The organism is Candidatus Defluviilinea proxima, assembly GCA_016721115.1.
GTDB classification, from domain to species: Bacteria; Chloroflexota; Anaerolineae; order Anaerolineales; family Villigracilaceae; genus Defluviilinea; species Defluviilinea proxima.
Window position 1 is genome coordinate 1,865,319 of the sequence record JADKIW010000001.1, and the last position, 115,343, is coordinate 1,980,661.

110 protein-coding genes, 2 tRNA genes, 4 pseudogenes and 1 riboswitch (2 of these 117 cut by a window edge) are annotated in these 115,343 nt (G+C 47.4%); of the genes and pseudogenes, 80 read left to right on the forward strand and 36 right to left on the reverse strand.

Going from position 1 to position 115,343, the window contains the following annotated elements; translation table 11 throughout:
- From IPP66_08625 to IPP66_08660, 8 genes and pseudogenes are all read left to right on the forward strand, one after another.
- Positions 1–31 carry the end of a DUF1801 domain-containing protein gene (locus IPP66_08625; protein ID MBK9925346.1) on the forward strand. The gene continues 572 nt to the left of window position 1, outside the view, so 31 of the gene's 603 nt are visible here — the last part of the coding sequence; the start codon falls outside the window, past its left edge; it ends in the stop codon at positions 29–31.
- A 13-nt stretch (positions 32–44) separates the two neighbouring features.
- Positions 45–422: a DUF1801 domain-containing protein gene (locus IPP66_08630; GenBank protein MBK9925347.1), complete on the forward strand. Its 378-nt coding sequence runs from the start codon at positions 45–47 to the stop codon at positions 420–422.
- Positions 419–601, forward strand: a pseudogene (locus tag IPP66_08635) (DNA-binding protein). The gene IPP66_08630 and the pseudogene IPP66_08635 overlap by 4 nt, the downstream one beginning before the upstream one ends.
- 30 nt (positions 602–631) lie before the next feature.
- Positions 632–1,183 carry a hypothetical protein gene (locus tag IPP66_08640; GenBank protein MBK9925348.1) on the forward strand — a complete coding sequence of 184 codons (552 nt, stop codon included), beginning with the start codon at positions 632–634 and terminating at the stop codon, positions 1,181–1,183.
- Positions 1,184–1,220: 37 nt separating this feature from the next.
- Entirely contained in the window at positions 1,221–1,898 is a 678-nt protein-coding gene (locus IPP66_08645; protein MBK9925349.1) for a helix-turn-helix transcriptional regulator, read from the forward strand.
- 78 nt (positions 1,899–1,976) lie between these two features.
- Positions 1,977–2,552 carry a dihydrofolate reductase gene (locus IPP66_08650; GenBank protein MBK9925350.1) on the forward strand — a complete coding sequence of 192 codons (576 nt, stop codon included), beginning with the start codon at positions 1,977–1,979 and terminating at the stop codon, positions 2,550–2,552.
- A 116-nt stretch (positions 2,553–2,668) separates the two neighbouring features.
- On the forward strand, positions 2,669–3,538 hold the full coding sequence (locus IPP66_08655; protein MBK9925351.1) for a flap endonuclease: 870 nt from the start codon (positions 2,669–2,671) through the stop codon (positions 3,536–3,538).
- 10 nt (positions 3,539–3,548) lie between these two features.
- Positions 3,549–4,802 carry a YcaQ family DNA glycosylase gene (locus tag IPP66_08660; protein ID MBK9925352.1) on the forward strand — a complete coding sequence of 418 codons (1,254 nt, stop codon included), beginning with the start codon at positions 3,549–3,551 and terminating at the stop codon, positions 4,800–4,802.
- An 8-nt stretch (positions 4,803–4,810) separates the two neighbouring features.
- Here the strand turns inward: IPP66_08660 and IPP66_08665 are convergent, their stop codons facing one another.
- The 12 genes from IPP66_08665 to IPP66_08720 all read right to left on the reverse strand — a co-directional run bounded on the left by IPP66_08665 (position 4,811) and on the right by IPP66_08720 (position 19,075).
- Positions 4,811–5,044: a transposase gene (locus IPP66_08665; GenBank protein MBK9925353.1), complete on the reverse strand. Its 234-nt coding sequence runs from the start codon at positions 5,042–5,044 to the stop codon at positions 4,811–4,813.
- Positions 5,002–5,622 carry an IS5 family transposase gene (locus tag IPP66_08670; protein ID MBK9925354.1) on the reverse strand — a complete coding sequence of 207 codons (621 nt, stop codon included), beginning with the start codon at positions 5,620–5,622 and terminating at the stop codon, positions 5,002–5,004. The genes IPP66_08665 and IPP66_08670 overlap by 43 nt, the downstream gene beginning before the upstream one ends.
- A 154-nt stretch (positions 5,623–5,776) precedes the next feature.
- Positions 5,777–6,223, reverse strand: a complete 447-nt coding sequence (locus IPP66_08675) for a nuclear transport factor 2 family protein (GenBank protein ID MBK9925355.1) — start codon at positions 6,221–6,223, stop codon at positions 5,777–5,779.
- A gap of 128 nt (positions 6,224–6,351) precedes the next feature.
- Complete coding sequence (locus IPP66_08680; protein MBK9925356.1) at positions 6,352–7,110, reverse strand: polysaccharide deacetylase family protein; 759 nt, start codon at positions 7,108–7,110, stop codon at positions 6,352–6,354.
- A 261-nt stretch (positions 7,111–7,371) separates the two neighbouring features.
- Positions 7,372–9,708 (reverse strand): PQQ-binding-like beta-propeller repeat protein, encoded by a 2,337-nt coding sequence (locus IPP66_08685; GenBank protein ID MBK9925357.1) that lies wholly within the window; start codon positions 9,706–9,708, stop codon positions 7,372–7,374.
- A 171-nt stretch (positions 9,709–9,879) separates the two neighbouring features.
- Complete coding sequence (locus IPP66_08690) at positions 9,880–11,163, reverse strand: O-acetylhomoserine aminocarboxypropyltransferase/cysteine synthase (GenBank protein MBK9925358.1); 1,284 nt, start codon at positions 11,161–11,163, stop codon at positions 9,880–9,882.
- 158 nt (positions 11,164–11,321) lie between these two features.
- Positions 11,322–12,263: a homoserine O-succinyltransferase gene (gene metA, locus IPP66_08695; protein MBK9925359.1), complete on the reverse strand. Its 942-nt coding sequence runs from the start codon at positions 12,261–12,263 to the stop codon at positions 11,322–11,324.
- Between the two features lie 38 nt (positions 12,264–12,301).
- Positions 12,302–12,667: a four helix bundle protein gene (locus IPP66_08700; GenBank protein MBK9925360.1), complete on the reverse strand. Its 366-nt coding sequence runs from the start codon at positions 12,665–12,667 to the stop codon at positions 12,302–12,304.
- Positions 12,668–12,800: 133 nt separating this feature from the next.
- Positions 12,801–14,090 (reverse strand): O-acetylhomoserine aminocarboxypropyltransferase/cysteine synthase, encoded by a 1,290-nt coding sequence (locus IPP66_08705; GenBank protein MBK9925361.1) that lies wholly within the window; start codon positions 14,088–14,090, stop codon positions 12,801–12,803.
- A gap of 116 nt (positions 14,091–14,206) precedes the next feature.
- Positions 14,207–14,325, reverse strand: a riboswitch (SAM riboswitch).
- Positions 14,326–14,380: 55 nt separating this feature from the next.
- On the reverse strand, positions 14,381–15,442 hold the full coding sequence (gene asd, locus IPP66_08710) for an aspartate-semialdehyde dehydrogenase (GenBank protein MBK9925362.1): 1,062 nt from the start codon (positions 15,440–15,442) through the stop codon (positions 14,381–14,383).
- Between the two features lie 57 nt (positions 15,443–15,499).
- Complete coding sequence (locus tag IPP66_08715) at positions 15,500–16,915, reverse strand: aspartate kinase (GenBank protein ID MBK9925363.1); 1,416 nt, start codon at positions 16,913–16,915, stop codon at positions 15,500–15,502.
- 234 nt (positions 16,916–17,149) lie between these two features.
- Positions 17,150–19,075, reverse strand: coding sequence for a GHMP kinase (locus IPP66_08720; GenBank protein ID MBK9925364.1), 1,926 nt, complete (start codon positions 19,073–19,075; stop codon positions 17,150–17,152).
- Between the two features lie 456 nt (positions 19,076–19,531).
- Here IPP66_08720 and ilvD point away from each other — a divergent pair, with 456 nt between their 5' ends.
- From ilvD to leuC, 7 genes and pseudogenes are all read left to right on the forward strand, one after another.
- Positions 19,532–21,202: a dihydroxy-acid dehydratase gene (gene ilvD, locus IPP66_08725; GenBank protein MBK9925365.1), complete on the forward strand. Its 1,671-nt coding sequence runs from the start codon at positions 19,532–19,534 to the stop codon at positions 21,200–21,202.
- Positions 21,203–21,244: 42 nt separating this feature from the next.
- Entirely contained in the window at positions 21,245–22,930 is a 1,686-nt protein-coding gene (ilvB, locus tag IPP66_08730) for a biosynthetic-type acetolactate synthase large subunit (GenBank protein ID MBK9925366.1), read from the forward strand.
- A 74-nt stretch (positions 22,931–23,004) separates the two neighbouring features.
- Positions 23,005–23,576 (forward strand): annotated as a pseudogene (gene ilvN, locus IPP66_08735) (acetolactate synthase small subunit).
- Positions 23,577–23,655: 79 nt separating this feature from the next.
- The gene (gene ilvC, locus IPP66_08740; GenBank protein MBK9925367.1) at positions 23,656–24,708 is read left to right on the forward strand and encodes a ketol-acid reductoisomerase; all 1,053 of its coding nucleotides are present in this window, start codon (positions 23,656–23,658) and stop codon (positions 24,706–24,708) included.
- 76 nt (positions 24,709–24,784) lie between these two features.
- Positions 24,785–26,430, forward strand: a pseudogene (locus IPP66_08745) (2-isopropylmalate synthase).
- Positions 26,431–26,442: 12 nt separating this feature from the next.
- Positions 26,443–26,613, forward strand: coding sequence for a hypothetical protein (locus IPP66_08750; GenBank protein MBK9925368.1), 171 nt, complete (start codon positions 26,443–26,445; stop codon positions 26,611–26,613).
- Positions 26,614–26,719: 106 nt separating this feature from the next.
- Complete coding sequence (gene leuC, locus IPP66_08755) at positions 26,720–28,132, forward strand: 3-isopropylmalate dehydratase large subunit (protein MBK9925369.1); 1,413 nt, start codon at positions 26,720–26,722, stop codon at positions 28,130–28,132.
- Between the two features lie 2 nt (positions 28,133–28,134).
- Here the strand turns inward: leuC and IPP66_08760 are convergent, their stop codons facing one another.
- Complete coding sequence (locus IPP66_08760) at positions 28,135–28,851, reverse strand: HNH endonuclease (GenBank protein MBK9925370.1); 717 nt, start codon at positions 28,849–28,851, stop codon at positions 28,135–28,137.
- A 68-nt stretch (positions 28,852–28,919) separates the two neighbouring features.
- Between IPP66_08760 and IPP66_08765 the strand changes: the two genes are divergently transcribed.
- The 6 genes from IPP66_08765 to IPP66_08790 all read left to right on the forward strand — a co-directional run bounded on the left by IPP66_08765 (position 28,920) and on the right by IPP66_08790 (position 35,508).
- On the forward strand, positions 28,920–29,660 hold the full coding sequence (locus IPP66_08765) for a class I SAM-dependent methyltransferase (GenBank protein MBK9925371.1): 741 nt from the start codon (positions 28,920–28,922) through the stop codon (positions 29,658–29,660).
- Positions 29,657–30,451, forward strand: a complete 795-nt coding sequence (locus IPP66_08770; protein ID MBK9925372.1) for a methyltransferase domain-containing protein — start codon at positions 29,657–29,659, stop codon at positions 30,449–30,451. Before IPP66_08765 ends, IPP66_08770 begins: the two co-directional genes overlap by 4 nt.
- 7 nt (positions 30,452–30,458) lie before the next feature.
- Positions 30,459–31,040, forward strand: coding sequence for a 3-isopropylmalate dehydratase small subunit (gene leuD, locus IPP66_08775; protein ID MBK9925373.1), 582 nt, complete (start codon positions 30,459–30,461; stop codon positions 31,038–31,040).
- A gap of 71 nt (positions 31,041–31,111) precedes the next feature.
- Complete coding sequence (locus IPP66_08780) at positions 31,112–32,668, forward strand: citramalate synthase (protein MBK9925374.1); 1,557 nt, start codon at positions 31,112–31,114, stop codon at positions 32,666–32,668.
- Between the two features lie 97 nt (positions 32,669–32,765).
- Entirely contained in the window at positions 32,766–33,824 is a 1,059-nt protein-coding gene (gene leuB, locus IPP66_08785; GenBank protein MBK9925375.1) for a 3-isopropylmalate dehydrogenase, read from the forward strand.
- A 115-nt stretch (positions 33,825–33,939) separates the two neighbouring features.
- Positions 33,940–35,508, forward strand: a complete 1,569-nt coding sequence (locus IPP66_08790; protein ID MBK9925376.1) for a hypothetical protein — start codon at positions 33,940–33,942, stop codon at positions 35,506–35,508.
- Between the two features lie 160 nt (positions 35,509–35,668).
- On the opposite strand, the gene IPP66_08795 is transcribed toward IPP66_08790, so the two are convergent.
- From IPP66_08795 to IPP66_08805, 3 genes are read right to left on the reverse strand one after another with little or no spacing between them, the layout of a single operon-like run.
- Positions 35,669–35,983 carry a winged helix-turn-helix transcriptional regulator gene (locus IPP66_08795; GenBank protein MBK9925377.1) on the reverse strand — a complete coding sequence of 105 codons (315 nt, stop codon included), beginning with the start codon at positions 35,981–35,983 and terminating at the stop codon, positions 35,669–35,671.
- The gene (locus tag IPP66_08800; GenBank protein ID MBK9925378.1) at positions 35,980–36,549 is read right to left on the reverse strand and encodes a hypothetical protein; all 570 of its coding nucleotides are present in this window, start codon (positions 36,547–36,549) and stop codon (positions 35,980–35,982) included. The genes IPP66_08795 and IPP66_08800 overlap by 4 nt, the downstream gene beginning before the upstream one ends.
- A gap of 28 nt (positions 36,550–36,577) precedes the next feature.
- On the reverse strand, positions 36,578–37,195 hold the full coding sequence (locus IPP66_08805) for a cupin domain-containing protein (GenBank protein ID MBK9925379.1): 618 nt from the start codon (positions 37,193–37,195) through the stop codon (positions 36,578–36,580).
- A gap of 193 nt (positions 37,196–37,388) precedes the next feature.
- Between IPP66_08805 and IPP66_08810 the strand changes: the two genes are divergently transcribed.
- A complete protein-coding gene (locus IPP66_08810) occupies positions 37,389–37,961 on the forward strand; it encodes a class I SAM-dependent methyltransferase (protein MBK9925380.1) in 573 nt (190 codons plus the stop codon).
- A gap of 7 nt (positions 37,962–37,968) precedes the next feature.
- Here IPP66_08810 and IPP66_08815 read toward each other — a convergent pair whose 3' ends face one another.
- Positions 37,969–39,315, reverse strand: a complete 1,347-nt coding sequence (locus IPP66_08815) for an alpha-glucosidase C-terminal domain-containing protein (GenBank protein MBK9925381.1) — start codon at positions 39,313–39,315, stop codon at positions 37,969–37,971.
- Between the two features lie 53 nt (positions 39,316–39,368).
- Positions 39,369–39,938 carry a TetR/AcrR family transcriptional regulator gene (locus IPP66_08820; GenBank protein MBK9925382.1) on the reverse strand — a complete coding sequence of 190 codons (570 nt, stop codon included), beginning with the start codon at positions 39,936–39,938 and terminating at the stop codon, positions 39,369–39,371.
- A gap of 148 nt (positions 39,939–40,086) precedes the next feature.
- On the opposite strand from IPP66_08820, the gene IPP66_08825 reads away from it, so the two are divergent.
- From IPP66_08825 to IPP66_08865, 9 genes and pseudogenes are all read left to right on the forward strand, one after another.
- Complete coding sequence (locus IPP66_08825; GenBank protein MBK9925383.1) at positions 40,087–40,707, forward strand: hypothetical protein; 621 nt, start codon at positions 40,087–40,089, stop codon at positions 40,705–40,707.
- Positions 40,708–40,847: 140 nt separating this feature from the next.
- Positions 40,848–41,153, forward strand: coding sequence for a hypothetical protein (locus IPP66_08830; GenBank protein MBK9925384.1), 306 nt, complete (start codon positions 40,848–40,850; stop codon positions 41,151–41,153).
- Positions 41,154–41,674: 521 nt separating this feature from the next.
- Positions 41,675–43,123: an anthranilate synthase component I gene (gene trpE, locus IPP66_08835; GenBank protein ID MBK9925385.1), complete on the forward strand. Its 1,449-nt coding sequence runs from the start codon at positions 41,675–41,677 to the stop codon at positions 43,121–43,123.
- Between the two features lie 133 nt (positions 43,124–43,256).
- The gene (gene trpS / locus IPP66_08840) at positions 43,257–44,315 is read left to right on the forward strand and encodes a tryptophan--tRNA ligase (GenBank protein MBK9925386.1); all 1,059 of its coding nucleotides are present in this window, start codon (positions 43,257–43,259) and stop codon (positions 44,313–44,315) included.
- A gap of 94 nt (positions 44,316–44,409) precedes the next feature.
- Entirely contained in the window at positions 44,410–46,023 is a 1,614-nt protein-coding gene (trpD, locus tag IPP66_08845; protein MBK9925387.1) for an anthranilate phosphoribosyltransferase, read from the forward strand.
- A 6-nt stretch (positions 46,024–46,029) separates the two neighbouring features.
- On the forward strand, positions 46,030–46,854 hold the full coding sequence (gene trpC / locus IPP66_08850) for an indole-3-glycerol phosphate synthase TrpC (GenBank protein MBK9925388.1): 825 nt from the start codon (positions 46,030–46,032) through the stop codon (positions 46,852–46,854).
- 139 nt (positions 46,855–46,993) lie between these two features.
- Positions 46,994–47,629: pseudogene (locus IPP66_08855) on the forward strand (phosphoribosylanthranilate isomerase).
- Between the two features lie 469 nt (positions 47,630–48,098).
- Positions 48,099–49,292, forward strand: coding sequence for a tryptophan synthase subunit beta (gene trpB / locus IPP66_08860; GenBank protein MBK9925389.1), 1,194 nt, complete (start codon positions 48,099–48,101; stop codon positions 49,290–49,292).
- A gap of 179 nt (positions 49,293–49,471) precedes the next feature.
- On the forward strand, positions 49,472–50,242 hold the full coding sequence (locus IPP66_08865; protein MBK9925390.1) for a tryptophan synthase subunit alpha: 771 nt from the start codon (positions 49,472–49,474) through the stop codon (positions 50,240–50,242).
- A 34-nt stretch (positions 50,243–50,276) separates the two neighbouring features.
- Here IPP66_08865 and IPP66_08870 read toward each other — a convergent pair whose 3' ends face one another.
- The 3 genes from IPP66_08870 to IPP66_08880 form a co-directional block, all read right to left on the reverse strand.
- On the reverse strand, positions 50,277–51,359 hold the full coding sequence (locus IPP66_08870) for a hypothetical protein (protein MBK9925391.1): 1,083 nt from the start codon (positions 51,357–51,359) through the stop codon (positions 50,277–50,279).
- A 130-nt stretch (positions 51,360–51,489) separates the two neighbouring features.
- Positions 51,490–51,990, reverse strand: a complete 501-nt coding sequence (locus tag IPP66_08875) for a phosphotransferase (GenBank protein MBK9925392.1) — start codon at positions 51,988–51,990, stop codon at positions 51,490–51,492.
- 27 nt (positions 51,991–52,017) lie between these two features.
- Entirely contained in the window at positions 52,018–52,512 is a 495-nt protein-coding gene (locus IPP66_08880) for a hypothetical protein (protein ID MBK9925393.1), read from the reverse strand.
- A gap of 51 nt (positions 52,513–52,563) precedes the next feature.
- Here IPP66_08880 and IPP66_08885 point away from each other — a divergent pair, with 51 nt between their 5' ends.
- The 22 genes from IPP66_08885 to IPP66_08990 all read left to right on the forward strand — a co-directional run bounded on the left by IPP66_08885 (position 52,564) and on the right by IPP66_08990 (position 72,093).
- Positions 52,564–53,121 carry an MOSC domain-containing protein gene (locus tag IPP66_08885; GenBank protein ID MBK9925394.1) on the forward strand — a complete coding sequence of 186 codons (558 nt, stop codon included), beginning with the start codon at positions 52,564–52,566 and terminating at the stop codon, positions 53,119–53,121.
- Between the two features lie 3 nt (positions 53,122–53,124).
- Positions 53,125–53,427 carry an antibiotic biosynthesis monooxygenase gene (locus tag IPP66_08890; protein MBK9925395.1) on the forward strand — a complete coding sequence of 101 codons (303 nt, stop codon included), beginning with the start codon at positions 53,125–53,127 and terminating at the stop codon, positions 53,425–53,427.
- 9 nt (positions 53,428–53,436) lie between these two features.
- Positions 53,437–53,826, forward strand: coding sequence for a tautomerase family protein (locus IPP66_08895; protein MBK9925396.1), 390 nt, complete (start codon positions 53,437–53,439; stop codon positions 53,824–53,826).
- 9 nt (positions 53,827–53,835) lie between these two features.
- Positions 53,836–54,513 carry an SAM-dependent methyltransferase gene (locus tag IPP66_08900; GenBank protein ID MBK9925397.1) on the forward strand — a complete coding sequence of 226 codons (678 nt, stop codon included), beginning with the start codon at positions 53,836–53,838 and terminating at the stop codon, positions 54,511–54,513.
- Between the two features lie 249 nt (positions 54,514–54,762).
- Positions 54,763–55,134 carry a chorismate mutase gene (gene aroH, locus IPP66_08905; GenBank protein MBK9925398.1) on the forward strand — a complete coding sequence of 124 codons (372 nt, stop codon included), beginning with the start codon at positions 54,763–54,765 and terminating at the stop codon, positions 55,132–55,134.
- Between the two features lie 88 nt (positions 55,135–55,222).
- On the forward strand, positions 55,223–56,272 hold the full coding sequence (gene aroF / locus IPP66_08910) for a 3-deoxy-7-phosphoheptulonate synthase (GenBank protein MBK9925399.1): 1,050 nt from the start codon (positions 55,223–55,225) through the stop codon (positions 56,270–56,272).
- A gap of 107 nt (positions 56,273–56,379) precedes the next feature.
- Entirely contained in the window at positions 56,380–57,414 is a 1,035-nt protein-coding gene (gene aroF, locus IPP66_08915; protein ID MBK9925400.1) for a 3-deoxy-7-phosphoheptulonate synthase, read from the forward strand.
- Positions 57,401–58,255: a prephenate dehydrogenase gene (locus IPP66_08920; GenBank protein MBK9925401.1), complete on the forward strand. Its 855-nt coding sequence runs from the start codon at positions 57,401–57,403 to the stop codon at positions 58,253–58,255. The genes aroF (IPP66_08915) and IPP66_08920 overlap by 14 nt, the downstream gene beginning before the upstream one ends.
- A gap of 60 nt (positions 58,256–58,315) precedes the next feature.
- On the forward strand, positions 58,316–59,617 hold the full coding sequence (gene aroA, locus IPP66_08925) for a 3-phosphoshikimate 1-carboxyvinyltransferase (GenBank protein MBK9925402.1): 1,302 nt from the start codon (positions 58,316–58,318) through the stop codon (positions 59,615–59,617).
- Between the two features lie 10 nt (positions 59,618–59,627).
- Complete coding sequence (gene aroE / locus IPP66_08930; protein MBK9925403.1) at positions 59,628–60,479, forward strand: shikimate dehydrogenase; 852 nt, start codon at positions 59,628–59,630, stop codon at positions 60,477–60,479.
- Positions 60,476–61,168, forward strand: a complete 693-nt coding sequence (locus IPP66_08935; protein ID MBK9925404.1) for a hypothetical protein — start codon at positions 60,476–60,478, stop codon at positions 61,166–61,168. Before aroE ends, IPP66_08935 begins: the two co-directional genes overlap by 4 nt.
- Positions 61,169–61,182: 14 nt before the next feature.
- Positions 61,183–62,373: a chorismate synthase gene (gene aroC, locus IPP66_08940; protein MBK9925405.1), complete on the forward strand. Its 1,191-nt coding sequence runs from the start codon at positions 61,183–61,185 to the stop codon at positions 62,371–62,373.
- 116 nt (positions 62,374–62,489) lie between these two features.
- On the forward strand, positions 62,490–64,001 hold the full coding sequence (gene aroB, locus IPP66_08945) for a 3-dehydroquinate synthase (protein MBK9925406.1): 1,512 nt from the start codon (positions 62,490–62,492) through the stop codon (positions 63,999–64,001).
- Between the two features lie 52 nt (positions 64,002–64,053).
- The gene (aroQ, locus tag IPP66_08950) at positions 64,054–64,482 is read left to right on the forward strand and encodes a type II 3-dehydroquinate dehydratase (protein ID MBK9925407.1); all 429 of its coding nucleotides are present in this window, start codon (positions 64,054–64,056) and stop codon (positions 64,480–64,482) included.
- A 187-nt stretch (positions 64,483–64,669) separates the two neighbouring features.
- On the forward strand, positions 64,670–65,488 hold the full coding sequence (locus IPP66_08955) for a trypsin-like peptidase domain-containing protein (GenBank protein MBK9925408.1): 819 nt from the start codon (positions 64,670–64,672) through the stop codon (positions 65,486–65,488).
- Between the two features lie 90 nt (positions 65,489–65,578).
- Positions 65,579–66,589, forward strand: a complete 1,011-nt coding sequence (locus IPP66_08960; GenBank protein ID MBK9925409.1) for a MoxR family ATPase — start codon at positions 65,579–65,581, stop codon at positions 66,587–66,589.
- The gene (locus tag IPP66_08965) at positions 66,564–67,457 is read left to right on the forward strand and encodes a DUF58 domain-containing protein (protein MBK9925410.1); all 894 of its coding nucleotides are present in this window, start codon (positions 66,564–66,566) and stop codon (positions 67,455–67,457) included. Before IPP66_08960 ends, IPP66_08965 begins: the two co-directional genes overlap by 26 nt.
- A 3-nt stretch (positions 67,458–67,460) precedes the next feature.
- Positions 67,461–68,459 (forward strand): VWA domain-containing protein, encoded by a 999-nt coding sequence (locus IPP66_08970; GenBank protein MBK9925411.1) that lies wholly within the window; start codon positions 67,461–67,463, stop codon positions 68,457–68,459.
- Positions 68,456–69,517, forward strand: coding sequence for a VWA domain-containing protein (locus tag IPP66_08975; protein ID MBK9925412.1), 1,062 nt, complete (start codon positions 68,456–68,458; stop codon positions 69,515–69,517). Before IPP66_08970 ends, IPP66_08975 begins: the two co-directional genes overlap by 4 nt.
- Before the next feature lie 88 nt (positions 69,518–69,605).
- A complete protein-coding gene (locus IPP66_08980; GenBank protein MBK9925413.1) occupies positions 69,606–70,838 on the forward strand; it encodes an FAD-dependent oxidoreductase in 1,233 nt (410 codons plus the stop codon).
- Positions 70,839–71,055: 217 nt separating this feature from the next.
- Positions 71,056–71,751 carry an AzlC family ABC transporter permease gene (locus IPP66_08985; protein MBK9925414.1) on the forward strand — a complete coding sequence of 232 codons (696 nt, stop codon included), beginning with the start codon at positions 71,056–71,058 and terminating at the stop codon, positions 71,749–71,751.
- A 27-nt stretch (positions 71,752–71,778) separates the two neighbouring features.
- Positions 71,779–72,093, forward strand: coding sequence for an AzlD domain-containing protein (locus tag IPP66_08990; GenBank protein MBK9925415.1), 315 nt, complete (start codon positions 71,779–71,781; stop codon positions 72,091–72,093).
- A gap of 3 nt (positions 72,094–72,096) precedes the next feature.
- Here IPP66_08990 and IPP66_08995 read toward each other — a convergent pair whose 3' ends face one another.
- A complete protein-coding gene (locus IPP66_08995) occupies positions 72,097–73,008 on the reverse strand; it encodes a diguanylate cyclase (protein ID MBK9925416.1) in 912 nt (303 codons plus the stop codon).
- Positions 73,009–73,110: 102 nt separating this feature from the next.
- Here IPP66_08995 and IPP66_09000 point away from each other — a divergent pair.
- Positions 73,111–73,182 (forward strand) — tRNA-Met (locus tag IPP66_09000).
- 302 nt (positions 73,183–73,484) lie between these two features.
- Here the strand turns inward: IPP66_09000 and IPP66_09005 are convergent.
- From IPP66_09005 to IPP66_09025, 5 genes are all read right to left on the reverse strand, one after another.
- Positions 73,485–74,114 carry a hypothetical protein gene (locus IPP66_09005; GenBank protein MBK9925417.1) on the reverse strand — a complete coding sequence of 210 codons (630 nt, stop codon included), beginning with the start codon at positions 74,112–74,114 and terminating at the stop codon, positions 73,485–73,487.
- Positions 74,104–74,739, reverse strand: a complete 636-nt coding sequence (locus IPP66_09010; protein MBK9925418.1) for a DUF5343 domain-containing protein — start codon at positions 74,737–74,739, stop codon at positions 74,104–74,106. Before IPP66_09010 ends, IPP66_09005 begins: the two co-directional genes overlap by 11 nt.
- A 658-nt stretch (positions 74,740–75,397) precedes the next feature.
- Positions 75,398–76,177, reverse strand: coding sequence for a hypothetical protein (locus IPP66_09015; protein MBK9925419.1), 780 nt, complete (start codon positions 76,175–76,177; stop codon positions 75,398–75,400).
- Complete coding sequence (locus IPP66_09020) at positions 76,167–76,310, reverse strand: hypothetical protein (GenBank protein MBK9925420.1); 144 nt, start codon at positions 76,308–76,310, stop codon at positions 76,167–76,169. Before IPP66_09020 ends, IPP66_09015 begins: the two co-directional genes overlap by 11 nt.
- A gap of 477 nt (positions 76,311–76,787) precedes the next feature.
- Positions 76,788–77,717 (reverse strand): tyrosine-type recombinase/integrase, encoded by a 930-nt coding sequence (locus IPP66_09025; protein MBK9925421.1) that lies wholly within the window; start codon positions 77,715–77,717, stop codon positions 76,788–76,790.
- Positions 77,718–77,796: 79 nt separating this feature from the next.
- On the opposite strand from IPP66_09025, the gene IPP66_09030 reads away from it, so the two are divergent.
- The 18 genes from IPP66_09030 to IPP66_09115 all read left to right on the forward strand — a co-directional run bounded on the left by IPP66_09030 (position 77,797) and on the right by IPP66_09115 (position 95,276).
- Positions 77,797–77,864: transfer RNA gene (locus IPP66_09030), tRNA-Met, on the forward strand.
- A gap of 61 nt (positions 77,865–77,925) precedes the next feature.
- Entirely contained in the window at positions 77,926–78,453 is a 528-nt protein-coding gene (locus IPP66_09035) for a phage integrase N-terminal SAM-like domain-containing protein (protein MBK9925422.1), read from the forward strand.
- Entirely contained in the window at positions 78,450–79,277 is an 828-nt protein-coding gene (locus IPP66_09040) for an ATP-binding protein (protein ID MBK9925423.1), read from the forward strand. The genes IPP66_09035 and IPP66_09040 overlap by 4 nt, the downstream gene beginning before the upstream one ends.
- Positions 79,278–79,339: 62 nt before the next feature.
- A complete protein-coding gene (locus IPP66_09045) occupies positions 79,340–79,747 on the forward strand; it encodes a hypothetical protein (GenBank protein ID MBK9925424.1) in 408 nt (135 codons plus the stop codon).
- 5 nt (positions 79,748–79,752) lie between these two features.
- Positions 79,753–79,968 (forward strand): hypothetical protein, encoded by a 216-nt coding sequence (locus tag IPP66_09050; GenBank protein ID MBK9925425.1) that lies wholly within the window; start codon positions 79,753–79,755, stop codon positions 79,966–79,968.
- 45 nt (positions 79,969–80,013) lie between these two features.
- On the forward strand, positions 80,014–80,586 hold the full coding sequence (locus IPP66_09055; protein ID MBK9925426.1) for a MarR family transcriptional regulator: 573 nt from the start codon (positions 80,014–80,016) through the stop codon (positions 80,584–80,586).
- A 22-nt stretch (positions 80,587–80,608) separates the two neighbouring features.
- Positions 80,609–81,019, forward strand: coding sequence for a hypothetical protein (locus IPP66_09060; GenBank protein ID MBK9925427.1), 411 nt, complete (start codon positions 80,609–80,611; stop codon positions 81,017–81,019).
- 206 nt (positions 81,020–81,225) lie between these two features.
- Complete coding sequence (locus IPP66_09065; GenBank protein ID MBK9925428.1) at positions 81,226–82,521, forward strand: hypothetical protein; 1,296 nt, start codon at positions 81,226–81,228, stop codon at positions 82,519–82,521.
- A complete protein-coding gene (locus tag IPP66_09070) occupies positions 82,521–84,248 on the forward strand; it encodes a hypothetical protein (protein ID MBK9925429.1) in 1,728 nt (575 codons plus the stop codon). The genes IPP66_09065 and IPP66_09070 overlap by 1 nt, the downstream gene beginning before the upstream one ends.
- Positions 84,241–85,524 (forward strand): hypothetical protein, encoded by a 1,284-nt coding sequence (locus tag IPP66_09075; protein ID MBK9925430.1) that lies wholly within the window; start codon positions 84,241–84,243, stop codon positions 85,522–85,524. Before IPP66_09070 ends, IPP66_09075 begins: the two co-directional genes overlap by 8 nt.
- Before the next feature lie 13 nt (positions 85,525–85,537).
- A complete protein-coding gene (locus IPP66_09080; protein MBK9925431.1) occupies positions 85,538–86,683 on the forward strand; it encodes a hypothetical protein in 1,146 nt (381 codons plus the stop codon).
- An 808-nt stretch (positions 86,684–87,491) separates the two neighbouring features.
- Positions 87,492–88,061: a hypothetical protein gene (locus IPP66_09085; protein MBK9925432.1), complete on the forward strand. Its 570-nt coding sequence runs from the start codon at positions 87,492–87,494 to the stop codon at positions 88,059–88,061.
- Positions 88,062–88,176: 115 nt separating this feature from the next.
- Complete coding sequence (locus IPP66_09090) at positions 88,177–88,962, forward strand: HAD hydrolase-like protein (protein ID MBK9925433.1); 786 nt, start codon at positions 88,177–88,179, stop codon at positions 88,960–88,962.
- A 2-nt stretch (positions 88,963–88,964) separates the two neighbouring features.
- On the forward strand, positions 88,965–90,695 hold the full coding sequence (locus tag IPP66_09095; protein ID MBK9925434.1) for a hypothetical protein: 1,731 nt from the start codon (positions 88,965–88,967) through the stop codon (positions 90,693–90,695).
- Positions 90,671–90,913, forward strand: coding sequence for a helix-turn-helix domain-containing protein (locus tag IPP66_09100; protein ID MBK9925435.1), 243 nt, complete (start codon positions 90,671–90,673; stop codon positions 90,911–90,913). Before IPP66_09095 ends, IPP66_09100 begins: the two co-directional genes overlap by 25 nt.
- The gene (locus IPP66_09105; protein MBK9925436.1) at positions 90,910–92,133 is read left to right on the forward strand and encodes a hypothetical protein; all 1,224 of its coding nucleotides are present in this window, start codon (positions 90,910–90,912) and stop codon (positions 92,131–92,133) included. Before IPP66_09100 ends, IPP66_09105 begins: the two co-directional genes overlap by 4 nt.
- The gene (locus IPP66_09110) at positions 92,123–92,656 is read left to right on the forward strand and encodes an AAA family ATPase (protein MBK9925437.1); all 534 of its coding nucleotides are present in this window, start codon (positions 92,123–92,125) and stop codon (positions 92,654–92,656) included. Before IPP66_09105 ends, IPP66_09110 begins: the two co-directional genes overlap by 11 nt.
- Before the next feature lie 25 nt (positions 92,657–92,681).
- Entirely contained in the window at positions 92,682–95,276 is a 2,595-nt protein-coding gene (locus tag IPP66_09115) for a tetratricopeptide repeat protein (protein MBK9925438.1), read from the forward strand.
- Positions 95,277–95,351: 75 nt separating this feature from the next.
- Here the strand turns inward: IPP66_09115 and IPP66_09120 are convergent, their stop codons facing one another.
- The gene (locus IPP66_09120) at positions 95,352–96,782 is read right to left on the reverse strand and encodes a hypothetical protein (protein ID MBK9925439.1); all 1,431 of its coding nucleotides are present in this window, start codon (positions 96,780–96,782) and stop codon (positions 95,352–95,354) included.
- 569 nt (positions 96,783–97,351) lie between these two features.
- Positions 97,352–97,606 (reverse strand): hypothetical protein, encoded by a 255-nt coding sequence (locus IPP66_09125; protein ID MBK9925440.1) that lies wholly within the window; start codon positions 97,604–97,606, stop codon positions 97,352–97,354.
- Between the two features lie 683 nt (positions 97,607–98,289).
- Here IPP66_09125 and IPP66_09130 point away from each other — a divergent pair.
- From IPP66_09130 to IPP66_09145, 4 genes are all read left to right on the forward strand, one after another.
- The gene (locus IPP66_09130) at positions 98,290–100,566 is read left to right on the forward strand and encodes a GAF domain-containing protein (GenBank protein MBK9925441.1); all 2,277 of its coding nucleotides are present in this window, start codon (positions 98,290–98,292) and stop codon (positions 100,564–100,566) included.
- A 5-nt stretch (positions 100,567–100,571) separates the two neighbouring features.
- Complete coding sequence (locus IPP66_09135) at positions 100,572–101,267, forward strand: response regulator transcription factor (protein MBK9925442.1); 696 nt, start codon at positions 100,572–100,574, stop codon at positions 101,265–101,267.
- Positions 101,268–101,713: 446 nt separating this feature from the next.
- Positions 101,714–102,529, forward strand: coding sequence for a hypothetical protein (locus IPP66_09140; protein ID MBK9925443.1), 816 nt, complete (start codon positions 101,714–101,716; stop codon positions 102,527–102,529).
- 77 nt (positions 102,530–102,606) lie between these two features.
- Positions 102,607–103,377 carry a hypothetical protein gene (locus tag IPP66_09145; protein ID MBK9925444.1) on the forward strand — a complete coding sequence of 257 codons (771 nt, stop codon included), beginning with the start codon at positions 102,607–102,609 and terminating at the stop codon, positions 103,375–103,377.
- A gap of 116 nt (positions 103,378–103,493) precedes the next feature.
- Here the strand turns inward: IPP66_09145 and IPP66_09150 are convergent, their stop codons facing one another.
- The gene (locus tag IPP66_09150; GenBank protein MBK9925445.1) at positions 103,494–104,174 is read right to left on the reverse strand and encodes a class I SAM-dependent methyltransferase; all 681 of its coding nucleotides are present in this window, start codon (positions 104,172–104,174) and stop codon (positions 103,494–103,496) included.
- A 483-nt stretch (positions 104,175–104,657) separates the two neighbouring features.
- Between IPP66_09150 and IPP66_09155 the strand changes: the two genes are divergently transcribed.
- From IPP66_09155 to IPP66_09170, 4 genes are all read left to right on the forward strand, one after another.
- On the forward strand, positions 104,658–106,094 hold the full coding sequence (locus IPP66_09155; GenBank protein ID MBK9925446.1) for a DUF4118 domain-containing protein: 1,437 nt from the start codon (positions 104,658–104,660) through the stop codon (positions 106,092–106,094).
- Positions 106,091–106,786, forward strand: coding sequence for a response regulator transcription factor (locus IPP66_09160; GenBank protein MBK9925447.1), 696 nt, complete (start codon positions 106,091–106,093; stop codon positions 106,784–106,786). The genes IPP66_09155 and IPP66_09160 overlap by 4 nt, the downstream gene beginning before the upstream one ends.
- Positions 106,787–106,912: 126 nt before the next feature.
- Positions 106,913–107,527: a hypothetical protein gene (locus IPP66_09165; GenBank protein ID MBK9925448.1), complete on the forward strand. Its 615-nt coding sequence runs from the start codon at positions 106,913–106,915 to the stop codon at positions 107,525–107,527.
- Positions 107,528–107,563: 36 nt separating this feature from the next.
- Positions 107,564–109,513: an APC family permease gene (locus tag IPP66_09170; GenBank protein MBK9925449.1), complete on the forward strand. Its 1,950-nt coding sequence runs from the start codon at positions 107,564–107,566 to the stop codon at positions 109,511–109,513.
- 74 nt (positions 109,514–109,587) lie between these two features.
- Here IPP66_09170 and IPP66_09175 read toward each other — a convergent pair whose 3' ends face one another.
- The 6 genes from IPP66_09175 to hycH form a co-directional block, all read right to left on the reverse strand.
- Entirely contained in the window at positions 109,588–111,978 is a 2,391-nt protein-coding gene (locus IPP66_09175) for a molybdopterin-dependent oxidoreductase (GenBank protein MBK9925450.1), read from the reverse strand.
- A 27-nt stretch (positions 111,979–112,005) separates the two neighbouring features.
- Complete coding sequence (gene nuoF / locus IPP66_09180) at positions 112,006–113,658, reverse strand: NADH-quinone oxidoreductase subunit NuoF (protein ID MBK9925451.1); 1,653 nt, start codon at positions 113,656–113,658, stop codon at positions 112,006–112,008.
- Positions 113,659–113,688: 30 nt separating this feature from the next.
- Positions 113,689–114,192 carry an NAD(P)H-dependent oxidoreductase subunit E gene (locus IPP66_09185; GenBank protein MBK9925452.1) on the reverse strand — a complete coding sequence of 168 codons (504 nt, stop codon included), beginning with the start codon at positions 114,190–114,192 and terminating at the stop codon, positions 113,689–113,691.
- 77 nt (positions 114,193–114,269) lie between these two features.
- A complete protein-coding gene (locus IPP66_09190) occupies positions 114,270–114,656 on the reverse strand; it encodes a (2Fe-2S) ferredoxin domain-containing protein (protein MBK9925453.1) in 387 nt (128 codons plus the stop codon).
- A 33-nt stretch (positions 114,657–114,689) separates the two neighbouring features.
- The gene (gene hycI, locus IPP66_09195) at positions 114,690–115,163 is read right to left on the reverse strand and encodes a hydrogenase maturation peptidase HycI (GenBank protein ID MBK9925454.1); all 474 of its coding nucleotides are present in this window, start codon (positions 115,161–115,163) and stop codon (positions 114,690–114,692) included.
- Positions 115,160–115,343: the end of a formate hydrogenlyase maturation protein HycH gene (gene hycH, locus IPP66_09200; protein ID MBK9925455.1), read on the reverse strand. The gene runs 191 nt beyond the window's last position; only the last 184 of its 375 coding nucleotides appear in the window; its start codon lies off the right edge, out of view — the gene reads right to left on this strand; its stop codon occupies positions 115,160–115,162. Before hycH ends, hycI begins: the two co-directional genes overlap by 4 nt.

Sequence of the window (115,343 nt, forward strand, 5' to 3'; positions counted from 1 at the left end):
CTTGAAAGATTTGATCAAGTTACAAAAATAGGAGACTGTATAAAATGGCACTGACTCCCTCACAAGAGATCGACAAATTTATCAAGGAACTCACAGATTGGCGCGGAAAGTGGATTGCTAAATTCCGTGAACTGATTTTGAAAACCGCGCCTGAAGTCACTGAAGAATGGAAATGGGGTGTCCCCGTGTGGGTATATAAAGACAATGTAGTTGCCAGCGGAGTTTTCAAAGACCACATCAAGTTGAATTTTTTCAAAGGTGCTTCTTTACCAGACCCGAAAGGTCTCTTCAATGCTGGCCTTGAAGCAAAAGCTACACGCGCAATCGATATTGGCGAGAACGATAAGATTGATGAAAAGGCACTCAAAGAATTAATCCGTGCGGCTGTGGATTTTAATATGGCGGAAAAAAAGAAGAAATGAAGCATATAGAGCTTCCCAAATTGGCGGCTCCCGCTCAACGAGCGCTTCAAAGCGCAGGCATCACTTATCTCGACCATCTGACCAAGGTCAGCGAAGAGGAACTCATGCAATTACACGGCATGGGAAAGAATGCCATAAGTACATTGCGTGAAGCGCTCAAGGCAAAGGGATTATCTTTTCGTTTATCAAAGGGGCCGCCTGAAGCAAGTATGGATAAAACCATCCGTATGCACTTGGATAATATCCGTTCCACAGACGGGGAGTTGCAAAACAATGCCTATACGGTTCTCATGGAAGAGACCGAAAAACCCGTGGACTGGACATACATGGCATGGGATGAACTGGTTGATGGGTTAACTCACAAGGACAATCACGTGCGCGCTATTTCAGCACAGTTGCTTGCCAATCTTGGCAAAAGTGACCCGAAAGGCCGAATGTTCAAAGACTTTGATAAACTCCTCGCTGTGACAAAAGATGAAAAGTTCGTCACAGCCCGGCACTGCCTTCAATCTATTTGGAAGGTAGGGTTGGGCGGTAAGAATGCGCAGATATTAGTGGTGAAAGGCCTGGAGAAACGGTATCAGGAATGCGTTAAGGAAAAGAACGGATCTCTCATCCGCTATGATATTCTAGTTGGGCTACGTAGTCTCTACGAAGCTACCACATCCAGTGAGATCAAGGAGAAGGCTTTGGATTTGATAGAATTAGAGTCAGATTTGAAATATCGCAAGAAATATGTATCTGTGTGGAAAAAGGTGTAATCTTCAAAAGATTTATTCGTAGACAGGAACACTTTTAATGATCGTTGATCTCGGCACTCAATTATCCGATTCCCCTTTTGTACAAACTGTTTATCGAGCGCGCAGTGTAGGTGGCGGCTCGTTCTTGTCGACGGCTGCTAGCAACTGGGAGATGGTGATTACGAAACAGAAGGGGAGAGTCACTTTGAGCATTCGCGGACCTGAAACAAAAGTTTCACCTGCGCCGATCCCCGAGGATGCCGAATTCCTGGGTGTCATTTTCAAACACGGTGCCTTCATGCCTTCACTCCCGGTCAGTAGATTCGTGGATAAAGAAATTCATTTGCCTGAAACCGTAAAGAACTCTTTTCAGTTGTTTGGTGATACATGGGAATTTCCCACTTTTGACAATATAGATACGTTTGTGGATAAATTAACACGGGAAGATCTTCTCACTCACGACCCGGTGGTGGAAGACGTACTGCGCGGCAAAACACAGGACCTTTCGCTGCGTTCTGTCCAAAGACGTTTTCTTCAGGTGACAGGTTTGTCTTATAAGACCATTCAGCAGATCGAACGGGCCAAACAGGCGGCCTCACTTTTACAAAGCGGTGTTCCAATTTCAGATACCACTTATCAAACCGGGTATTTCGATCAGGCACATCTGACCAATTCCCTCAGGCGATATTATGGGCAAACGCCAACGCAGATCATCCAATCTGCGAATTCCGCTTGATGTCGTTTTTTTCCAAGACACGATCTTTCTTTGGGAATATGATGTGGCTATCACTTTATAAACAAAAGGAGATTAACCATGAGAAAGATTATTGTTCACGAGTTCATTACTTTGGATGGTGTCATTCAGGCGCCTGGCAGTCCGACTGAGGATACCGACGGTGGCTTCACCCACGGCGGTTGGACGCTTCCTTACTGGCACGATGAGATTGGTGCCCACTTTGGTCAGATCTTTGCTGATGCCGATACGTTGTTGCTCGGTCGAAAGACATGGCAGACTCACGGCGAAGCGTTTGAGCCTGATCCCGCCAACGATCCGTTCAGTGGATTCAAAAAGCATGTTGTTTCCACCACGTTAAAATCAGCAGATGCCTGGCGGGATTCGACCGTTATCAGCGGAAATGTGATCGATGAGATTCGCAAACTAAAGAGCCAGCCTGGCAAGAACATCATCATGGATGGCAGTAGTGTCCTGATGCACGCTCTGATAGAGAATGACCTCGTGGATGAATATGCCCTGCATGTGTATCCGCTCGTGCTTGGAACTGGCAAGCGACTCTTCCCTGATGGGAAACGTGTGAATTTGAAACTAATCGAATCGTCCACACTTCCAACGGGAGTTGTGTATCAGCGTTTTCAGACTGAGATGAAATAAAATTGTCATCCTGAGCGGAGCGAAGGATCTCTGTCAAAACGAGCAGATTCCTTCAACAAAGCAGAGACTCTTCGTTCCCGCTGGTCGCTCAGAGTGACAAGGCATAGGAGACCTTCATGAAAATCCACCTCGTTGACGGGACATACGAATTATTTCGTGCTCACTTTGGTGCACCACCGAAGAAAGCTCCAGATGGATTGGAGATCGGCGCCACGCTTGGAATGATCCGCAGTATGATGTTGCTCCTTTCTGACCCCGAGGTTACTCATGTAGCGGTCGCTTTCGACCATGTGATTGAGTCGTTTCGCAATAAGCTTTATCCTGGCTATAAATCGAGCGAAGGCGTTGACCCGGTCATCTTGAATCAATTTGGATTAGCCGAAAAGATGGTATCCGCTTTGGGATTGGTGATCTGGCCTCAGGTCAAGTTTGAAGCGGACGATGCGATTGCAACGGCAGTGGCGAAGTTTAAGAAACTGAAATCCGTTGAGCAGATCGTCATTTGTTCCGTCGATAAAGATTTGACTCAAATGGTGGACGGTGACCGAGTCATTTGTTGGGATCGGCGCAGGGAAATCCTGTTGGATGAAAAAGGTGTGGTTGAGAAATTTGGTGTGAGTCCCGAATCTATTCCTGATTATCTCGCCCTTGTCGGTGATTCAGCAGATGGCTACCCAGGGATTCAAGGTTGGGGTGAAAAATCCACTTCGGCGGTGTTGGCGAAATTCAAACACATTGAGTCCATTCCCAAAGACCCGAAGAAGATCCCCCTGAGTTTGGGGCGTGCAACGACTTTACTTGAGAACCTACAGACGAACTATGAGAATGCCTTGCTATTCCGAGAGTTGTCAACACTGCGGACAGACGTCCCGTTGAAAGAGACGCTCAACGATCTGAAGTGGCAGGGAGCGCATCCGCGCTTGAAGAAGTTATGTGAAGAAGTGGGGGAGAGTCGAATCCCTGAGCGGGTAACGAAGTGGAAGTAGTTGAACATCTATGTTGAACATTGACATTCAAACTGCTCGTCATTTTATCCTTGGTAAACAAGGCATATGGCCTGGGCGACGCTGGCGTGGTTTGAAAGGCACCGAGCAAGCCATGCGTGCCATGGAATATTTACAGCTTGACCCGTTACAGATCATCGCGCGCAGTCAGGATATTTCATTGTACAGTCGCGTCATCGGATATAAGCCTGAAACATGGGAAGATGTGACATACAAACAACGTAAGTTCTTTGATTGGGGTGGTTGGTTAGCCGCCCGCCCAATGGAGGAGTTACCGTATTGGCGCACAGTGATGCATCGTGAGCGGGATGGTGTAGCTGGTGACTCACGTCTTCGACAGATGGCAAAGGAACATGCAAAAGCCATCATCGAAGTACGTGCTATTTTGAAAGACCGTGGAACTGTGAGCAACCGTGAATTTGAAGCGGCAGACCGCAAAAAGACGCAGAGTTATCGTGGGCGTAAGGACAGTGCATTAGCTTTGTATTATTTGTGGCGTACTGGCGAAGTGATGATGCATCACCGGGAACGCTTCGAGCGAGTGTATGCGCTGACGGAAAATGTTGCACCCATTGATCTGGTGTACGAAAAGACGCAAGAAGAGGTGGATCGTTTTCTGGTTAAAAAAGAAATTTGTTTTGGCGGTATCACACGCATTCAGCGCACAGGTGACTCCTATGGGCGCGGCGAACCGGACCGAGCGGCCAAAAGGCTACTCGAGAAGATGTTGGCAGATGGAGAGATCGTCGAAGTAAAAGTAGAGGGGTGGAAGACGATGCAGTATGCAGTAAGTGAAGACATCAAGCTCATATCCGATCTGAGTGCAGGCCGTATTCCGAAGGCTTGGAAGCCGTTGGATACAACCACCGTTGAAGAAGCTGTTTTTCTTGCTCCGTTGGATCATGTCAGTGCTCGTGGGCGCGCAAAGGAGCTATTTGGGTTTGATTATGTGTGGGAAGTGTACAAGCCAGAACATCAACGTAAGTTTGGTTATTACGTTCTACCGGTTTTATGGGGTGATCGCCTCGTTGCCCGTTTTGACAGCAAACTCGACCGCACAACAAACACCTTCATCATTCTGGGCTTGTGGTTGGAGGATAAAGCCCTCGGAAAAGATGAAGTATTTGCAGAAGCCTTGGCTCGTGGATTTGCGCGCTTCGTAAACTTCCTGGGCGCGGACTCGTTGAATGCGAAAGCGATTCCACAACCATTGTTGCGTCGGTTTGCAGGGAAATATATTCCCTAAGAGGCTGTTTAATAAATCTTAAATTTAGCAAGACGTCGTAGCCCAAGCCGGATCATCAAGATATAAATAAAAGACTCACTGGATTGCACCAAGCGCTCATAGTCTCTAGCCATACGACGATTGCGCGTGATCCAAGCATTAGTTCGTTCAATGACCCAGCGTTTGGGTAGAACTTGAAATCCTTTTTGGTTGCCTACCTTCAAGATGAAGGTGATCTCAGCTTGAAGTTCATTTTGACCCAATCAACGAGGTGCCCACGATAACCACCATCAGCAAAGATTTTTTGCAAACGCGCTCTGAGAGACTTCCTCTTTTTCAATTTCACCAGAGTTTCTTCGCCAGCATAAACATCTTGTACATCAGCGGCAGTGACTTTGGCCAGAACTACGAGCCCCATCGTATCTGTAATCACATTTCTTTTTCGTCCTTTTATCAGTTTGCCACCATCAAAACCAATTTTTTCACCACCTTCTGCACTTTTTATGCTTTGACTATCCAGAATCATTGCACTCGCTTGTGGACTACGCCCTGCTTGAATTCGAACGCGCTCTCGAATGATCGTATTAAGCTTTTCCCACATGCGGTTCTTCCCAAACTGTCTAAAATAATAATAGACTGTTTGCCAAGCAGGAAACTCATGTGGTAAATCTCGCCAAACACAACCATTTTTGACAATGTAAAAGATGCCATTCATAATCGCTCGCCAAGGTATTTCTCGTGGTCTGCCTTTGCGCTTTGCTCTGGGCAAGTATGGCGCAATTTGCTTCCATTCGGTATCATTCAGGTTAGTCGGGTATTCTTGGTTTGATTTGGTCATCATCCAAGTTTGCCCGATTTTTCCTCTTTTTCCTATTTATTAAACAGCCTCTAAGGGTGGAACTTCAATCCGCCTGGCGCTTTGTTGGCTGGTTTGTTCTCGCTGTAAATAACGATCTTTATCGACTCATGTTCTTCATATGACTGAGTGGTCTATATTATTGAAGTACCCCGCGTAAATACTTCACAACAATTGTGTTATCTGGTGGGTAGTTTTGGGGTGCTACCGATGTGAGTTGGGCAAGGACGCATAGCCAGGTTTCTCCCGTACGGATATACGTATCTGTGTAACATGTCATCCCTTGAGTTTCCACGCCATCGCGAACTCGGGTCCATTTCGTTGCGGCACTTACCAGCGCAACATCTCCAATTAAGGTAATACGTTCATCGCGCATATCCCAGTATGTTATGACATCAGGGTCAAACCCGGTGGCCCATTCTTCTAAATATGCGGCGCGATCCATGTGACCGCCCATTGTGTCAATGGTTCTAAATGAAGGATGCAGGATGGCACTGTGTGACGGAACATCATTTGTGACAAAGTTATGGATAAAACGTTTATTGAGGGCGCTTAGCGTTGCAATATCTGCCTGGGTAGTTGACATTTGATACTCCTTGGGGCAAGGATGTTGTTGGCCGTGTAAATATTACCTGTTCTCGTTTAAAGAATCGTTCAAGCCCTAGAGAATATCCTCAAGCTAGTGAAATTGGGATCGATACATATCTTGTTACGTCAAGGAATAGGCAGGAATTGAATACCTTTCTCCATGTAGCGCTCGATAATACGATAGAAAAGTGCTGTGGTTTTTTCGTGGTCGTGCACCAGAATAATGTCAACAGTATCTTTGCAATTTAAACTGCGCCCGTCGTATGGAAGGTCTTCCTCGATCCGTGCCAAGATAACGGCTTCCTCTGATAGTCCCCAAGGTGCAGTCGCTTCATTCAACCAATATTCCGCTTGATCGTATGTACAGCGAACGTCTACATCCGCTAGCAGGTTTGTGTCAAAATATTTTGGATTGATCCCTTCAAATCGAGGTTGACGATATCCCAACTCCCGCAGATATTGTTGAAGTTCGTCGCGCCTCTCTTTACGGGAATACTGGAACCATTCTGATGCAGGCCTGTTCCACTTTGATTCGTATGCTGTTCCGCTCTCGTCACCGCCACTATCAAAATAAGGGAAACGAAAATATTTGGCGGACCATTCAACGCCAGCAAGCCGATAAACCGATTCGATCAATTCATCTGTCTTTTGGATTTCCTGTTTGCACTCTTCCACAGACCGATCTGAAAAATGTGGGTGACTAAAAGCATGGTTCCCAATAACAAATCCGCGTTCGATGGCTGTACACACTGCCTCTTTACGTTGCTGGATAAAGCGCCCTTCACAAAAAAAGATGGCAGGGATCTTATGCCCGTAAAGGAACTCCATTTTTGCCGTGAAATCACGACTTGGTGCATCGTCGATTGTGAGATAAGCTTGTTTCAATTGAAAAACTCCTTACAGGCAAAGAACACTCGTTTTGGCTGTTCTGGCAACAGCAACAAAAGTCTACAACTTTCGATGGGAACACGAGTCCGCTTTAGCAGGCTTCATATGGATAGCCCGATGGTTCACCATCGGGCGTGTATGGGTGATGAGATGATTCCAGAGCGGGTTATGAAGTGGGGATAGTGCGCTAGTGATATTCAGTTTGAAAATGTCACAACATAAACTATATCCATTGCATGCCTTGCTGGCTAACTATACTTAAGGCTCTGTTTTCAAGGCAAAATACCAATCATCACGAACAAAATAAGCAGGCAAAAAAACGCTAAAAACATTCCGCTTTGGGTGTTGGCTGATATATAGTACATTATCATCGATAAAGCCAAGTTCATATTCTGAACCTGTTGGGCGAAAGTGTCTCCATGTCCAAAGCTGGTTTCCAGTATCAATATCAATCGCATATATTCTTTGGTTATTATTTCCCGCGATAAACACAGTATTGTTGTTATTTCCTATAATTTCATCCCAAAAAATCGACCAACTTTCATCAATGCCAAGGTCTAACTTCCATTTTTGCGATCCAGTCTTAGTATCCAGTGCAGACACATAACTCTCTTCATAAACTGTAACTAGGGCGTTTCCCTCAATAACAAAATGAAATGGAAAATGTTTTGTCTCAGTCTTCCAGATGATATTTCCAGTCGCACTATCGAATGAGTAAACAAAGCCATTCTCTGTACCTATATATACCGAGTCGCCATTGATGAGATACCCAAGATTGCCATGAGAAAAATCCTCGTTAAAGCGCCAGATAGGCGTGCCAGTGAACTCATCAACAACAATAAGTTTGGCTAATTCGTGGAAATTTTCCGGTCCGCCTTTATAGGTTTTGATAAAAAAAATGGTTTCGTTTTTAGCGCCAGCAGCCACGCTAAACTCATGAGCATTTTGAAAAACCAACTCCCATCGTTCTTTTCCTGTTTCTAAATCTATTGCTGTTACAAGATTATCATCTCTTTTATCAATATCAGATGAATTTTCCCATGGACGGGATGCCATGTATAGCGTTTTGTTGAATGTATAAATTCTTCCACTATCAAGTCGGGTAGATTCCCATAGTGGTTGGCCTGTTTCTGCGCTATACGTCGCAATTTGTTCATACTGTTGCTCGTCTGATATAAAAGTACAACAACACTTAAGGCACTCAGAAGAGTGGGTCGAGACAACGACTATATCATTATGGAAAGTAAACCAAGTGTAATCTTCATCGTAAATTGGATAAACATTACGCCGCCAAAGCTCTTTGCCTGTATTACTGTCGATCGCTAGCATATCACCCTGATTGTCAACAATATAGATTCGATTAATCTCTCTGATAGAGTTGGAAAACGAGTTGGTATCTATTGCCCCATCAACTTTCCAGATTACCTTGCCGTCGCTGCTTCTTAATGCGAAAAGAACTTGCTCTGTTGTGTCGTATGAGCTCCGGTAGTTTAGACTAACGTAGACGAAATCACCTGTTTGTGATGCTAATTCTAGGCTAGTGTAGACTGAAAAGGATGTTGATGAGCTGGAGGCGAAGCCACTGTATGGCTGTGCAATATTTTCTGTAGACCAAATGATCTTTCCTGTTGATTTATCCACAGCATAAAGACAATAACAATCTATTGAACGATCTTCTTTGTAACCGTGGAAAATAAACAAGTCATTAATTACTGCCGGCTCAGAAACATCATAATCTGTAATTCTCCATAGTTCGCGATCAGATGACGTCGTTAGTATGAGATAAGTGATGCCAGAGAAAACACCATAACCCAATACGATAAACGCACCTATTTTTAGAATTGGATGATTGCCAATTATTTTTCGTACTCCTGTAGTTGCCCAACCGATTGCATTATTAACTCGTTGCCATATTGACCAATTCAAGAAGGTGGGTTTTGGAATTTTCTTGACAAGAAATCCAATCAATAATCTCGCCAAAAAGACGGCGGGCAAGGAAATTGATAAGGCGTATCCTAGATAGATATATATACTCAGAAGATCTAAATAACCCTCACTGGCTAACAAGTAGCCAATACTGCCTATACAAACAATCATTATTGTCCATGAAGTTGCTTGCAATAAGACTGTTCGCAAGTCCAAGCCTGCCAAGTTTGTTTCAGCTTCTAAATTGAATTGCCTGTTCGTTTTTTGCCCTATATAAGCTAGCGAAACGACAGCGACAATGCTGGGTAGAGAAATGAATTCAAAGCTCATTAATTCAAATAAAAAGGAAACGATGTTCCCAGTTGCTGCTATGGCAATCCCAATCAATGCCCCGAGGGTAAATGCTGTGATGTCTGAAAATTTTTTATTTAAAGAAATGATAAGGCTGACAATGACAATTCCTAAAAACGTGAGGAGAAGAAAGGGTGTAATGATAAGTAGGGATATGAGTATCCCGTCGATAAGCTCAATATCCCACATTGCTTGACTGAGCCCTATTGATAGGAATAAGACAAAGAATATATTGATTAATAAAGTGGGAACGGCAATGATTCTTATTCCATAAAATAAAATAGCTTTGAATTGTTGAAAGTAGTTCCCAGTTTTCATGATTTGTTAGGAAAATCTGATTGATGTGACACGCCCGACTATGTCTTAAGCAGAACCATTCTGCAAAGCACTTGGACAGAATTATAGAACCTCCCTGCTAAAAAGGCAACAACCATCAATTTCCCCGTTTATTGTTTTAGAGACTCTTCGCTGACGCTCAGAGTGACATGCTTATGAGTTCAATGCCTCGTCCAAATCCCAGAGAATATCTTCGATGTCTTCAAGTCCAATACTCAACCGAATGAAATCAGGGCTGACGCCTGCGGCGATCTGTTCTTGTTCGGAGAGTTGAGAGTGTGTCGTGCTGGCGGGATGAATGGCTAGTGATTTGGCGTCACCGAGGTTAGCAACGTGGCTGAATAGTTGCAAGTTATCAATAAATTTTGCGCCTGCTTCGCGTCCACCTTTGACGGCGAAGCCCACGACGGCGCCTGTCCCATTGGGGAGGTATTTCTTTCCACGTTGATAGTCAGCGTGACTTGGCAAACCTGCATATGCAACCCAATTGACCTTGGGATGTTTCTCTAAAAATTCGGCGACGGCTTGTGCGTTCTTGACGTGCTGGTCCATGCGTAAGGATAAAGTTTCAAGTCCCTGCAGGAAGAACCACGAGGCGATGGGTTGTTGGCATGTGCCGAAATCACGCAGGACCCCAGCACGGGCTTTCGAGATAAATGCGAGATGCCCGAAATCGTCAGCGTAGACAACGTCATGGTAGGAAGGATCAGGCTCGGTGAAGTTGGGGAAGCGTCCGCTTTTTGTCCAATTGAATTTGCCGCTATCCACGATCACACCGCCGATGGATGTGCCATGTCCGCCGATGAATTTTGTTGTGGAGTGGGTCACGATGTCTGCGCCCCAGTCAAACGGACGACAAAGATAGGGCGTGGCGAAGGTGTTGTCGATCATCAACGGGATGCCGTGTTCTTTTGCGATGGCGGCGACTTCTTCAAATGGAAAGACGTTGCCAAGCGGGTTGCTGACGGTCTCGCCATAAATGATCTTGGTGTTGGGTTGGATGGCGCGGCGGAAGTTTTCGGGATCGGTGGGGTCAACAAGTGTGACGTTGATACCGATGCGTGGGAAACTATACTTGAATTGTGTGACGGTGCCGCCATAGAGTGTGGATGTGGAGACAATGTGGTCGCCCGCTTCACAGAGGGTCAGGATCGCGGTCATTTGTGCGGCGTGGCCTGATGACACTTCCAATGCGCCGACTCCACCCTCGAGGCTTGCCATGCGAGTCTCGAAGACGTTAGTGGTTGGGTTCGAGATGCGTGTATAGATGTTGCCTGATTCTTGCAAAGCAAATAGACGTGCGGCGCGCTCCGTGCTTTGCAAGTTGTATGCGGATGTTTGGTAGATGGGGACTGCTTTGCTCCCCGTTGTGGGATCGGATGTGAAGCCTTCGTGAAGTTGGCGGGTGGTGAAACCGAATTTGCGGGGAGTGGTCATGGCAGACGCTTTCTTTATAAATAACTCGTTGGTTGAGTACGAAGGTATCGAAACCAACAGTTACTAGAAATTATCTTGTAACAAAAATCTCTTTGCTTATTGGTGGTTTCGATACGCCTTTCGCAACGAACGCTCAAGGCTACTCAACCACCGTACTTTTAAAAATCGCTGCGAGTTGAGCCCGTGGGGATCTGGTTCGGGTCATAAGGTGTGACTTGGTAGACGTAGTAGTTGAGCCAGTTGACGTACAACAAGTTGGCATGTCCACGCCAGCGGACGTGGGGCGTTTGAGTCGGATCGTCGTTGGGATAATAATTTTTCGGGACGTGAATGGGAAGTCCCTTGTTCACGTCGCGGTCGTATTCTGCTTTAAGTGTGAACGGATCGTATTCGGAGTGCCCCGTGGCGAAGATGTGACGCCCATCTTTGGAGCCAAGGAGGTACACACCTGCTTCATCGGACTCTGCGAGGATCTGCAATTCGTTGACGGGGTCAATGTCTTGGCGGCGGATCTCGGTGTGACGGGAGTGGGGGGCGTAGAAAATGTCGTCGAATCCGCGAAGCAGTTTCTCGGTCCGTGAAAGGACGCGATGCTCAAAGACGCCGAACATCTTACGGGGCAGGTCATATTTCGGGATTCCGTAGCGATGATAAAGCGCGGCTTGTGCTCCCCAACAAATATAGAAATTGGATTCGACGTTTTCCTCAGACCAATCCATGATCTGCTTGAGTTCTTCCCAATAATCCACATCTTCGAACTTCATTTGTTCGACAGGCGCACCTGTGATGATGAGACCGTCGAACTTTTGATCCTTGATCTCTTCGAAAGTGACATAGTGCGTGAGCAGGTGCTCGGCGTCAGTGTTTTTGGATTCGTACGTGGCGGTATGCACCAGGGTCACATCCACCTGCAAAGCGGAATTGCCAAGCAGGCGCAAGAGTTGAGTTTCAGTGGCGATCTTGGTGGGCATGAGGTTGAGAATCGCCACGCGCATCGGACGGATATCCTGCGTGGAGGCGCGTTCTTCGCCCATGATAAAGACGTTCTCTTTTTCAAGGATCGCACGTGCGGGAAGTGTGGAAGGGATTTTTACAGGCATGGTTTTTAAATGCTGATTTCTGAATGATGAATGATGAATTAGGCGGCTCGGTTTTTCTTTGTGGTTTTTACAGATGCCACAAAGATTGCTGTCAATTCACTTGTCTCTTTCTGAAGGTCGCCAAGCCTTTCGGCTGGCACAATGTTGCTCTCGGTAAGGAGTTCAAGCCAGTATCCAGTTTCATCCAGCTCTTGTAAACTACCTTCCATTTTGTTGATGAAGTCTGATTGAGATTTTGCACGGCAGGCTTCACGATATTGTGCCCCAACTGATGTTCCGCTGCGTAGGACTTGCTTTCCAATCACTTGCGCCTCGCCACTTTTCGGAAGGGCTTGATACAACTTAATGATACGTAGTGCATAAGCCTTGGTCCGATTTTTCAGATCAGTTGGGTCGTACGGCATAATTAATTCCTGAGAGTGTCTGGCAAATTACTGATTGACCTCTTGCAAAAGCCTGCAATCCTCGTTCATGCATTTGGATATTTTGCGACTTTTGCAAGAGGTTTATTCATCATTTCTCAATCAGCATTCATCATTAGCCGAGCGCTTGCTCCAGATCCCACTTGATGTCTTCGAAGTCTTCGAGACCGATGCTCAAGCGGATGAAATCGGGGCTCACGCCAGCCGAGATCTGATCTTCGGCGCTGAGTTGACTGTGTGTGGTCGTGGCAGGGTGAATGGCAAGACTGCGTGCATCACCGACGTTGGCAAGGTGGCTGAAGAGTTGCAGACTTTCGATGAACTTCTTGCCAGCTTCCACGCCGCCTTTGATACCGAAGCCGAGGATTGCGCCTGCGCCTTTGGGTAAATATTTCTTGGCGAGAGCGTAATCGGGGTGACTCTTGAGACCGGGGTATTTGACCCAACTGACTTTCGGATGAGCCTCAAGGAACTCAGCAACGGCTTGCGCGTTCTGTACGTGACGTTCCATGCGCAGGCTCAATGTTTCGATGCCCTGAATGGTCTGCCAGGAGTTGAACGGTGACTGGCACGCGCCGATGTCGCGCAACACGTGTACACGCGCTTTGATGGCGAATGGGGGAAGTCCCGCCGCAGCGATGGAGGAATACACCAAGCCGTGATACGAAGGATCGGGAGTGTTGAAGTTTGCGAACTTGCCGTTGCTCCAATCGTAGTTGCCGCCATCCACAATAATGCCGCCGATGGATGTGCCGTGCCCGGCAATGAACTTGGTGGTGGAATGCGTGATGATGTGTGCGCCCCATTCGAACGGGCGGAAGAGATACGGCGTGGCGAAGGTGTTATCGATCATCAACACGAGCTTGTGTTTGTTGGCGATCGCGGCAACTTCCTCGAAGGGGAACACGGAAATATCGGGGTTGCCCAAGGTCTCGCCGTAGATGATCTTGGTGTTCGGCTTGATTGCTGCTTCGAAATTCTTCGGGTTGGTTGGGTCAACGAACGTGACGTCAATTCCCAGATTGGGCAGGGTGTACTTGAACTGGTTGTACGTTCCGCCATACAAACGTGACGATGAAACGATGTGGTCACCTGCGTTGCACAAGGTAAAGATTGCCTGTGCTTGCGCGGCATGACCAGAGCTTGCGGCGAGTGCGGCAACACCGCCTTCGAGATCGGCAATGCGTTGTTCGAGCACATCGGTGGTTGGGTTCATCAAACGGGTGTAGATGTTTCCCAACTCTTTGAGTGCGAACAAATTAGCGGCATGTTCTGTGCTCTTGAACTGATAACTCGTTGTTTGATACAACGGCACCGCACGACTCCCTGTGGTGGGGTCGGGTGTGTATCCCGCGTGTAACTGGCGGGTGGCGAAACCTAACTTGCGATCTTTGATACTGGACATTTTAGAAACTCCTCTTTAAAGTTTTATCGCCCACAGAAGAGGTATGCATCCCCTTTAGGGGATTAAAAAATTTACCTCTTCTGAAAGTACAAGAAGAGGCATAAGACTATACCGTCCTCTCATCTTCCAGATATGAATGACACACGCCATTCTTATTTGCCGAATTTGGCACCATAACAATTGTCTGGTTGCCGAGGCTTCAAAGGGTCGGTCCCTCCGCCTCTCTGGATAAGAGCGAATATTTAATTGGGCGGGTTATATCATGCCGATGAAAGATGTGTCAAGGGCATTTACAATAAACTTTCGTTAACGAGCAATTCTGCATTGTAAATGGATGCACCTGCCGCACCACGAATCGTATTGTGTGAAAGCACAACAAATTTAAGATCAAGGATGGGATCTCTTCGCACGCGGCCTACTACGGTCGTCATGCCTTTTCCTGCCAAGCGGTCGAGTCTCGGCTGAGGGCGATCCGCTTCATCTCTGACCTCGATAGCTGGTCGCGGTGACGACGGCAGTTCCCTCGCTGATAGTGGAGCTGTGTACTCACGCAATGCTTGTATCGCAACTTCAGGCTCAACAGACTTATCGAGTTGCACACTCGCACAAACCGTATGTCCATCAATGACAGCCACACGATTCGTGTGTGCGCTGAATTGAATGTTCGCCAATTCGATTTTGTCGTTATTGAATTTGCCAAGCATCTTGCGTGGTTCCCATTCCACTTTTTCTTCTTCGCCGCCGTTGCCGACGTTGGGAATCACATTGTCCATAATATCAAGCGAAGGGACGCCAGGGTAACCCGCTCCTGAAAGTGCCTGCATCGAAACCATGAAAACTTTTTTCACACCGAATGCATTATCGAGAGCCTTCAGCGCGATCGTGAGACCCGTGCTCGTGCAATTCGGGTTCGTGACGATACATCCGCTCCAACCTTTGTTCTGGCGTTGTGCTTTGATGAGTTGAATGTGATCGGCGTTGATCTCAGGCAGGAGCAATGGCACATCTTCGCCGCGCCGATAGGATGACGCATTCGAACACACTGCCGAACCTGCTTTTGCAAATTGTGGTTCAAGTTCGGTTGCTATTTCTGTGTGAAGAGCAGAAAAAACGATCTTTGCCTGCACGGCATCCGTGTTGGCAGGGACGATGACCATGTCCTTGGCGTAATCGGGCATGGGCGTATCGAGCACCCAGCGAGTAGCTTCTGCATATTTCTTTCCCGCAGAACGATCAGAGGCGGCAAGTGCAACCACTTTGAACCAGGGATGATTATCCAGCAATGAAATGAATCGTTGACCAACAGAACCCGTCGCGCCAAGCACGGCTACGGGGATGGGGGATTGGGGCATGATGATTTCTCCTTTGATTTCTTTATGTAGGGGCGACCAGCTGGTCGCCCCTACGTGTTATTGAATAATTAATTCATGCAACGCTTTCACGGCACCTTCCGTATCCGCCGAATCTACAACGAGACTGATGGATACTTCCGATGAGCCCTGCGCGATGGCTAGGATGTTGATGTCGGTTTCGCCGAGTTGGCTAAAGACCTTACCCGAAACACCGGGCGTGTGCCGCATCCCTGAGCCGACGACGGTAATGATCGAAACATCTTCGGTTGACCAGACGCGGTCAATGTCTTCGTCTTTGATCTCTTCAGCAAATGCGTTTTCAAGCGCCGATAACACTGTGGGGCCAAGTTCGGATGGTACAGCAAAACAAATGGATTGTTCCGATGAAGCCTGTGTAATGAGCGGGACACTTGTGCCTGTTGAAGCCACCGCACCGAATGCGCGTGCCGCCACGCCAGGGACGCCAAGCATGCCACGGCCTTCGATTGTGATCAATCTTTGTTTGCGGATGGCAGTCACTGCTTTGACGACTTTGCCATTGACTTTGCCATTGCTTTTGCTGGCGATCAATCTTGTGCCTGGGTGACTCGGGTTGAACGTATTACAGATTCGTAGACCGATCCCTGCGTCCACTACTGGGCGGATGGTTTTAGGGTGCAGGACTTTCGCTCCGTAGTAGGCAAGCTCAGCGATCTCACTGTAACTGATCTCTGGCAAAGTGACTGCATTTGGCACAATGCGTGGGTCGGTGGTCATGACGCCATCCACGTCTGTCCAGATCCAGACATCGTCAGCAGGGAGGACGGAGCCGATGATCGCGGCGGAATAATCGCTTCCTCCTCGGCCGAGAGTTGTGATCACGCCTTCGGGTGTTGCGCCGATGAAGCCTGTTGTGATGGGGACAATGTCTTTATCCAACAATGGATTCAAGAGAGCTCTAGTTTTTTCGGTTGTAACTTTGAAGTCGGGGTGGGCGTTCTGAAAGTGGTCGTTGGTTACTACAAACTCGGAGGACTGAATGGCTTGGGCTTTTATCCCATCACTGTTTGCCACTGCCGCCAATAAATGGATGCTCATTCGTTCACCTATCGAGGCAACTGCGTCCATGGCGCGCGGGCTGGCTTCACCAAGGACAGCCATCGCGCTACACAGGTTCACAAACGAAAGGATCAATGCGTTGATCTTTTGTTTTGCCTGCTCACGAAGGCTTTCGTCTTTGACGAGCGCATCGAGGGCGTCGAAGTGTTTTTGTCTCAGCGTGGATTCGGCTTGGGGCAACGAATCAGCCAACCCTTGCGAAGCTGAAGCGGCTGAGTCCAATAGTAGATTCGTCACGCCCGCCATGGCAGATGTTACAACGACGACTCTGTCCCAATCCTTTTTTGCATCTCGAATGATCTGGGTTGCGTTCGTGAGCGCATTGGCAGACCCAACGGATGTTCCTCCAAATTTCATTACAAGTGTTTTTGACATAATGGCTCCTTAGACTTCCGAAGTCTCAAAGACTTCGGAAGTCTGTGCAAAATAAAACGCCTCACGTTTCCGTGAGGCGCTGTGTGTTTCGATAACCTTGCTTCGGTTATTTTCTTCCATGCACAATCGCCTCACGGTGCGTACCGGAGGTAGTTGTGGACATGGTCATACCGAAGAAGTGGTGTTTGTTCATGTTGGGCGGTATTCTATGCCAGTGACGGAAATGAGTCAAGGTTAATCATCTGTGCGGAAAGTTTTGAGTGTCTCAAGATAATAATCGGGCAGGCCAATATCGTAACGTTTGCCGTTGATGACCAAACCGTGGAAGCCATCTTCTTGTCGCAGGCGGTCAATGGCGGATGTGAGTTGGAACTCGCCTTTTTCACGCACGTTGTTGTGGATATGTTCTTCGAGATAGTTGAAGATTTGCGGTTTGATAATGTATTGCCCGAACAGTGTGAGATATTCACCATCAGGAAGGCCAGGCACGAGCAGGTGCGTACGTGCGTAATCGGTATTTGGTTTTTCGGCAAACTCAGTGACGTTGAGCAGTTCTTCGGCTTCGAGCCATACGCCTGCCACTGTGCCGAATGCGGCAATCTGTGATTCGGGCGTGCGCTTCAAGCCGACAATGCTTGTGCCATGTTGGTGATAAGCATCCATGAGTTGTTGGACACAATTTCGCTCGGTGTTGGAGCGATAGATGTGATCGCCGAGCATTAAGAGGAAAGGTTCATCGCCGATCAATTCGCGGGCGCAATATACGGCGTGACCGAAACCTTCTTGCCTTGTTTGTATGCTGAATTTGACGTGTCGCCCAATCTCCAATAGATAACGTGCATAGTCCTTGAAGTGGGCAGGCAGTTTGTTGTAGTTCTCGATGGAAATTTGTTCGTTGAAGAGGAAGCGGAACTCATCGAGATCTTCTTCTTGTACGATGATAATGACTTCCTCGATGCCTGCCTGTAGCGCCTCTTCCACAATAAGGAGGATGGCGGGCTTGGCGATACCGTCACGGTCAATGACTGGGAAGAGTTCTTTCTTTGTGGCCTTCGAAGCGGGGAACATACGAGTCCCGTAGCCTGCGGCAGGGATCAACGCCTTGCGGACCTTGTGCGCCGGCTTGAGCGATAACTTGAGGCAGGACATGTTGAGGTCCCGTTCGATGATCTCGATGATGGCCTGTTGGTCATCTTCACTACGAGCCAGGAATTGAGCAGTGCCGTCACCTTGTGAACCGACACCCTTGCCACCCCAGATATGTTGTTTCAAAGGTTCGTAGTTCAATACTTTATGCAGGACAGGCGCGGTCAGTTCTTCGGGGCAGGCAGGTGTGGCATATTTATCGAAGAAAGCTTGTGCTTCGGTCATCAATGCGCCAAGCCTTTGTGCATCGCCAGCGTGGAGTGCTTCCTTTGCCTGATTAACGATCCGTTTGTTGATAGGGCCGAGCAGTTCTTGAACACCCTCTTCCAATTCGTTATCAGCGAAGGGATAGCTTCTATTTAACTTGGCGAGGATCTCGACTGTATCTTTTTTGGCATGCAAATCAACGAGTACATAATGAAGTTCTGCGTTAACCTGTATTTCTTCTGTGTCCAAGCGGTCACCGTCGAAGGTCATCAATACGGGACGGTTCCCGAAAGCACACCCTTGGTCCATGCGACCACAGCGGGAGGGGGTGGTGATCTCGCCTTGATAGGCAAGTTCCATTTCACCGCGAACAGTCATCTTTAAATCGTAGACACGGTTAAAGGCGCGTGCGGTCAACACAGAGATGGCAGCGCTGGAGGACAGTCCCTTTTTGATGGGGAGGTCCATTTGATAGTTATCGATAATGAGTCCGCGTACACGGTAATTGGTAACCACTTGATAGGCTACGCCAGCGGCGTAACTCCAGAATGTCCCTTTGCCTGCTTCTTCTAGCAAAGCCTTTGGTTCCATGGGTATCTCATAAGGACCCACCTTTGTACCATCTGGCAATACTGTAGAAAGGATCAGGGATGTTGGGTGTGAGGATGCATCGGCATGGATGCCTTGATCGGTGCCGCAGATCAATGTATAACCCCTTTCAATATCTGCGTTGATGCGGCGATATCCGCCCGCCCAATCTGAGTGTTCACCGAATAAACAAATACGCCCTGGTACGAAAATTTTCATGTGAATAATCCTTATTGTAGAATACTGTAAGTGTAGCCGTGACAAGAGGGACAGTCAATATTTTTTCATTTTAAGATGTTACAACTATTATGTACTTAGGGTTGAAATTACCATGATGTGGCTTGTTCGGCAATGGTTCATAGTTTTATGGAATAACCCTTGACTTATTCTCAAATGAGCCTATAATCGTGCGAAACAACCAGCCAATGAACACACTGTTTTCCCTCTCGCTTATTGTCGTCCTTATTGTAGTCCTTATTATCAAGGACTTATTTGTGGTTAGGATGGCAACGGTGAGAACGAAGTAAAACACTGAGTGAAAACAAAGAGCCGCCCTAACCACGGGCGGCTCTTTTTGTAAGTCAATTCAACGCCCGGCAACTCCGTTCGAGACGATTATTGTTTACAGGTGTTGTTTGCAAACGTAAGTTTAGCTGGGTCAATCAAGGAGCAATCATGCGTTCAGATATGGTCAAAAAAGGATATGAAAAGGCGCCTCATCGTGCGTTGTTACGCGCCACTGGTTTGCAGGACGAGGATTTCAACAAGCCGTTCGTTGCCATCGTCAATTCGTATGTGGATGTCGTGCCTGGGCACGTGCATTTACAGGAATTTGGCAAACTGGTAAAGGATGCTGTCCGCGCGGCGGGCGGGGTGCCGTTCGAGTTCAACACCATCGGCGTGGATGATGGTATCGCAATGGGTCACATGGGGATGAAGTACTCGCTTCCTTCCCGTGAATTAATTGCTGACTGCGTCGAGACCATGATCGAAGCACATCGTTTCGATGCGATGGTCTGCATCCCGAACTGTGACAAGATCGTGCCGGGCATGTTGCTGGCCGCGATGCGCGTCAACGTGCCGACCATTTTTGTCTCTGGCGGAGCGATGAAAGCCGGCATGACGCCCGAAGGCGAAGTGCTGGATTTGATCTCCGTCTTTGAAGGTGTCGGTGCGTTTTCAGCGGGCAAGATCGACGAAAAGCGCCTCACGCTGCTCGAGAAATTTGCCTGCCCATCTTGCGGCTCTTGCTCCGGGATGTTTACCGCCAACTCGATGAACTGCCTCATGGAAGTTCTTGGTTTAGCCCTGCCTTATAACGGCTCGGCATTAGCAAAGACCCCTGAGCGTGAAGCGTTAGCGAAAGCCGCTGCAAAACAAGTAATGACTTTGATCGAACGCGACATCAAGCCACGTGATATTGTGACCCCCGAAGCCATAGACGATGCCTTTGCGCTGGATATGGCGATGGGCGGTTCGTCTAATACCGTGTTGCACACACTGGCATTAGCGAACGAAGCGGGTGTGGATTATCCGCTCGAGCGCATCAACTCCGTGGCAGATAAGGTGCCGCACATCTGCAAGGTGAGTCCCGCTGGTAAGTGGCATATGGAAGATGTGCATCGCGCAGGCGGCATCCCTGCGATATTGAACGAAGTCCAGCGGGGGACAGGCATGTTGCACTTTGATCGTTTGACAGTGACAGGCAAGACCCTGGGGGAATCCATTCAAGGCAAAGATATTCAAGATGAAGAAGTAATTCGACGTTATGAAAATGCTCACTCCAAGCGCGGTGGATTGTCGATTCTATTTGGCAACCTGGCTCCCAAAGGCGCAGTGGTAAAGGTCGGTGGCGTGAGTGCGCCGATGATGAAGTTCGAAGGCCCTGCTGTGATCTTTGAATCACAAGACGAAGCGATGGCTGGAATCTTGGCTGGCAAGGTCAAAGCCGGTGATTGTGTCGTTGTCCGCTATGAAGGTCCGAAAGGTGGACCGGGGATGCAGGAGATGCTCTCGCCCACGTCCGCGATCATGGGGCAGGGACTCGGCGATAAGGTCGCGTTGATCACCGATGGTCGCTTCAGCGGTGGCACGCGCGGTGCCTGTATCGGTCACGTTTCACCCGAAGCTGCGGCGGGTGGTCCGATTGCGGCGTTGAAGGCTGGGGATATCGTCCAAATCGATTTGGTGGCACGCAGCCTCAATGTGAGATTGAGCGAGGCGGAGATCCAGAGTCGGCTGGATGCGTTGCCTCCGTTTGAATCCAAAGTCACATCCAAGTGGTTGAAGCGGTATTCGTATTTTGTCACCAGCGCAGATACAGGCGCGGTGTTGGCAACGGATTAATTAACGCACGTCTGAGAACGGATATTACATAAGGAGAAGAGCATGAAGAAAAAAGGTGCAGAAATTCTTTGGGAGTGTTTGGTGCGCGAGGGTGTGGAAGTGGTATTCGGTTATCCGGGCGGCGCGAACATGCCGATCTACGATGCGATGTTGAATTATCCGATCCATCATGTGTTGGTGCGGCATGAGCAGGGCGGCGCGCACATGGCGGATGGATATGCCCGCGCTTCTGGCAAGGTTGGCGTGGCGATGGGAACTTCAGGACCCGGTGCGACGAATCTGGTGACGGGCATCGCGACCGCGATGATGGATTCGGTTCCCGTTGTGTTCATCACGGGACAGGTCGCGGCGCATTTGATCGGCGGCGATGCGTTTCAAGAAGTGGATGTGACTGGCATTACTCTGCCGATCACGAAACATAATTATCTTGTCACGCGTGCCGAAGACATTGCTACAGTGATCCGCGAGGCATTTTATATCGCACGCAGTGGACGACCCGGTCCGGTGTTGGTGGATATTTGCAAGAACGCACAAGTTGAATCGTGTGAGTTTGTGTATCCCGATGAACCAAAATTGCCTGGCTATCAACCCGTGACGCGTTCGCCGCGCAATTTGTTGGATGATGCGGTGGCATTGATCGAGAAGGCGCATAAGCCGATCATCCTGTGCGGACATGGCGTGATCATGTCGCAAGCTGAAGAAGCGTTGATGCAGTTCGCAGTGAAGACGCAAACGCCGGTGGCAAGCACACTGTTGGGACTGGGCGCGTTCCCGGCTTCGCATCCGTTGAGCCTTGGCATGATGGGTATGCACGGTGAAGCGTATGCAAACAATGCGATCCAGAATTCAGATCTGATCCTGGCTTTCGGTATGCGCTTCGATGACCGCGTGACCGGTACATTGAAAACGTATGCGCCGCGCGCCAAGAAGATCCACATTGAGATCGATCCCTCTGAAATGCACAAGAATGTGTTTATCGATGTGCCTTTGGTTGGTGATGTGAAGACTGTCGTGAGCGATCTGATCCCGCTTGTGGATGAATACGATCACGATGAATGGCTCGAAGAGATCAACGGCTGGAAGAACGAAGCCGACTCGCGCTCCATTATGAATTGGGAGGAGGATGGCAAGTTGTATGTGGCGCATCTCATCTCCGATATTTGGAAGGCGACAGGCGGCGGTGCAATTGTGACTACGGACGTCGGTCAACATCAGATGTGGGCGGCACAATACTATCAATTGGAAAAACCGAATCGCTGGCTCACTTCAGGCGGCGCTGGGACGATGGGCTTTGGCCTTCCCTCTGCCATCGGTGCGTGGTTCGCCGCCAAGGATCAGGAGATCTGGGCGGTGGCAGGTGATGGCGGTTTCCAGATGACTGCTGCAGAATTGACCACCGCTGTTCAAGAAGGCGCGAACGTGAAGATCGCCATTATGAATAACAACTTCCTTGGCATGGTGCGTCAGTGGCAGGAGTTCTTCTTCGAGAAGCGCTACTCCGCTGTGAACATGCTCACGCCTGACTTTGTGAAGCTTGCAGATGCACATGGCGTCCCTGCACGGCGCGTGACCAAACGCGAAGAAGTGGACGAAGCCATTGCATGGGCTCGCAAGACAAAGGGACCCGTTGTGTTGGAGTTCAAGGTGGAGCAAGAGGATGCAGTGTATCCGATGGTTCCCACCGGCGCGGCGTTGCACGAGATGATCAGAAGACCAGTGAAGTCATAATTACTAATTCCCAATTACGAGTTATGAGTGAATGGTAATTAGTAATTGGTAATTGTTGCAAATGGAGAAGTGAAATGAACTACACCTTTATCGCATTAGTAGAAAACAAACCCGGCGTGTTGAACCGCGTGGCATCGCTGTTCCGCCGCCGCAATTTCAATATTGAATCGCTGGCTGTCGGGCGGACTCAGAATCCCGAAGTCTCACGCATGACCATCGTGGTGGATTGTCCCAACGGTGATATGGATGCGCATCGCATCGAAGCGAATCTGTACAAGCTGGTCAACGTGATCGATGTGCAGGACGTCACGCATCAACCCAATGTGACCCGTGACCTGGCGCTGATCAAAGTAAAGGTTGCGCCCGAACGCCGCGCCGAAGTCAACGGACTGGCTGAGATCTTCCGCGCCCGCATCGTGGACGTGGCGTGGACTCGGTCATCGTGGAGATCACCGGCACTGAGGACAAGATCGAAGGCATGATCGAACTCCTGCGCCCGATCGGCATCGTGGAAATGGTCCGCACGGGACAGGTCTCGATGACGCGCGGTGTCCATGATGGTGTGCGCCGCATGCCCGGCATGAGCGACCGGCATTATGAGGATGTGCGACGCGGCGATAGTACCGTAGGAAAGATAGCTGCGTAAGATTGAAAACGACGGCAGGGGCGACCAATTGGTCGCCCCTATAATCAAGAATACAAATAAAACAGGAGAATTTATTATCATGGCAAAGATCAATTTTGGTGGCACAGAAGAAACAGTTGTAACACGCGAGGAATTCCCACTTGAGAAGGCGCGTGAAGTTTTGAAGAACGAAGTCGTGGCGGTGTTGGGCTACGGTGTGCAGGGACCCGCGCAGGCGATGAACATGCGCGACAATGGCATCAACGTCATCATCGGCCAGCGCGAAGGCACAAAGAACTGGGACAAGGCCATCGAAGATGGTTGGGTTCCCGGTAAGACTCTTTTCAGCGTAGAAGAAGCCGCGGAGAAAGGCACAGTCATTCAGTACTTATTGTCCGATGCTGGCCAGCGTTCACAGTGGCCCAAGATCGTGGAATGTCTCAATGAAGGGGACATGCTGTACTTCTCGCATGGTTTCTCGGTCACCTTCAAAGATGATACCGGCGTCATCCCGCCTCCGCATGTGGATGTGGCATTGGTTGCACCGAAGGGTTCGGGACGCAGTGTCCGTGAAAACTTTCTGGAAGGCTCTGGCATCAATGCCAGTTTCGCTGTCCACCAGGATGCGACCGGTCGCGCTACGGAGCGCACGATCGCGCTGGGCATCGCCACCGGCGCAGGATATTTATTCCCGACCACTTTCAAGAATGAAGTATATAGTGATCTCACCGGCGAACGCGGTATTCTCATCGGCGCTCTCTCCGGCATGATGGAAGCACAATACAACGTTCTCCGCAAGCATGGACATTCCCCATCAGAAGCCTTCAACGAAACTGTCGAAGAACTGACCCAATCTCTTATCCGCCTGGTGGGCAAGAACGGCATGGACTTCATGTACGCCAACTGTTCCACCACCGCCCAGCGCGGCGCATTGGACTGGCACCCTCGCTTCCGTGATGCGGTTGCGCCTGTGTTCGATGCTTTGTATGAATCAGTTGTCACCGGCAACGAAGCACGCATCACACTCGAAGCCAACAGCCGCCCCGATTATCGCGCGAAGCTCGAAAAGGAACTTGCCGCTTTCCGTGATTCTGAAATGTGGCGCGCAGGCGCAGCGGTCCGTTCTTTGAGACCTGAAAATTGGAAGAAGTAGATCTGACGATAGACGATTGACCATGGACGATGGATGGTCAGTGGTCTATCATCCATCGTCTTGAAAGGACGACCCTATGACCAATAATTATGTTCGTATTTTCGATACAACTTTACGCGATGGTGAACAATCTCCCGGCGCGACAATGACTTCCGCTGAAAAACTGGAGGTCGCGCAGAACCTGGCCCGCCTCGGGGTAGATGTGATCGAAGCAGGATTCCCTGCCGCTTCACCAGACGACCTCGAAGCTGTCAGACGCATAGCGGTTGAAGTGGGGAACCCGCCTGAAGGTCAGCCTGACGCGAAAGTTCCCGTCATCGCTGGCTTGGCACGTGCCAACAAACCCGATATTGACAAAGCGTGGGAAGCCGTCAAAGACGCGAAGAAACCGCGCATCCACACATTCCTTGCCACATCTGCGATCCACATGAAGCACAAGTTGAAGATGGATCCTGAAGATGTTATCCAACGTGTTTCAGAGATGGTTGCATATGCCAAATCGTTTTGTGCGGATGTTGAATTTTCACCGGAAGATGCGTGACGCTCTGAACCCGAGTTTCTGTATGTGGTGCTGGGCGAAGCGATCAAGTCTGGCGCGACCACGTTGAATATTCCTGATACGGTTGGGTACACCACGCCCGATGAATATTATAAATTGATCGATGGCATCATCAAGAATACGCCTGGAATGCATGATGGCATCACGATCTCGGTGCATTGTCATGATGACCTGGGTATGGCTACGGCAAACACATTGGCTGGCATTCGAGCGGGCGCGCGCCAGGCCGAAGTGACGATCAACGGCATCGGTGAACGCGCAGGCAATACTTCGCTTGAAGAAGTGGTGATGACGTTGAAGACCCGTCATCCTGTTTTCGAATTGGAAACGGGTATCGATACACAACAACTTTCGCGTATCAGCAAACTCGTCAGCAATTACACGGGTATTGTTGTGCAACCGAACAAGGCCATTGTCGGTGCAAATGCGTTCGCGCATGAAGCGGGCATTCATCAGGATGGCATGCTCAAGCACCAGACTACTTATGAGATCATGCGCCCTGAAGATGTGGGTGTCAGCTCGACCAACCTTGTGTTGGGCAAACACTCGGGTCGCCACGCGTTGCGCAACCGCCTCGCTGAAATGGGACATTCGCTCGATGAAGTGGAACTCGATAAAGCCTTCGCGCGTTTCAAGGAACTGGCCGATCGCAAGAAGATCATCACCGACCTCGATCTCGAAGCCCTGATCGCCGATGAGTTCTATAAACCACGCGATGTGTATTCACTCGTGGGAATGCAAGTCGCATGCGGAACGATGGGCATGCCTACTGCCGCTGTCCGCTTGAAGGGACCCGATGGTGTAATTCATACGGTCTCTGCCATTGGCACCGGACCTGTGGATGCGACCTACAAAGCGATCGACTCTATCGTTGAAGTTCCTTGTACTTTGCTTGAGTTCAACATTCATGCCATCACCGAAGGTATTGATGCGCTTGGAGAAGTCACCGTTCGTATTCAAGCGAAAACAACGGCTACAGTACCATGGATGCGCAAAGCGAATTGCCATACACCCGCATCTATGGTGGGCATGGCGCAGATACCGACATCATCGTTGCCAGTGCCAAGGCGTATATCAACGCCTTGAATAAACTCATCATCGCGCAGACCGAAGGCGTCAACCCTGTTCACGAGAATCAATCGCACGGCGTGATGTTGGGATAAAAGGAAAATATCATGACTATTCAAAATGAAGATCGGGACGTTACTCAGTCCCATAACCTTGACCCATTCCCTGAGCCTCGCACCATTCCCAAAGGTTGGGACATGAGCGCGCTTCTTTCCATGTCGACGATTGATTCTGTTACGAATGAAATTGATTCAGCTGATAGCGAGTCGAAAGCGTAAATACGTAAACATGTAGACACGAAAACAAGTACACAGTTACACAGATAAACATGCTTTTTGTCTATCTGTGTAACGTATATAACTGTCTACATCTCCAAAGGACACTATGACCAATACACCAAAAACACTCTTCCAAAAAATCTGGGACTCCCACGTGGTCACCGAACAGGAAGGCGCCCCCGCCGTCCTCTACATTGACCTGCACCTCGTGCACGAAGTCACCTCACCGCAAGCCTTCACCGGTCTGCGCCAGCGTGGACTCAAAGTCCGCCGCCCCGATAAGACTCTCGCCACGATGGACCATTCCATCCCAACGACTCCCGTCAGTGTTCCGATCGCGGATGCAATAGCCGCGGCGCAGATCAAACAAATGGAAACCAACGCCGCCGAATTCGGCATCACCCTGCACGGCATGACCAGTCCGCACCGCGGCATTGTGCATGTCATCGGTCCCGAACTCGGACGCACTCAACCCGGCATGACCATCGTCTGCGGTGATAGTCACACCGCTACACACGGCGCATTTGGCGCCTTGGCATTTGGTATCGGCACAAGCGAAGTTGAACATGTGCTTGCGACTCAATGTCTCTTGCAGAACAAACCTAAAACATACGAAGTCCGTGTGGAAGGGACTCTTGCTCCGGGTGTCTCTGCCAAGGACATCATCCTCGCTTTGATCGCCAAGATCGGTGTCGGTGGGGGAACGGGTCACGTCTTCGAATATACCGGCTCTGCCATCCGTTCACTCTCGATGGAACAGCGCATGACCATATGTAATATGTCCATTGAAGGTGGCGCGCGCGCTGGCATGATCGCCCCTGACGAAGTGACCTTCGAATACCTCAAAGGCCGCGAGTTCGCGCCTCAAGGTGCAGACTGGGACAAAGCCGTTGCCTACTGGAAGACTCTACCCAGTGACGAAGGTGCCGTCTACGACAAATCCATCACGCTCAATGCCGACGAGATCGAACCGATGATTACTTACGGCACAAATCCCGGTATGGGCATGAAGATCACAGATCGCGTTCCTACGGTTGAATCCTTAACGGAACCTTCGCAGAAAGCCGCTTTTGAAAAAGCCTTGAACTACATGGGCCTTCAACCCGGTCAATCCTTACTCGGCCAAAAAGTGGATGTGGTCTTCATCGGTTCCTGCACCAACTCCCGCATCTCGGACTTACGTCTTGCAGCTGCTTTTCTCAAAGGCAAGAAAGTTGCTGATGGATTGCGCCTCATGGTTGTACCCGGTTCGCAGGATGTGAAGAAGCAAGCCGAGCAGGAAGGTCTCGATAAAATTTTCAAAGAAGCTGGCGGTGAGTGGCGCGAGGCCGGATGCAGTATGTGTATCGCGATGAACCCGGATTTCCTAACTCCTGGGCAATACTGTGTTTCAACTAGCAATCGAAATTTCGAAGGCCGTCAAGGCAAAGGTGGTCGCTCATTCCTTGCAAGCCCCATCACTGCTGCGGCTACTGCTATCACTGGTGTTGTAACAGATCCGCGAATAATGATGAAATAATACTAGCGGTAATCGATGTGCTTGTTGTTCTTTTTACTGTTGCAACGAGCACACAAAGGTTGAACGTTATCAATTGAATCTGAACCGCCCTGTGTAAGTGGAATAACATGGTCACGAGTTAACTTGATCTCGGGTTCTTGCTTGCCACAACGAAGGCATTTGAAGTTGTAGAAGGCTTTTAATTCCAGCCACTCTTCTTCTGTGTGTGTGCTTTCAGATGCGTATTTCAAGGCGCGACGACGGTTGGTAGCAGCAACTGATTTTTCAGGATGAAGTTTGTAATACTCAAGAGAATATTTGCGCCGTTCTTCCGCATGACGTTCATAAGATTTCCGCCCAATTTCTCGATAGTGTTCAATATCTTCTTGTCTACGGTCACGGGCTCTTGAATTGATTTCTTCGCGATGTGTTGCTTTCCATTTTTGGTCTATTTCAGCATATCGCTCAGGATTTGCTTGTTGGTGAGAGCGTTTGAGATTACGGATATGTTCTTTGTTGGCTTCAACATATTTGCGTGCGGTTGCTTTATATTCATTTGGTTTTGCCGCACGTTCAGCGCGTTTTTGTGCATTCCAACATTCTTTACACCGTGATTTATAGCCGTCGCCAGCGGGCATGCCAAGCACTTTTCGTGGATGGAACTCACTCAGCGGTTTCCATCCGCATTCAGGGTTTGCACAGATTTTTCCTGCAATGCCGTTTTGATAAACAATCATCATTATTTTCTCCTGAAAAATAATGACACAGTATAAATGAATTTGGAAAGGAGATAAGTAAAATAAATATCATGGTCACAGATGAAGTCTGGAAACAATCCGCCGTCGTAAATCGCTATTTGTCCTCGCGTGTCGCAATTCCATTGGTGCCGGAACAGATCGGTATCATGATGTCGATCCTCAAGTCACGGAAGCAACCTGTCAGGAATTTTATTGACCTCGGTTGCGGTGATGGGATCCTCGGCGCTACGATCCTGGGTGAATATCCGTCCGCGCGTGGCGTGTTTGCAGATTTTTCTGAGCCCATGCTTTCTCAGGCTCGTGAACAGCTTAAAAGCTTTACGGGACAGATCGTCTTTGAAAATCTTGATTATGGCGATAAGGACTGGGTAAACAGGATGCAGGCTTACGGTCCGTTTGACGCGATTGTTTCGAGTTACTCGATTCACCACCAGCCTGACATCCGCAAACGTGAGATCTATCAAGAGATCTATTCCCTGCTCGAACCCGGTGGATGGTTTGTCAACATTGAGCATATTGCCGCCAGCGCACAACTTGTGACCGACCTATTCAATAGCCACATCATTGATCATTGGTATGAGCAGGAAAAATCGAAAGGCAGTTTAAAGACGCGCGAAGAAGTCGCTGATACTTTCATGAACCGCCCAGATAAGGATTCCAATATTCTTTTGTCTGTGAATACACAATGCGACTGGCTTCGTGAGATCGGTTACGAAGAAGTGGATTGTTATATGCGTATCTATGAACTCGCCGTATTTGGCGGTCGGCGTCCGCTAGAGGTTCGCGCATGACAACATTTACATGGAATGCCGCGGACTATGCAAAAAGTTCGGCCGTGCAACAGCGTTGGGCTCGTGAACTCATTGCCAAAATGGACTTGCAGGGGAATGAGCATTTGCTTGACCTTGGTTGCGGCGATGGCAAAGTGACGGCCGAGATCGCATCCGTTCTTTCGAATGGATACGTGATGGGCGTAGATTCTTCGTCTGAGATGATAGAACTTGCGAAGTCACTTTTTACTTCAGGTGAATACCCAAACCTGAGTTTTCAGGTGGTGGATGCGCTTAACTTGAATTTCCACAATGAATTCGATGTGGTTTTCTCGAACGCTGTTCTGCATTGGGTGGCGGATCATCCTTCGGTGTTGCGCGGCGTTTCGGATTCTCTGAAGCCCAATGGCAAGATCTTGTTTCAAATGGGTGGGCGTGGCAATGCCGCTCAGGTGATCACTGCCATGGATGAAATACGTTCGGCGCCGGAGTGGCTTGATTATTTTATTGGTTTTCAATTTCCGTATAGCTTTTATGGAACGGAAGAATATACTCATTGGCTTCCTGCTGCGGGGTTTGTTCCGCTGCGCATGGAATTGATCCCGAAGGACATGGCGCATGTTGACCGCTCTGCTTTTGAAGGTTGGTTACGGACTACATGGTTGCCTTACATCCGACGAGTCCCAGAAGAAAAACATCAGGAATTTCTCAAGCAAGTAGTTGATTTATATCTAACAACAAATCCACCTTCATCTGATGGCATTATCCATGTGCAGATGATACGGTTGGAAGTCGAAGCAAAAAAGGAATAGGATTCATATGGCTCAATTCACAAAACTTACCTCCCGCGTTATGTCCGTCCCGGTCAATGATATTGACACGGACCAGATCATCCCAGCGCAATTCTTGAAGGTCACCGACAAGAATGGTCTCGCTGATGCGTTGTTCTATAACTGGCGCTACAACGACGACAAATCCCCGAACATGGATTTTGTCATCAACAAACCCGAATCGAAGGGTTGCCAAATTCTTTTGGCAGGTGACAACTTCGGTTGTGGTTCGAGCCGTGAACATGCTCCCTGGGCGCTCACTGCTTATGGGTTCCGTGCTGTTATCTCCACATCCTTTGCGGATATCTTTCGTAACAACTCTTTGAAGAACGGTCTCATTCCGATCATCGTGAATGAAGAAACACACAAGATGTTGTTCGATTATCTCGAAGAAGTGCCGAACGCCGAGTTCACAGTTGACCTCGAATCGCAGACGCTTTCGTTCGAGAATGGCTCTGTGAAGTTTCCGATTGACCCATTCAATAAAGCGTGCCTGCTCAACGGTGTGGATGAACTTGGTTACATCATGGGCTTTGAAAAAGAGATCGCGGCATTTGAAAGCAGAAAATAGAGAATGGAGAACAGAGAGAAGGAAACGAGAACAATCACTGTTCTCTATTCTCTACTCTCTAGTAATTGACTATGCAAAAAATACAAATCTACGATACGACCCTGCGCGACGGAACACAGTCTGAAGGTTTCAATCTTTCGGCGAACGATAAGATCCGCATCGCGCAAAAATTGGACGAACTTGGTGTTGCCTTCATCGAGGGTGGCTGGCCCGGTTCCAACCCAAAAGATGTTGAATTCTTCGAACGCGCACGCGATATGAAATGGAAGAACTCGCTCATCGCCGCGTTTGGCTCCACTTGCCGCGTCAAAGGCGGACCTGAGGACGATGCCAACATCAAAGCATTGATCGATTCGAAAACGCCTGTCTGTACTATCTTCGGCAAAACGTGGACGCTTCACGTCAAGGAAGTTTTGCAAACCACCAACGAAGATAACCTGCGCATCATCGAACAGTCCGTTGCGTATCTCAAGACGAACGGTAAGCGCGTGATCTATGACGCTGAACATTTCTTCGATGGCTACAAAGCGGATTCATCCTACGCCCTCGAAACGTTGCAAGCCGCGGTCCGTGGTGGTGCAGAGACTGTCGTATTGTGTGACACCAACGGCGGTACATTGCCCTGGGAAGTAGAGCGCATCGTTCGGGACCTCAAGCCTGCTCTCAACCATCCATTCGGGATCCACACTCATAACGACTCGGAGTGCGCGGTCATCAATTCGTTGATCGCCATCCGCGAAGGCGCAATCCAGGTACAGGGCACCATCAACGGGGTGGGGGAACGTTGTGGGAATGCCAATCTTGTTTCCATCATGGCAGACCTCGAACTCAAAATGGGATATGAATGTCTGCCTAAGGGACATCTCGAACGTTTATATGAACTCTCTCATTTCGTGGCGGAAGTGGCGAACATCACGCCAGACGAACACCTGCCTTTCGTGGGTAAATCTGCATTTGCGCATAAAGGTGGTGTACATGTAGCGGCAACGCGCCGTTCGCCACAATCCTATCAACATGTGACTCCTGAACTGATCGGCAATAAGATGCGTGTGGTTGTCTCTGACCTTTCTGGTCGCGGTAACCTGTTGAGCAAGGCCGAAGAACATGGTGTAGAAGTAGAAGGTGAAGAAGTTCTGCCAGTTCTCAATGAGATCAAGGAATTGGAGGCACGCGGCTTTTCCTTTGAAGCGGCTGAGGCCTCGGTCACGATTATGTTGAAACGACAGGAATATGGATACAAACCTCCATTCGAGTTAATCGACTTTTTCGTCAATGTGGAGCATCGCACAGGTCGTGGTATCTTTGCAGAGGCCATGGTTAAAGTCCGTGTGCAGGGTGAAGTATTGCATACCGCTGCCGAAGGAAATGGTCCCGTCAATGCACTTGACCTTGCTCTGCGTAAAGCCCTCTCTGGGTATTATCCGCAGGTGGCGAACTTCCACTTATCCGATTACAAGGTCCGCATCTTGGATTCGGATCACGGCACAGAAGCCATCACGCGCGTATTGATCGACACAAGGAATTCCACCAGCCGTTGGAGCACCGTTGGTGCGGGCACGAATATCATCGATGCATCTTGGCGCGCGCTCGCCGATTCGTTCGAGTACGGTTTGGTCGTGGCACATTAAATAATTTTTTTGTAGGGGTGGGGTTTCCCTGCCCAATGCATGAGGAAAATCTCGTGAATGGGGCGAGAGAACCTCGCCCCTACGGATTGGAACATACATGAATTTCAACATTACCCTCCTCCCCGGCGACGGTATCGGACCAGAAGTGGTCGCTGAAACCGTGCGCGTGCTGGATGTAGTAGCCAGCAAATACAATCACACCTTCAAATACACTGAGCAGTTAATGGGCGGTTGCTCCATTGATAAACACGGCTCTTCCTTGACTGATGAAGCGCTGGCTGATTGCAAAGCCGCTGATGCGGTTCTGCTCGGTGCAGTGGGCGGCCCCAAATGGGATGACCCCAACGCAAAGGATCGCCCCGAACGCGGACTGCTCGCTCTCCGTAAGGGACTTGGCGTGTTCGCCAATTTGCGCCCTGTGAAGGTTCACCCCGCTTTGATCGATGCCTCGCCATTGAAACGTGAGAAACTCGAAGGTGTGGACATCATGGTCGTGCGTGAATTGACAGGCGGCTTGTATTTTGGCTGGCCCAAGGGACGTGACATCAAAGATGGCCGTGAACGCGCGGTGGATACACTCGAATATTACGACTACGAAGTGAAACGTGTTGTGGATTTGGCTTTCAACCTCGCGCGCGGACGCAAAAAGAAAGTGACCTCTGTCGATAAAGCGAATGTGTTGGAATCATCCCGTTTGTGGCGGCAGATCGCAACCAAGATCGGGAAGGAGAATCCCGATATCGAATTAGAGCACACGCTTGTGGATACTGCTTCGATGCGCCTCATCACCGGCCCCGCATGGATGGATGTCGTGGTGACCGAGAACATGTTCGGCGACATTCTCACAGACGAGGCGTCTGTTTTGGCAGGATCGATGGGGATGTTGCCTTCGGCCAGTTTGGGCGAAGCAGGCGTCGGGTTGTATGAACCGATCCATGGGTCAGCACCGGATATCGCGGGCAAGGGAATTGCCAATCCGACCGGCACCATCCTTTCCTCTGCGATGATGTTGCGCTACTCGTTCAAGTTGGAAAAAGAGGCCGAAGCTGTGGAAAAAGCGGTCCATCAGGCAGTCACCGATGGCGCACGGACAGCGGATATCGGTGGCAAGTTGACCACACGCCAAATGGCGGACGAGATCATCAAGTATTTGTGATGTAACTTTTACTTAATTGTGAAAAGACTTCGGGAACCGCTTTGGGGTTTTCGAAGTCTTTTTAGTTGTATAATCGTCCAAATGGATTCGGAATGGTAAGGAGGATAGGATAATAATGGATAGTGTAGTCAAACCTTATATTACAAAAGACGAACCGTTTGGCCCGATTGACTCGACCGATATAGACCCGAAGGATGTGGATGCCCAGTTAAAGCTGTTCGAACAGCACAACTGGATCTATCGCAATATGCGGCATCGTCCTTCCATCATTATGGGGCGCAAAGGTTCAGGGAAAACATCCTATTTGCGAACGGTCTTTTTTGATAAAAAATATGATTTCCATACGGAGATTCGTACTGACCATGCGTTGATGCATATCTCGAAGGTCATTCAGGGATTGGTGAAGGATGCGGTCTTTCCTGAGACACTTGCGGAGTTGTGGGAAACGATCTTGTGGGTGTGTGTATTATCCGAAGTCCGAAATTCATCATTTTTGTCACAAGAGAAATTAAGTCTCGTCAGCATGTATCTTGAGAAGATAGGTGTGCGGGATGCCGGCTCTGTGGATGATGTGCTATGGAAAATGGCCCGCATGTTCGATGATGTTGTGCAAGCTGAGCCCAAGGATGGTCTTTCAGAAATTCTGCGACGTTTTGATCGTGCCATGTTTAAGAGCACGGTTTCGGCTGTGGAGGGGAGCCTCAAGGACTCCGGTAAAACTTTTGTGATCTTGATGGATTCGCTTGATAATTTTCAACTCGAGATTAATTCAGTTGCCTATTCACTTCAAGGATTGCTCAAGTTTGTGGGCGCAATGAACAAGCCGCGTGATGTGGTGGACATCCGCTTCTGTCTACCGACCGAGCTGTATCGCCGTATCATCAAGATTTCGTCCAACCCGAACAAGGATTTCCGCCGCTCATTGAAATTGCAATGGACGGCCACGGAATTGATCTTGATCGGCGCGCAACGTTTGATGCTTTACCTCGAATTGTTTTACCCTGACTATTTGAAGAGATTGCTTCCGTTGGATACTACCAAGCGGTCTGATGCGATGACGCTCTTCAACGCTGTGCTTCCTAAAACTGTATATAACCAGGCAGGCTTTCAGGAAGAAACGATCTCTTATATTCTTCGACACACTCAGTTATTGCCACGTCATTTTCTGATATTGCTGAACTCCATTTTCAAGAGTGGTAATGGGACGCAGAGTCTGAATCCATTCCCGATCAGCGAGAGGCGCATTCTCAATGGCATCCGCCAGGTGGAGGAGCGCATTGTGACCGAGATCTTTGTCGCTTTCAAGTTGATCTACCCGAATGCAGAAGAAGTTTGCAAGCGGTGTATTCCTGAACTGGGACATAAATTCTCTGTCGGTGAACTACACCAGGTCTATACCCGTCGTGGTAAAGCGGTCTTCGATGGTGACAACCTGTTTGAGTTTCAGCGTATGTTGATGGAGATTGGTGCGGTGGGGAGGGTGATCAAAGGCACGGCCACGGAAGTATATATCAAGGGTAACTTCGAATACACGGTAGCGCACGAGATCGCGATCAGCCACGATGATGAGTTGTGCATCCATCCTCTTTTTTCAGGGATATTTGGCGGCGACAAAAAAGAACGCCCCGTGTACCCGTATGGGAGTGGGATGGAGGATGAGGATTACCGGGATAATTTTGAGTAAACCTATTACATGATGTGAACTAAACAAAGACCCCGATAACTCAATCGGGGTCTTTGTTTATCTTGTTAGAGATATCAAAACGCGTTGACCTCCTGTACCTTGCAGTATCCCTGCCCATGGGGACACTGCAAGGTTGACGAAAGGAGGTGGTAAACACCTTTTATGACCGAAGAGATTCGGATTGCTTCTGTGCGTGGGCTGTCAACACTTTTCGGACAAGGTCACAAACTTCAACGATGTTCTTGTCTGCCAATTGATAATTGATCTCGGTCCCTTGTCTTTTGTTTTGGACGATACCTGCATTGCGGAGCGTGCCAAGCTGACGTGAGACCATGGGTTGAGAAAAACCTGTTGCTTGCGCGATCTCACTGACGTTCATGGAGTGCTCCCGCAGGACATGGATGATCTGCAGGCGGGCGGCATTCCCCATCACTTTGCAAAAATTAGCTTGTATATCAAATATTGAATCTTTCACGATTTCCCCTTTGTTGTTCTTCTAACCCTGTAAATAATATAGGTGATAAGCATGATGCTAACAATGAACAGAATGAAGAAAGCACTCATGATTTTGGTCCATAGATTGGTTTCCTGAACCTGCTGACCTGTTACTGGTATGGATTCGCTGGAGTAGGCTGGCTTATAAGGTGCCGCAACCAATATCTTACTAACACCTGCAGTCTTGCTGAACATTTGTACACGTTCGCTGTATTGATCAGGGTGGCATTTCTGGCACTTGGAAACATCCTCGTTCAAAATGGGATGTGGTGTGCGGTCAGCGTGTGCCAGATCTTTGACCAATGTATTTGAATCGCCGCCATGACAATCCACGCAGGTCATGGGCGACTCTTTCAGGCAGAACCAATTCCCTGTATCGTGCAATAAATACAGATCTTCATGGCAGGATATGCATGTACCATTATCAGGAGGGGGAACAGGGGCATCTGCATATACTGTTGCCGGGATGGACAGTGCAATAAGCAAGATCAGTATTCCCACATAAAATATTGAGGCTTGAATGAGCGATACTTTTCTTTTTGACATAACGCCCTCCTTTCAGGGTGTTGCCGATCTATCTCCCAAAGTGACGTTCAGAGGGCTGGTCTCGTTCATCCAATGGACACAGCACAAGGAGCATGCGTGAGGCGGATGCATTGTCGTTCCGCCAGCGATGAGGTAGGTAGGCTTCGAACATCAGGCTGTCGCCTTGTTTGAGTTGATAGGATTGATCTTCGACGTGATACGTAATGCGACCCTCGAGACAGTAAACGAATTCCCTGCCGGTATGTACGATCGGTGTCTTACCGCTATCGGCATTGGGCTTGAGCGTTATGATGAGCGGCTCTGCCCCAAAACGGGACATCCCTGCACCGAGATCTTCCATGGTTCCATGCGTGAATATAGCGTGCGGACGTTTTCCTGATTGCTGATAGACCACTTTACTGTCATCATGATTTGTCTCGAAGAAAGTGGAAATAGGAATCTGCAAAGTTTGCGCGATCATCTGAAGGGTGCTGACGCTGGGGGAGGTGTGACCATTTTCTATCAAGCTGAGCGTATTAACGTTCAGCTCGCATTGCTCTGCCAGTGCGCGGATGGAAAGCCCGCGTCCCATTCGGACCTCGCGCAGGCGCTGCCCAACATTGATATTGTTCTCGCTGTTGGCGGCTTCAATAACCGGTGAATTCATGGTAGCCTGTTTTGGCATGGAAGGACTCCGTTTGTACAGTGTTTCACATATTATAATAGTTGGAAATTGCATTTAAGTCAATATATCAACTATTATATTATTTTATTCACACAATTATTGTTCGTTGATTGATGGCTGTAGAGGTACACATGCGCTTTCTCGGTGTTTGTTTACTTGTCGTATACTCCCCGTTATGAAAACCGACCCCTGGCTTGAAAAATGGATTCCTCTCCTCCAGCAAAAATCCTCGCGCGGGCTTATCCTCGAGTTGGGATGTGGAAACGGACGCGATACAGTTGACCTGCTTGCCGCAGGATGCAACGTCATCGCCACAGACCTTTCGATGGAAAATCTGGCTGAATGTGCGGACTCTCCTTCTCATGCGCCTCTCGTTCGAATGGACAACGGCAAGCCGTTCCCTTTTGCGGACCACAGTTTCTCAGTGATCGTAGCCAGCCTCAGCCTGCACTACTTCACATGGACCGTCACGATGCAGATCGCATCCGAACTCAAGCGTTGCCTCAAAGCGGACGGCATCCTGCTTGCCCGTTTCAATTCCACGAATGACGTCAACTACGGTGCAGCGACCCCGGAGCCGCCGATCGAGCCAAATCTATACTTCCTCGGGACAATGACCAAACGTTTCTTCGATGAAACCGCCGTGCGGAGTTTTCTCCAAGGTTGGGATATCCAATTCCTGGAAGAGAATACGATTGATCGTTATGAGAAGCCCAAGTCGGTGTGGGAAGTACTGGCACAGACCTGACAGGCCTTTATTTATGTCGTACTATTACAGCCCAGTGTGGATTGATTTCTACTTTTAACTTTCCATTACGAACAGTAACAGTTTGATTTTCATTCAATATATCGTTGAGTATTGTTCCGTCTTTCAGCGGAACGTCGAACTCGATGGCCGCTTTTTCTGCGGATGCATTGAGCGCAACGATGACGTATTCATTGTTCAAGAAGCGCGCAAAAGCAAATTGTTCGTGGTTGACGTAGAGTTGGGCGTAGTCACCGTAGAGCAGAGCAGGGGAGGCGAGTCGAATCTGTGCAAGGTGTCGGATGGTGTTGGGGAGATTCGGATGCGGGGCAGATTCTTTGGCTTGAGTCAGAGTCAGGCTTGGACGTAGAGATGAATCGTCTTTGTCGGTGCGGATGCCTTCCATGCCCCATTCACTTCCGTAATAAATGGACGGAATCCCTGACATGGTGAAGAGCAGACAATAGGTCGTATAGAGATGAGCAGGGTTTGTCAAATTGCTGGCGAGCCGATTGACATCGTGATTATCAACGAAGTTGTAAAAAAGTTGATTGCGATAGAGTCCCGTACTCCCGAATTGACGATTGAGCGAATAAGCGATCTCGAAATAATTTTTATCCTCGTGACTGGAATACAAGCCTTTGTAACATTCATAGTTCGTGACCGAGTCAAGCGTTTGCGGGTTGACCCAATGGTTGTAGTCGCCATGAATGACTTCGCCCATTAACCAAAAATCGGGGCGGATGTTGTGTGCGTGTGATGAAAGCGCGTGCATGAAATCCATATCGAGTTTGTCTGCCACATCGAGCCGTAAACCATCAATTTGAAATTTATCCACCCAAAATTGAATCGCATCAAAAATATGTTGACGCACTTCTGGTTCATGTAAATTGAGTTTGACTAGATCGAAGTGACCTGCCCAACCATCATAGGCAAATGGATCGTTATACGGACTGCGTTGTGTAAAGTCTATGCCACTGAACCAGTGACGATAGGCGGAGCGTTCTCCATTTTGCAGTAGATCGCGGAATGCCCAGAAGTCGCGTCCAACATGATGAAAGACAGCATCCAACACGAGGCGGATTCCGTTTTGATGCAACGCATCAGACAACGCCGAAAGCGACTCGTTCGTCCCCAAGCGTCGGTCCACGCGGAAAAAGTCAGCGATGTCGTAGCCGTGGGCTGTGGATTCAAACACAGGTCCAAGATAGAGCGCATTGACATTCAACTCGCGTAGATGCGGAATCCATTCGTGGATCATTTCTAGGCGGGGAACAGGTTGTGCTGTGAAGTCGTTCTTGCGTGGAGCGTTACACATGCCAAGCGGGTAGATGTGATAAAAGATGGCGTTTTGCATTTGTGTCCTTTTTGTACATACCAGTAGGTATAGAAATGAGATAAAAAAAGAAATTACGAGAAGATGCCGTGCATATATTGATGCAGGAGTTGTCCCGTGAGTTTGGCATCGAGTTGGACGGAGCCGTTCAGGCTGAGACCGATGTAGGTGTTGATCATGCCGAGGAAGGTGGCGGCATAGGCGCGATGACGTCCCTTCATGTTACCGTGATCTTTGGCGGCGTCGGTGAAAAGGACTTCGAGCAAGGCTTGTTGACGTTCGCCGAACTCGGTCAGGAGTTGAAACGGTTCGCTATCGTGTGGCGCGAACCACATGGAGAGTTGCATGCGGTAGAACTTGGGATGACTCTGTGCGAAGTTGAAATAGGCATTGACCACCGCCTGCAGGGTTGTGAGTACATCGCCGTTGTATTTGGCGGCAGTTTCCAGCGTTTGAAATAACTCGGCAAAGTTTTCGGTGAGTAACGTTTGGAGCAATCCATTCTTGTTGCCGAAGTAATGATAGAGTGTGGGCTTTTGCACGCCCGACGCATCTGCCACTTCCTGCACGCCGACGCTATCATAGCCACGCGATGCAAAGAGGGTGAGGGCGTTGTCGAGGATCTTCTCGCGGTTGGATTTCATACCCTTAGTGTACCGATTGGTACAGAAAATGTCAAGAGGAGAATTGCACAGACCTTTCCGGCCTTTTGCCCAAGTGTGGGAGGTACGGTTTGCCAAACAACTAAAGTCTTTGTTTTATCGTATACTCAATTGAGATGGGATTTTGAGTATGAAATACCTTCCCTTTGAAGATTTTGAAATACACACCAGCCTAACTTCAGATGAAGTCTTTTATCGCCTCCGTGCCGCCGTGGACACGAAAGGAACTTGGTCGATTCTTGCTAATAAGAGGTTTAGGGGACATGTAAGCAGGGATTATTTTTGGATGCGGCGATATACGTGGTGGAATCGAAACTTTACCCCTGTGATATCTGGAAAGATACAAGCAGAAGACTCTGGAAGTTCCATTCGCATCAAAATGAGAATGCCTTGGTTTAGTTTTTTGTTTTACGCATTCATTCTTGGATGGCTTTGGATCATGTATTTTAGTAATATTGCTAACCTGTTAGTACAGAGAATACAAACAGGCGCTTGGCAGATTGATTCGCCGTGGTTGTTTTTGCCTGGAATTTTTATGTTCGCTTTTGCATACTTTATATCTGTTGGCTCTTTCTTCGGCGATGTCCACTATGTCAAGGAAGTTTTATTCTCACTATCAGATGTGGATGGGGAGAGTATCGTATATCATGACAAGATCTTAGGAATAACGGAATCTCAGATACTTAGGACGATTTTTGTTGTGACAATTGTTGTTTCTGTTGGATGGATTGTGTTTAGCTTTGTTCGTTGACATCATCCCTGTCCTTAATAAGCCTGAATTTGTATTCAAACTTGGCAAGTCTTTTGCCCAAGCGCGAGGTGGTAGCTGTTTGTCTGTCTTTGTAATTAGTTGTTTTATCGTATTCTGCAATGAATCTAATGGAGATGTTTATGGTAGATAAGCCAAATAATAAATTTAATCCAATGTTGGCGATTGGTTTTATCGTTGCCTTCCTGTTTCTTTCTATTGGTATTTTTACACTCATAGCAGATACAGGGATAAGTTTGTCGGAACGATATCAATTGGGTATGTTGAAGATAGTAATGAGTGTATTGGGAATGATAGGTGGAATTATATTGAGCATTGTTGCTTCAGTCAAAAACAGAAAACGATATATCTGCTCATTATGTGGGACGAAAGCTCAAACACACGATGATAAGTTTTGTCGGGTGTGTGGAACTTCTTTGCCAAAATAATTCATCCTCTTGACACATCCACACCTCCGTCATAGAATACCGACCAACATATTGCTAACGCAAAAAAAACGCTGACGAGGATGAGTACGTTTCAAAGCGATTACCAGAGAGCCAAGCAGAAGTTCTGAAAGCAAGGCTAAAGCGCAGAAACCGAATGGACCTCCGAGTTGTGAAGTGAAAGCCCTTAGGGCGAGTACCAGAGACGGGAACTGCACCCGTTACCACGCAGAGGCACTTAGTACGATAGCCGACTAGAAGACAAAAGACCAGAAGACTAGCCGACTAAACTACTAGCTGACTAAAAAGAGTGACGCTGGCTTTTTCCCTGTTGCATCATACAGGGAATTTTGTTTAAAGGCGTTAACTTGGGTGGCACCACGAGACTCCCCTCTCGTCCCAATTGGACAAGAGGGGATTTTAATTTAAGCCCGACGATGGACGATAGACCGTTGCCATGTGTATGGCCCATCGTCTATGGTCAATGGTCAACCATCAGTCAACAATATTACGGAGTGTCACCTATGCTACTAGAACCAACCACAACCACCCAAACCATTATCCGCGAGATCTCTGCGGACCTCGAAACGCCCATCAGCGTGTACATGAAACTACGCGGTGAGGGCGCATCCTTCCTGCTTGAGTCTGTGGAGGGCGGGGAGCGCATCGCGCGTTATTCGTTCATCGGCATCAAGCCCAGAGCAGAATACATTATCCGTGCCAACGAGATCGAGATCGTCGAAGCCGATTCGAAGCGTGTGGTCAAACTCGATGAAAATGTTGACCCCACGTATTTTCTGCAGGAGGAAATGAATCGATTCAAGTTCAGTCCGCAGGCGGGAGTGCCGCGTTTCATCGGTGGGTTGGTGGGTTATCTCGGGTACGAAGCTGTCCGTTTTTTTGAACCAGTTCTAAAGTCCAGAATGACGCGCTCTTCCAATGTTCCCGATGGCATCTATCTCCTCGCTGACACCGTCATTGCGTTCGATCATGCGCGCCGTAGTCTGTCCCTCATTGCGAACGTGCTCGATGGTGATGTCGATGCGGCGAATCGCAAACTTGATGAGATTGAGTCACGCATTCATCAGCCGCTTCCGCCTGTGCAAGCGCGCGATGTGAAAACATCCAAGACTCGTTCGAACATGACGCAGGGACGTTTTGAAGACATGGTGCGCGATGCCAAGGAGCACATTCTCGCGGGCGATATTTTTCAAGTGGTGCTCTCGCAGCGCTTCAGCCGCGAAACCAATGTTGAGCCGTTCGATGTCTATCGCGCTGTGCGCCGCCTCAACCCTTCGCCGTACATGTTCTTTTTTGATTTCGGACTTGTGGACGGTGAGCCGCTTTATATTGTTGGATCGTCGCCTGAGATCTTTGTGCGCCTCGAGGGACGAACCGCCTCACTCCGACCGATCGCTGGGACTCGTCCACGAGGAGCCGATGCCAACGCTGACGCCTCTCTCGCGGAAGAGCTTCTCGCCGATCCCAAAGAACGTGCCGAGCATGTGATGTTGGTAGACTTGGGCCGCAACGATCTCGGACGTGTGTGTGAATACGGCACAGTGAAGGTTTCGGATTTCTTCACGATCGAACGATACTCACACGTCATGCACATCGTCTCGCACGTGGAAGGTAAACTCAAACCTGATCTCACCGCTTTCGATCTGGTGCGCGCCGCCTTCCCCGCAGGGACGGTCAGCGGTGCGCCGAAAGTGCGTGCGCTCGAGATCATCTCTGACCTCGAACCCGATGCGCGCGGCGCCTACGCAGGCACTGTCGGTTACTTCGGCTTCGACGGCAACATGGACACTTGTCTCGCCATCCGCACGATGGTGGGGCGTGGCAATACGTTTACCGTGCAAGCGGGCGCAGGCATTGTCGCCGATTCCAATCCCAACACCGAATTTCAAGAGACTGTCAATAAGGCATCTGCGATGTTGAGAGCAATTGATATTGCGGAAACGAATAGTTAACATGTCGTTGCGAGCCCGAAGGGCGAAGCAATCTCCCAATAACAATCAAATTCTTGTTTCTAGGAGATTGCTTCGTCGGGAAGAACACCCTCCTCGCAACGACATATGAAATGTAACGAAAGGAAAACAAACAATGGCCATCAATAACTCCAAGCCCCGCCTCCTCACCGGTGACCGCCCAACAGGACGCCTCCATCTTGGTCACTACGTCGGTTCACTTGAAAATCGTGTGCGCCTGCAACACCAATACGAATCCTTCTTCATCATCGCTGACCTGCACACACTCACGACCAAGCCCGAACCGCAATACATCAAAGAGATTCCCACCTACATCAAAGAGATCGTGTTGGATTATCTCGCCATTGGCATTGACCCGAATATCAGCACGATCTTTGTTCAATCGGCGGTCCCTGAAACCTATCAGTTGAACTTGCTCTTTGAAATGCTCGTCACCGTTGCACGCCTCGAACGTATTCCCACGCTCAAAGATATGGCGCGTGATGCTCACATGGACTCGATGCCATTTGGTCTGTTGGGCTACCCCGTCCTCCAAGCCGTGGATATTTTGCTCCCGCGTGCGCAAGTTGTCCCTGTGGGGCGCGACAATCAATCGCATGTTGAACTCGCACGTGAAATGGCGCGTCGCTTCAACAATCTTTACGGCGAAGTCTTCCCTGAACCTGAATCCATTATCGGCGATGTCCCCATGCTGATCGGCACAGACGGGCAAAGCAAAATGAGCAAGTCTGTCGGCAATGCCATCTATCTCTCCGACGATGCAGACACGGTCAAACAAAAAGTGATGAACATGTACACCGACCCGAAGCGCCTGCGTGCCACCGACCCTGGGACAGTGGAAGGCAATCCTGTTTTCATCTATCATGATGCATTCAACCCCTCCCATGCCGAAGTGGATGACCTCAAGGAACGCTATCGCGCTGGCAAGGTCGGTGATGTGGAAGTCAAAGAAAAACTGATCGTAGCCATCAACAACTTCCTTGAGCCGATCCGTGAGAAGCGAGCGTACTACCTTGCGCATCCCATGGTCCCGCACGATGTCCTTGCCACGGGTGTTCGCCGTATGCAAGCCGAAGCTAAAGCCACTATGGAACTTGTCCGTGAAAAGACAGGCTTGTCCTACTCACTTGATCTGTTCGTCGATCAGGTGGATATTTTTGGAGAATACGATTAGACGACGATAGACCATCGACGGTGGACCATGGTCTATCGTCTACGGTCCATGGTCATTTCAAGCTCATTTAACGATACAGATAAGGAAGTTAACCATGTTAGTCCTCATAGATAACTACGACTCTTTCACCTACAACCTCGTTCAATACTTCGGCGAACTCGGCGCGGATATCAAAGTCTTCCGCAACGATCAGATCACGATGAATCAACTCATCGCTCTGAACCCCTCTCACCTCGTGATCTCACCAGGACCAGGCGAGCCCATCAAGGATGGAGGTGTTTCACCCGATGCCATCAAACACTTCACGGGCAAGATTCCTGTGCTTGGAGTCTGCCTCGGGCATCAAGCCCTCGGCGCTGTCTTCGGCGGCAAAGTGGACCGTGCGCCACGTCTCATGCACGGCAAGACATCTTCCATCACGCACAACGGACAGGGCATCTTCAAAGGTATCCCATCGCCGTTCGAAGTGATGCGTTATCACTCGCTTGTGGTCTACGACCCGATCCCCGCCGAACTCGAAGTCACAGCCATCACTGCAGAAGAAGAGGTCATGGGGCTGAAACATAAAGACCATCACACCTATGGCGTGCAGTTCCATCCCGAGTCCATTCTCACCGAACACGGCAAACAGATCCTCAAAAACTTTTTAGACTTGAATCCCGCTCCTGCGAAAGGAGAACAATCCATGTTGAAGCCATTTATCGCCAAGACGATCAACCGCACCGACCTCACTTCCGAGGAAGCCGAACAGGCAATGAACATCATCATGACGGGGCAAGCCACGCCCGCACAGATCGGTTCCTATCTCACAGCACTTCGCATGAAAGGGGAGACCATCCCTGAGATCACGGGTTCTGTCCGTGCCATGCGAGCCAATGGTGTCAAAGTAAAACTTGGCGACCCCACCGAACGCATTTACGATATCGTTGGCACAGGTGGTGATGGTGCTCACACATTCAACATATCCACCGCCGCTGCATTCGTCCTTGCAGGCACAGGACGCAAAGTTGCCAAGCATGGCAACCGCGCCGCTTCTTCCCATTGCGGCTCCGCCGATGTACTCTCTGCGCTTGGTGTCAGCCTCGAACTCACTGCGGAGCAGATCGCTTATGCCATTGATAATATCGGTATCGGTTTTATGTTTGCCGCCAAGTTCCACCCTGCCATGAAACATGCCATCGGTCCGCGCAAAGAGATCGGTCAACGCACCATCTTCAACATCCTCGGTCCGCTCACGAACCCTGCAGGCGCGAACATTCAACTCACCGGCGTCTTTGCTCCCACACTTACCGAGCCAATGGCAAACGTACTGAACGAACTCGGCTCACACGCCGCGATGATCATCTATGGCGCGGGCGGCACCGACGAGCTTAACACCTGTGGTGTCAACCGTATCAGTCATCTCAAAGATGGCGCTGTCAAAACCTATGACCTTGACCCGACCGAACTCGGCTTTTCCCCAGCCACGATGGAAGATCTACGCGGTGGCACGCCCGATGAATCCGCAGTGATGATGCGTGATATTCTCAGCGGAAAACTGAACGGTGCGCGTCGAGATGCCGTTCTCCTCAACGCCGCTGCTGCCCTCGCCGCCGAAACAGGTGATTTCAAATCCGCGCTCGATGAAGCCCGCGCCTCCATTGATAGTGGCAAAGCCCTCGCCAAACTCAATGCCCTCGTTGAGTTCTCAAGATCCGTTTCTCAATAATTTGCTATGAGTATTCTCGCTCAGATCATCGAACAAAAAAAGCTGGAGATTGCGGCGCTCGACACCGTTGCCTTACGCCGCGCCGCAGAGCAGAGTCCTGCGCCTCGAGATTTTCTTGCCGCACTCAAGCGCCGCCGCTTCGGACCTAACCCGAGCCTGATCGCTGAACTCAAGCGTGCCTCTCCCTCCAAAGGGATTCTCGCCCCGCACCTCGATCTCTTCCAAGTGGCAGACATCTATGTTGAAAATGGTGCCTCTGCCATCTCAGTGTTGACCGATGAAAAGTTCTTCATGGGTAAACTCGAAACGCTGTATGAGTTAAGGAATACGAAACAAATATCTGTTCCATTACTTCGTAAAGATTTCACCATAGATGTGACTCAAATCTATGAAGCCCGAGCCAACGGCGCCGACGCTATTCTGCTCATCGCCGCCGCATTGCCCGATGACAAACTCTTTGCCGACTTGCACGCCTGTGCCTTGAGTTTGGGATTGACAGCTTTGGTTGAAGTCCATGATGAAGCGGAGACCGAACGAGCGTTGAAATTGAAAGATGTCAAACTGATCGGCATCAACAACCGCAACCTCGCCACCTTTGAAGTCTCCCTCGAAACGACAGAGCGCATCCGTCCGATGATCTCCTCTGATATTGCGGTTGTGGCGGAGAGTGGTATCTTCACAGCAAAAGACGTCGAGCGTTTGGCCAAGATAAATATTGATGCTATCCTTGTTGGTGAGGCGTTGGTGATATCCCAAGACATTCCCGCCAAGGTACGTGAACTTTCAGGAATGCCCAATCCCGAAGGCGATGTGTTGAGCTTGTCGAAATAGATGAAACGATTGTAGAAAGAAAGCCATCACCCGAATAAATCCCGAAGGGATGACAGAGTTATGTCACTCCTTCGGAGTTCTCAAATCGCTTTCGATAAGTTCTAGAATCAAGTCACCCCTTCGGGGTTGAAGAGACGATATGACCAAAATAAAAATCTGTGGAATACGAACCTTATACGATGCCCTCGCCGCTGTGGATGCGGGAGCGGATATGTTGGGATTCAATTTCTACAGAAAAAGTGTCCGTTATGTGGAAGTGGGGAGGTGCAGGGGAATCACAGCCGCTTTACGTCGCAGGGTGTATGTCAAGCTTGTGGGAGTGTTCGTCAATGCTTCAGTGGCGGAGATCAATGCCACAGTGGGAACCTGCGGCTTGAATCTGATTCAATTACACGGTGATGAAACGCCAGAGATGTTGGATGCCTTCCAAGGTAAAGCCTTCAAAGCCATTCGTCTATCAACGGACTCTATCACGGACGCACGGACGATAACGGACTTTGCGAAACCACGCTTGGGTGTTGCACCTGCATTTCTGGTGGATGCTGCTGTCAAAGGTGTCTATGGCGGAAGTGGCGTCACTGCTGATTGGTCAGCGGCGGCGGAGTTGGCGAGGAAGTATCCATTGTTGCTGGCGGGTGGGTTGACTCCGGAAAATGTGTCAGATGCGGTGCGGCAGGTAAAACCTTGGGGAGTGGATGTGGCTTCTGGCGTAGAGTCCAGACTAGGAGTTAAGGATGAAGCGAAGATGATTAAGTTCATCCAAGCTGTTCGTGATGTAGATGCCAGTGATGCGAAGTCCAATCAAATCCAGAAAGTCAAAAAGAAAGATCTGGAGGAAATTCTGGCTTTGCAGAAACTGTCGTATCAAAGTGAAGCGGAGTTGAATAACGATTTCAACATTCCGCCGTTGACGCAAACGTTGGATGAGATACGTGCCGAGTTTGAGCAGGCGACGTTCTTGAAAGTGACGGACGGAGAAAAAATCATTGGCTCGGTGCGGGCGCATGAAAAGGATGGGACGTGTCATATTGGCAGGTTGATCGTGCATCCCGATTTTCAGAATCGGGGGATCGGGTCGCGGTTGTTGAAAGCGATCGAAGAGAAATTTAATTGCAAGCGGTTTGAGTTGTTCACGGGCGAGCGCAGTGAACGGAACTTGTATCTGTATAAAAAGTTTGGGTATCGGGAATTCAAGCGGATGGCGCTCAACGAGAAAACTACATTGGTATTTTTGGAGAAGTTCAATGACAACTTTATTGCCTCATAAGTTCGGTCCGTATGGCGGACAGTTTGTGCCAGAGACGTTGATGCCCGCGTTGATCGAATTGGAAGAAGCGTTCGTGACAGCAAAAGCGGACCCAGAGTTTCAAAAGGAATTCAACAGGTTGATGGCGACGTTCGTCGGACGACCGACACCGTTGACATACGCAAAACGGCTCTCTGAAAAATTGGGCGGCGCACAAATTTATTTGAAACGTGAAGATTTGGCGCACACGGGCGCACATAAAATTAACAACGCATTGGGACAAGCCTTGTTGGTGAAGAAGATGGGCAAGAAGCGCATTGTGGCGGAGACGGGCGCGGGGCAACATGGCGTGGCATCGGCAACGGTCGCGGCGTTGTTGGGACTCGAATGTGTCGTGTACATGGGCGTCGTGGACATTGCGCGGCAGGAACCGAATGTGTTCCGCATGAAATTGCTTGGAGCGGAAGTGCGACCCGTTTCATCAGGCACACAGACATTAAAGGATGCCATCAACGAAGCGATACGCGACTGGGTGACGAATGTGCGCGATACACATTATTTACTCGGCTCAGCGCTGGGACCACATCCGTATCCGACGATCGTGCGTGAGTTTCAATCTGTGATTGGGACGGAAGCGCGTGAACAGATGATGATGGAAGTGGGACGTCTGCCTGATACGGTCATCGCGTGTGTGGGCGGCGGCTCGAACGCCATCGGCGTCTTTAGCGGATTCGTGGACGATGAATCCGTTGAGTTGATTGGTGTCGAAGCGGGTGGAAGTGGAATTGAGTCGGGCAAGCACGCGGCTCGTTTTGGTGATGCAAAGAAGGCACGAGTTGGAGTCATTCATGGCACACGGACGTATGTCTTGCAGGATGAAGACGGTCAGATCGCGGAGACACATTCGGTCTCGGCGGGCTTGGATTACGCGGCGGTGGGTCCAGAACATGCGATGATGCGAGATAACGAGCGGGCGTTTTACACATCGGCGACAGACACGGAAGCGTTGGATGCGTTCCAGACCTTGTGCCACACGGAAGGAATTATCCCTGCGCTGGAATCGTCCCATGCGGTGGCGGAGGTCATCAAGCGCGCGCCAAAGATGAAGAAAGATCAGGTGATCTTGGTGAATCTTTCTGGGCGTGGTGATAAAGATTTGAATACGGTTATTAAAGAGCTGGGTAATTTGTAATTGGTAAATTCGGTGGTCGAGTAGACGGCGTGTTCGTTCGCCGTCGTATCGAGACCACCACTAAGCAAAGAAATTTTTGTTACACAATTACTTTTGATTATTTGGTGGTCTCGATATGCCCTTCGCAACGAACGCTCAGGGCTACTCGACCACCAGAGTAGGAATGAATAGGAATTATTATGAACAGAATAGAAAATGCTTTCAAAAACAAACCGATCTTTATGCCCTACTTTCCCTTGGGTTACCCCAACTTGGACACGTCCATTGACGTGATCGAGGCGCTCGCCAAGAACGGCGCGGACTTGATCGAGGTGGGACTGTCCTTCTCCGATCCACTCGCGGATGGACCTGTGATCCAGCACGCGACACAGATCGCTTTGGAAAAGGGAATCACGGTCAAGAAGTCACTGGCGGCTGTGAAAGAATTGCGCAAGCGTGATGTGGACATCCCATTGATCCTGATGGGATACTACAACCCGATGCTGGCGTATGGACTGGAGAAATTTGTCCGTGATGCGAAAGAAGCAGGCGCGGATGGGTTCATCATCCCTGATTTGCCGATGGAGGAATCTGAAGAGTTCGTAAAGGTGGCAGGTGATATGCCATTGATTCCCATGCTTGCGCCAACATCATCCCCCGACCGCATGGAATGGATCGCCCGCAACGCGAAGGGATTTATCTATCTCGTTTCGGTGACAGGCATCACGGGCGAACGCAAATCCCTGGCGACAGGACTTGGCGATTTGATCGCTCAGGTGCAAGAGCACACGTCAGCGCCTGTGTGTGTGGGATTTGGAATCGGCACACCCGAACAAGCCAAAGAGGTTGGAGCGATGGCGGATGGTGTCATTGTTGGAACGGCGTGTGTGAGAACAATTGGTGGAAGTGATAGTCCCGTTGAGACGGCGAGGGAGTTTGCGAGAGGGTTTCGAAAAGCATTAACTAAGTAATGTTTCCATCTATCTTTTGCTAGATTCTTTGCTATCACGTATCTAAATCGTATGTGTCGTATTCAACCTGTTCGATATCCCTAAACCTATAATACCAATTCTCCTCGGAGCCATTTTGGAATAGGATCAAATAGGGATCGGGATGGGTGAATATTCGATCTGCATTTTCTGGGAGGGAGTATGTCATTGTTAAATCAAAGATGACCTTTGTATAAAATAATCCCTGATCAGTAATTTCAAAATTGTCTATTTTTCGATCCTTGACTGTCGATACGGCTAATGTTTCGAATACTCCTTCGAAATCTACCCTGCTGCAATTATCGCAGGAGCCTTCGGCGTAAAATGTAGCAATTGCAGACTTATTCGATAAATAGTTATCAATTCCAGATATGAAACCAGAACTTCCATGACCCGAAAAGATATAAATTTTTTCAACTTGATTGGTTGCAAGTATTGCGGTAGGTATTAGTGCGTGAACTTTTACCGAGTCGGTTACTTCTTTTCCTGAATTATAAGTGGGAAGTTGAAGTGTGATGCGAATAGATTGATTTGGAGGAAGAAATTTGAAATTGAGCAAGACTGCATTATTGCTTATCCCTTCTGGTCTTTTGCCGCCGCACTGTGTATAGGTTGTCGTCTTCTCATAAGTAACCGAAGAATCGACGGGAATAATCTCAAACAACTCAATACTGTTTATTGTGCTTTCCCACATAGGACCAACAGAATACATGCAAACGCTAATTTTTAGATTGTTCGCAATTGCTGGACCTATATTGCTAAAATCAAAAGCTGGATTATAAATCTTGTGATCGTCTGGAAATGGGTAGGTGTCATAATTGGCATAGCCCCCAAAAAGCGAACTTTTCACAATATTAGATATCGACTGGTTGTTTTGGAATTCTTGTTGGAGGGCTTGTTGGGTTGCTAAAAAATACTGCTGATTTAATTGTTGGTCTTCTATAAAATTCTGGTTATTGAATTGTAAAAAAATGGCAATACCTATACCAACTATCGCTGTCAAAGCTAAGTTTGCTATTGCAAGCCATCTGTCAATTGAAAAGGGCAATTTAGAAGGAGACGCATTCGCAGGCTTCTCAGTTATTTTTCGGTTAGACATTTATACTTTTCCTAATTGCAATTTGTTTTGTGATTGACAGTATACACCTTCCTTTACTAAATACTTGTTTCACGTTGCAGTTATCGCCTATAAAGGAATTTCTTGAAAAAGCAAGCGATACCCTTTTTGGTCAAAATCTCTGGGTCTTCTCTGCAATCTCAATGGTTTGACCCGCCTCAAAATTGCCTGTGAACCACCGATAGGCTTGCTCTCGGTCCGCGCCACCTTCGTTCGTCAACAACAATTGCTCGCAAAATGCGACCAGGTCTTCGATGATCCGTTCGTAGCGGTAATATGCCAGTGCTGTGATGTTGACCTCTGCTTTTCCATAGCCTTCGTAGAACAGGGCTTCATCCTGTTTAGTTTTCCAGATAGCGTCAATCCCGCCGCCGATGAACATCAGGTCACGTTCTTTGGGGGCGAGGAGGGGAGCGTCCCAATCGACGATGTAGATGTCTTCTGTAGGGGCGGATCGCGATCCGCCCCTACCAATTAATATGTTCCCGCCGTGGATATCCGTGTGGCAGAGGACAAATTCCACAGGTTTGGATTGAAGTTCGGAAGCAAGTGTCTCTGCGCGTTCGATGAGATGATTGATTTCGTCTTGTTTTGATTTGATGAACTCCGCCAGCTTTGCCGCAACGGGTTCATCGTAAGTCTAGTTTTCCACTTGTGATTGAAATGATTTCATACTTTCACAATACTTTGGCGAGAAGGTCTCTTGTGGAATTTGTCGCTTGAGTTCTGGTTGAAGTTGCGCGGAGTGAATCGCTCCCAATGCTTTGCCGAGAGTCCGTTTTTGCCCATCCGATAACTCCGTTTCAAATCCATTCTCCCCTTCGATGAACGGATACAGGATCATCTTGTACTCGCCGAAGTCCACCCAGCCGTGGTTGGACTTAGTTTTAAGTGGAGCGATGATCTCTTTTATGCCCTGTGACTTGAGAAACAATGGAACGGTCACGCTGATCTCGTCAAAGCCTTTGCGCAATTTGAGGAAGTATGCAGTTCCATCGTCCGCGACGACGCGATAGACAGCAGTGCCCATGTCCGCGCCGAGAGGGAGGAAGGTCAAGGTGGAGACGTGTAATCTGTATTCGTCTTGTAAACGGGAAAAGATGAGTTCGTCAGGGATGTCGGGTTTTTCGAGCATTATGAAATTATACTTGGGTGGTTTATTGGACCATCAACGAGAGGAGTATGTATGAATAGCACGATTTTAGCAGTTAGCAAGAGTGGAACGCACACCTTTAGCAAAGCCAATCAGGAAAGCATTCGTTTGTTGGCAGGGTTGGGTGTGGAGGGAGATGCGCACATGGGGGAAACGGTCAAGCATAGGTCCAGAGTGAAGCGCGACCCAACCCAGCCGAATTTGCGTCAGGTGCATTTGATCCATGCGGAGTTACATGATGAGTTGAACGCGAGTGGATACCACGTCTCTGCAGGGGAGATGGGGGAGAACATCACAACACGTGGTTTGGATATATTAGGGTTGCCAAAAGGGACAAAGCTTTATTTGGGAGATAGTGCCGTTGTAGAAGTGACAGGTCTTCGTAATCCATGTGAGCAAATCGATACATTTCAGGATGGTTTACTGAGCCTTTGTGTTTACAAGGACGAGAACGGGAATATTGTCCGCAAAGCTGGCATCATGAGCATTGTGCTGACGGGCGGTGAAGTCCATGCGGGGGATGCCATCCGCGTGGAGTTACCACCCGACCGCACATACCATTACAAGTTGTATAAAAACGAAAGGGAATAAAACATGATCTTAGAAGCAGCAATTTTGGATGTAATCCCTGGAAAAGAAAAAGAATTTGAAGTGGCGTTTGCACAGGCTTCACCTATCATCGCCAGTATGAAGGGATACATCTCGCATCAGTTGCAACACTGCATCGAAGCGCCTACTCGTTTTCTTTTATTGGTGCAATGGGAAACGCTCGAAGCGCACACGGTTGGGTTTCGCGGGTCAGCGGAATATCAAGAGTGGCGGAAGTTGTTGCATCACTTTTATGATCCGTTCCCAACAGTGCAACATTATGAGTTGAGTTTTTCGAATCCATCCTGAGGTGACTATATGGCACAGGTCAAAATTTATGGTGTCAAAGAACAGTTGAACCCGATCAAGAGTCAGCTTTCAGATGTGATCCACTCGTGTGTGGTGGATGCATTGTCCTTTCCTGTAGAGAAACGAGCACACAGGTTTTTCCCTTTGGAAGCGGATGATTTTTATTATCCCGTTGGACGCTCGCCTCGTTATACGATCATTGAGATCAGCATGTTCGAGGGCAGAACAATAGAGACGAAGAAGCATCTTATCCGTTTGTTGTTTGAGCGCACTGAGCAAGTGTTGGGACTCAATCCGAGCGATCTTGAGATTACCATTACCGAAACTCCAAAACACAATTGGGGCTTTCGTGGCCAGCCTGGCGATGAGGTCAGTTTGAATTACAAGGTTGAGGTTTAATAAACATCCATGACGATTCACTATAAAGATGTCGTCCCTTGGGGGCGCAATTTCGATGAATATGTGCGCATGTTCGCTCTGTCTGAAGCAGATCTCCAGTCCCGCATCCTGGGTTGTGGTGATGGCCCCGCCAGTTTCAACGTGGAATGCAATCAACACGGTGGGAGCGTGACCTCCATCGACCCGTTGTATCGCTTCAGTTATGCAGAGATCGAAAAGCGCATCGCCGAAACGTTTGACGATGTGATAAAGCAGACGCGTGCTCATCAGGAAAACTTTGTTTGGGATGCGATCTCATCTCCTGATGAACTTGGTGAGATTCGCATGCAAGCCATGCGCCGCTTCCTTGATTCCTTTGAGGCTGGGTTGCTGTCGAAAAGATATATCCCCGGCGAATTGCCTGATCTGCCTTTCGCAGACCAAACCTTTGATATTGCCCTCAGTTCGCATTTCTTGTTTCTCTATACCGATAATCTCTCCTTTGACTTTCACGTAAAATCTATTTATGAAATGTTACGAGTAGCACGTGAGGCGCGCATCTTTCCGTTGTTGGATGTCAATGCACGGGAATCCTCCTATCTCTCTGGCATCCTTGATGAGTTTCAGAAATACAAACCAAAAGTTTGCAGGGTCAATTACGAATTTCAACGTAATGGAAACCAGATGTTAGTCTTGCAAAACGATTGAACTTTGAAAAAATCCATAAACTGTAACACCGTAAAGTGTCAACAAAACTCGCCCTTGACTCATCCGCATGAGAAGCATAGAATAGCGCCCAACATGCTTAATTCTGTCCGCTTTTATTTTGCGTATTACTTTACGGCCTCCACTCGGTTGCCGTTGGTGACGCTTAAGTAGACAGGAAATAAAATTCTGTAACTAAGGGCGAGACCAGACGGTCTCGCCCTTTTTGTTACGTCAACAAGGAGCGAACCAATGCCAACCCGTGGAGTGCGCGGCGCAACCACAGTCGCCGCCGACGAACCAGAGCTCATCCTGCAAGCCACGCGCGAACTTCTGGAGGAGATACTGGCTGAGAACGAAAATATGAAACCTGATGACATCGCCAGCGCCATTTTCACTGTGACGGAAGACCTCGCTTCGACCTTCCCCGCACAGGCTGCCAGGCAAATGGGCTGGAGTCTTGTCCCGATGCTGTGTGCGCGTGAGATCCCTGTGCCGAACAGCTTGCCACGTTCCATTCGTGTGCTTGTCCATTGGAACACAGACGCGGCTCAAAATGAAGTAAAACACGTTTATTTGCGCGATGCGGTCAAACTAAGACCTGATTTGGTTGCGGCGCAGTGAGGAAGTAAATACGTAAACAAGTAGACAAGGGAATGGTTCATCACATGCATACCTATATACCTGTCTACAACCCTAAGGAGAAATCATCATGATGATCATAATGAAAGCCAATGCCACCCCACAACAGGTGGAAGCAGTAATAGAGAAAGTCAAATCTGCGGGATTGAACGTCCATCTCTCGCAAGGAGTCGAAGCGACGATCATCGGCGCCATCGGTGAGACGCATAGTATTCCCACCGAACGCTTCGAAGGCATGGAAGGTGTAGAACTTGTCCAGCGTATCACCCAGCCGTACAAACTTGCCTCGCGACAATTCCATCCCGAAGATTCTGTTGTCCAAATGAACGGTTTTGCTGTCGGCGGGAATCAGATCGCTGTCATCGCGGGACCGTGTTCAGTGGAGAGTCGCTCTCAGATCATGGAAACAGCTTTGGCTGTGAAAGAGGCGGGAGCGTCCGCTTTGCGTGGGGGAGTGTTCAAGCCTCGCACATCACCGTATTCCTTCCAGGGTCTCGGCGAGGAAGGCCTCGAGCTTCTTGCCGAAGCGCGCGAGAAAACGGGATTGCCCATCGTGGCTGAGATCATGTCGCAGGTGCAGGTGGATTTGATGGTGAAGTATGTGGACGTGTTGCAGATCGGCGCACGCAACATGCAGAACTTCAATCTGCTTCGTGCCATCGGTGAGACGCGTACAGCGGTCCTGCTCAAGCGTGGACTTTCTGCTACAGTGGAAGAATTGTTGATGTCTGCCGAATATGTTTTAGCGGGTGGAAATAACCGTGTGATGTTGTGCGAGCGTGGCATCCGCACATTTGAAACATCCACACGCAACACGACCGATATTAATGCTGTTCCTGTTTTGAAAAATTTAACTCATTTGCCAGTAGTCCTTGACCCATCTCATTCAACAGGTTATTCTGAATATGTTGCCGCCATTGCACGTGCAGGTATTGCCGCAGGTGCAGACGGTCTCATCATCGAAGTGCATCCCAACCCAGCAAAAGCCGTTTCAGATGGCAGGCAATCCCTCAAGCCTGAAGCCTTTGCCGCGATGGTGAAACAGGTCGGTCAGATCGCACAGATCATGGGACGCAGTCTCGCTTCGGTTGAGATGTCTCCGAAGCAGGGGTGGGCGTAATTAATTTGTAGGGGCGGGGTTTCCCCGCCCATGTATTGCAATCAACAAAAGGGGCGAGACGCTTCACGGCCTCGCCCCTTACAACAAAATAAAAAGGAATTTTCACTATGATGATCATCATGCACCCCGGTGCACCCAAAGAACAGATCGACGCGGTCATTGCCGAGATCGAAAAACAGAAATTATCTTCTCATCCCATTTTCGGCGTCGAGCAGACCATTATCGGCGCGGTCGGTGACGGGCACTACGTCGCCAAGGAAATTTTCGAAGCGCTTCCAGGCGTGCTCGAAGTCCAACGTATTTCCAAACCGTACAAGCTTGCCTCACGACAATTCCACCCACAAGATTCAATCTTTGAGTTCAATGGCTTCACCATCGGCGGAACCGAAGTCCCCATCATTGCAGGGCCTTGTTCTGTTGAATCAAAAACACAGATCATCGAGATCGCTCACGCCGTCAAAGAAGCGGGTGCAAACGCTTTACGTGGCGGCGTCTTCAAGCCTCGCACATCACCGTATGCCTTTCAAGGCCTTGGTGAAGAAGGACTCGAATACATGGCAGAAGCTCGTGCACAAACGGGTCTTCCCATCGTCACTGAGGTAATGGCTGTCTCGCAGATCGCCATGATGGAAAAATATGTGGATATCTTTCAACTCGGTGCGCGCAACATGCAGAACTTCAATCTGCTTCGTGCGCTCGGTGAAACCCGCACGCCCGTGCTCTTCAAACGTGGCATGTCTGCTACCATCGAAGAGATGCTTATGGCGAGTGAATACATTCTCAGTGGCGGCAACACACGCGTCATTCTTTGCGAACGCGGCATCCGCACCTTTGAGACCGCCACACGTAACACCACCGATATCAACGCCGTCCCTGTTCTCAAGGAACTTACTCACCTTCCCATTGTGATTGACCCGAGTCATTCCACTGGCGATTCAAAATATGTTTCCACCATTGCCAAAGCGGGCGTTGCCGCAGGTGCCGACGGTGTCATCGTTGAAGTGCATACCGATCCTGCCCACGCCGTCTCAGATGGCAAGCAGTCGCTCACACCTGAAGCATTTGCAAAAATGGTGAAGCAGGTCAAAGCGGTGGCTGAAGCGGTTGATCGTCGCCTTATCTCTCAACATGTCACAGCCTGACTTTAATCTCGCAGAGTCAAAGATCGCCATCATTGGCTTGGGATTGATGGGTGGCTCGCTTGCATTGGGACTACGAGGCAAGTGCGCCGCCCTCTATGGATGCGATCCGCATCTTCCGACCATTGAGCTGGCTTTGTCCCAACACATCGTGGACTACGCTGATAGCGACCCTGCCAAGCTCCTGCCCGAAGCGGACCTTGTCATCCTATCCGCTCCCGTCCCTGCGATTTTGACTCTGCTTGAGAAGTTACCAACCTACACACCTAATTCTTGTATCGTCATGGACATGGGTTCGACGAAAAAATTGATTGTTGAATCCATGTCGCAATTGCCCGAACGCTTTGATCCCATCGGCGGGCATCCCATTTGTGGCAAAGAAAAACTTTCCCTTGCCAACGCCGAACGGACTTTGTACTATGCCGCTCCGTTTTTGCTCACACCTTTGGAGCGAACATCAAAGAGAGCGATCTCTGCCGCCAACCAGATCATCGAAGCCCTCGGCGCAAAAGCAGGCATTCTCGATGCTGCTGAACATGACCGAATCTTGGCCGCTACAAGTCATTTGCCATTTGTTCTTTCTTCTGCCCTTGCCCTTGCTACATCCGAAGATGTCTCACCTTTCATTGGACCTGGCTTCAAATCTACTAGCCGCCTGGCAGGGACATCCTCATCCATGATGTTGGGAGTCTTGCAAACCAATCGAGAAAATGTTTTGAATGCTTTGCATGAGTTACAAAAACAGTTAACTGAAATCGAATCCGCTTTATCTGTAGATGATTTCAAAAAACTCGAAGCCATTCTGAATAAAGCACAAAGCAAACACCAGAAATTCAATTCGTAGGAAGTAAATAAGTAGACAGGTAAATAAGTCCGTTTCAGTCCGTGATAAAGTCCGCTTACAATGAACATTCATCCTTCATCATTCCGCATCCACCCTTTGCTTCATCCTCTCAACGCCACCGTTCGCGTGCCTGGCTCCAAGTCATTGACCAATCGTGCCTTGCTCATCGCATCATTGGCAAAAGGAACCACACATCTTACGAATGCCCTCTTCTCCGATGACTCGCGTTACTTTGCCAAAGCTCTACAAACCCTCGGCTTCGATGTTCAATTGGATGAAGCCAACTTCACAATGACCGTCACGGGGCTCGGTGGAAAAATCCCTGCCAAGAAAGCCGAACTCTTCATCGGCAATGCAGGGACGGCGGCACGTTTCCTCTCTGCTTTCCTTACGCTTGGCAATGGCGAATACATCCTTGATGGCGAGTCACGCATGCGAGAGCGCCCGATAGGGGATTTGATGGATGCGCTCAATCAACTGGGTGTTGAGATGGAAGCAAAGAATAACTGTCCGCCCGTGGAGATTTTTGCCAAAGGTTTACCTGGCGGCAAGACAAAGATCGCAGGTGATATATCATCGCAATTTTTATCTGCTCTGCTCATGGTTGCCCCCTATGCACAAAGCCCAATTGAAGTGACCCTATCCACTGATCTCAATTCCAAACCTTATGTGGATATGACAATCTCCATTATGAAAGAATTTGGTATAGAGATTGAGCGCGACGAATATTCAAGATTCACGATTTACCCCACATCCTATTCGCCACTTTCCACTTACGCCATCGAATCCGACGCATCCGCTGCATCCTACTTCTTTGCCGCCCCAGCCATCTGTGGCGGAACCGTCAAAGTGGAAAACATTTCCCGTAAATCTGTGCAGGGTGACATTGGTTTTCTCAATGTTTTACAGCAAATGGGTTGTAGCGTAACCGAATCTGATAACTCAATCACGGTCAACGGTTCATCGTCCATCGTCGGAATTGACATCGACATGCGTGATATCCCCGATACTGCTCAAACCCTCGCGGCTATTGCTCCCTTCGCTTCATCGCCAACAAGGATTCGCGGCATTGCCTCTGCCCGTGTCAAAGAGACGGATCGAGTCTCTGCAACATGCACCGAGCTCAAACGTCTCGGCGTCAGCGTGGACGAGTATGAAGATGGCATGACCATTCATCCCGTAGAAAAGATGCGAGCGGCGTCCATCCAAACGTATAACGATCACCGTATGGCAATGTCTTTCTCGTTGATCGGCTTGCGTTTCGATGGCGTCACGATCGAGAATCCATCTTGTGTCTCCAAAACATTCCCGAATTTCTTTGAAGTGTTGAGTACTCTCTCCCAGCGGGAGAGGGCAGGGTGAGGGAGAGATCATGCAAACCTTCAAACTCGGCCTGATCGGCTATCCCCTTGGGCATTCTCTCTCACCCAAGATCCACACCGCTGCCCTCAAAGCTTGTGGACTTAATGGCGACTATTCCTTATTCCCTATTCACCCCGATGATAAACAGGGACTCAAAGATTTACTTGATCGTGTCCGCTCTGGCGAAATACACGGACTCAATGTCACCATCCCTCACAAACAAAATGTGATCGAGTTCATGGACGAACTCACGTCAACATCTCAAGCCATCGGTGCAGTTAACACAATTTATTTGCGAGACTCTAAACTCATCGGCGATAACACTGACGCCCCGGGTTTTCTTTCTGACTTGAAAAAAAACTTTGATTTTTCATCGATCATCCATCATCCTTCTGTTTTGGTTCTCGGTGCGGGTGGTTCTGCTCGTGCAGTCGTTTATGCTCTTCTTAATGACAATTGGAATGTCACCATCGCTGCTCGCCGAACCGAACAGGCTCATGATTTGGCGCAGTCTTTTACTGATCACCAATTACACATTAAAAATTTGACGGACCTTCAACCTTCGACTCTTCGACAAGCTCAGGACAGCGCTTTTGACCTTATCGTGAACACAACTCCCCTCGGCATGGCCCCCAATGTGGATCAATCGCCTTTGCCAGAAAGTTTGTCATTGTCTTTGAATACTTTTATTTACGATCTCGTCTACAATCCCAGAGAAACAAAACTGGTGCGAGATGCCCGTTCACAAGGTCTCCAGGCCACAACGGGACTCGGTATGCTCATTGAACAAGCCGCCCTTGCTTTTGAAACATGGACCGGTGTGAATGCAGATAGAATCGCTATGCAAATGGCGGTTGCATGAGCCGTGTTCTTAAAGCGGCACATAAAGGTTGGCTGGGCGCGAAAGAGAATTTTATCCCCGGACTGGTGATCATCTTTTTTGCGGCATTGCTTGTTACGGCATATTATGTCTTTGTTCCTGTGCAAGATGCTTTGGAAGGTTTGCAAGCTCTTCGAAATTCCTGGGGATTGGCATTCTCACTGTTGACAAGTTTCGTCGGAGCTGGCTTAGTCCCAGGGTTGTATTTGATGGCTGTTGGGAAAGCTCGGCGAGACAAACGCGGATACCTTGACCTGCTTTTTACTTCCCTCGTTTGGGCAACCGATATAATTTGGATCGATTATTTCTATAAATTTCAAGATTGGTTCTGGGGTCCATCCGTTACATTTGGAATTGTGATTGCGAAAATGCTTCTTGATCAGTTTGTCTTCACACCTTTCTTGAGCATCCAGCATGTTGCTGTTGGCCTTCGTTTGCGTGATCTGAATTATGATTTCAAGGCGCTTGGCCGTGCCTTGAAAGATGATTGGATCATCAAGGTTATTATCCCCATGATGGTTGGCTGTTGGTTGACATGGATCCCCGGTACGTTGGTCGTCTACTCATTGCCGCTTCCATTACAACTCCCGCTCATGGTTCTGATTCAATGTTTCTTTGCGCTGGAGATGGCTTTTGTTTCCAGCAAGATGACCGATACGTACGCTAGTTGATACCTGGAGTTTTTATGCCTTTACGTTTCCTTACTGCTGGTGAATCTCACGGACCTTCCCTGACTGCCATTCTGGATGGCATGCCTGCGGGGCTTTCCATCACGCCCGACATCATCAATAAAGAACTTGCTCGCCGCCAACAGGGATATGGCTCTGGTGGACGCATGAAGATCGAGAAAGACTCTGTGCAGATCACAGGTGGCGTGATGGCTGGCGAAACTACGGGCGCACCGATCGCCTTGCTTGTAAATAACGATGACCACATCAAATGGAAGGGCAAGGAAATCGAACCGATGACGGCTCCACGCCCGGGTCATGCGGATCTAACAGGTGCCGTCAAATATGGTTATAAGGATTTGCGTCCTGCACTCGAACGTGCCTCTGCACGCGAAACCACCATGCGTGTTGCCGCAGGCGCAGTCTGTAAACATTTCCTTGAACAGTTTGGAATTGTCGTTGGCGGATATGTTTCCTCCATTGGCGAAGTTCAGGCTGAGTTTGGTGACATGCCTTACGAAGAGCGCTTTCAGCGTGCAGAAGGGTCAGATGTGCGTTGCCCGGATGAAAAGTCCGCGCAAAAGATGCGTGATGAAATCGAGAAGACCATTCACGGCAAAAATACCCTCGGTGGTGTACTTGAGATCGTTGCGCTCAATCTCCCTGTTGGGCTTGGTAGCTTTGTGCAATGGGACCGTCGTCTCGAAGCCAAACTGGCAATGGCGATCATGTCTGTGCAGGCGATCAAAGGCGTGGAAGTGGGGGATGCGTTCGAGAACGCACGACGAATTGGGACGGAAGCTCACGACCCAATTCAATTGCAGAATGCAGAAGGCGGAATGCAGAATTCCGACCTGCGACGTTCGACGAACAGAGCGGGTGGAACTGAAGGGGGAGTCAGCAATGGGCAACCCATTATCATCCGTGCGGCGATGAAGCCCATTGCCACAACCCTTGTGCCGCAGCAAACCGTCGACCTCGCTATTGGTAAGAATGCGCCCACCAAATACGAGCGCTCCGATTTTTGCCCGGTGCCTCGAGCCGTTCCGATCCTTGAAGCGATGGTTGCATTTGTGCTTGCTGAGGCCCTGATTGAAAAACTTGGCGGTGACTCCATCAACGAAATGAAGCCAAGATTCGAAACTCTTCGTAAAGCGACTCTCGAAGACTTATCCATGGACAACGTTCCGCACATTTTTTGGGAATAATTAGACCCCGTCATTGCGAGGGCGATGTTCTTTCGCCCGAAGCAATCTCCTTGTTAGTTGGGGATTGCTTCGTCGCAAAGAGCAAGTGCGCTCCTCGCAATGACGGATGGAGACTTATGACTCACATCTTCCTCTACGGTCCCTCAGGGACAGGCAAATCCACGATTGGCAAAATCCTTGCCAAAAGTCTTGGCTTACCATTGATCGACCTTGACCATGTTGTTGAGGCCAACGCAGGCATGTCCATTCCACAGATCATGGAACAACAAGGTGAAACATCGTTCCGCGATTTGGAAACTACTGCGTTGACGAATCTTGTAAACGAAAAAGAAAGCATTGTGGCCCTCGGCGGTGGCGCGTTATTGCGCGACGAGAATCGTGCTTTTGCGGAACAGCATGGGCGGATCGTGTTGTTGATGTCTGACGTGGAGACGTTGTTTCAGAGGCTGAGCGAAAGTTCCAGCAAACGTCCTTTGCTCTCTGGTGACTTGCGTGAGAAGCTGAGCTCCATGCTCGCAAAACGTGGCGCACATTATTCATCCTTTCCTCTCGTTGTTCATGTAGATGGAAATTCTGTTGAACAAAATGCCCGCAAAGTGCAGGTCGCGTTGGGGCGCCACCACCTCTCCGCGATGGGGGAGTATGATGTTCGCGTGGGGCAAATTAAAGATCTGCCTTTCACAAACTCGATCATTGTTACGGATGAAAATATAGCGAAGCATCATCTCAAAAAAATCAAGCAAGCTGTGGGTGCTGATGCGAAATCAATCATCATCCCTGCTGGTGAGGAACATAAAAATCTCGAAACAGTTTCTCGATTGTGGAAAGCCTTTCTCGAAAATGGCCTCGACCGTAAGAGCACGGTCATTGCCCTCGGTGGTGGCGTGATCGGCGATATGTCGGGTTTTGCCGCCGCTACGTACATGCGCGGAATTAATTGGGTTGGTATTCCGACGACTTTGCTTTCGATGGTAGATGCATCACTGGGAGGCAAGACAGGTTTCGACTTGCCCGAAGGGAAAAATCTCATCGGCTCTTTCCATCCACCAAAGCTGGTTCTTGCGGACCCAAGCCTTTTACTCACCCTGCCTGAACGCGAGTTGATCTCTGGCATGGCAGAAGTGGTCAAGCATGGCATCATCTCTGACCCTGAATTGTTCGAGCTATGTTCCCGTGGCATGGACTGGGTGCGATCCAATCTCGAAGAGATCGTCAAACACGCAATGGCCGTAAAGATCAAGGTCATTGAAGAAGACCCATATGAAAAAGGTTTCCGTGCGGCGTTAAATTTAGGGCATACCGTTGGACATGCTGTTGAACTTGTCAGCAAGTTTGACTTACGACATGGCGAAGCCATTGCGATCGGTACTGTTGTTGAAGCAAAGTATGCTGAACAGATCGGTATCGCAGAAAAGGGTTTGGCTGATAAGATTGCAGAGGCAATGTCTGCTTTGGGGTTGCCGACTCAAATACCCGATGCAATGCCGCGTGGAGAGATCATTGGTGCTATGCGGGTAGACAAGAAGAAGACTGCGAAAGCCATCCGTTTTGCTTTGCCTGTTAAGATCGGCAAAGTGGAGTTGGTGGATGTGAGTGATTTGGAATCTGTTCTGGACGATGGACGATAGACCGTTGACCATATTGTCCATCGTCTATGGTCTATCGTCAAAATGAGGAAATATGAAGATACTTGTATTGCACGGACCCAACTTAAACTTGCTTGGCACACGCGAACCTGAAGTGTATGGTTCGATGACACTTGAGGATATCAACAATAAGTTGATCGAGTTGGGCAAAGAGTTGGGCGCGGAAGTCAAATGTTCGCAATCGAATCATGAAGGTGCGTTGATCGATGCCTTGCACGATGCGCGGACTTGGGCGAACGGCGTTGTTTTCAATCCGGGCGGTTATACCCACACATCCATTGCGTTGCGTGATGCGATCTCGGCGATACAAATTCCTGTTGTGGAAGTCCATCTCTCGAATGTATATGCACGGGAAGAATTTCGTCATGTTTCGATGGTTTCGGCGGTGTGTAAAGGCAAGATCAGTGGCTTCGGGTGGAAGTCATATACCTTGGGGTTGCGGGCGTTGGTGGATATTTTATAAACGGACTCTGTAGCAGACTCACGGACGATAACGGATGCGTCCGTTTCAATCCGTGAATCCGTGATTAAGTCCGTTTGTAGGAAATGTTGTTCGGACGGAAGCAGGCTCAGGTTAAGAAAGAAGCGGGGTTTATATCCCATGAGTAAGCATTTGGGAGGCGGGGGCGTCCACATGTATAATCAACACAATGCGAGAGTCACTGATTGCAAAATTCAGTTCGTGGCGTGAACGTATACGAGGGAGTATTCCGTTTGTCTCGGGTGTGCTGGCGACCTTGCTGGCCTTGGTTCTCTATCAATTTCTTTTCCCCACAAATCAACTATCAGAACGTGAAGTGAGGGACGTGGTTGCGAGTGTGATGGCATCGGCCACGCCGCGCACACCGGATGCTGTTTCAGTGTATCAGATCATTGAGCCTTCCATTGTGGTGATCGAATCGGGCGTGATGGATACGGACGGGAAGCACGGGACTGCGTTGGGGACGGGGGTAATCATTGACGATGCGGGGAGTATTTTGACGAGTTTGCATGTGGTGGATGGTTCAGATGGTATCAAGGTCACTTTTGCCGATGGCACAAAATCGGAAGCGCTTATCCTTCAGCAAACGCCTGAAATGGATATTGCCGTTTTACGAGCGATGGATATGCCGCAACAGATATTCCCGGCAACTTTGGGGAACCCAAACTCAATGCGAGTAGGGGATGATGTATTCGTGGTGGGTAACCCATTCGGTTTGTATGGCTCGATGAGCGCTGGTGTGATCTCAGGGTTTGATCGGTCGTTTCACCCATCTGGCCGTGACATGCGATTAAGCGGATTGATCCAATTCGATGCGGCGGCCAACCCCGGTAATTCGGGTGGTCCGCTGTTGGATCGGAATGGGCGTGTGATCGGGATCGTGACCGGTGTGGTCAGCCCAACCGAAGGCAACTTTTTTGTGGGAATCGGTTTTGCTGTGCCGATCAATGTTGCCGCTTCTGGTGGGGGCGACAGCCCGCCGTATTGATTTTCTAACAGGAAGGGTGACCCTTCATGGTTGATAAAGATGTTTTGCTTTTCCTGGGCGGGTCGCCCTTACAATAAAAGGAGATGACGAATGGCGCAAAGTAAAAGTTCTGAGAACAGGGAACCCATGGAGAAAGTGCTCTATGAGGTGAAGAAGGTCATCGTTGGGCAGGATCATCTGCTTGAGCGTATGATCGTCGCTCTGTTGGCACGCGGGCATATTTTGGTGGAAGGTGTGCCGGGCCTTGCCAAGACGATGGCGATCAAGACGCTGGCTGAATCGGTTGGTGGAGAGTTCAAGCGCATCCAATTTACCCCGGATCTGGTTCCTGCTGATCTGGTAGGGACTCGCATCTACAACCAGAAGAACGGCAAATTTGAGACATCACTTGGCCCTGTGTTCACGAATCTTTTATTGGCTGACGAGATCAATCGCGCACCTGCCAAGGTGCAAAGCGCGTTGTTGGAAGTGATGCAGGAGCGACAAGTCACTATTGGACGTGAGACGTTCAAAGTGCCAGACCCGTTCCTTGTGTTGGCGACACAAAATCCCATTGAAACCGAAGGCACGTATGCCTTGCCCGAGGCACAAGTAGACCGCTTTATGCTGAAGGTGTTGATCGGCTATCCATCGTCCACGGAAGAGTTTGTGATCGTGGAGCGTATGACGGGGGCGTTGCAGGCTGTACAAAAGATTTTGACAATTGAAGAATTGCTCAAACTCCAAAAAGAAGCCGACAAGGTGTATGTGGATCCGTCGTTGATGGAGTATGCCGTGAAGATGGTGACGGCGACACGCAACCCGAAGGAAGTGGGCTTACCAGACTTGGGACGCTACATCATGTTCGGTGCGAGTCCGCGTGCTTCGATCAATTTGATCTTGACCGGGCGTGCGCTGGCTTTCGTGCGCGGACGCAACTACGTCCTGCCGCAGGATGTGGTGGATATGGCGCTCGATGTGATGCGCCATCGTGTTGTTCTAACCTATGAAGCGCTTTCCGATTCTGTATCAAGTGATGACATTCTGACGAAGATATTGGATCGTATTCCAGTCCCTGTGGTGCCTTTGCATGAACATGTCAACGTCCGCGACAACGCCTGAGAAGATCCTTCTGCGGTTGGATTGGAACATCATCCGCCGTTTGGATGGGTTGTTGCAGGGCGATTATCGTTCGCTGTTCTACGGCTTCGGCGTGGACTTTGCCGACCTGCGTGAGTACCAGCCTGAGGATGATATCCGTTATATCGACTGGAACGTGACAGCACGCATGGATACGCCGTACGTGCGTCAGTATCTGGAAGACCGCGAGATCACGGCCTGGTTCCTTTTGGATATGAGCCCGTCTGTGGATTTTGGAACAGCCCAAAGCCAGAAGCGCACGGTGCTTGTGGACTTTGTCACTGTGTTGGCGCGCTTGTTGACGCGCCACGGGAATCGAGTCGGGGCGATGATGTTTGGGAGCAGTATCCAGCATACGGTCCCAGCGAGAGGCGGGAAGGTGCAGGTGTTGCGTCTCATCAACGATATGCTCAAACAGCCGCGCTTGTCACACGTCCCGCGTACCGATCTCAAATCCTTTTTTACGGGCGCATTGCATACGATCAAACGTCGTTCGTTGATCTTTGTCCTCTCCGATTTTATGAGCGAGCCTGGATGGGAGAAGCCGTTGAGCATGCTGGGACAAAAGCATGAAGTGATCGCGATACGGCTCCTTGACCCGCGTGAAATGGATATGCCCGATGTGGGCATGATCGTGATGGAAGATGCTGAGACAGGCGAGCAGTTGTTTGTAGATATGCACGATGCGAAGTTTCGCAAACGGTTTCGCGATGCCGCACAGAAACGTGAAGAGGAATTGACGAAAATATTCCAACGCGCAGGCGTGGATGTGATGACGCTTTCGACGGGGGACGACCTGATCAGGTCCATTTTGCGGTTTGCCAAACGACGACAACAGAGGAAGGCGTAGTCCATGTCGTTCATTTGGCCCGCGTTGCTTTTTTCTTTATTGCTGGTTCCGTTGCTGGCGGTGTTGTATTTCAACCTGTTGCAACGACGGAAAAAGTTTGCCGCGCAATCGGGTTTTGGATCAATGCAAACCGAAAGCGGGGTCAACGGGCGGCGGCGTCATTATCCCGCGTTGATCTTTCTTTTTGGAATCGCCATATTATTGTTTTCGTTATCGCGCCCGCAGGCAACGGTGAGTTTGCCGAAATACGAAGGGACTGTGATCCTTGTTTTCGATGTCTCAGGCAGTATGGCCGCAACTGATATTGAACCAACACGCATGGAAGCCGCAAAAACGATCGCGAATAAATTCGTAAAAGATCAACCTGCGAATATCAAGATCGGTGTGGTTGCGTTTAGCGATGGCGGATTAAGTGTGCAGGCTCCTGATGTCAACCGCGAGACGACATTGACTACTATCGAAAGGCTTGTGCCGCGTCGAGGCACATCGCTTGGCAATGGGATGTTGGTGGCATTGAACACCATTGTTGTAGATGCCGGTGATGCTCCCATCATCAGCACCGGCGAACTTACTACATCGAATGGTGAACTGCCCAAACCGCAGGGTTGGTATCCCTCGGCGGTGGTCCTGTTGTTCAGTGACGGCGAGAACAACCAGAACCCTGATCCGCTCGTTGTGACTGACCTCGCCATTGACCTTGGAGTGCGTGTGTATACGGTTGGCGTTGGAAGCACAGAAGGTACAACCATCAAAGTGGAAGGCATGAACATCCACTCGGCGCTCGATGAAACGTTGTTAGGTCAAATCGCCACCACCTCTGGCGGGCGGTATTATTTTGCAGGCGATGAAGATGGGTTGGATAAGATCTATAACGACCTCAAGCCGACCCTTTCCGTTCGGCCTGAGGATCTGGAGCTCACTTCGCTTTTTGCCGGGCTGGGTATTTTGGTCTTTTTGTTGGGAGGCGCATTGTCGCTTCTCTGGTTTGGACGTGTATTATGAGTTTCCTTTGGCCAGGGTTGTTGGTCTTACTGTTCATTATTCCAATTGCCATTGTTGCATACATCCTCCTTCTGCGGCGCAGTAGGAAGTTTGCTGTTCGTTATTCAAGTCTCTCGTTGGTGCGTGAAGCGGCTTCTCATCAATCCGCGTGGCGAAGGCATTTTCCCTTCGCACTTTTTCTTCTTGCGATCACATCCCTCATTTTGGCACTGGCGCGCCCTGTAGCCACAGTCACTATTCCATCGAACAAGGCCACTATCATCCTCGCCTTGGATGTTTCGCTCAGCATGTGTTCCACTGACATTGCACCGAATCGACTCGAAGTTGCAAAAGATGCCGCACAGCTCTTTGTCCAAAAACATAGAGCGGGCAGGCAGATCGGTGTTGTTGCCTTCGCGGGGTTTGCGGAGTTGATCCAGCCTCCCACGAATGATACGCAGGCGCTTACTGACGCCATCGAAAACCTGACTGTTGCGCGGCGGACTGCCATTGGAAGTGCCATCCTGCGCTCGATCGATGCGATTGCGGAAGTGGATAACCGCATTCCGCCCAGCGATGATACGGCCGCCTCTACTGGGACTGTGGAACTGCCTCCGTCCGATGGGGAGGTTTCTCCCCATATCATTGTCCTCCTAACAGACGGCGCAAGTAATGCGGGACCCTATCCGCTGAATGCCGCAGTGCAGGCCGCTGAGCGAGGCATCCGTGTATACACTATCGGGTATGGAACAGTTAACAATACAGCTCCCATGAATTGCGGCACTGGCTTTTTTGAATTCGGTCAATTTGGTGCGCCGGGTTTTGGTCAACAGATCAGCCCGCAGGATTTTCGCAGGCAATTGGACGACATCACCTTGAAAGACGTTGCTACTATGACCGGTGGTACATATTACGAAGCCACCAGCGCAAACCAATTGGGCGACGTGTTCAATAAACTCCCAACTTTCCTGACCTCCACACGGGAAACCATTGAGGTCAGTGTCTTCTTCACGGCTTTCGCTGTGATCGTCATTATTCTTGCGTTGCTATTGTCCTTCCGTTGGCATCCATTGGGATAACATTCCCGTTTCCGTAAGAAAAACTTAAGGAAATTAAAACCAGAGCATGCATCGTCTTTAGTGGGAATGATAATTATTGGAGGAACACATGACAGAATCAAAAGTAACTGTATACGGTGCCTATTGGTGCCCTGATTGCCGCCGCGCCAAGAAATTTTTGGGCGAACAATTCATCCCTTATAAGTGGATCGACATCGAACAGGATAAAGAAGCGGAGCAATATGTTTTGCAACGAAATGATGGCAAACGCATCATTCCGACCATTGTGTTCGAAGATGATTCCTTTCTTGTGGAACCATCGAATGCCGAACTTGCTAAAAAGCTTGGTCTCAAAACCGAAGCCAAGAAGACTTACTATGATCTGATCATTATTGGCGGCGGCCCATCAGGACTTACCTCTGCTATTTATGCCTCACGTGAAGGTATTGATACGCTTCTCATCGAACGCTCTGGCTTGGGCGGGCAAGCTGGTATCACGGTCGGTCTCGACAATTTCCCCGGCTTCCCTGAAGGCATCAGTGGACAGGAGTTCTCAGAACGAGTCACACAACAAGCGCGTAAGTTCGGTGTGGAAATTCTGCAAGCCGTGGATGTGGAGCGCCTCGAAATGGAAGAAGGCTATCATGAAGTCTACACCTCTGATGGTAAACATTATCATTCTAAAGCCGTGCTGATCGCAACCGGTGCATCCTATAAACGGCTTGAAGTGCCGGGCGAGGATGATTATATCGGTGCAGGCATTCACTTCTGTGCCACATGTGATGGCCCGTTCTATAAAGGTTCGAAACAGATTGTCGTGGTCGGCGGCGGGAACTCCGCTGTGGAAGAGGGACTCCACCTCACCAACTTCACTGAAAAAGTGACTCTTCTCGTGCGTGGTGACAAATTGACCGCAAGTCAATTCGCGATCGATAAGGTCAATGAGGCGAATTCGAAAGTGGAAGTGATCTACAACACAGCCATCGAAGCCTTCGAAGGCAAGGACTCGAAACTGAAGTCTATCAAGTATCGTGTCAAAGGTTCTGACACGGCAGAAGAGATCCAGCCTGCCGCCGCTTTTATCTTCATTGGCCAAACCCCGAACACATCCTTTGCCAGGGATTACATTGCGTTGGATAAATACGGTTTTATCTTGACCGGCCATGACCTGAAACACAATGGGATCGATAAGAGCGAATCGCTTCCATTTGAAACCAGCGTGCCCGGTATCTTTGCCGCTGGTGACGCGCGGCATGGAAGTACCAAACAGGTTGCATCCGCAGTGGGCGAGGGCGCGGCCGCTTCTATTTCAATACGGGAGTACTTCCGAAAAAACGGATGATTACATAATCCCGAAAGGGTGAATCTTGATCCCGAAGGGATGGCATAGGTTTGCCATCCCTTCGGGATTTTATAGTTATAGTATGTGCAAGCTGGGTATAATCTTGCAATTCCAATTAGTAAATCTTCTAGGAAATCAAGCAACAAAAGAGTCTCAGGCATGATGTCAAGTTTGTAGGGTGTGATACAACTCGCGTGCAAAGACTTATGGAGAATATATGAGTGAGCAAGTAAAACTATTTTGGGCGGGTGTCCGTGCTGAGATACCGCTTTTGGTGGGTGTGTTCCCCTTCGGCATGATCTATGGCGCGCTGGCATTGAATGCCGGTCTTTCGAAACTCACCGCGCAGATGATGTCGTCTATCGTGTTTGCAGGATCGGCTCAATTTGTCACTGCCCAGCTTGTGCATGATGCCGCTCCGGGTTTCGTTATCTTATTGACGATCGCTGTTGTCAATTTACGACATATGCTGTATTCCGCTTCACTCGCCCCGTATCTTGCTTCTCTTCCGACGCGCTGGAAGGCACTTTTATCTTATCTACTTACTGATGAAGCCTATGCTCCAACGATCATCAAGTATGAACAGGATGGAGTTCAACCTTTCAGTCACTGGTTCTTACTTGGCACGGGCCTTGCGCTTTGGTCAACATGGCAGATCAGTACAGTGTTCGGAATTTTCCTTGGTACGGCCATCCCTGATTCCTGGTCATTGGATTTTGCTTTGCCGGTGACGTTCATTGCGATGGTTGTACCTGTTTTAAAAGGACGTCCATATATTGCGGCGGCTGTGTCTGCTGGAGTTGTGGCTTTGGTCGCGTATTCATTACCGTTCAAGCTGGGTTTGATCTTGGCGGCCTTGGTGGGGATCGTGGTTGGAACTGTGTTGGAAAAGAAAGATGATAGTCACATATAAAATGACCGTCACTTGGTGAGGTAAAGAATGAATATCTGGCTTGTCATGTTTTTCGGTGGGGTGATCACGTTTGGGATGCGATTCTCGCTCATTTATTTGTTTGGCAGGCTCCACGTCCCAGAAACGATGCGCAAGGCGTTACATTACGTCCCGCCTGCTGTGCTATCTGCAATCATCTTCCCTGAATTGTTTTTGCGTGAAGGGAAATGGTTTATATCTTTGGATAACTATCGTTTGCTTGCAGGGTTGTTTGCCATTCTTGTCGCATGGTATAGCAAGAATACGTTGGTGACAATTGTCGCTGGAATGGTAGCGTTATTTTTGCTACAGTATTTTTTGTAAGACCTAAATGAAGATGGTATGGATCTGATCGTCCCCATCATCTCTTGCGTGTGAAGCGGCTTCTTTTGCCTGTTCGATCATCATCTCGATTTCCATGGAAACGGTTACTCGTGGGGTTGAAACAATGCCGGTATTCAGGCCTATATCGAGGGCTGTGCCATCCAGTAGGGAAATGTTCGTATTCATAATTCCCTTGACGATGCGTGCCGCGATCTTTTCGGCGTCTTGACCGATCACCCCGGGGAGCGGGATGAGAAAAGTGCTATCTCCATAACGTCCGACGCCATCATAGGGTCTGCTCTTTTCACGGATGGCCTGTGCGATCAACACCAATACATCTTTGCTGATCTCTACACCGTGTTTCTCAGAAATGTTCTTGAGGTTGTTGATTTCCAAAGCGATCAGGCTTAAGGGAGCTTGTCCACGACGGGCGCGCTCGAGTTCACCGCGTGAGAGTGTGAGAAACGCAGTCTCGTTCAATGTCCGTGTGAGGGGATCGAACATGGCTGTTTTTTCGAGAGTGTTCTTTGCACTGACGAGATTATCCCCCAACCCCAACATCCTTTGACCGATATGAATGCGCGATTTTAGCTCAAGCGGTACGATGGGTTTGTGTAGATAGTCGTCTGCCCCGGCGCGTGGCATGGTCACATCTGTATCTTGTACTTTTGAAGCAATAAGCAGGATGTAAATATAGTAGGGAGGCTGTGCATCACGAATGCGCTTAATGAATTGCTTTTCGTCCATATCCGTCGTATTGCGGTCTGCAATCACAAAGCGGACATCACCCTCTTGCAGGGTTTGCATCGCGATGTCGCTGTTTCTGGCGGTGATGACTTCGTGTCCGTGATGTTCCACCACCTGCTGAATGACAGTACGTTCCATTTCATCGTTGCTGAGGACGAGTATCTTCATACAGATTCAGTCTCCAGCATTGATTATATCGCAGACCCTTTTGGATAATACCGTGTTGACAAACATATTGTCCCATAGTAATATTTGCCCCGCTTTGACCATGCCGAGGTAGCTCAGTGGTAGAGCAGGGGACTCATAAGCCCTTGGTCGGGAGTCCAAATCTCCCCCTCGGCACTACTGCAATATGGGAAACTTTCCCGCGAAAACCCCAAAATATGGTGGTTTTACATTGGACTAAACGGATTTTTCTGTTTAGTCCTTTGGTTTAATTATAACGCTAATCTACCTCGGCATGGTCAAAGCGCCGCAAATATTACTATGAGACAAACTGTTTGTCATAGATTAAGGGACATAACTACTCTTCAGTTATTGAGTAGATACGCCAAACAGAAGAAGGAAGATTTACAGATGAGTTATAAATCCCCGGTAGATAATGAGTAACAAGAAAACTCCCCAATAAAAAGGGGAGTTATTATTTATGGTTTAACAATACAACAGATAGAAAATTGATGCCCCATTATATTTTGTATCCCGGTATTACCTCTTTCAAATTCTCTAGGAGATGGAAAGTTGTAATCTTCTGCACAGTAGATAAAGAATATTAGTGTATCAAATATAGTTTGCTTACCATATTTAAATACATCTTCTGATATTTCCGCTTCTACTTTTTTTGCTTGGTGGTTGTTATTAGCAAACTTTATCTCTAAATACAGTTTATGCTGCAAGCTGTAAAAATCTATACGTGTAGAAGTTAATGCCCCGATGTTTTTCTGTTGGGGGTCTTCATACTGTAAATCGGGCATCATACTAACAGCCAAGCAATACACTAAATCCTGTACCTGATACTCATCTATTATTTTTGCATAGGACGAGTTCTGTCTATGGTTAGCAAAATAGCCCTTTACTGATAAGAACCAATCACTACTAAGAGCCTTAATCAATTTCTCAACAGCATTAGTTTCCTGCTGGATTTGCTGAGTTACTACCTGTGGAGAAACCTTATCTCTTGAAATAATGATTAGGTTTGAATCAAGGGCCAGTTGCTGTATTTTATGAAGTTCTGAAATTATCCGTCTAACTTCTATGGTTTCAGGATTATTCTTCATCTGGTTGTTGAGGTGGTGTCATGAATTTCTTGATACTTGAAAAAATCTTGTCATACTGTTCTTCTGATGCATCGTTGGGGATTACTATCTGAATATTCATAGTAATAGGGATAGGTGAATAACTTCCTCCCTGATGTCTTACAACAGGAGTATATCCCTTTTTACCAGCATCAGTAGGCTCGGAACTAGAAGAATTATCAGAAAAATCTGCTAACGAGCAAAGCTTCTTAAACGTACCATAGATTTTTGTAAGTACTGCTTCATCTGCCCCACTATGCTGTCTGAAATAGCCCTCTAAGTCACCTTTACTCAATTCATTTGCTTTGGGATAAGCTTTGAACAAATCTGGATAGGCACTTCTTACCCCTTTAGCTAGAACTTTCTTGGATAATTTGTCATTTTGATACTCACTATAAAGTGGAAGTGGAGTACCAACACTGTCTATAAACTCCATAGTTCTGAGAATGTCTAGAACAGCGGAATATTGTGCATTACTCAGATTCCAACTCTTTTGTACATAGGTTATTGTGAGTTTGTCGGGACGACCTGTACTCGCTACTTTTCCAAGAATGTCATCAATATGACTCACCGCATATACATACTTGAATCCATTTTTTTCTGGCATTTTTACCTCCTAGGTTCTATGTTGTTAAGTAATATACTCCAATCTAAAATTAAGGTCTATAGATAGCCTGTTCTATTTATGAGGCATAGAATAGCCTTAAATGCCTCCCAGAAGCCCTAGATTGATTTACCCATATCCCGGTACCCATTTACTATTTACGTTGAAATTCTTGGAAAAGATAGCAGATTTAGTAAGTGCTTTTCTGGGACTCTCCTAGGCAGCAGAAAAACATGATTATTGATCCTTACATTGGATTTGAAGTGCTTTTTATGGGTATTGGACTGATTGATTTTTGGCAAATAAGCCTATCCATGTTTGTATAGTACAAAATCTCAAGGGCTGAAACTATATTGAATATATCAATGGTTCACCGATAAAAATTCTACTGAAGCCTCAAATGTCCGAGAGTACTTGATTTTTATTGAGGAACACAATGAGTTATTAGTAAGATTCTTCATCAAGTGTCCAATTATCGGTAACCGAAAAACGAATCTCAAAATTCTTTTTATTTTCATCCATTCTCTTGACAAGATTTTTCTACACATTGTTCTATAGACTCTGAGGATGAGACTTCATCCGAGGAGGCTAACTTACTTGTTTCAACTTAGGGACAGTCTCCGATGATTTTTCTAAGGAGACTGTCCCAGAAGCTGGATTCTTAAGGATTAAGATTGTTATTCCTAAATAAAGTAGCCTCATATTCTTCTAATGCTTCTTGAAAAGAAGTGTTTTCATTTATAGACGAAGGAGAAACTTTAGTTTCGACTTTGTCTGGAGGAACTGAGGAAGGTGTACTTCCTTCCGAAGATTCCGACGGGTTAAAAGTTTCAAGAGTCTCCTTAGTATCAATAGTATTGTCATAATCTACAATAGATTTCTCAGGAATCTTTTTTAGATTATCAGTATTCTCTGATAGATTACTGGCTATTCTATTTTGGTTTCCTTCCTTTTGATATTTTGGTTTCCTTCCTCCTTTTTTACCTCTAGCCTTTTTGGGCTTGCTAATCCTAGACAAGAAACTTTCAATATTATTTTGACTAGCATACACTACAAAACTATCATAATAGCTGGGAAGTTTTTTTCTCTTATCTACTTCTTCCTTCCTGTAGCTTTCAGCCCATGCGTGAAAATCATCTTCCTCTTTTTGTAGTTTTTCGGTTACAGTTCTGTTATGACTTCTATTCACTAAGTCAGGAGTGCTATCTATTACGTACTCCTCACTTACTAATAATTCTATCCTTGAATTTATCTTGCCTTTTTTTGCTACCAATTCTTGCATGAAAGTTTCTATAGAAGCATCACAGATTCTGTCGTTACCTAAACTACAGAATCTTTCTATCTTGGCATAAACCACAGCCAAAAAATAATCTTGATATTTCCATGCAAGATAATCAGAAACCAAAGTAAAACCATTTTTCTTCTTGTCTTCATTGCTCATTTTCTAATTCCTCCTTTTTGAAATTTACTAATGCCAAAAATATTTGCTTACTCTTCTTTACATTCTTGCAAAAAGTATCTTCTGAGTTTTTCCCGATTATTTTCCCACTAACATTCCTATATTTTGTATCCATAGGTTAACTTCCTTTCTTTTTATAGATTCGAATAAGATAATTCTCCTTGCCACTTGTTGATTATTTCCTGCTGGATTTTTCTAGTTAAATATTTGCGGTAAATTTTCTCCTTTCCTGCCGTATTAAAGGCAAAATCCCCGTGTGGGGGGATTGATGTTTTTTCTACACAAAATAATTGTATAAAATTTCCATAATCTCTGAGTATAAAAATAAAAATCCCCAAAGGTAGGAAAAATATTTACAGAAATTTCCTGTAGAAATTATTTAGGGCACTTGACTGACTCATAAAGAGTCTTGCCCATTTGATTACTAGTGTAGCACCAATCGATTCGAAATTCAATCCCCTATAGGTAAGAGTTGCATTGGAGTCTCTATGAAGTGATTGTCAAAGTCATGGTCGAGTCCGTGGGGTACACAGCACCCATGAAATAATAAACATCCCCCTTAATTTTGATAAAGCAATGGGGGATGGTCATTCTAAATGTTATCTACCGGACTCGCTCTTTGATGTGCTTCTCGAATATCTTGATTTGTTTGTTTTAGGTACCTTCTAAGTACTTGAAGATCGGCGTGTCCCATTAGCTCTTGAAGTGAATATACATTCATGCCAGTTCTTAAACAGGTTAATGCAAACCATCTTCTAAAAGCATGTAGTTGAGGCGTTTTTACTTTTGCTTGCTTTGACCTTCGCTTCATAATCATTTTCAACCCCCAATAGGTAAGACGCTCTCCATCATCTCTAATCCATAGGTTGTTAGATGAGTCGCTCCTAAGTTTCATGTACGCTCTCAATGCTTTTCTGGTTTTAGAACCTAAATATACTTGCCTGTCTTTTTTACCTTTGCCTAGTTTTATTATTACTTCTCCTGTAATTAGATTTATATCTTCTAAAGAGATAGATGTTACTTCACTAGCTCTAACACCTGTATCAAGTAGGAAAAGCATTAAAGCCTTGTCTCTCTTGCCTGTAATATTATCTTTGCATGAATCAATCATCTTGTAGACATCATCTATGTTAGCAGGTTCTAAGAGTTCAATATTTACTTTGGGCGGTTTTACTTTTTTGATTGGATTCTTCCAGTCATCTGGCTCTACTTCGTTCTCCCACCATCTTAGGAATGTTTTGATTGTTCGATAAACAGCATGGATACCTCCTGAGTTATGACCTTTGTTTTCAAGGTCTAATAGAAACTCTCTAAGTAGTGTAGGAGTTATTTGAGTTATTTGTTTTACTGCTTGAGTGTCACAATAATCTGTGAAGTACTTGAGTTTCTTGCGGTAAAACTCAAGTGTTCCTTTGCTCATGTTTTGGGCTTTTCTGTCAATCAAAAAAGCATCTGCCCATATAAGTAGGTAATCATCCTGTAGATAGGCAATAGTCCCTTGTTTTACAGCGGATTCGTTCATTCTAGCTCTCCTGTAGAATCCACCATATTTAGATTTTTTGAGGTCTCACAGGAGAAGTTTCCTATATCTGCTGGTTAGTGCCTAGCTCAGTGGTAGAGCAGGGGACTCATAAGCCCTTGGTCGGGAGTCCAAATCTCCCCCTCGGCACACTGTTTCCTAGTGAAACACTCTTCTTATATATGGTGGTCTCTAGACGATGGAGGTCACCATGTATGCTTTAAAATCACAAGACCAGGGGCTTATCACACTTTCCCAGCAAGATTATTTGCCCATTCTGGTCGAATCTTTCCTGATCGACCGCAGGTCGCAAGGGCTGTCTCCCAATACCATTGAATTCTATACCAAGAAGTTACAGTACTTTCAAAAGTATTGTGAGAGACAAGCACTGACGCAGATATCGCAACTCACTTCGGATTTTATTCGCATGTATCTGCTTGAGCTTTCTGAAGCACATAATCCTGGTGGTGTGCATGCCTGCTTTCGTCCTTTGCGGACCTTGTTGTATTGGATCGAGGAGGAAGAGATTATGCCTGCCGGCTGGAAGAACCCGATCCGCAGGGTCAAAGCCCCAAAATGGGCAGCAGTGGGACAGATTCCGAAACTGCGCAGGAAAGCGGCAAGGTATTCCAAACAGGAACACTTGCAGGAAGATCAAGCCGACTATGAGATGCTTCGCAAACGCATGGAAGCCGAACTAGCTCCACACATGGAAGGCGCTGATAGGAATCTGTCGTGAACACTAAAAATATTGCTTCCGTCGTCAACAAACTGAATGTAATACAGAGTGAGATCCAAACTCCTTCGGCTTTGTCGCAAACAGGAGCCTGCTTTCCTACCTGTCCTGAATGCAATGGAATCGGATACATCCGTTTCGATGTACCGGTGGGACATCCGAAGTTTGGCAAAGTGGAGAACTGTCCCAATGCCCAAGCAAGTACCCATGAGAAATCCATGCAAGACGGAGAGCTCGATCCACGGGTCGGGTTGACGCCTGACGAAGTGCGCAATCTGACTTGGAATCTGGTGAAGAGTGGAGTCAATCAGGCGGATCAAGCGTGCGTAATTACGAAACGCGCGTACATGTCCGGGCAAGGAATGGTCTTTATGTATGGTGGGTATGGGCAGGGAAAAAGTTTGTTACTCAAGATTGCAGTAGCGGCTGCCTTGAACGAAGGGAAGCGTGCGGCATACGCGAATCTAGCCGGCGTCTTGGATGATATACGTACTGCTTATGACGAGCGAGAAAATAAGATGACCGAACTCGTGCGGCGTATGGAGTGGTGGGCCTCCCTGGATGTGTTGGCAATCGATGAGTTGGACAAGGTTGGGCAGACCGAATGGGCACGGGAACGCATCTTCCAGTTGTTGGATGCCAGATACCAGCGTGCCGTCCGGCAGGAGGCGTTGACCGTGATTGCTGCCAACTACCAAAGTACGGATGAACTCTCTGGCTACTTGAAAAGCCGGATTGAAGATAACCGTTTTGTGGCAAATGGATACGTGATCCATCTCAAAGGATCAGATGGACGCAAGAGCATGCCGAAGAACTGGAAATATTAAGCGACACGTGCCGACCTCCCTTGCTTACACCTCTATATCATGGTTCCCCGAAAAGGAGAATCATGTCCCGTACACCGCAATACGAAAAACTACTTGCTGAACTCAAGGCTGGTAAATTACCGATCATTGAACGCAAAATTCTGGATGCACTCTACCAGGCTCCAAATGGTTTGACCCGCAGAGAATTGGTTCGCATCGTGTTTGGTCAGGAAGCGCATACCAATTTGGGGAATGATACGAAAGACCGCAAGATTCGCAAGGCAATCGAAAGCCTGCGAAACCGGGGTATTCCGATAGTCTCAAATTCTGGGAAAGCCGGCTACAAACTGGACACTAATCCAGAAAATATTGCGTGCATCGTTCGGGAGCTAAAGAGCCGGATTAATCACTTACAGCAAAGAGTGGATGCAATATCGTCTTACTACGAGTTATTCGTTCGGGTGCCGGATGCAAACAGGATGGACGGATAAATTTTATGGATCCACTTTCCCGGCTGACAATTGAATGGAAGCTGGTACCCTTGATCGGTCAAGAAGAATGGGTTGCCGATGTTTTTATCCATCGTCTCTCTGCCACGGACGGATTGCCGCCTTACAGCCAAGCCCGGATTATAGATCTGATTTCCGTTCAACTTCTCAAGGCACGTCCGCACCCTTGTTTATGGGTATCCGTGGAAGCGCCCAGTTCCTGATTCATAAGCGAATTGGACAGGCTGGTAAAACGGAACGTACCAACCGTGATACTGCCTTCTGATAAGAAGCTCGCATCAGCTTGGCAGTTCAAACCGGACTTGATCCTACAGCAGAAATCTGAAGTGGAAGTTGTCAACGTTCTGCCACCTTTCGATATCGAAGAATATGGGCTCAAGACAAGCACACTGCGCGTTCTTCGCATCCTGGTTCGATTGAAGACTGCGCACACTTCAGAAATCACATCGCTCGCCGGCTTTAGTAAAACATATGTACGTCAGGTGCTGAAGGATCTACAAGCCAGGGGATTGATCGAGTGGAAACAGATCGGGAAATACGATGGTTGGGCAATCTTGAATAAAGGACTACGTCTTGCTCAGCGCTCATGGAATGTCCCCAAAGGTGCACGCTTTTCCAAATATCGAACAGAATATCGATATGCAGCTGAACGCCATCGACGTAAGGCACGCATGTGGCGGGCATGGCTGGAAACGGATTATGAAGAGGTGAAAATTTGGGAGTGTTGGACAGAGGTTCCACTTCACAAGTGGTATTCCAGATGCGCTGGCGTGGGGAACTTGCCGAGAGAGAGAAATGCTTTTTTGGTTGGAGGTCGATAGTGGCAAAAGTTCCAGAAAAACAATGGAACATATCTACGAGCAGCGAATCCGTCGGGCTCATCACCACGCATTTTCATGGGATCTGCCGGTTGTCTTCTGCATCCTAGGATTAGACTGGGTGGTTAAAGACTTTGAACGATATATTCCGTTTTATTCCCGCCGTATTGCCATGATCGGACACGACTGGCGATATTTCGGCAAATTGCCACTAATTGAATTTGGTGCATGGCAGGACGATTTGCATTGGAGTCACTTTTTACGTGCGACACGAAAAGGGATTGAGTTATCATTTAATCCTGATCAGTATCTAAAGAAACCCAAGAACACAATCCACAAAACATGTAAGCCAAAATCCACCAAGCCAAAATTTCAATCACCCAATTACGATGAAGGTGAGTACTGGCATCCAAGCCGTTTAGATCAGGATAATTGACAAAGTGATGTACTAATGAAAGTGGCGGGACGGGGGTACACTCGTTGTAAATCTCTTGAAAAGGAAATCCAAGCGAAAGTGACATGTCATTTGGCATCTTTTAATATGAAATAAGCTTTCTGTTCTTGTACCACCAATTTTGTGACATTGTATAGTTGACACAGGAATTATAGGTGGCTTATACTTCCATTAAGGGATACAAAACTATGAATGTGGGCATAAAACAACCTAGTGTTCGTTCAAGTGCATTCGATCCTGTCAACAATCTTGAAAGTGATTATCTTGAAAGATATCAATTTGCGCGTCGGTTATTGAAGCGGGTTTCCGCTCCTGATTGTTCATCAGCAGTTGGTTTGTATGGGGGATGGGGAGTTGGAAAAACGTCCATCCTGAATTTGATGACAATTATTAACAAGCAGGAAAAGTCTCCAGTCTCTGAAAAACCAAAACTAGAATATATAGACGTTTGGCCGTATGAGGCTTCTGGGGACTTGGCACTGCCGATTTTGGTTCACATGCGCAATTTGATTGGTGGCGTACCCCAAGAGAATTATTCGAAAAGTTGGCGCAGAATTGTTGGTGTTCTTGCACAGGCTGGGACAGATATAGCCTTGCGCAAGGTACTAAATTTGAGACTTAGTGAAGTAAAAGATTACGTTGACAACCTCCCAGATGTCAGTCCAGATACTCTGAACCTCCGGGATTTGGAAGCTCTTGTGGATGACATTCGTGGTGCACAAAACGCTTTCCGCGATCTGGTTCAGTTGGCCAGTAAAGCTTATCAAAATCGCCGAATCGTCTTTATGATAGACAACCTTGACCGGTGCTCGCCGGAAAATGTGGTACGACTTCTGGAGTCCGTCAAGAATTTCCTTTATGCTCCGAACTGTGTCTGGGTATTCGCGATGGATGCCGGGGTTATTGCCAGTTATATCGATCATAAATACGAAGGCACACGCATGGATGGTAACAGCTATCTCGATAAGATCGTACCAGAGCAATATCATATCCCGCCTATTTCTGATCAAGCCATAAATCAACTTCACAAGTTCCTGACTAGGGTACGGCCGGTCAACGTTGAGCAGGGCAGTCTACCCGACGTGGATATCAAAAAGATCCCACAGATCCCGGAAGTGTTGGTGCCCCGTCGTTTATTAAAGACAGCGCATAAATTCTACGAAGCCTATACTGGTGATTTGAAGACAAGCATCATAGCTGACCCACAACTCGTCTTTATGCTCATTTTGCTATATAACACTTGGCCGGCATTCTATGAACGTTTCTCTTCCGGAATGCCGGAACATCTGCACGGTATTCTGTCCAACTTTAGCGATCAAAGTACGGACAAAGCAGTGCATATTCCCCTGGAAGATAAATATACGAACGACAGGGCGCTTAAACACTTTCTTCGTCATTGCTTTATTGAGAAGCAGGATACCAAAACAGTATGCGCTACGCTTGCTGGATGCATGACTTGGCTTCATGAGGTGGGATTACCGTAATGGAGGAAGGACACAGGTTTACCGCCGGGCAGCGCCTGATAAGGGTGGTTCTTCTTGCACTTTTTCTCTGGCAGGTTGTGCCGGATGTGATTCATGTAACAACAGAGACATGGAATTTCTTCGTATTCAGTATCCCGTTTTCCAATCAGTACCTACCAGCCCTATTGTCATTTATTATCAAGTTTTTCGGTTTGATGGCTTGTTATCTAGTCTTTGTATATTGGTTTGCCCAATTCGTCCTGCCGGTGAACCGCTGGCAGGACCGTGGAAAAGCAGCCAAACAGTTGTTTCTGTTCAGCATCCATCGGCACGGTGCTGCTGTGTTCGTACGGGATGGTGATGTGGAGAATTTGTCCACAGAAGAAAGGGAAAAGAACGGATCAGGTATTGCTTTTGTAGATCTGCGTAGCGCCATTACGCTTGACAAGCACTTAAAACACAAGAACGATCTATCACCAGCCAGTCTGGAACAGCCACAAAAAGTACATTTTGATCCCAAGAGCAAATCATTTGTATCGGGCATCCGCGTAGCTGGACCTGGGCTTACCTTTCTGGAAAAGAAGGAGAAAATAGTCGGCACCGTGGACTTGCGGAAACAGACCCGCGGTCGCAAAAATGTACAAGCGGATACACGTGATGGCATACGCGTCACGACAGATGTCCCATGCACATTTACCATCGGGCAACCACCGGATGTGCTGGATGTCTGCCTGGGTGGAAAAGACGGCAAACAGATCTTTGTGATTGAATGGGAAAGTTCTCTGCCGAAAGTATTCAAAAAGATCAAATCGTTGCTCCCTGATGAATTAGATCCAAGAGATCAACGTGAGATTCTGGAATTTATCTCCGATCATCCTGATCCAAGCGCGGTCACCAGTAATGTTCCCGAAGAACACTTCCCATATTCATTTGATGAGAAACGGGTTGAGAAGGCTGTTTACTCACATACCCAGACTCAAGAAGACCCGCTCGGATCAAGACAGCCATTCAAAAAGTGGTCTGATTGGCCGCAGGATGTAGCCGTAGAGGAGTTTCGCATCCTCCTGGCAAAGCAACCCTATATGAAATTGTATTCGCCAGATGACCAAAATAACTTTCCCCTCAAGGATTTCAAGAAAGAATTAAAGCGTAAGGTCCGCAATACAGGCATTCTAGCATACCGCGTGGCTACACTGCGAAACGGAAGCAGGTTGCAGCCGGGAAGAGTTTATACCGATAACGACTTAATCTTTTACCCATCGCGTGAGTTAACCCGGCACGATGTTCTACGCTTTCGAGGCATCAAGGTGTTGGACGCGGGTATTGGAGAACTGGAGCCAATTGACCCCACAGTACGCAAGCATTTGCTAAACTCGTGGCTTTCTTCCAAACAAAAGGAAGTTGATGTGAAATATGCCGATTACAGACTGGAAATCGCCCGTGTAAGAAGCCAGGCCCGCGTGAAAGCCCAGCAAAGCATGATCTATCACTTAACTCAGTTGCTGGAGAACCAGGCTTACCCGCGTGAGGCTTTGGCGCTTCTGATCTACCAGGAATTGGAAGCAACGGCCGCCAACCCAGAGACACGCAAATTGCTACCCGAGGATACCTTAAGCCTGCTGACCGGTATTGGCACCATGCTGTTGTCGCCAGATGGGGGCGCCGGTCGTACATCTGGAGCAACGCCTATTGTCCCACCTCAGTTGGATGATTCACAAACGAAAGAGACGGGAAATGACCATGACTAATCGTTTGATCCAGCTAGGCAGAAAGATTCTGCTCGGAGACGAAAAGCAATATGGATGGCTGCGCTTTTTCTTCCTGGTGATCACTCCAGTAACACCGCCTCTCCTTGAAAGAGTGATACTACCCATCCTTCAACTCAAGTGGACGATCCTCGGACCATTCCTGCTGGATTATCTTAAATTGCTTGTAATTTACTACCTTGGGTTGTTGAGTGCTCTGGCTGCTGCTGTAAACTACATTAAAGATATCTATGGACTCGACTCCGACCGCATGCCTTTCCGCCATTTCATTTCCTCCTTTTTCGGGTTGGGCATACCAAAGATCCACGTTGCTAACAGGATACAAGAGTCGAATTGGGCGGAGATGGTCGAAACGATAGGTGGACCTGCCATCCTGAACATCGACCCAGGTTATGCCGTACTTACCGAAACTCTTACCTCACCTGCGAACATATATGGACAAAGCAAACACTTTATCTCCCGGCAGGAACGGGTACAGGAAATTATCAACCTGCACGAGCAGGAAGGCACAACCTCCGAGGTAAAAGCCATAACGCGCGATGGTATCGCCGTGATCGTGGAGAATATGAAATACAACTACCGTCTTTGGGATCCCATATGGGAGGATGATCTGGCTGACCAGCCGAATCTCTTGAACCCTTTCCCATTCTCCACCGAGGCGGTCCACAACTTCGTTTACAGTCGTACTGTAGCTGTGGACGACCAAGGTAAACCAAAGGAGTTCAATTGGCAGGGCACAGTCGGCGGTAGAGTTGGGGGCATCATCAAGGGGTACATCAGTGATCACCGCCTTGATGATGTGATTGCCACTCACGAGCACCTCAACCAAAATCCAAGGCAGGAGATTAGGGACAAAGCTTATTCGGATGACTTTAAAAAGAGTCTGCACGGCATGGGAACCGTGTTGCGCTGGTGGGACCCTGGTGGGTTCAAAAGTCTTGAACGTATCGAGGAACAGTTTCTCTCAAACTGGAGTGTTGACATCACAAGCAACATCCAAATCAATAAGGCGTATGGGGATGCCCAGAAACTGGCTTATGAAGAACTGGGAAGAGCTGAAGCGGAAGCTGAATTGTTGATGAGCATTATCCATTCACTGGATGGTATCCGCTTCGGTGGCGACAAGTCAAGAACCCTGCAGAACCTGATCCTGATACGCACGGCACAAGTCATTCGAGCGTTAAATGTTTCCACGCAGGAAAGTTCAACTCATCACCCGGGTCACTCCACTACCGACTCCACGGATGAAAATAAGTAACAGGAAGGTTTTTATGGTCACAGCAATTAATCCGATTGACAATTTAAAACTCTGGATGGAACAGGCATTGTCTTGGTTGCATGAAGGGGATAACCAACAGCAAGTGTTGCAGAGACATCACCAGCAACTGCTAGGCATGATGAGAACCGCCCGGGATGCGAATCGTGCCAACGAGGTCTGGGAGGTGGTCGATGAGCTGGAACATCTGGCATCCACCATGTCCCCTACTGAGCAGGGCGAGGTGTTTCTGCGCTGTGCCGTCATGGCTGTTGACCTCGAAAGCCTCAAGGATGCCCTGCGTCTTTTGCAGGGTGCCAGGAACAAGTCGCTGACCTCTGCCCATCAGAACGCTGTGGTGCTCTGGATGACTGGCTGCATCCATTGGATGAACCACCAGAAAGTGGAGGGCATCTCTGAATGGCAGGCGGCAATCCAGGCGTTCCAAGTCTGTGGGGTCAATAACCAGATGGATCCTGCCAGGAAGGGCTGGTATACCGATAAAATGCAAGAACTGGATGGTTATCTGGCTGATGCGATCCGCATTGGAGGGCTTCCTCCCCTTCGGCAACCAACAACACAAGCTAGCACACCTTCCGGAGCACAACAGCCGTCACCAGCAGGAACTGATCCCTTTCAGGATGATTCGCTGCGTTGGGTATCCTGTCAGGTTAGTGAATCGATCCCGGCGGGCGGTTTCGGTCCAACTGGCTTTGACCCGGACCCGCTAGGTTTTCTGGAGATCTCTGAGGTGACGATTGAAGATGAACCGTATCAGGTTTTCGGTGTGCGACGTTCCTCTACTTCATACCGATATGCTGTCGACATCGACTCACGCTTACGTTACCACACTGTGCGAGTGACAGGTACAAGTATGAACATTGCCATTCCCGTATCAATCGAACCGGGCGACTATGTACTGATCGTCTCCCAATCTGATGCAAATGACAATGACATTGTTGTGGCAGGCATCCTGGGACAAGATGAGCGTGCCACTGTGAAGCGTTTTTTTCGCCGAAACGGCAGGATTCAATTGAGACCGGAAAGTAGTGACGAAAGTAATTACGAAATCGACTGGGAAAAGGAATTCGACGAAAATATGGATGGTGAGTTTACGATCATCGGCGTTGTGGAAGCGGTATTCAAGAAGAAATTAAATTGACACTTCAGCTTATATCGATAGTCGTATGTTTACCCCTTGGAAACAACCATCATGTCCGCTCTGAATCTGACACCTGACTTCAAATATCTCATTTAGTACGATTGTGTTTCCAAAAACAGGCTCTTTCATAATTGAACGGCATATAAATACTCTTAACTGGTCATTCATTGGAGCCTTACATGCCCCCCTCGTAAAGCGAAAGCCGAATACAAAACAGCAAGTAACAATTCCTCTACCATCTCGCCGAAGGCGGGACGGCTGGATTCGTGATGGCGACGGGTGAACTCTCGAACAGCAAATCCGCCGGCCTCACCACCAAGCGTTCTTATGGGATTTGCCGATTGTCTTCTGATCGGACATGACTGGCGATATTTCGGCAAATTGCCACTGATTGAATTTGGCGCATGGCATGACGATCTGCATTGGAGCCACTTCTTGCGTGCCACACGGAAAGGGACCAAGTTGTCATTTGATCCTGATCAGTATCCACACAAGGCCAAGGACAGAATCCATAAAACACGTAAGCCAAAATCCACCAAGGCAAAGTTTCAATCACCTAATTACGATGAGGGTGAACACTGGAATCCAAGCCGCTTAGACCAGGATAATTGAGAAAGCGATGTACTAATGAAAGTGGCGGGACGGGGGTACACACTAATATGAAAACTTGAAAAGAATGTAAATAGAACAGAAGTTCTTTTTAATTTTGGAATAAATTTTGAATAACTTTTATACTAAATTCTTGACTTTGATTTGTGAGTGTTTCATAATAGTCATCATTCACATTCGTATGATGTGAGGATGACAAATGGTAGGTAATAAGCAATTTTCGGTGAAAAATATAGTTCTGGTTTCGCCATCGGATCTCCTGAAAGAGCGCGAAATGTGCAAAAAGAGCATTGAAAACGTCAATTTCATCCTGGATACTACGGGGAAAAATTACAGGGTACAACTCAAAGGGTGGGAGGATGTGCCACCAGGGGTTGGACGGGCAAATGAATATATTGGAAAATATTTAAATATGGATCATTGTGACATCCTTATTGGTATGTTTTGGTATAAATTCGGTTCACCACCCGGAGCCAATCGTCCAGATGATGGTACACCTTATAAATCGGGTACAGAGGAGGAACTTGATAATGCGTTTCGCTTCAGACAGAGTAGTGGAAAACCTGAAATCATGATCTATTGGAAGCGAGATGAACTGCCCAAGTTTAATTTCGATGAAGACTACGTACAATATGGACGGTTAGTGGAATTTATGCGGGATTGCCGCCCTGCTGGCAGACATCCGGCATACTATGTGGAGTTTTTCAGCGATGGGTTTGAGCAACGTTTATCACAGGATTTGCTGAAGGTTTTAAATACCAGCTCATGATTATTGATACCTGTGCGATTTTTAAAAAAGTTTGAATCATAAAGTGATCAATAAGAGATACGACCAGTTTGCTTTCATTATTCGGTTTATTATCATTGGTCTTGTGGAGGAACTTATGGAAGTGTTAAGTGTGGAACCTGCAGTGCCGCCCAAAATAGCGTGGGACCTTGGCGATACATTGGTAAGGATTAAAGCAGCAAAGATGTGCGAAGGGGCAGCGAAAATCTCAATTTGTACTGGTCGTTACACAACTAAAAGCCAGTTGGAATCGGCAATTAAACTTGAATGGGCCGATCGTAAAGATCCTTATCACTTAGATGTTATACGCAATGTTGCTAACTTAAAGACGGAAGTAATGTATTGGGAAGAGGATTTTTACCCAAGTGTATTAAAACGCTTGGAAATAGATAAACCTCAAAAAAATATATGCGCCTGGTTCGCCGCAATGCAGATATCCCCAAAAAGCTTTGAGTTAATGCCTGACGCTGTAGAAACTCTTGAGTTATTAAAATCAGCAGAAATAGAACAAGCTTTACTTTCTAATGCTTTTCCCTCTGCTAAAAAAATAGTTAAGTATCACAAACTACAAAAATATTTTAAGGTTATTATTTTTTCATTTGATTACAAACTCGTGAAGCCCGATGAAAGAATTTATGAAATCTTGGAGGAAAGGTTCAATTTGGGGCACAAAGATAAAATTATATTTGTGGATGATCGCAAAGAATTCCTTCAGATCCCGAAACACCTAAATATTATTCCTGTTTGGTTAAATTGCCATCAATATCAAGCCGACGATTGGAGTGGAGAAAGAATTAGCAATGTTAAAAAAGTACTCTCATATTGCTCCACCGTCGAGTTGATGCCTGACAAACAACACATTGTTCAAGGTGAGTTGATCTGATTATGAGTAAAGATAATAATCCCGTCTCTGTTTTTAGAGTAGTTATTGCATCTCCCAACGACGTTGAGAGGGAACGTGCTATTGTTCGAAAAGTAATTGAAAATTTAAATAAAAATTTGGCTAGTATTGATGAGAACTATCGTCTCGATGTAGTAGAGCAAAAAGATGCTGCGCCTGGTGCTGGAAATCCAGAAGATAGGGTGTCTGAACAACTTGCGATACCCAACTGCCATATCTTTATCGGGATTTTCTGGAGGCGATTTGGAAATCCGCCAAAGATTATACGTCCAAAGGACTCCTCCTACTATCTTTCGGGAACCGAGTCTGAAATTGATATGGCATTTAATGCGCGGAAAAACAATTCTGACATTAAACCTGAAATAATGTTGTATCGAAAAGTTGATATTCCTGATGAAGCTGATAAGTTCGTAAACGACAAGGAAGCCATAGTTCAATACGCCCGCGTTATTGAGTACTTTGAGAAAATTGAGATTGGCGAAAAACACCCGTTGTTTTATGCGGAATTTAGTGATGATGATTTCTCTGAAAAGCTGCATCGAGATTTGCTAAAAGTCTGCACTGAAAACAAACTTGATTGGCGGAACTTTGACAGCGGCACTTACTATGTATATGGAGGAAAGAGGGAAGTAGATCCAGAGGAAGCGTGGCTGTTAAGATCGCCCTTTAAGTTTAATCCGCTTAGTGATGATCTAAAAGAGAGGGTCCGTCTGGAGAACTATACAGTATTGCCGTGTAGTAGAAGTGACTTGAGAAGGCTTATTACTGGCGATCACCTAGTCTATGTGTTTGGAGATAAAGGTGCTGGAAAAACTACTTTATTGGAAAATATCTTGAGAATAGTTTCCGGCGAACTTGACGAGGAAATTTTGCGGAAGGAAAAGATCTATTGTTTACGAATTGGTCCTGAACATTTTGAAAGTCAATTGGAGAGAATTGGCAGGATAGAAGATTATCAGACGCATGACTTTATAAGATTGGTCTTTAATATGGTTACCGATGGGGTTATTAAATTCGCTCAAAGGGATATCCCAAAGCCTGACGTGGATTTCAGACGCCCGTCTGAAACGCTAGCGATCCTGTTGCGATGGCTTCAGCAGGAAAGATATACATCACTTATATGTTTAGTAGATGGCCTGGATGAAATCAATGCGGTCAAGGTCAGCTCTAATCCAGGAAATGAAATAAGTAGCCTCTTGAGGAATATTGTGTCCACCCCAAAGGTCGAAGGAATGAGACTGCGACTCTTTCTAACATCAAACCTTGAGAGAATAATGAGACAGGAAAGGAATTTATTTCAACTGGATCATTACCCCCCTGTTCACATTGAATGGAATGATTCTAAACTCATTCAGTTACTGAATCAACGATTCCAGGTTGCTTCTAAAACAGGTGCGAACATTGCGATCGGTGAACTATGTCCAGATGTAACGGAAATCGAGAGGGAACTGGTTCATCGGGCAAACAATAACCCTAGAGCTATGTTGTGGTTGGCTCGACGCCTCTTTGAAATCCATTTTCAAGGAGAAAACGTGCAAGATAATATAGGGATGGATAGTTGGATGAGATTGATCGAAGAATGGAAGACAAAGAAACTTGATTTCACTGATATGGACAACCATAAGGGTTTCTGGATAGATGAAAAAGAAATCCGTACTTTGAAGAAGCAATCGTTGAACTCCCGAAAATATTGTCCGATATTCTCTGTTTCTTGATTGAAGCCAAGGGGACAATTTGTGATCCTGAAACACTTATTCGTGCCTCATATCCGTCAAACGAGGATCCAAACTACTTAATGAAGACTTTCTATCAACAAATTGGTAATCTTAAGAAAAGACTTGAAGATATTGCACCGGGCTGGCTCCAAAACGTTCGTGGGAAAGGTTATCGCCTTGTGAAGCCGGATTCTGAAACGGGAGATGTGAAATCATGAATGCGAAAATCAGATCTATAAAAAAACGCGATGACATTTATAGTGTGATACTTCAGGCGTTAAATAATATTGCATCAGGTAAGGAAAGCGATCTGTTACTATTTAATATCTGGGGAACCCACGGCAGCGGGAAAACATATATGTTAGATCTGATCAAGGACCAAGTGCAAAGCTTGGATAACGTAAAGATTTTGGGGCCGATTGATCTTTCGAAAAAGGATCATGACCTGTTAGATAAAACACTAAATGACACAAAGAAAGCAAGCCGTTTGACCCCGAAAATAGTTCTTCTGGACAATCTAAAATCCGTTGTGCGTGAGGGCCAGGAAGATATGTTTATTTATGATGTCGAAGAAAGATTAATTGGTCCTGTTTTGTCGACAGGAGATACTGTTATTGTTGTTACCAGTCTCCACGAGATAAAACAATGGCGTTCTGTGGAGGTTAGAGCTCGCCACAGAACTATTCTTATTCCACCGTTTGCCCTCAAAATGTTTAAAGAAGCAGTTAAGGCTGGAAAGTTGAATTATGGAGTGACTCTCAAAAAGACAATGGGCCACCCAAAGCTTTTGGAATGGTTAATTGAAAACCCATCCTGGGACATGGAAGAGTTAGATGGAAAAGCGCTGGAATATTTTCTAAATGGTCTGGAACCGGCCACCAGAAGGGTGGCACAGGCAGTTAGCCTTTCCTTTTCCTTCAATGTCCCGGCATATCAAACAATTGTAAAAAGTGCAAAACTTGACGGGAACAGTTCATACTTTAGTGATTTGAAGAAGATAAAGGAATTGGGGTCCATCGGTTTGATAACTTATGAATCCACTACTGGCATGTATCACTTCTCAGATCGGGTACTAAGAGGAGTGTTGGCGCGCTCATTTATGCGGGAATTCCCTAATCTTGCCGCGGAAATTTATAATGCCTTGGCAGAGTTGGCTGAGCGCGAATCGATGTTTGATAATTCGTTGTCGTCGCACTTCTTGAATTTGCTTTATTATCAAGCGTGGAAGGCCAAACTTCATGCATTCCCATTCCGTGAGTGGCTTGATCAATGGTTTCATGATAGAGAAGATGTGAATTGGCAAGATGTTAATCGTCAAATAATGTCAAATCCATCAAGCAAATATATTCTCGCTGAAATAAAAAAGATTGCCGATCCAGAAATATACAAGACAATAGAATTAAAGCTTCATTCGAGTGGAGAAAAAAATGAAAAATAATAACAAACAACCGTCATGGATTTCGAGAACCGATGCGGAACAGATTGCATCAACCATACGAACATCTGCTCAGCAACTTGAGGACCGTGTTCACTTGTACCTTGTTGAAGGTAAACCAGGTACTGGAAAAACAGTGGTAGCACGCCTGATCGGCCAGGAATTCAATAGTAACGATGGGTATGAAATTGGAAAAGACGGCAATATTCTTTGGACGGGGCTTTTTGATATGTTTGACCCGGACACGAACAGCAACCTGGGCCTTGAGCAAAGAATTCAGCGTTCCTTTGAACAACACGATGTTTATTTTACGAGATACGAGCAGGAACGTGAATTTTACGAATCACATTATAAAACTGGGGTGAGAGGGGCCGGGCTTGAAAAACAACGGAAACGAATTGAGGAGGCTTTCTCGGATGATCTGGCAGAAGCCACGAGTAAGTTCTTTCCCATTATTTCCTTGGATACGGTTGAAAGATTGACCAGTGCGGCAGATCCTGTCCAACGGGAATTAAAACCTAAGTGAGGATACTGCATCTGTTATTGGCTGGTTGTTCTATCAGATAGAAGAGTTGCCTCGCGGAAGTATCCTGCTTTTTGGACGACATACTGATTTCCTTGTCGATGTATTACAGAAAAGATTTGGTGATCACCCCAAGGTTAAATTCACTTTGGTGTCCCTGGATTCGTTTTCTGATCAGGATGCAGAGGCGCTTATCAATCAACGACAGAGCGAGTTTCCAGAACTTAAGATCCTGGATGAAGAATCCAAACAGAACATCAAAAATAAAACCAATAGGAATCCTCTGTTGATGGATATAGCTTTGCAGGCCTTAATTGAGTCGGAAAATCTCACTGAAACAATTGAAGCCTTGGAAACCGGACGTACCATCGAGCAACTGCAGGAAAATCTGCTGAATACGTATTACAAATCACTTTCCGGCGTAAACAGACATTTTATATTTGAACTCCTTGCTGTTGCAAGGAATGGATTGTTTAAAGAGCTTGTAAAATACCTGGCCTCTGATGCATCCGAAAAGGAAATCGATACCCTGATTGGTGAATTAGAAAAAATGGGTAAATTACCGTTCGTGAAGGTAAGAAATGTGTTTGTAAGCGTGCCCGGGGAAAAAGAAAAGAAACCAAGAAGAACATATTTCCTGCATGACGAGATGTATCTGTTGTTCGATAAATGCATTAAAAATACCACGTTCATTCGGGATGCCAGTAGGAAAATTGTGGGCTGGTATGACGACGAAATTCAGGAAACAATCAAGCAGGAAAAAGGCCATCCGCAAGACACAACTATTAATGTTTATAGATACGACTTACTCGTGGAGTCTTTAATATATCGCTTGCGGACGGATTTCGACAGTGGATACCGGTGGTTTCTACTGCAAGAGGACCAGGCGATTAGAAATAGCCTTTCAATCGGTCTGGATATGCGGCTTCGTGATGGTTTCTCGCAATTCATGGTGTTGGCAGGCATCGAAAAGGCCGAAACCGAACTAAACCTTGCAAGCCCGATCGATACTGAAGTGATAAGAAAAAATTATGCGTCCATAATAGATCAATATCCAATCGACATGAGTATGCTTTGGATTAAGAGGTTGTCTGTTAGAGGCAATCACTCGAAGGCAATTGAAGTTGGGGATTATTTCTACAGAAAATCTACGAGTAAACTCGTCGACCCAAATATTAACTTTCTTTCTCTTGCTGAATTGAGACTTTGGTATGGTCAGGCATTAATGTACTCAGGTAATACTGATAAGGCAGAGAAGTTCTATAAGGAATGTTTACAGTTGATTGCTACAAACGAGACAGCTCTATCTCTGGCGAATAAGGACAATCCTGAATTCATTATCCGGGTTGGATTGGTTGCTGGCCGTGCCAACAACAATCTTGGCTACTTATGTTGGATCAACGAGGGAAAATATCGATTGGCGGTTCACCACCTTGAACAGGCGACCACCTGGTACAAGTCGGCGTTGGCTCAAGTAGACAAACAGGATGAATTCACTCCATTGCTTAAGGAAGAGATAGCGAATTCACAGGATAACCTTGGGAGGGTGTTTGCCCTGTTAGGGCATTACTCTCTTGCAGAAGATACTGTTCGCGAGGGATTGGAATCGAGAGAGATTGTAGGATATCCCTATCGTACAGCGTTAAGCCAGGTTTCCCTGGCGACAGTTCAAAATGTAGCCGGTCAATTGCGAAAGGCGCAAAAAACAGCGGCAGAAGCATTCCAGTCATTTAGAAAAATAGAAAGTGAAGCCAGACCGAGTCGGGGAATCGGGCTTTGCCTGATCATTAAGGGCTCAGTTGCAAGAAGTATCGCTGATCAATGGCGAGAGGAAGGGCTGGATATTACGGATGCGCTCGATCAAGTTGAAGTTGCCTCTACCGACTTGAACGCTGCTATTCGGATCTTCCGTGATAGTGTTGAAGAGCCAGTGCGACTTATTGATGCTCATAATGAATTGGCTTGTTGCAAACGAGCTGAGTATTTTCTGAGATCCCAGGATGAAGGAACTTCTCCAAAGATCCTCGATAGTATCCTCCGAGAAGGGGTTAACAATTTTCGTCGTGCAGTCGAAATAGCAAAATCCATTAATCACTTGGTCGAAGAGGTGGACTCTCTTCAGGACCTGTCTGTTATGTATTTCCGGGCAAAGCAATTGACAAACGCAGGGAAGTGCATGGATGATATAGAAAAGGTGATACCGAATCAATACAAGATCAAACAAGAGACCGGGGTAGGTGATTTAAAGAAAGAGGATGCTGTCGATGCCTTCTATAAGACTATGGGACAAGTGGAGATGCTGCGAGGCGCTGTAACTTTTGAGAATGGGATTGCAATGGCAAAGAAGCAGGAACCGGACGCGGAAATACCAATTGCTTATGAAACCTTCAGGGAAACATTTCAACACTATGTTTTTGCCTCAGAATACTTTACCCACTATTCGACTGAATCCTATTCAATTCAAAGGACACATGGTCGTATGAAATCGCGTCTGAAGCACTGTAGGAGCGAATGGGTTCATCAACTCGCACACGAATTTATCCCTCAACTGGAGAAAGAATTTGGATTGAAACACGATCCAGTAAAAAGGCTGCTGGCAAATGTGTTTGGAATAATCGAGTGACATAGATTGGCCTTTAAAAAGTTCGGCATCCGGAAGAATTATACGGATGCCGAACTTTTTAAAGTTGACTTGTTGTTAGATAATATGTTCTCCGCCCTTGGCACAATCCAAAGCATGAATTGCTTGGTTTTGTGTGGCAATGCTCTGGTAGACACAATTTCCCAGCTTTTTTGCCATTGATAATAGTATGGCCACGGGCGTTGCTCTGGAAGCAATGACCAGCCGATAACAACTCTCAGTGCTGGCAGGCCGGCATTGGGATATTTTTACATCAGGATGATCAAGCTCGATTTTGTCGATCAAGTCACATAACCCGCAGATTTCCTCCTTTTTCTGGGATGTTCTCTGATCTAGATTTATGGATACAACAAGTTGTGGATATTTTTTCATCCCTGGCAACATATCCATAATAGTCATATCTGGATTCTCGGCTAGTTCACTTAAAACTGTCAGGGCTGTTCTAAGCCCATCACCAGTAACCCAATCGGGCTGAGTGTGAATGACTATGTGACCAATTTGTTCACCACCCAGTACCAAGTCTTCATCCATGATGGCGGATGTAATGTATTTATCACCATTAGAAACAACCTTGAAGGTGATGCCGTTCCTTGCTAAATATTCTCGCAAGGCTGGGTTGCTCATTGGGGTTCCGACTACCTTGTTCCCTTTTAGTATTTCTTGGTTCTTGTAGCGTAATCCCAAAAGTGCAAGTATGGAATCTCCATCATAATAATTGAGAAATTTATCAACTAAGACTACTCTGTCGGCGTCACCATCCAGTGACACAGAAACAGCGCCGTGGTATCGTGATAGTAATTCTCCCAATTTGCCTGGATCATGCCTTGCGAACTCGCTACCAGCATCTTGATTGATGTTTGTGCCGTCAGACCACGCATGAATTAGAGAGAATTTACAGCCAAGACTTTCCAGTACATTAGGAGCTGTCATATGAGATGCTCCGTTTGCGCAATCCAATACCAAGTTTAAACTACTCCAGTTATAATCTTTAAACTCCCTAACCAATTGGCGCGTATACTGTTTGACGTAATCATGGTCTCTAACATTGGTGGCGTAATTCAATATTGCGGGCAAACCATCAATTTCATCATAGTATCTCTCAATCTTTGTTTCATCATCCACCGATAATTTTATGCCATGTTCATTAAAAATCTTGATGCCATTTTCGTTAATGGGATTATGAGATGCAGAGAACACTATCCCAGCAGAAAAGACTCCTTTTTTTGCAATCAAATAGGAAATGGCGGATGTAGGTAATATTTCGGCATCAACAGTTCCGACACCGAATTTGTTCAGCCGATCAATAAATATTCTTTTCAATCTTTGGGATGATTCACGAGTGTCTGAGCCTATTAAACAAACAGGTTCCATTTGCTTTTCTCGAATATAAAGACCGACCGCGCCAGCGATTCGAGAAACGCTTTCAACATCCAATGGCGACACATCCATTTCTCCCCTGATACCATCTGCACCAAATAACCTAGTCAACGTACCCTCCTTTTCTTTATTGGTCGTGATTGATACCTTTCATTGAGCCGTCAATTCCAGAGATAATTTCTCACATTCCGAAATTCGCAAAGAACGATCCTTTTGAGCTTCAGAGCAGAACAATCCTGGGGAGAAATCTTTCTCTAAGAGTATTATATGGGGTTGTATCCAAGATAAAAATCCGCCACTAATTAACCATTTATTCCAAAAATCTAAAAAAGTCTTGGTCCAAACCCCAAACACTTTTTGTTAAGCCAAATATCAAATTATCGATATCGGGTCATTAATCACTCAAAAACTCAATTATCCAACAAATCATCCGCAACATTGTTGCATAAAACAATCATTGCCTACACAAATTGCAGCTCAAATGCACCACACGTACAAGTTCTCTGCTGCTGCGTAAGTGATATGTCACAAAAGCCCAATGGATGCGGTGGTCTTGGGATGTGCCGGTTTGAGCACATGGTTTATTGGTAGCCATGCGCTCTTTGAGTTTGCCAACCAGCCCTTTGATATTTGGCTTCTTGACATACTCCACTAATACTCCAGAGCCTTCTCGACCAGTTTCATAGCAGGTTAACCAGTTGTTCTAAACCTTTTTCATGGTATTCAGGACCATTATAGATTTTTACTTCGCCAATACGCCTACCAAGCGAGGGAGTGTGTTCTGCTTCGATGGTGAGATTGACATGGCCATTGGTGTGTGCCTGCTGGGCGACGCGTAAACCTAGCATGGTGAGAAAAGCAGTTAGGAAGGCGGTAATTGTGTCTTCGTTGAGACCGTTGAGGCAATTGGCATTTCGCTCAAGATGATCAATCACTCGTTCTAATACTCCTTCAAGAGCCTGGTCAAATTTGGATCCAGATAGGCTTCGAAGTCGGTTTTTAGTTGAACTTGTTTCGCCCGGGCACGCAACGTATACAGGGAGGTGTTGTAGAAGGATTTTCCTGACGCCTTAATCAGCGCCCCGTGCTGATCGGCGATTCCCTCTTTATTGCAGCATTGTTTTCATCTTGAGCACATCCTGCTTCGTCGACTCCAAAATCGCATCAACCGTCGTATGACAGTCATCGGCAGGATCACATCCCAATACTTGCCGCGTACGTACATGTCTCGCAGTTTATTGTCCACGATATTCCAGATGAAGTTTGTAATCCAATTCAGCTGGCTCTGATCCATGCAGGCTCCCGTTATGATGTTTGGCAATGTCGCGAAGCAAAGAATTCAATCCGATTTTTGATGGCAACGTTGACTGGGTCAATTATACGACGCCTTTCGCCGTAGCCCTTGTCCCTAAACCTGCCGTTTTTATAACAAAAGCCGAGGGCTTTTAAGTGCCATCAGTGCCAAAGCTTTCCAAAAAACTTTTCCGTAAAACCAAAAATTTTTTGGTCCTTTACAACTTCTGGTATGTCTAAACAAGAATCCTACTATACTAGGAATGATTGGTTTATGTAACAAATTGCACTACAATATTTGAAATCGCCGTGATATGGAGTTTTTATGCTGACAACTGAAGATCCCCTCAGAGCGCCAAGCATTTGGCTACGCTTATGGGCTAAACGGGCGCGTGTTGCAATGTTCGTCGTCTGTGCGGCTATTATTGGATATTTAAGTTGGGAAACTACTGAAAGCAATTGGGGAGAAATTATTTTCTGGTCGTGGGCCTTAGTGAATGTAGCGGCCTGGGGATGGGAGACAGTGTATGTAATTCGCCGTTACCTTGCATTAGTCGTTACATCTGAATTGAAAGTGCAAAAGCGATATAGAACCCGTGTTGTAATATTTTGGTTTGTCGTCGTTGCGAATTTTGGTTTAATGCTTTCGATTGGCAACAGCACTTTGAATCAGGGGGGGATAATTGCCTTGCTGGTGGTTATATATAACCTGTTTACGCTGGCATGGCTCGCATATGATGCATTACGATGGTTCCGATGGCCCAAAATAGAAAGGTGGTTTTGGGCGACAACAGTGTTTTGGACTATTGTGGCGATATCGTTCGGGCTTGTTGCTTTCATTAGTCTACAAAACACGGTAACAAATACGCGTGTCGTTTGGGGTGTTTCAGGAATGACAACGGCTATTGCATTTATTGTCTTTATTATGCAAAGGCTTGAAGTGGAAGATCATGTTCATGCGAGCGTTATTCGTGATCTTATTAATAACATTTTAGGTGTTCCCCAGACGAATAAGCAATGGGATGGAATTGTTGAGCTAATTGGGGACAGACTTAGGTACAAACGCGTTTATATCCTTGAGCCGAGCATGGAAGAAGGAAGGTTAAGGATAGCTGGCCAGCATGGCGAAGGCCCCAATTTCGTGGGTAAGGATATTCCAATTGATTTAGGTATCACGGGCAGAAGTTTTCGCACAGGAGAGATTCTGGCCTGGAATGACATCAGGAAATGTGAGTATTATTATAATTTTCTTGACAAGTCACAGGATGATACACGAGCAGAGATTGCCATACCAATACATTATTTAGGGATCCCGTATGGTGTTCTTGATATTCAAGATACACAGACGGGGGTGTTTAGTCGACAGGATATTCGCTCTTTGGAAGTCATTGCTAGAATCCTTGGTGCTGCACTTTCTGCTCAAAAAAGCGATCTGCTAGTTGATGATGCCTACAACTTATGGGAGGAATTATCCAAGGAGTCTTACAGCGAGGAAGATATATTCAGAGAATTTGCAAAATTTGCGATGCGCAAATTGGGTGCGGATATTGTTGGGTATTATCCACTTTCACCTGCTGGTTACCCTATAAGCGCACCGTTCATCGAGGGCAAACTGAATAATCCAGAGAGGATGAAAAATCCGATCAGTCGCCCGGATAGTTTGCTTTTTAAACTGATTAGGGAATGGCGCCCACAATTTATTGAAATTGTAAAAGAAAATTTATTGTTTTCAAGTTACGATGATACGCGACCGTCTCATTTTAGTGTTCGTGAAGGCGTAAAGTCAGTCTGTTTTTTGCCAATCGGAACTCCAAAAGAAAGACTTGGAGCAATGTTCCTGAATTTTAGACAGGCGAGAAAGTTTGATGGCTTATTTAAATTTATGGTGTTGAATTTTTCCCAAACATTTGCCATGTTGGCAATTCGTAATCGGTACCGGGCTATTCTTATTGAGGGTTATGGTAGGCCAGAGTTAGGGATACATAATTTGTTTAGTCGTTATGGTTTAAAAACCGGGGTTGTTGATGAAGGTGCCAAAATATTCGAAAATTCATGCCGACAATTTGAACAACGTGATTTCTCAAAATGTGGAATGTTGGAGTTGTTGAACCGTGTTGACGGTTTCTTGGATGCAGCAAATATAGTGGATGCATCTATACCTCCTTTATTTTGGCGCCAGTCGATTCTAAGCGAAGTGGAGAACTATGCAAGTGCTTTACCTCCATCGCGGCAGCGCGGTCCCAAGCCATCAACAATAATTGATATGGATCCTCAAATTGAGAGAGAAGGATCGTGGGCAAAATTGGCCGTTTATAGAGTAATCACAGAGTCGATGAATAATGCTGTCTTTCACGGTGCAACAAAGGAGGTCATTGTCAAGGCACAAAGAAGACCTCGTAGTATTTGGGTGCAAATTATTAATGACGGAAACCCGCTTGATGACTCTGCTAAAGTCAAAAAGAGTCGAAGAGGCATCTTTTCCATCCTGAAAGAACTTGAAGAGAGGTTTAGAGCGGAGACAAAGATTGAGAAAGGCTATGATGGCACGGGCACTATTGTTGAAGTCTCAATTCCAGTAATACCATTAAATCATGAGGTGTGAGAATTATGGATATAACAGTCCTTCTGGTTGAAGATTCAAATATTCAACTCAGGGCGTTACAAAGTGAGTTGAAGGAGATAGGTTGGAATGTCATTTATGCCCAAGATATTGATGGGGCTCTATATCAGGTTGGAAAAGTAGCTAAAGAAAAAAAACATATTGATGTGGCTATGATTGATCTGGGTATCCCGCCAGTTCTCGAAGACCCAATTCGTGGTGGTATTGCATTGATTAAAAAACTTCGAGAAAAGCCTGAAGCACAATCCGTGAAGATCCTTGCTTATACTTCAGCAGGGCCTAAGGAGTTTGATTATAGCCTTGTGTTGAGAAAGCTTTTGACTCTCCAGGCTTCTTTTGTTGCTTTACGTGGGGAACAAGTAGATTTACCTAGCTTACTGAAGTTCGTATGGCTGGGGTACGTATTTATTTCTCCAACACCGTCGTTGTTTCTTCCAAAGTCGATCGCTGATAAACCGGATCCCCTTGATAGCAAGCAATGGGAGACATTAAAGTTCATCGACCAAGACAAAAGCTTGACAGAAATCGCCAACGAAGTGGGGCTAACAGTTGAAGGGATTCGAGCAAGGTTGCCTAGGATAAGGGACATTTTGATTGAAACAGATGAAATTGGTCCAGATGCAGAAACCGATGATTTAATTCGCTGGTACCGCACAATGCGGACACGTTATTCGCGCGACTGATCTCAATAAAAGTATTTCTTTTTAGCCAAACAACTTCTTGTTGTTTGGCTAAAATTAGTTTAATGCCAAAATGAAAATCATTTTGTTTCAGGCATTGTGCATGTTTTGTAAACTGAAAGAAACTCAATCTGTGCACGTATGGGAACTAATTGGTAATTTGTGTATTCTGAAGGTGGAAAGAAGGTTTTTGGATAAATCTTTGAAACTTGAAATTCCATTAACCTTTGATGTGTTCTTTTACAAAATTACCAAAGACCATGACAAATAATTTTGATTTAGTTTGGATATTATTTGGTTGACCGTGAATTCAAAAAGAAACATAATGAATTCAAATTCATATACATAATGTTTGCCAGCTCGGTGCTAGGCAAATAAGGAGAGCAAACAAGTAGCTGATAAGTTCTATTTGTGAGATGGGATTAATCCCATACGAGAGGAGATTCGGTATGACTACAATTATGAAAGTCTTCTATCGCCCAACTGAAAATCACGTTGGAGTAATCTACTCCAAGTGGGGGAAGTTTAAGCGATTTGCCAATCCCAATGAGTGGACTCTCCTTTCTTCGGGAATTGAGGAGGTAACCAAAGAGGTAAGGTTGGATATGCGGACAGCAATACTTACATTGGAAAATGTATTTACAAGTGATATGGTTGCAGTCGATATTGAGATGAAAGCCTACTACTCCATTGATCTACGCAAAACCAGCGAGGAAAAAAGAATGCAGGCTCTTCACTTCGAAGGCGATGCTCCTTGGGGAGAAATTGTGAAGACAAGCGTGACGGATATTGTCCGCAACGTTGTCGTAATATCTCAAACTTACCAAAGATTGGCAACTGATGAGGGGTTGGCATATCTGAAGCAAATCATTAGTCGGAATGCGGCTAGTCGGTTACGGAGTTTCGGGATTTTGATGGATAACCGATTTGCAGTGAGCATTATGAACTTGCAGCCAAACAAGACTTTCCAGGAAGCACTACAAGAAGTATCAGCAGCCAAGGCAGTTGGTAATGCTGCGGTCGATCGACTTCGGCCATTATTTGAGCAGTTTGGCGATAAAAGCCAGAACGAAGCTTTCGATGCTTTGGTCATGCAAATAGCTGCTGTTTTGGGAAAATCAGATAAGTTGCCGGATATCGCTATTCAAGGCAACAATGATGCCCCATTCGGCAATAGATTTCCGGGAAATGGGAACGATTTGTTAGGGTTAAACATTCAAAGGAATTCCCTGTCTCGCCAGCGAAGGACTTCCAAGGACAATTAAGGAAGCCGCCTGGTATAGGCTACTCACAAACAACCTTTGACCTCAATGAGGTGGAACAGTTTACCAAGGAGAACACCATGAACCTGGATTTGAAACTAAGTAATGAAATTTGGGAAGGTTTGGTGATCGATACCGAATTGGTGCAACCTGCGCCGACTCTTCAACGGCCGTTACTTAAGAACGTCTTAAGGAAAATCGGCCCGTTTCCAGAGGAGGCATTGTTATTAGGACTAGCAGATGATGGTTTCCCAGTTTTGCTGAATCTATGGGATCCAGCACCTGGACCGATTCTAATAGCTGGGGATTCAGAAACAGGCAAGACGGACCTGCTGAAAATGATAGCCAATTTCGTTGTATCTACTCATCAACCATACGAGATTCAATATGGTGTGATGACAGCCCGTCCATATGAATGGGCGCGTTATGCTGATTATCCCCATTGTATAGGAGTCTTTTCGACACAAGAAACAGGAGCAATGAACCTTATTCGAGCCTTGGCTGCTTGGATCGAAATGCATCGGAACAGTCGCCAGTCGATTTTGCTCTTTGTGGATGAATTAGTGGATTTGATATATTGGCAGAGTGGATTAGGTCGAGAATTGCGGAGATTATTGTTATGTGGCCCCGAAAATAAGATCTGGCCTGTGGTGACAGTCAATCTTGAGAATCCTCAAGCTGTTGCACCGTGGTTGGGATATTTCCATACTAAAATTTATGGATATACTAACTACCGCAGCACTATCGATAACGATGGCAGCCAGGATGCGGGATTCGAAACTCTGTCAAATGGGGTCGAATTTAGTCTTAGAGAAAATTCGCAGTGGATTCGATTTAGGATTCCAAGATAAGAATATCAAACCAACAATCTGGGATATTTGCTGATAAACGATAAATGAAGTGGCTGAGGTTTTCAACGCCTCAGCCATCTTGAAGTTGTTTGGAAATAACCGTAATGAACTTTGAATCAGGACAATATTCTTATTGCAACCTGTGAGTGTTTGTATACATAACCAATATATTCAAATTTACGGTTGTTGCTTTCAATAAATTCCATAAAGGCTCTAAATTCGTGATTTTTCCAGCCTGGATAATTAAAAAACTCATCAAAAACAATTATCGTGCCATTGATGAATCGGTGACCCACCATATCAAAAATAATTTTTGCTGAAGAATACAGATCACAGTCAATGTGCACAAATGCTATATTCTCTTTGTTTGTACCTAGAAATTTTGGAAATGTGTCTTGAAAGAGGCCTCTAACTATTAATATGTTGTTTGGAAATACAGGTGGAGTATCAAGCGCAAACGCTCCCTTTTTGTATTCACTTCTCCAGTCTTCCGGGTTTCCTTCAAATGAGTCGAAACCATATACAGGAAATGCAGTTGTTCTTTCTGCAATAAATTTAATGGTACTTCCTGTGTAAACGCCGAATTCTAACCATAACCCATCAATTATTTTTGCCTCTCCTGTGGCATGCTCAAGTAACTCAAATCGGTTCTCAAACCCTGAATTCACTAAAGGCATGTTTGTTTCAATGTAATCACATGTCTCAGCTAGGGCTCTTCTTTTTAGTTCCCTGGCAATATTTCTTGAATCGATATCCAATAATTCATTTATATATGTTTTTATTTGTTCTTGATCCATAATAGCAATTTCCCTTGATGGTGGACTGCAAAACATGCTTTGTTCGATATTGGAAAAGTATAGCCTTATTTTCCATTGATATCAATGATGTGCTACTGCAATTATTGTTGGATGACCTCATAAACGCATAGACAATTAATTGTCACCACAAATAATTGTTGTTACAATTTTCTTGACGAGATTAATATTATGTCGTACCATCCATATACCTGCATACTCATGTGCAGGGGATTATCAAAGTTGATAATCATCAAAAATACCGCCATATATATGCAAGAGTTGCACAGAATATCGAGTTATTCCACATATGTGGGTGAAAATTATTACCCATTGAGGGTCTAACTCATAAGCCCTTGGTCGGGAGTCCAAATCTCCCCCTCGGCACACAAAAGACCGCCTTAAGGCGGTCTTTTATTTTGGATGCTGGGTAAACCTAAGCATTCCTTCGAATTTCCAAACAGGTATAATGAATGCCACTGTACCATGTCACGATTTTGGCAATATATCCTTGCTCTTTTATTTCTCTCGCTGATCACAGGGATTCTATTCGTTCTCCGGGATGTTCTTGAAACAACACTTATTGCTCTACTTTATTTAATTCCATTAGGTATCATTACGGCCCGATGGGGTTTGGTCCCCGGGGTTGCCAGCGCAGTGGCTACATTTTTTGCGTTTAACTATTTTTTCATTCGGCCCTATTATTCACTGGCGGTTCATCGGCCAACAGATGTGGTGATATTGATCATTTTTCTGGTTGTCGCCATTGTCATTAGCCAACTGGTGGGGTCGGCACAAGCAGGCCTTGCCGCGGCAACTGCCCGTGAACGTGAGACAACTCAGCTTTATGAATTGAGCATTTCCCTGACGGGCTTGCAAGATGACCATACCATTGCACAGATCCTTGCCAAGCAGATAAAAGCTGTGACATACAGTGAATATGTAGAACTTAGTGTGAAAGGGACTCAACCTTTTATATGTAAATTGCCAGATGATGGGGAAGTAGATCGTTTGCCAGACTTTGTTATCCCAATTGAAGCGGCACGTGGAACTTTAGGTGAGATTCGGATCTGGAGAACTTCGCTGGATATAACTTCGAATGAAAAACGACTTCTCAGGACTTTTGCCAGTCAGGGTGCCCTTGCGCTGGAACGTGCCTGGTTGGCTCAAGCGGAATCTAGAGCACGTGTATTGGAAGAAAGTGACCAGCTTAAGTCGGTTATTTTGTCGTCTGTTTCCCATGAATTGAGAACGCCGCTTTCCACTATCAAAGCCGCCGCGTCCAGTTTGCGAAGCGGAGAAGTCAATTGGGATTCCCCTGCATCCACAGACCTGATCGCGGCAATTGATGATGAGGCAGATCATCTCAACATGCTCGTTGGAAATTTGCTCGATATGTCGCGCATCGAATCGGGAGTGCTTAAGCCGAAGCGTGAATGGAATATCCTGCCTGAGATCATCGGTAGTGTGCTTGCGCGGATGAAGAATCAAACTACGGAACACAAACTGGATATCCTTGTGCCTGAAAACCTGCCGCTGATCCCGGTAGATTATGTGCAAATGGAACAGGTTTTTACGAACTTGATCAGCAATAGCTTGAAATATGCACCTGCCAACACGATTGTTTGTATTCGTGCACAGGTACTGGATGACATGGTCCATGTGCAACTTAGAAATCAGGGGCCGCAAGTGCCGCCCGAGGATATGGACCGTATTTTTGATAAGTTTTATCGCATCACCGCCGCTGACCGTGTGACGGGTACAGGTTTGGGTCTCTCCATCTGTAAAGGGATTATCGAAGCGCATGGCGGGCGCATTTGGGCTGAAAATGTTCCAGACGGTTTGGCATTTAATTTCACAGTGCCACTCACTCTGGATGGAGTAAGGTCTCCCATACTTCCCATGGACACAGAATCAGAATGAGCAACACTCCCCACATCCTTATCATTGATGATGAAGTGCAAATACAACGCGCACTTCGTACGATATTGACCGAAAAACAGTTTCAGGTATCTACAGCCAGCCGGGGGGAGGATGGTTTGGCCCTCGCCGCAGCAAACCTGCCCGATCTCATTATTCTCGATCTAGGACTACCGGACATGGACGGCGTTGAGGTGTGTTCGCGCTTGCGTGAATGGACTCAAACGCCGATCATTATTCTCTCTGTGCGTGATAGTGAGCGCCAAAAGGTGGCCGCTTTGGATCGTGGCGCAGATGACTATCTCACCAAACCCTTTAGTATTGAAGAACTTCTTGCCCGTGTACGTGTCGCATTACGGCATTCCGCGCATATGCAGGGTGGGCAAAATAAGATTGTCACAGCTGGCCCGATTACAGTGGATCTGGCGTGGCATTTGGTCAAACGAGGGGAAGAAGAAGTCAAGTTGACCGGCACAGAATATAAACTGCTTGCCTATCTAGCTTCCAATCGTGGGCGTGTTCTCACGCACCAAAGCATTCTCACCCATGTGTGGGGCCCCGCAGATGCCGACCATACAGAATATCTGCGGGTGTACATGCGGCAACTACGGAAGAAACTCGAATCAGACCCAGAACGTCCACAATATATTCTTACCGAACCAGGGATTGGATACCGGTTCATTGCAGACGAGTAAACAACGTCAACTACCCTTACAGCGCCCTTGCAAAAGGGCGTTTTTATTTGTTCTTTATACGATTGCCTGATTTTTTTGTCACCATTTTATATGGGGTTGATAGGATTGTCTCATACGTGAGGTGACATGCTTAAACTAAATGATACAAAATATTCGAACATGATCGTTCCCAACGCTTCTCAATCGGACCTTGAAACTGGTCGCCGTTTCATTGTCCCGATTCTCAGCCCGGAGGATGATCTCACAGCCATCGTGCGCAGAGTTTGGGAGTTGGCGAATGTCGCAGGGGCAAGTATCCAGTTCCTCGGTCTATGTAAAGACGCGCTGTATGAATCAAGTCTCCGCCGTTCGTTGGCAACGATCTCAGCCATGGCAAACACTGGCAATGTGTCCGCTGATTTCGAGATCCTATTTGGAAATGATTGGGCGCAAGCTGTGAACTCGTGTGCGCGATCAGGGGATACGGTTGTGTATTGGCAGGGTCAACAGACCAACCTATTGCAGGCGGAGTTGAATATCCCCATCCAGATCATTACAGGAATCCGTTCTGAAAACAAACCGCGCTCGAATTGGTTTGCACAGGTTGCGGCATGGACCGGTTCCGTCGCCATCGTCGTTGGCTTCTTTTTCTTGCAAGTCAAAGTGGACCACGCCGCGAAAGAGTGGGTGACTGTTTTGCAATTGATTTCGCTGGTTGGCACTGTTGGGTTGATCTGGTTATGGAATAGCCTGTTCGGATAAGACATTGAAAATCACAATTGAATTGGACGTTATCGTATGCTTACACATGAAGACAATTTAGCTACATCGATTATTGAAAGAAATTCAGAATACAAACCGCCACGAACCTTGCGTTCCTGGCTGATCGGTCACCCCTTATCCACTGCGGATGCGCCTCATCAAACCATTGGAAAGGTCGTTGGCCTTGCGGTGTTTGCCTCAGATGCGCTTTCCTCCACGGCATACGCAACACAGGAAATTCTGGGCGTCGTTGCCGCGGCAGGGGCAGTGGCGTACGGGTATTTATTTCCGATTTCCATTGCTATTATCACTCTGCTTGCGATCGTAACGATTTCTTATGAACAGACGATCCATGCCTATCCTGGAGGTGGCGGTGCGTATATTGTGGCACGCGATAATCTCGGTGAACTTCCAGCGCAAACAGCCGGCGCGGCACTTCTTACAGACTACATTCTTACTGTGTCTGTATCCATTTCTGCAGGTGTTGCTCAGATCGTATCTGCTTACCCGGGTCTTTTCCCTTATCGTGTATTGATCGCTGTAGTCGCTGTATTTTTGATTATGCTGATCAATTTGCGAGGAGTAAAAGAGTCGGGTGCCGCATTTGCCGTCCCTACATACTTTTTCGTCGTGATGATGATCTTCACTGTAGGTGCAGGCTTGGTCCGCTACTTCACCGGCTCGCTGGGCGTGGTTGTGGACCCTCCGCACTTTGAGCCACATACTGTCATTTCAGCGATCACTCCCTTTATCTTGCTTCATGCATTCGCCAATGGGACAACTGCTCTTACAGGCGTTGAAGCGATCTCGAATGGTATTACTGCTTTCAAGGAACCTCGTAGTAGAAATGCAGGGATTACTCTAATTTGGATGTCCCTGATCCTGGGTTCGTTGTTCCTTGGGCTTTCTTTCCTCACCGGTCACGTGCAAGCAGTATTTTCTGAGCAGGAAACTGTCATTTCACAATTGGCCCGCACGATCTTTGGCGGTAGAGGAAGCCTGTATCTGTTGTTGATCTCCGGTACAACTGTGATCCTCATCATGGCGGCGAACACAGCTTTTGCAGATTTTCCTCGTCTCGGTGCGCTTCATGCAGGAGATGGGTTTCTTCCGCGCCAACTCACATACCGTGGAAGTCGTCTTGTATACTCCCGTGGCATTGTCACATTGGCCGTGATCTCGTCAGTTTTGATCATCATCTTTCAGGCCAGCGTTACGCGACTCATCCCGCTATATGCAATTGGTGTGTTCCTTTCCTTTACCCTTTCACAAGCGGGCATGGCACGTCGTTGGTGGAAGATCGGGCACTTAAAGCAAGGCGAAGAAGTTGTTGAGCCCGGTTCCACATTACGTTACGAAAAAGGCTGGCAGTATAGAATGGTGATCAATGGCTTTGGATCTCTTTGTACAGCGATCGTCATGGTTGTGTTTGCTGTCACCAAATTCAAGGAAGGTGCCTGGGTCGTCTTGATCCTGACGCCGGTTCTTGTTGCCATCTTCTTTTCCATTCACTTTCACTATAAAGGGCTTGCTAAAAAATTATCGCTGGATCACTTCGCCCCCGTCCCTACGCGGAATATGCGCCATCGTGTCATCTTGCTGGTCAGCAGTGTGCATCAGGGTACGCTGGCGGCGCTTCGATATGCACGCATATTGTCCGATGATATAACGGCGGTCCATATTTCGATCGAACCGGCGGAAGCAGAGAAAGTACGTAAAAAATGGGAGGCATGGGGCGATGGCGTACGTATGGTGATATTGAATTCGCCGTACAGAATTCTACTGGAGCCTTTGCTGGAATACATCAGAGATATTGCAGAGCGACGTCAACCCGGCGAGACCATGACCATTGTTGTTCCAGAATTTATCTCGAACAATCGTATCGCCGCCACATTGCATACGAACACAGCAGAATATCTGCGTAGCCAATTGAAACGGTATCCCGGCATCGTAATTATCAATGTGCCTTACCATGTGCATGAATAGATAACGGTATTAACAAAAAATGCTCCCGAACAACGGGAGCATTTTTTGTTATCTTTCATTTTTTAGAACACCTATTACACATCAACAAGCGTAAACTTTCCGTGCGCGTCTTTGAAATTGTCAACTGACAACATGGGCGTTCCAGGGTGACTCAAGTTTTTAACGGGCCATTGCAGGTATTGGATGTGCTCAAGGCGTTCGTGCGAGATACCAGCATAAATGGGAGTCAACATGGCGATCTCAGCCATGATCTGCGATGTATCGCTATAGTTCCAACCGGCGTGTTCAGAACCGTTCAAACCGTCTGATTTGATGCGGCGGGCAATATCTGTAATGATCTGCCAATCGGGGCGCGTTTCGCCTTGCGGTGCGATGGCCTGATGCACCATTTGTATCCTGCGCTCGGTGCTTGTGAAGGTACCAGTCTTTTCAGCAAACGTCACGCCTGGCAAAAAAACATCGGCACAGCGTGATGTTTCTGATTCGAAGCATCCCTGCATCACTATAAAATCACAACTGCATAAACTCTTTCGCAAGTGCGGTCCGTCTAATGCGCCGCCGATCAGGTCCTCACCCATAATATATAGCGCCTGTAATTTTCCATCCGCTGCAGCATTCATCATCTCTTGTGCAGTCATGCCAACTTTGGTCGGTATTCCCTTGCCCCAAGCCGCCTCGAACTTTCTGCGTGTGGAAGATTCATCAACTGCTTGATAGCCGGGATAATAGGCTGGATGCCCGCCCATGTCACATGCGCCTTGTGAGTTGCTGTGACTTCGCAATGGGATCAAGCCGCCTCCACCTACCCCGAGGTTGCCCAACATCAATTGGAGATTGACCAGGCTGATAACTTTCTCTCGCCCCATGGAATGTGTTGCCAGATCCACACTCCAAACAATAGACATCGGGCGTTCCTTCGCCATAATTTCCGCAGACTGTTTCAGTGTGTCTTCATCAACACCTGTGATCTTTGCTACATAGGCAGGCGTGAACTTTTCCACGCCCTGTTTGATCTCATCAAAACCCAGCGTATGTTTCTCAATGAAGTCGCGGTTTTCCCACCCGTTTTGTAGGATGATGTGGATCAAACCATTGACCAGTGTCGTCTCTGTGCCGGGTTTATGGACCAATCGCAGTGTTGCATATTCAGACATGTTGATGAAGTCCGGGTGTGCCACCACCAATTTACACCCACGCTGAAGAACCGCCTGGCGGAGTTTGACCCCAAAGATGGGATGTTGTTCTGTGGTGTTGGAGCCGATCACCAGAATGGACTTGGCTTCCTTTGCCACATCTTCCAGCGAGTTCGATTGAGCGTTCCATTCCATAAGGGATTCAAAACCGGTTACTGTACTGGCATGGTTGACGTGTTCGCAACAATCAATGTTGTTCGTCCCCAATACTTGACGGGCCAGCTTATTCATAAGATAGTTTTCTTCGTTCAAGCACTTGCCCGATGTCAGGATGCCGATACGATCTGGACCATGTTGGTCTCGTGCGTTGCGCAGACTATTGGCTGTGATATTCAGCGCCGTTTCCCAATCCACTTCCACCCATGGCCCACGGTTTTGTGGACGTGGCGTCCCTTCAAGTAAATACTTGCGCACACGTGGTCGCCTCACTCGTTGTGGTGATTGAATGAATTCGTAGCCATAGCGCCCTTTGACACACAAATGATCACCGTTGACCGGAGCTTTGCTGTTCGATGTGACTCGTAATATGCGTCCACCCGGTACGTCGTCTTTGACGTGCAAGTCAAGTTGACAACCGACACTACAATAGGCACAGGTTGTAGTAACAACACGATCTGGTGGGCCGAGCTTGACAGACATTTTGTTATCCAACGCGCCGGTGGGGCAATGAGCCACACAAGCTCCGCAGGATTCACAGCGCGCTTGTAACATGCTTGTCGCGGATCCGGCGACGATTTGCAAATCATAGCCTCGATAGGCCTGCGTCCACACAAAGCGGGCTTGCACTTCAGCACAGGCACGCACACACCGTGTACACATGATACATTTGTTCTTGTCCACCCAGACGAATGGATTTGGATCGCTATCGATTTGGCGGAACGGTTTCTTTGCCATTGCGGCTTTCATATCGATGCCATAGTGATTCACCCAGTATGCGAATTGGGTATCGAGTGTCGGAAAACCGTCAGTGTGGGTATAGCCTGCATCGTAAAACCGGACCAACAATAATTCCAGAATGGTGCGGCGGTAGCGAGTCAGCGCAGGGCTTTCAGTGCGGACGATCATGCCCGGCGAGACAAGCATCGTGCAAGCCGTCGCAGGCAACCGCAATCCTTGAATATCCACCGAGCATAAGCGGCATCCGCCATAAGGGGTCAGGTCCTTGTGATGGCACAGGGTAGGGATGACGATCCCGGCTTGTTCGGCGGCATTCAGTACGGTTGTATTTTCAGGGACTTCGACTGTCTGGCCATTGATCGTTAAGCTGATCATGGTGCTCTCCTTTTGTGCGTTCGCCGGTTACGGGACCGGGAGTAACTCAGGTACGTGAGCTGTGATAGGGCAAACTCCAACCGGGCAAACGTGGTCGGTGATGTGCGCTTCAACTTCTTCGCGGAAATATTTCAGAACATCAAGTAAGGCAGTTGGGGCAGTTTGACCGAGGCCGCAATTGGACACTTCAGACATGGCTTCAGAGATCTTCAACATCTCGTCAATATCACTAATTGAGCCCTTGCCCTCTGAAATATCGGACATGATCTCGTACAAGCGCAGTGTGCCGATGCGACAAGGCGTGCATTTGCCACAGCACTCGTTGCGGAAGAATCGCAGGATGACTTTTGCGAGATCTACCACGCAAGTATCTTCATTGCAGATGAGCAGTGCGCCCGAACCCAATGAGACGCCCGCATTACGGAACGAGTCAAAGTCCATTGGCGTATCCTGCAAGTTGGCAGGGACGATTGTTCCACTAGATCCGCCAGTTTGCACTAGCTTGAGTTTCTTGCCATTCTTCATGCCCTTGCCGTAAATGTCTATTACTTCACGCAGTGTGATACCCATGGGCACTTCGATCACGCCGGTAAAGTTGACATTGCCCATGATCGTATATACCTTGGTGCCCGTGCTCTTGGGTGAACCGACCTCGCGATACCAAACGCCACCATTACGAATGATGGCCGGTATGTTGGCGAGCGTTTCCACGTTGTTCACAAGGGTCGGCTTTCCGAACAGGCCATACGTGGTGGGGTAGGGCGGACGTGCGCGCGGCATACCGCGTTTGCCTTCGAGCGATTCGATCAAAGCAGTTTCTTCACCGCAAATGTATGCTCCCGCTCCGGCGTGCGGGTGAATGTGAAAACTGAAACCCGAATCGAAAATGTTGTTGCCCAACATGCCATGTTCCTCAGCTTGGTGAATGGCATGTTCGATGCGACGGTAGGCAACAGGATATTCGCCGCGAATATAAATGTACCCTTCATGTGCGCCGACAGCGTAGCCTGCAATCGTCATTGCTTCGATAATGCTGAATGGGTCGCCTTCGATGATGAGACGATCTTTGAATGTGCCTGGCTCGCTTTCATCGGCATTGCAGATCACATACTTGATATCGCCCGGTGTACTTGAGACAAAGCTCCACTTGCGTCCAGTGGGAAAGCCCGCGCCGCCGCGCCCTTGTAACCCAGATTTTTCAACTTCGGCAATGACTTCAGATGGCTTCATCTGAGTCAATGCTTTACCTAGTCCCTGAAAGCCATCATACAGAATGTAATCTTCGATGCTGGCTGGGTTGACGATACCCGCCCGTTCCAACACGATCCGTTTTTGCACGGGCAACGCGCCGCGGCGTTCACGTGTCCATGCCACTTCCGGCGTCAGCCCGCGCATCATTGTCAACATACTGGGGACGATATTGCCTTTGACAAGGTGTTCTTCAACGATCGTGTGCACATCCTCAACCCGTACTGGCGCATACACAGCCGCATCGGGATAGACGATCACTACCGGTACATCTTCGTGCACGCCCACATCACGGATCGTGGATACGGCGATCTGGTCCGAGAGACCGAACTCTTCTATCTCTTCCAGGAATGCATGAAATACCTTTTCAGCGCCATGTTCCAGACTGGCTTCATCAACGGAGACCAACACCATCGATCGGATTATTTTCATCTATCACCTCTCGGCTCTTTCTGGACCTGGTTACTGATACTTCGCAAGGATCTCTGACACACGCTCCGGCGTGACATTGCCATAGACATCATCATCTACAAGGAATACTGGTCCGACACTGCAAATCCCGATGCAACTGGTCATCACCAGTGACCAGTTTTTATCATCGCTGGTTTCGCCGGGTTGAAGCCCCAACTCATCTTGAATGGCCTGTATCACTTCACGCCCACCCACCACATGACAGGGAGCGCTCTCGCAAAAGCGGATGATGTGCCTGCCAAGCGGCTTCAAAGAATACAAGTGATAAAAACTTGCGGCCGAATAGAGATGACTGTCTGCAAGGAACACGCCCTCCTGTGGCACATGGATGTGACGGCGAATCTCTGGCAGGGCGGAGGAGGGGATATAGCCCAGCTTGTGATTGATCTCGCTCAGAATGGGAACTACAGCATCGCGTGTGTTCCCGTGTTTCTCAATGGCATCATTCACCAGTTCGACAATGTCAAAATCTTTTTGCTTGATTGCTTGATCCATAATGTCACCTCAAGACTTTGGATTCAGGAAGCTTGCTTCCGTTTACCAACCAGCAAGTTGGTTGATTCCAAAATATGCTAAATCGTCGGGAACGGCGTGGACACGATCACGAACTCGTCCACGACCTTGCCACCGATGACATGCTCACGAATGATCCGTTTTACAACTTCGGGAGTCGCATTTCCGTAGAGTACGCCTGGTTGGTCGCCGATCACCACTTCGAGGAGCGGCTCATATTTACACAGGCCAACACAACCGATCTGTGAGACCGCCACATTCTTGATCTTGTCGTCTTCTACCACTTGTAGGACTGTGTTCAACGTATCGAGTGCGCCTGCTGCAATGCCGCATGAGCCGAGACTGACAATGATCTGAGTATGTCCCAGCCCGGCTTTGCGTCGCTTCTCCTCGATCACTTCTTCCCGAAGGGTATTTAGGTCTTCCAGTGAGCGTATTGTTTTCATAAGCATGTTCCTCATCATTATGGACTCAGCCAGCTAGCTCCCTGAATCCAAATTCTCCAGTATTTTCCAAACAGGCTCGGCCTGTTTCAAATTTTCATACACCTCTTCCACGGCATTTTTTACATCGAGCGAGATGGGGTAGCCGAAAGAAACGACATCTGGTTGGATACCGATTAACTCAACATTGGATGTGGTTTCCCGCAAAGACTCGATCAAATAGGAAAGTGGCAAAGTATGTGTGGTCATCAAGAATGGATCATCAAGATTCTCGTCGCTGATCAAGCGGATCGCACCGGGTTCCAAATCCATATCTGCAGCATCGACAACGACGATTTGTTCCGGTGCCATCTCACGGATCTGATGCAAGCAATTCTCTGGCACAGACCCGCCGTCAAGCACATCCCAGCCGTCTATGGGCGAACCAGCCATCAGCTTGGCAAGAAGCGGACCGGCGGCATCGTCGCCCATCATAGAATTGCCAACCGTCAACACGAGTCGCTTTGTCATGTCATTTTCCTTATCATCAAATACAAGGCGGGTTCTTTCATCATCGCTTGTAAAGATTGGGCGAAGGGTTTTGTCCATGGCTCATTCAATAGCGGAAGGAGCCCACCTGCATGCTCTTTGTTGACTTCGATCTCGCCCCATTTCAACACGCCTTCCATTTTGTGGCGGGCTGTGCCTTCG

What these genes read in the sequence shown, in the direction of transcription:
- IPP66_09025 (MBK9925421.1), bottom strand. Translation starts at nt 77,717, where the DNA reads ATGAACGAATCCGCTGTAAAACAAGGGACTATTGCCTATCTACAGGAT.
- IPP66_09110 (MBK9925437.1), top strand. Translation starts at nt 92,123, where the DNA reads ATGAAAAATAATAACAAACAACCGTCATGGATTTCGAGAACCGATGCG.
- IPP66_09185 (MBK9925452.1), bottom strand. Translation starts at nt 114,192, where the DNA reads ATGGATCAAGCAATCAAGCAAAAAGATTTTGACATTGTCGAACTGGTG.
- IPP66_09105 (MBK9925436.1), top strand. Translation starts at nt 90,910, where the DNA reads ATGAATGCGAAAATCAGATCTATAAAAAAACGCGATGACATTTATAGT.
- trpB (MBK9925389.1), top strand. Translation starts at nt 48,099, where the DNA reads ATGACAACTTTATTGCCTCATAAGTTCGGTCCGTATGGCGGACAGTTT.
- leuB (MBK9925375.1), top strand. Translation starts at nt 32,766, where the DNA reads ATGAATTTCAACATTACCCTCCTCCCCGGCGACGGTATCGGACCAGAA.
- IPP66_08650 (MBK9925350.1), top strand. Translation starts at nt 1,977, where the DNA reads ATGAGAAAGATTATTGTTCACGAGTTCATTACTTTGGATGGTGTCATT.
- IPP66_08970 (MBK9925411.1), top strand. Translation starts at nt 67,461, where the DNA reads ATGTCGTTCATTTGGCCCGCGTTGCTTTTTTCTTTATTGCTGGTTCCG.
- aroF (MBK9925400.1), top strand. Translation starts at nt 56,380, where the DNA reads ATGATGATCATCATGCACCCCGGTGCACCCAAAGAACAGATCGACGCG.
- IPP66_09160 (MBK9925447.1), top strand. Translation starts at nt 106,091, where the DNA reads ATGAGCAACACTCCCCACATCCTTATCATTGATGATGAAGTGCAAATA.
- IPP66_08985 (MBK9925414.1), top strand. Translation starts at nt 71,056, where the DNA reads ATGAGTGAGCAAGTAAAACTATTTTGGGCGGGTGTCCGTGCTGAGATA.
- IPP66_08700 (MBK9925360.1), bottom strand. Translation starts at nt 12,667, where the DNA reads ATGCCGTACGACCCAACTGATCTGAAAAATCGGACCAAGGCTTATGCA.
- trpE (MBK9925385.1), top strand. Translation starts at nt 41,675, where the DNA reads ATGCTACTAGAACCAACCACAACCACCCAAACCATTATCCGCGAGATC.
- IPP66_09035 (MBK9925422.1), top strand. Translation starts at nt 77,926, where the DNA reads ATGTATGCTTTAAAATCACAAGACCAGGGGCTTATCACACTTTCCCAG.
- IPP66_08920 (MBK9925401.1), top strand. Translation starts at nt 57,401, where the DNA reads ATGTCACAGCCTGACTTTAATCTCGCAGAGTCAAAGATCGCCATCATT.
- IPP66_09005 (MBK9925417.1), bottom strand. Translation starts at nt 74,114, where the DNA reads ATGAAGAATAATCCTGAAACCATAGAAGTTAGACGGATAATTTCAGAA.
- aroF (MBK9925399.1), top strand. Translation starts at nt 55,223, where the DNA reads ATGATGATCATAATGAAAGCCAATGCCACCCCACAACAGGTGGAAGCA.
- IPP66_08900 (MBK9925397.1), top strand. Translation starts at nt 53,836, where the DNA reads ATGACGATTCACTATAAAGATGTCGTCCCTTGGGGGCGCAATTTCGAT.
- IPP66_09070 (MBK9925429.1), top strand. Translation starts at nt 82,521, where the DNA reads ATGGAGGAAGGACACAGGTTTACCGCCGGGCAGCGCCTGATAAGGGTG.
- aroH (MBK9925398.1), top strand. Translation starts at nt 54,763, where the DNA reads ATGCCAACCCGTGGAGTGCGCGGCGCAACCACAGTCGCCGCCGACGAA.
- IPP66_08780 (MBK9925374.1), top strand. Translation starts at nt 31,112, where the DNA reads ATGCAAAAAATACAAATCTACGATACGACCCTGCGCGACGGAACACAG.
- IPP66_08810 (MBK9925380.1), top strand. Translation starts at nt 37,389, where the DNA reads ATGAAAACCGACCCCTGGCTTGAAAAATGGATTCCTCTCCTCCAGCAA.
- IPP66_08645 (MBK9925349.1), top strand. Translation starts at nt 1,221, where the DNA reads ATGATCGTTGATCTCGGCACTCAATTATCCGATTCCCCTTTTGTACAA.
- IPP66_08825 (MBK9925383.1), top strand. Translation starts at nt 40,087, where the DNA reads ATGAAATACCTTCCCTTTGAAGATTTTGAAATACACACCAGCCTAACT.
- IPP66_08830 (MBK9925384.1), top strand. Translation starts at nt 40,848, where the DNA reads ATGGTAGATAAGCCAAATAATAAATTTAATCCAATGTTGGCGATTGGT.
- IPP66_08715 (MBK9925363.1), bottom strand. Translation starts at nt 16,915, where the DNA reads ATGTCAAAAACACTTGTAATGAAATTTGGAGGAACATCCGTTGGGTCT.
- IPP66_08880 (MBK9925393.1), bottom strand. Translation starts at nt 52,512, where the DNA reads ATGCTCGAAAAACCCGACATCCCTGACGAACTCATCTTTTCCCGTTTA.
- IPP66_09130 (MBK9925441.1), top strand. Translation starts at nt 98,290, where the DNA reads ATGCTGACAACTGAAGATCCCCTCAGAGCGCCAAGCATTTGGCTACGC.
- nuoF (MBK9925451.1), bottom strand. Translation starts at nt 113,658, where the DNA reads ATGAAAATAATCCGATCGATGGTGTTGGTCTCCGTTGATGAAGCCAGT.
- leuD (MBK9925373.1), top strand. Translation starts at nt 30,459, where the DNA reads ATGGCTCAATTCACAAAACTTACCTCCCGCGTTATGTCCGTCCCGGTC.
- IPP66_09045 (MBK9925424.1), top strand. Translation starts at nt 79,340, where the DNA reads ATGTCCCGTACACCGCAATACGAAAAACTACTTGCTGAACTCAAGGCT.
- ilvB (MBK9925366.1), top strand. Translation starts at nt 21,245, where the DNA reads ATGAAGAAAAAAGGTGCAGAAATTCTTTGGGAGTGTTTGGTGCGCGAG.
- IPP66_08690 (MBK9925358.1), bottom strand. Translation starts at nt 11,163, where the DNA reads ATGACCACTCCCCGCAAATTCGGTTTCACCACCCGCCAACTTCACGAA.
- IPP66_08805 (MBK9925379.1), bottom strand. Translation starts at nt 37,195, where the DNA reads ATGAATTCACCGGTTATTGAAGCCGCCAACAGCGAGAACAATATCAAT.
- IPP66_08955 (MBK9925408.1), top strand. Translation starts at nt 64,670, where the DNA reads ATGCGAGAGTCACTGATTGCAAAATTCAGTTCGTGGCGTGAACGTATA.
- IPP66_08765 (MBK9925371.1), top strand. Translation starts at nt 28,920, where the DNA reads ATGGTCACAGATGAAGTCTGGAAACAATCCGCCGTCGTAAATCGCTAT.
- trpC (MBK9925388.1), top strand. Translation starts at nt 46,030, where the DNA reads ATGAGTATTCTCGCTCAGATCATCGAACAAAAAAAGCTGGAGATTGCG.
- IPP66_08890 (MBK9925395.1), top strand. Translation starts at nt 53,125, where the DNA reads ATGATCTTAGAAGCAGCAATTTTGGATGTAATCCCTGGAAAAGAAAAA.
- asd (MBK9925362.1), bottom strand. Translation starts at nt 15,442, where the DNA reads ATGCCCCAATCCCCCATCCCCGTAGCCGTGCTTGGCGCGACGGGTTCT.
- IPP66_08685 (MBK9925357.1), bottom strand. Translation starts at nt 9,708, where the DNA reads ATGAAAACTGGGAACTACTTTCAACAATTCAAAGCTATTTTATTTTAT.
- aroA (MBK9925402.1), top strand. Translation starts at nt 58,316, where the DNA reads ATGAACATTCATCCTTCATCATTCCGCATCCACCCTTTGCTTCATCCT.
- IPP66_08705 (MBK9925361.1), bottom strand. Translation starts at nt 14,090, where the DNA reads ATGTCCAGTATCAAAGATCGCAAGTTAGGTTTCGCCACCCGCCAGTTA.
- IPP66_08655 (MBK9925351.1), top strand. Translation starts at nt 2,669, where the DNA reads ATGAAAATCCACCTCGTTGACGGGACATACGAATTATTTCGTGCTCAC.
- trpS (MBK9925386.1), top strand. Translation starts at nt 43,257, where the DNA reads ATGGCCATCAATAACTCCAAGCCCCGCCTCCTCACCGGTGACCGCCCA.
- IPP66_09010 (MBK9925418.1), bottom strand. Translation starts at nt 74,739, where the DNA reads ATGCCAGAAAAAAATGGATTCAAGTATGTATATGCGGTGAGTCATATT.
- IPP66_08660 (MBK9925352.1), top strand. Translation starts at nt 3,549, where the DNA reads ATGTTGAACATTGACATTCAAACTGCTCGTCATTTTATCCTTGGTAAA.
- IPP66_09140 (MBK9925443.1), top strand. Translation starts at nt 101,714, where the DNA reads ATGACTACAATTATGAAAGTCTTCTATCGCCCAACTGAAAATCACGTT.
- IPP66_08975 (MBK9925412.1), top strand. Translation starts at nt 68,456, where the DNA reads ATGAGTTTCCTTTGGCCAGGGTTGTTGGTCTTACTGTTCATTATTCCA.
- IPP66_08630 (MBK9925347.1), top strand. Translation starts at nt 45, where the DNA reads ATGGCACTGACTCCCTCACAAGAGATCGACAAATTTATCAAGGAACTC.
- IPP66_08885 (MBK9925394.1), top strand. Translation starts at nt 52,564, where the DNA reads ATGAATAGCACGATTTTAGCAGTTAGCAAGAGTGGAACGCACACCTTT.
- IPP66_08760 (MBK9925370.1), bottom strand. Translation starts at nt 28,851, where the DNA reads ATGATGATTGTTTATCAAAACGGCATTGCAGGAAAAATCTGTGCAAAC.
- IPP66_09135 (MBK9925442.1), top strand. Translation starts at nt 100,572, where the DNA reads ATGGATATAACAGTCCTTCTGGTTGAAGATTCAAATATTCAACTCAGG.
- IPP66_08820 (MBK9925382.1), bottom strand. Translation starts at nt 39,938, where the DNA reads ATGAAATCCAACCGCGAGAAGATCCTCGACAACGCCCTCACCCTCTTT.
- IPP66_09145 (MBK9925444.1), top strand. Translation starts at nt 102,607, where the DNA reads ATGAACCTGGATTTGAAACTAAGTAATGAAATTTGGGAAGGTTTGGTG.
- IPP66_09090 (MBK9925433.1), top strand. Translation starts at nt 88,177, where the DNA reads ATGGAAGTGTTAAGTGTGGAACCTGCAGTGCCGCCCAAAATAGCGTGG.
- IPP66_08895 (MBK9925396.1), top strand. Translation starts at nt 53,437, where the DNA reads ATGGCACAGGTCAAAATTTATGGTGTCAAAGAACAGTTGAACCCGATC.
- IPP66_09095 (MBK9925434.1), top strand. Translation starts at nt 88,965, where the DNA reads ATGAGTAAAGATAATAATCCCGTCTCTGTTTTTAGAGTAGTTATTGCA.
- IPP66_08995 (MBK9925416.1), bottom strand. Translation starts at nt 73,008, where the DNA reads ATGAAGATACTCGTCCTCAGCAACGATGAAATGGAACGTACTGTCATT.
- ilvD (MBK9925365.1), top strand. Translation starts at nt 19,532, where the DNA reads ATGCGTTCAGATATGGTCAAAAAAGGATATGAAAAGGCGCCTCATCGT.
- IPP66_08990 (MBK9925415.1), top strand. Translation starts at nt 71,779, where the DNA reads ATGAATATCTGGCTTGTCATGTTTTTCGGTGGGGTGATCACGTTTGGG.
- metA (MBK9925359.1), bottom strand. Translation starts at nt 12,263, where the DNA reads ATGCCTGTAAAAATCCCTTCCACACTTCCCGCACGTGCGATCCTTGAA.
- IPP66_08670 (MBK9925354.1), bottom strand. Translation starts at nt 5,622, where the DNA reads ATGATGACCAAATCAAACCAAGAATACCCGACTAACCTGAATGATACC.
- IPP66_09065 (MBK9925428.1), top strand. Translation starts at nt 81,226, where the DNA reads ATGAATGTGGGCATAAAACAACCTAGTGTTCGTTCAAGTGCATTCGAT.
- IPP66_08750 (MBK9925368.1), top strand. Translation starts at nt 26,443, where the DNA reads ATGACTATTCAAAATGAAGATCGGGACGTTACTCAGTCCCATAACCTT.
- trpD (MBK9925387.1), top strand. Translation starts at nt 44,410, where the DNA reads ATGTTAGTCCTCATAGATAACTACGACTCTTTCACCTACAACCTCGTT.
- aroE (MBK9925403.1), top strand. Translation starts at nt 59,628, where the DNA reads ATGCAAACCTTCAAACTCGGCCTGATCGGCTATCCCCTTGGGCATTCT.
- IPP66_08790 (MBK9925376.1), top strand. Translation starts at nt 33,940, where the DNA reads ATGGATAGTGTAGTCAAACCTTATATTACAAAAGACGAACCGTTTGGC.
- IPP66_09170 (MBK9925449.1), top strand. Translation starts at nt 107,564, where the DNA reads ATGCTTACACATGAAGACAATTTAGCTACATCGATTATTGAAAGAAAT.
- ilvC (MBK9925367.1), top strand. Translation starts at nt 23,656, where the DNA reads ATGGCAAAGATCAATTTTGGTGGCACAGAAGAAACAGTTGTAACACGC.
- IPP66_09060 (MBK9925427.1), top strand. Translation starts at nt 80,609, where the DNA reads ATGGAACATATCTACGAGCAGCGAATCCGTCGGGCTCATCACCACGCA.
- IPP66_09085 (MBK9925432.1), top strand. Translation starts at nt 87,492, where the DNA reads ATGGTAGGTAATAAGCAATTTTCGGTGAAAAATATAGTTCTGGTTTCG.
- IPP66_08640 (MBK9925348.1), top strand. Translation starts at nt 632, where the DNA reads ATGGATAAAACCATCCGTATGCACTTGGATAATATCCGTTCCACAGAC.
- IPP66_08980 (MBK9925413.1), top strand. Translation starts at nt 69,606, where the DNA reads ATGACAGAATCAAAAGTAACTGTATACGGTGCCTATTGGTGCCCTGAT.
- leuC (MBK9925369.1), top strand. Translation starts at nt 26,720, where the DNA reads ATGACCAATACACCAAAAACACTCTTCCAAAAAATCTGGGACTCCCAC.
- IPP66_09190 (MBK9925453.1), bottom strand. Translation starts at nt 114,656, where the DNA reads ATGAAAACAATACGCTCACTGGAAGACCTAAATACCCTTCGGGAAGAA.
- IPP66_09080 (MBK9925431.1), top strand. Translation starts at nt 85,538, where the DNA reads ATGGTCACAGCAATTAATCCGATTGACAATTTAAAACTCTGGATGGAA.
- IPP66_08675 (MBK9925355.1), bottom strand. Translation starts at nt 6,223, where the DNA reads ATGTCAACTACCCAGGCAGATATTGCAACGCTAAGCGCCCTCAATAAA.
- IPP66_09020 (MBK9925420.1), bottom strand. Translation starts at nt 76,310, where the DNA reads ATGGATACAAAATATAGGAATGTTAGTGGGAAAATAATCGGGAAAAAC.
- IPP66_09165 (MBK9925448.1), top strand. Translation starts at nt 106,913, where the DNA reads ATGCTTAAACTAAATGATACAAAATATTCGAACATGATCGTTCCCAAC.
- IPP66_08815 (MBK9925381.1), bottom strand. Translation starts at nt 39,315, where the DNA reads ATGCAAAACGCCATCTTTTATCACATCTACCCGCTTGGCATGTGTAAC.
- aroQ (MBK9925407.1), top strand. Translation starts at nt 64,054, where the DNA reads ATGAAGATACTTGTATTGCACGGACCCAACTTAAACTTGCTTGGCACA.
- IPP66_08870 (MBK9925391.1), bottom strand. Translation starts at nt 51,359, where the DNA reads ATGTCTAACCGAAAAATAACTGAGAAGCCTGCGAATGCGTCTCCTTCT.
- IPP66_08960 (MBK9925409.1), top strand. Translation starts at nt 65,579, where the DNA reads ATGGCGCAAAGTAAAAGTTCTGAGAACAGGGAACCCATGGAGAAAGTG.
- aroB (MBK9925406.1), top strand. Translation starts at nt 62,490, where the DNA reads ATGACTCACATCTTCCTCTACGGTCCCTCAGGGACAGGCAAATCCACG.
- aroC (MBK9925405.1), top strand. Translation starts at nt 61,183, where the DNA reads ATGCCTTTACGTTTCCTTACTGCTGGTGAATCTCACGGACCTTCCCTG.
- IPP66_09050 (MBK9925425.1), top strand. Translation starts at nt 79,753, where the DNA reads ATGGATCCACTTTCCCGGCTGACAATTGAATGGAAGCTGGTACCCTTG.
- IPP66_08935 (MBK9925404.1), top strand. Translation starts at nt 60,476, where the DNA reads ATGAGCCGTGTTCTTAAAGCGGCACATAAAGGTTGGCTGGGCGCGAAA.
- IPP66_09150 (MBK9925445.1), bottom strand. Translation starts at nt 104,174, where the DNA reads ATGGATCAAGAACAAATAAAAACATATATAAATGAATTATTGGATATC.
- IPP66_08865 (MBK9925390.1), top strand. Translation starts at nt 49,472, where the DNA reads ATGAACAGAATAGAAAATGCTTTCAAAAACAAACCGATCTTTATGCCC.
- IPP66_09175 (MBK9925450.1), bottom strand. Translation starts at nt 111,978, where the DNA reads ATGATCAGCTTAACGATCAATGGCCAGACAGTCGAAGTCCCTGAAAAT.
- IPP66_09075 (MBK9925430.1), top strand. Translation starts at nt 84,241, where the DNA reads ATGACTAATCGTTTGATCCAGCTAGGCAGAAAGATTCTGCTCGGAGAC.
- IPP66_08800 (MBK9925378.1), bottom strand. Translation starts at nt 36,549, where the DNA reads ATGTCAAAAAGAAAAGTATCGCTCATTCAAGCCTCAATATTTTATGTG.
- IPP66_08770 (MBK9925372.1), top strand. Translation starts at nt 29,657, where the DNA reads ATGACAACATTTACATGGAATGCCGCGGACTATGCAAAAAGTTCGGCC.
- IPP66_08720 (MBK9925364.1), bottom strand. Translation starts at nt 19,075, where the DNA reads ATGAAAATTTTCGTACCAGGGCGTATTTGTTTATTCGGTGAACACTCA.
- hycI (MBK9925454.1), bottom strand. Translation starts at nt 115,163, where the DNA reads ATGACAAAGCGACTCGTGTTGACGGTTGGCAATTCTATGATGGGCGAC.
- IPP66_08965 (MBK9925410.1), top strand. Translation starts at nt 66,564, where the DNA reads ATGTCAACGTCCGCGACAACGCCTGAGAAGATCCTTCTGCGGTTGGAT.
- IPP66_09015 (MBK9925419.1), bottom strand. Translation starts at nt 76,177, where the DNA reads ATGAGCAATGAAGACAAGAAGAAAAATGGTTTTACTTTGGTTTCTGAT.
- IPP66_09155 (MBK9925446.1), top strand. Translation starts at nt 104,658, where the DNA reads ATGTCACGATTTTGGCAATATATCCTTGCTCTTTTATTTCTCTCGCTG.